The organism is Streptomyces sp. NPDC048211, from assembly GCF_043202315.1.
GTDB lineage: Bacteria > Actinomycetota > Actinomycetes > Streptomycetales > Streptomycetaceae > Streptomyces.
Genome location: NZ_JBIDAD010000002.1, coordinates 730,882 through 846,224, shown reverse-complemented (window position 1 = coordinate 846,224; position 115,343 = coordinate 730,882). Strand labels below are relative to the sequence as shown.

Genomic DNA, 115,343 nt, shown 5'->3' with positions numbered 1-115,343 from the left:
TCCGGGACGAACGTGGCGAGGCCGAGGCCCAGGACCACGGTGTCCGGCCGGGTCACTCTGAGGGTCTGGTCGAGGTGGTAGACCCCCGGGGTGACCAGGAGGTTCTTGCCCTCGGCGAGTGCGGCGTTGATCTGCGCGGCGGTGGCTCCCGCCTTCACGACGAAGAACCTGTCCATGCCGATCGAGGTGCCCGCGGCACTGCCGCCCGCCCAGGTGGTGCCCGCGGCGTTGCCGCGGACGGACGGCACGAACACCTGGTAGGCGCCGGCGCCGTCCACGTACAGGAAGGGCTTCTCGCGGACCACGGGGGCCTGGTTCACCGTGGTGTAGGGCGGGTTGGGGAAGCTGGTGGCGGGTACGCCCTGGCTGCCGACGAAGACCATGTTCCAGTTGGAACCGGTCCAGCTGCCGAGGGTCGAGTTGCGGGTGATCCACTGCTGCTGCGTACCGGAGCGGACCTGGCCGTCGATCTTGGTGTCGGCCATGAAGCCGCCGCTGGCCCAGCCGCCGTCGTCCAGGGCCAGATTGCCGCGCACGTGCATGCGGCGGTACGGGGCCGCCTGGGAGACGGCCCAGCGGTCGGTGCCGCCGGTCGGGTTCACCGAGAGGTTCTCGGCGCCGCGCCAGAAGTTCTGGGTGGCGTTCTGCGGCGGGAACCAGTCCGCCTCGGCGTGCACGGCGCCGTTGATCGTCACCGAGTCGGGCGACTGGCCGAGCCCGAGGACCTGGGTGTAGAAGCCCACGTTGACGTCGTTGCTGTACGTGCCCGGCTTGAACATCACCGCGTACCGCTGGCTGCCGAACTGATTCGTCTCCTGCTGCCGGAAGATCGAGTCCAGTCGGCTCTGGATGGTGGCCGACGGCATCGACGGGTCGAAGACGACCACGTTCGGACCGAGGTCGACATCGCCCGGCGCGGTGCTCACCGGGGTGACCTGGAAACGCTGGGCGGCGGAGTTGTTGCAGGTGTACTGGACGAGCTGGGTGCTGTCCGCGGTGGAGGCGGCGGGCACGTCCAGGCACTTGCCGCTGTTGCGGTTGACGAAGTGAAAGGCGCCGCCGCCCTCGTCGACGGCCTGCCACTGCTGGTTGGTACCGTCGCCGTACGCCCACAGGTGCACGGCGGCGTTGTCGGCGGTGGACACGTCGCTCACGTCCACGACCTGGCCCGCGTCGTTGCGGTTGTTGATGCGGACGTAGCCGCCGCTGGTCGCGGTCAGGCTCCACTGCTGGGCGGTGGAGCTGTTGCAGGTGTACTGCTGCACGGCGGTGCCGTTGACTGTGGCGGCGGCCCGGGCGTCCAGGCACTTGCCGCTGCCGCTGTTGACGACGGTCGCCCAGCCGGCCGGCAGGGCGGCGGCCGCCACGGCGGCGCGCGGGGCGGCCTGAGCCGGGGTGGCGGCCGGGGCCGGGGTGGCGGCCAGGACCGGCCCGGCGAGGGCGCCGGCCGCGAACACCGCGGTCAGCGCCCGCCGTCGGCGGCTCGGCGAGGAGCCGGACCGGCCCCCGTTGGGTCTTCTTCGGACGGATCTGAGCACGGATTCTCCTGTGCGGGTCAGACGGCTCGGTGGGGGGGTGTGACGGACGGTCAGCCGGCGTACTGGGCGAACACCTTGGTGAAGTCCCAGGGCTGCTGGGCGACGCCCGAGCAGGTGTCGGCGCCACCGCCGGTGCACGGGCGGTCGCGGTTGACCGACCAGAAGGTCAGCCGGGCCAGATGCCGCTGCTGCGCGTAAGCGAGGATGGTGCGGAAATCCGCGACCGTGATGGTCTCGCTGTTGTCCGTGATGCCGTTCATCGAGGAGATCCCGGTGTGGCGGTACGCCTGGTCGTCGGAGTAGCCGTAGGCACTCTTGACCGTGTTCTTCAGCCCCTCGGCCGCGCTGACGGTGAGGTTGCCCATGTTCTGGCCCGCCCCGCCGAAGTTGAACGGCATGATCGTCCAGCTGTCCACGGTCAGCCCGGACGCGGAGGCCTTGCGGATCAGGCTGTCGTCGGGGCCGTTCTGTCCGGTGCCGAAGGTGACGTAGACCTTGATCCCGGGATTGTTGGCCTTGACCGTCTTCAGTGCGTCGACCGTGCGCTGCTGGACGGTGGCGCTGTCGTACGCCTCGGCCTCGATGTCGATGTCGATCGCCTTGAGCCCGTAGGCGTTGATGACCTTCTGGTACGCCGCGGCCAGCTCACCCGCGCTGGAGCAGGAGCTCTCCAGCTTGTTTCCGCTCCAGCCGCCGAAGGACGGGATGACGTCCCCGCCCGCGCCCCGGACGGTGTTGATGGTCTGCTGGTCGACCCCGCCCGTCAGCGGCCTGCCGCCGTCCCACTGCGGGTTGCAGTATCCGTTACTGAGGACGAAGGCGAGGGTGAACCACTTGACGCCGGTGGCGTTCATGACGGTGGTCGGACTGGGCGGGCTGCCCCAGCCGTTGTAGAGGTACGGGGCGACGGCCATCGCCCCGGCGGGCGGAGTCGTCGGGTCTCCCCCGCCGGTGGGCGCGGTCCACTTCTGGTTGGCGGCGCCCGTGCACGTCCAGATCTGCAGCCGGGTGCCGTTGGCCGAACTGTTCCCGGTGGCGTCCAGGCACTTGTCCGCCTGTGGATTGACGATGTCGTGCGCCGCGGTGACGGTCCAGCGCTGGGCCGTGGAGCCGTTGCAGTCCCACAGCTGGACGGTGGTGCCGTTGGCCGTGCCGGCCGAGGTCACGTCCAGACACTTGCCCAGCGCCTTGATGCTCCCGTCCGAACCGACGTCCCACTTCTGGGCGTTGCTGCCGTTGCAGTCGTAGAGCTGGACCGGGGTGCCGTTGGCGCTGCTCGCCCCGGCGACGTCCACGCACTTGCCGGCGATCCCCGTGATCTGCCCGGTCGCCGCGGTGGCGCCCAGGGCGGGCGATCCGGTCAGGCCGGCCAGAAGCGCCGCGGCCGCCCCGGCACCGAGCACGCCGCGGAGGGCGGGGGCGTGTCTGCGTACGAGAGGAGAACTCATCAGCCGTTCACCGTCCACTTCTGGTTGGCGGCGCCGGTGCACGTCCAGATCTGCAGCCGGGAACCGTTGGCCGAACTGTTGCCCGTGACGTCCAGGCACTTGTTCGCCTGCGGGTTGACGATGTCGCGCGCCCCGCTGACCGCCCAGCGCTGGGCCGCGGAACCGTTGCAGTCCCACAGCTGGACGACGGTGCCGTCGGCCGTGCCGCCCGAGGCCACGTCGAGGCATTTGCCGAGCGCCCGGATGGTGCCGTCCGCGTTCACGCTCCACTGCTGGGCGTTGCTGCCGTTGCAGTCGTAGAGCTGGACCGGGGTGCCGTTGGCGCTGTTCGCCGCGGCGACGTCCACGCACTTGCCGGCCAGGCCGGTGATCCGGCCGCCCGTTCCGGGCTGCTGGGTGTCACTGGTGGTGACGCGCACGTGGTCGACGACGAGCTGCTGCGGGAAGGCGGTGTTGCCGTCGGGGTCGCCCGGCCAGTAGCCGCCGACCGCGAGGTTGAGGATGAGGAAGAAGGGCTTGTTGAAGGCCCAGGTGTTGCCGCCGGTGTCGGCGGGCGTGCGGTGCTGGTAGACGTTGCCGTCGACGGACCAGGTCACCGAGTTCGGGGCCCAGTCGATGGCGAAGGTGTGGAAGGCGTCGGCGAAGGCCTGACCGTTCGGAAGGGTGTACCCGGCGCCGATACCGGCGGATCCGGAGTAGCCGGGGCCGTGCAGGGTGCCGTGCACGGTGGAAGGCTCGAAGCCGACGTTCTCCATGATGTCGATCTCGCCGGAGTTCGGCCAGCCGACCTGTCCGATGTCGTCACCGAGCATCCAGAAGGCGGGCCACATGCCCTGGCCACGCGGGATCTTCATCCGCGCCTCGACATGACCGTACGTGGAGGTGAACTTCCCCGAGGTGTTCAGCCGGGCCGAGGTGTACTGGCAGGTGCCGTACCAGCACTGGTAGTTCGACGGGTTCTCCTTGCGGGCGGTGATGACCAGATGCCCCTGGCCGTCCAGCGCGGCGTTCTTGTTGCCGGACGTGTAGTACTGCCGCTCGTGGTTGTTGACGTTGTCGCCGGTCTCGATCTGCCACTTGGAGCCGTTCACCGCCGAACCGGCGGCGCCGTCGAACTCGTCGGAGAACGTCGTGACCGCGGCGGCCGCCGCGGTGTCCGCCATCGGGGCGGCGGTCGCGGACCCACCGCTGCCCGAGAGGGCCGTGGTGACCAGGGCGAGAGTGAGAACCGAGAGTACGGAGTGCAGCAGGCGCCGCGTACGGCGTGGGGAGTCCATGACTCTCCCTTCCGGTGCATGAGGGGGAGGAAGGGGAATCTGTCATGCATATGACAGGCATGCACATGACAGATACAGGGCGCAAAGGACGTGCGAGAGCTGCGCCGACCGGTGCGGAGGTGCCGTGTGAAGTACCGCGTGCGGGGTGCGGCGACGAGGCCGCTTTGTTCACTACGTGATTTAAGAAGTGAACTAAGCAGGTGTCAAGACCTTGGTACATACCACTGACCGATCCCTCCGAGATGCGCCTCCGGAGTGCGAAAACGCCCCCGTCCCCGCGCCCGCCGCCCACCGGCCGGCGGACTCACCGGCCAAGAGTCGAAGCGACGGCACCGGAAACGACAGCGCCGGCCCGCAGACATTCACTGAATGTCCGCGGGCCGGCGCTGTCACCGGGCCCTGTGCCACCCGTCAGCCGGGCATCACTTCTGCCAGCCGACCGTCTCCGGAAGCGGGGTGAGGAAGATGGTCGCGCCGACGTTGGCCAGGCCCTTCTTCACTCCGTAGGTCGAAGGGCCGCTGAACAGCGGCAGGAACGCGTACTGCTGGAGCGCCTCCTTCTCGGCCTTGTTGACCGCCGCTGCCTGCTCGGCCAGGTCGGCGATCCGGGTGGTGGCGCGGATCTTGCTGTCGAGTGCCGGGGTGCCCGCGCCGGTGAGGTTGGAGTCGCGGTCCGAGCAGTAGAAGTCGCACAGGTAGCGGGCGCCGAACGGATCCATGGAGCGGTTCCCCGACAGGAACAGGTCGAACCTGCGGTCGCTGAGGATCTTGGAGAAGTCCGCGTCGTCCCCCTTCTTGATGACGAGACGGACGCCGACCGGCTTCAGCATCGCGGCGAAGGCGCCCGCGGTGGCCTTGCCCAGCGGGTCGTCGCCCAGCAGCGTGTAACCGACTTCGAGCTTCTTGCCGTTATTGACGCGGATGCCGTCGTCCCCGGCCTTCCAGCCCGCCGCGTCCAGCGTCTTCTTCGCCTCGTCCGGTGCGTACTTCAGAGCGGCCGAGACGTTGTCCTCGTAACCCTTCTGGAAGCTGTAGAGCACTGCCGAGCCGGGCAGCGGCTCCGTGTAGTCGAGGCCCTGGAACTGGATCTTCGCGATCTGCGTCCGGTCGACGGCCTCCTGGATGGCCTTGCGGACGGCCTTGTCCGAGAGGACCGCCGACTTCGTGTTGAAGTAGAGGGAGTACTCGAAGGGGCTGCCGCCGCTCCGGATCTCCGTGCCCTTGAGCCCCTTGACCTGCTTGAGGCTCTCCGCGTCGACCGCGGAGACGTAGTCGATCTGGCCGTTCTTGAAGGCGTTGACCGCCGCGGTGGACTCCAGGTTGACGTAGACGCGCTTGTCGAGCCTGCCCTTCTTGCCCCACCACTTCGGGTTGCGGACGAAGGTGATGTTGCCCGAGTGCGAGTCCCACGTGCCGACCGTGTAGGGGCCCGCACCCCACTCCGGGTGGGCCTTCTTGACGTACGCCTTGTTGAAGTTGTCGACGGTGGCGGCCTCGGGGTGCAGGAAGGTGGTGAACAGGGTCGACCACGCGGCGTTGGCGCCCTTGAAGGTGATGACGGCCTGTTTGGCGTCCTTGCCCTTCACGACCGAGGTGATGCGGTCGTAGCCGTCCGTGGACGACGCCGCGAACTCCTTGTCCGAGCCGTTGTTGGCCTTCCAGGTGGCCTCGATCGCCGTCCAGTCGATCGGGGTGCCGTCGTTGAACGTGGCCTTCGGGTTGATCGTCAGCGTGACCTTCTGATGGCCGCCCTCGACGGCGACCTCACGTCGCTGTAGTAGTCGGGGTTGTAGCGCACCTCGCCGGTGGGCGTATAGGTGATCGCGTCGGCGTTGTACCAGCCCCAGACCCGGGCCGCGGTCAGCGTGGCATTGACGTTGAACGGGTTGCCCTGGTCGTCGAAGGTGCCGACCGTCGTGTACGTCCCGCCGTCCTTGACGTTCTCGTACGGCTGGGGGTTGTAGTCGACCGCGGCCGACGCGGTCTTGGGGACGCCCTTGCGGTCGGCGCCCGCCCCGTCCTGGCCGGAGGAGGACTGGCACGCGGTGGCGGCGACGGAGACGGCGGCGATCAGGGCGACGGGCAGGGCCAGTCTTGCGCGCATGACGGATGGCTTCCTTCTGATTCGACGGGTGTACGGGAGAGCCCGGTGACGGGCGGGGTGAACGGCCCGGGGCACGGACCGGCGGGTCGGGGCCCCGGACGGGACGGCCTCAGACGGCGTGACAGGCGTACTGGTGACCGGGCCGGCCGGCCACGGAGGCCTGCGCGGGGCGTTCCGTACGACAGCGCTCGCGCACCGCCTCGTCGGCGACGCGGTGAAGGGGGCAGCGGTCGACGAAGACACAGCCCGCCGGCAGCCGGGCGGCGCTGGGCTGTTCGCCCTCCAGCACGACACGCTCGCGGGTGCGTTCCCGCCGCGGGTCGGGGACCGGGATCGCCGACAGCAGCGCCCGGGTGTACGGGTGCTTCGGATCGGAGAAGATCGCCTCGGTGTCGCCGGTCTCGACGATGTGGCCCAGGTACATCACCGCGATACGGTCGGAGATGTACCGGACCACGGCCAGGTCGTGCGCCACCACCAGGTAGGCCAGGCCGAGTTCACGCTTCAGCCGGGCGAGCAGGTTGATCACTCCGGCCTGCACCGACACGTCCAGGGCAGAGAGCGGCTCGTCGAGCACCAGCAGTCTCGGCTCGGTCGCCAGGGCTCGGGCGACGGCGATGCGCTGACGCTGACCGCCGGAGAGCGCCGCGGGGAAACGGGTGATCGTCGAGGCGTCCAGGCCGACCAGCGCGAGGAGCTCGTCGACGCGGGTGCGGATCGCCTCGCGGTCCCGCCCCATGGCCTGCAGGGGTTCGGCGAGCAGCTGGAACACCGGCAGTCGCGGGTCGAGAGCCCCCAGCGGATCCTGCATCACGATCTGGACCTCGCGCCGCAACTCCCTTACGCGTGCGGCGGATCCCGCCGAGCCGACCTCCGTGCCGGCGATCTCGATCCGCCCGCCCTCGGGTTGCCTCAGCCGGAGAATCTCCAGCAGCGTCGTGGTCTTGCCGCTGCCCGACTCGCCGACCAGGCCGAGGGTCTCGCCTGCCCGCAGCTCGAAACTGACCCGGTTGACGGCCCGAAGCGTGCCGACCCGGCGCTTGAGGACGGCGCCCCTGGTGACGGGGAAGGTCTTGACCAGGTCCTCGACGCGCAGCACCACGTCACCGGCGGCGCGGGCTTCCTCGGGGAGGGACTCGACCGGCTCGACCGGGCCCGCCGGGTCCAGCGTCCCGCCGGCGATCTCGTCCGCGCGCAGGCAGGCCACGTCCCCGTGCCCGGTGACTTCGCGCAGCGCGGGTTCGTCGGTGCGGCACGCGTCGAGGGCGACGGCGCAGCGGCGCGCGAAGGGGCAGCCTGCCGGGAGGCCCACGAGCGCCGGCGGTTCCCCGCCGATCGGGACCAGCGGGCGGTGGACGCCACTGTCCACGGTCGGCACGGCGGCGAGCAGTCGCGCGGTGTACGGCATGACCGGCCGGGCGAAGAGTTCCCCAGCGCCCGCCCGCTCGACGATCCGGCCCGCGTACATCACGGCGATGTCGTCCGCGTGGCCGGCGACCACTCCGAGGTCGTGCGTGATGAGGACGAGTCCGGCGCCGGTCTCCTTCTGCGCCAGCTTCAGTACGTCGAGGATCTGGGCCTGCACGGTGACGTCGAGGGCGGTGGTGGGCTCGTCGGCGACGAGCACGGAGGGCTGGTTGGCGATCGCCATCGCGATGACGACACGCTGGCGCATCCCGCCGGAGAACTCGTGGGGGAAGGACGTGGCCCGGCCGCGCGGGTCGGGGATGCCGACGAGGTCAAGCAGCTCGACGGCTTGCTCCCAGGCGGCCCGCTTCGTCAGGTCCTGGTGGATCCGGAGGGTGTCGGAGAGCAGCCGGCCCACGGTGAAGATCGGGGTGAGGGCGGACAGCGGGTCCTGGAAGACCATGCCGATGGTCTTGCCCCGCACCCGGGAAAGGGCCTTGTCACCGAGGCCGATCAGGTCCTGGCCGCCGAGCAGCACCTGGCCCCGCAGGTCGGCCGAGGGTGGCAGCAGGCCCATGATGCCCATGGCGGTGGCCGACTTGCCCGAGCCGGACTCGCCGACGATGCCGAGCGTGCGGCCCGGCAGGAGATCGAAGCCGACACCGCGCACCGCCTCGACGGGGCCGTCCTCGGAGGGGAAGGAGACCCGCAGGTCCCGCACCGAGAGCACGGGGGCGGTGGCGTCCCCGGCCGGGGGCGCCGTGGACGTGGTCGTCGCGAGGGTCATCGTCGGCCTCCTGCCGCACCGGTCACGGATGTGGGGTCCAGGGCGTCGCGCAGGCCGTCGCCGACGAAGGTCATCGACACGGTGAGCAGGACGACCAGACCTGCGGGGAAGGCGAACAGCCAGGGGGCACTCGTGACGGTGCTCGCACCGTCCGCGAGCATCGTGCCTAGGGAGACGTCCGGGGTCTGGACACCGAACCCGAGGAAGGACAGGGCGGTTTCGCTGAGCACGGTCGCGACGACGCCGAGCGTCAGGTTGACGATCAGCAGCGAGCCGAGGTTGGGGATGATGTGGCGCAGGATGATGCGCAGCGGGCCCACCCCCATGAACTCGGCAGCCGTCACGTAGTCCCGCTCGCGCAGGGAGGTCGAGACGGACCAGATCACCCGCGCGGTGGACATCCAGCCGAACAGCGTCAGTACGACGATGAGGATCCGCCAGTCACCGGCCAGGCGGTTGGAGACCAGAGCGAGGATGAGGAACGAGGGGACGATCAGCAGGAAGTGGATGACGGCGAGCGTGGTTCGCTCCACCCGGCCGCCGAAGTAGGCGGCGCCTGATCCGATGACGGCGGCGACGGCGACCGTCAGGACGGACACGCTCACGGCGATCGCCAGGGAACGCCTCAGTCCGTGCACGGCGGAGGCGTAGATGTCGTTGCCGCCCTGGTTGGTGCCGAACCAGTGCGCGGCGCTCGGCGGCCGGGTGAGTGCGGCGAAGTCGGCGTCGGAGTAGGCGTACGAGGTGAACAGACCGCCGAACGCGCTGAACAGCACCAGGGCCACGAAGATCAGCACGCCGACGACGGCGAGCCGGTTGCGCAGGAAGCGCCTCAGGTAGAGCCGCGCGAGGCCGGGCCGGTGCCCGTCCGCGGGGGCGCCGCGCGTCACGTCCGGCAGCCGGCCGGGGGGCGTGGTCAGGTCGGTGGCCATGTCAGCTCGCCCTCACGCGCGGGTCGAGGAAGACCGTGGCGATGTCCGCGAGAATCGCGCCGATCGCGGTCAGTGCGGCGGCGAAGGCCGCGGTCGCGACCGTGCCGTGCACGTCGTTCTTGCTGATGGTCTGGATGAAGTAGCGGCCCATGCCGTTCCAGCCGAAGATCGTCTCGGTGATGATGGCCCCGGTGAAGATGGCCGGGACGCTGAACGCCACGGACGTCGCCGTCGGGATGAGCGCGGTCCGCAGGGCGTGCCTGCGGATGGCCTGGGCCCGGGTGAGTCCGGTGGCCCGTGCGGTGCGCACGAAGTCGGCGTTGATGGTGTCGAGCAGGAGCGAACGCTGCGTCAGGTGGTAGCCGACGTAGCCCATCAGGGTCAGTGTCAGGGTCGGCAGGATCAGGTGCAGGATGCGGTCGCCGATGGTCGGGAGGAGCCCTTCGACGTTGGGCGAGTTCTCCCCGGCCACGTAGAGGAAGTGCAGACCGGCGTGCTGGTTGAGCCAGATGGCGACGAAGACCACGCCGAGTGCGGCGACGGACGTCGGAACGTTGAACACCGCGATGGAGACGGCCTGCGAGACCCGGTCGGACCAGCCGTACTGTCGCGAGGCCGTGTACACACCCAGCGCGACGCCGAGCACGACGGAGAGGATCGTCGCGATGACGACCAGTTCGGCGCTGACGAGCGAGCGGTAGCCGATCTCCCCGTTGACGGAGACGCCCGTGGGTGACTTCCCCCAGTCGAAGTGGACGACGACGGAGGTGAACCAGTCCCACCAGCGCTGCGCCACCGGTACCTGGGGGTCCAGGTTGTAGGGCGCCAGCGCCCGGCCGATCTGCGCCTCGCTGCGGACGGGCCGCAGTTCCTTGAAGTTCGACCGCGGATCGAGGAACCAACTGGCAAGGAAATAGGTGGCGTTGGTCGACACCACGATCATCAGGAGCCAGCCCGCCCCCTTGCGCGTCACATAGCGCAGCACGGTCGGCACCTCCTCACCGCGCGCGGGAGGTGCGCCGTGGGGGCGCCGGATCTGGGGGGCGTATGCATGCGCGGTGGAGCTTTCTGGGGGGACGGAACGTGAGCACAGACGTGCGGGCGCCAGTGTGGTCCGCGGCCCGGCGGCGCCACCAGAGCTTGGCCCGTCCCGCCACGACGTCGAAATGCCGCCGTAGCAAACAGTCCCGACAGATCATGTTTTATGCAGGGATCGCCCTTCGTCCAAAGTGCGTGCCCCGCGCTGCGCCGGTCACGGATTAAACGTCGCGGTTGCGGCGTTATGCCTGGTCGGAGCCGATTCGTAAGGAGAACCGGCGGATCTGGAGGCATGGCTGTGCACGGTGAGTACAAGGTCCCCGGCGGCAAGCTCGTCGTGGTGGACCTGGACGTCCGGGGCGGGGCGCTGCGCGATGTGCGGGTGGCGGGTGACTTCTTCCTGGAGCCGGACGAGGCGATCCTGACGATCGACGCGGCGCTGGAGGGAGCCCCGGCCACCACCGACACGGCGGGCCTGGCCGCCCGCATCGACGCGGCCCTCCCGGAGTCGACGGTGATGCTGGGGCTCACGTCGGAGGGTGTCGCCGTCGCCGTGCGCCGGGCGCTGGCGCACGCCGCGGAGTGGAGCGACTTCGACTGGCAGCTCATCCACGACGCCCCGCAGTCGCCCGCGCTCCACATGGCTCTCGACGAGGTCATCACGGCCGAGGTCGCCGCGGGCCGGCGGCCGCCGACGCTCCGGGTGTGGGAGTGGGACGCCCCCGCGGTGATCATCGGCAGCTTCCAGTCCCTGCGCAACGAGGTCGACCCGGCGGGTGTGGACCGTCACGGCGTCACGGTGGTCCGGCGCGTCTCCGGGGGCGGGGCGATGTTCGCGGAGCCGAGCAGCACCATCACCTACTCGCTCGCCGTGCCCCAGTCCCTCGTCTCCGGCCTCTCCTTCGCCGACAGTTACGCCTATCTGGACGACTGGGTGCTCGAAGCGCTCGGCGACATGGGGATCAAGGCCTGGTACCAGCCGCTCAACGACATCGCGACCGAGGTGGGGAAGATCGCGGGAGCGGCACAGAAGCGTGTGGTGGGGCCGGACGGCGGGCCCGGCGCGGTGCTGCACCACGTGACGATGTCGTACGACATCGATGCCGACAAGATGCTCGACGTCCTGCGGATCGGCAAGGAGAAGATGTCCGACAAGGGCACGAAGAGCGCCAAGAAGCGCGTCGACCCCTTGCGCCGGCAGACGGGCCTGCCTCGCGAGACGGTCATCGAGCGGATGATCGAGTCGTTCCGCGGGCGTCATGGCCTCACCCGGGGCGCGGTGACCCCGGAGGAGCTGGCCCGCGCCGAGGAGCTCGTCCGTACGAAGTTCTCCACCGCGGAGTGGACCGCGCGGGTGCCGTAGGCCGCTTCGGGGCCGTGCCGCCGCACGGGCGGCCGCCCTCGGCCCGTCGGCTTGCGGTCAGCGGCCCCTCAGCGCTCACGCGGGGTGACGAGCCCCGACTCGTAGGCGAAGACGACGAGTTGGGCGCGGTCGCGGGCACCGAGCTTGGTCATGGCGCGGCTGATGTGTGTCTTGGCGGTGAACGGGCTGATGACCATGTGGGCGGCGATCTCCTCGTTCGTGAGCCCCCGGGCCGCCAGCGCGCTGACCTCCCGCTCCCGGCGGGTCAGGGTCTCGAAGCCCGGCGCGGTCGTCCGGTCCGGGGGCCGGGCGACGAACTCGCCGATCAGCCTGCGGGTGATGGCGGGCGACAGCAGGGCGTCGCCGCGGGCCGCGACGCGGACGGCCTGGAGCAGTTCGGCGGGTTCGGTGTCCTTGAGCAGGAAGCCCGCCGCCCCCGCGCGCAGGGCGTCGAACACGTATTCGTCCAGGCCGTAGTTGGTCAGGATCACCACGTGGACCCCGCCCAGCAGCGGGTCGGCGGCGATCGCCCGGGTGGCCTCGATGCCCGTCATCACGGGCATCTGTACGTCGACGAGGGCGATGTCGGGGGTGTGCAGCCGGGCCAGCTCCAGCCCCTCGCGGCCGTCGGCGGCCTCGCCGACCACCTCGATGCCGTCCTCCGCGTCGAGCAGCGCCCGGAAACCGGCCCGCATGAGCGCCTGGTCATCGACGATGAGCACACGGATCGGGGCTGCGACCTCCTCGCTCATGCGGTGGATCCCTTGGTGTGCAGCGGCAGTTCGGCGTGTACGGAGAAACCGCCGGCCCTGCGTGGCGCGGCGGCCAGGGTGCCGCCGAGCGCCGTCACGCGCTCCCGCATGCCCGTGAGACCGGTCCCCGCGGTGACGGTGTCGCCGGGGCCGCACGGGCCGTGATCGTCGACGTGCACCGTCAGCGCGCTCGGCCCGTAGGCGAGCCGGACGGTGGTCGGGGCCCGGTCGGCGTGCCGGGCCACATTGGTGAGGGCTTCCTGCACGATGCGGTACGCGGCATGGTCCACGGACACGGGGAGGGGCCGTTCCTCGCCGCTGACGGTGACCGCGAGCGCGATGCCGGCGCTCCGGGCCCGTTCGGCGAGTTCACCGATCCGGTCGAGCCCGGTGCCGGGTTCGACCACGTCGGTGCGCAACACCTCCAGCGTGGCGCGCAGTTCACGCATCGCCTCGCCGCTCGCCTCCTGGATGGCGAGCAGCGCGGGCTCCACCTCCGTGCCGCGCTTGCGGGCGAGGTGGACGGCAACTCCCGCCTGGAGCTTGACGATCGAGATGGAGTGGGTGAGCGAGTCGTGGAGTTCGCGTGCGATCCGCAGCCGCTCCTCCCCCGCCCGGCGCAGCGCCGCCTCGTCCCGGGTCCGCTCGGCGTCGAGCGCCCGCTGCTCGGTCTGGCGCAGATAGGCCTGCCAGTTCTTGTCGATGAGTCCGGTGACCCCGGCGCAGAGGAACCAGCCGACCAGCAGCAGGGTCCGCTCCACCACGCTCTCGGCTGCCGGTGAGGCGGTGATCAGGACGGTGAAGTAGCCGGCGAGGAAGAGGGCGCCGGCCGCGACGCCCCAGGCGCGGTGCCCGCTGCGGGCGGCGGCGTGCACGGCGGCCAGGACGGGGAACGCCGCCCAGGTGCCCGGGTGGGCGTGGAGCACGTACCCGGACATGGCGAGCGTGGTGACGACGAGCACCGTGCGGGGCGCCCGTCGGTGCTCGGCCAGCACCAGCGAACCCGTCGCGACGAGCACCAGGTCGAGTACGCCGGGTGCGGAGGCCGCACAGGCCGCGACGGTGACCGCCGCACCGGTCACGCACGCGAGTACCGCGTCCAGCAACCGGGTGCGGCGGCCGATGTCCCCCGTTTCCCCCGTCATGTGCCGCACCTTAACTCCCGTGCGGCACCCGGGGCATCAGCCCTGGGGACCGGCCGGGCACTACTCCCCGGGCAGTAGTGCCCGGCCGTCCCCCGCCGGACGGGATCAGCGCCGATCGCCTTCGCCGGTACGACGACCCGGCCCCGGTGCGCGGGCGAGCATCGTCGCCATGACCGGACCTTTCCGCTACACCTCACCCGTACCTCCCAAGTCGGCGACCGGAGCGGTCGCCGACGTCTACGCGCAGATGTCCACCGACTTCGGGATCGAGCGCGCACCGACCTTCGTCGTCCTGTCCCCGTCACCGCCCCTGCTCACCGCGGCCTGGGCCCTGCTGCGCGAGGCGCTGCTGGCCGGACAGGTGTCCCGTACGGACAAGGAGGTGGTGGCGGCCGGGGTGTCGCTCGCCAACCGCTGTCCGTTCTGCGTGGACGCGCACACCGTGCTGCTGCACGCCACCGGCGACCACCGGCTGGCGGAGACGATCGCCCGCGGCGAACAGCCGGCGGACCCGGGCCATCGCGCCCTGCTGGCCTGGGGGAAGGACCTGAGCACGCCGCGGCCGTTTCCGCCGGCCGCCGCACCCGAGCACATCGGTACCGCGCTGGCCTTCCACTTCATCAACCGCATCGTGTCCTCGCTGCTGACCGAGAGCATGCTGCCCGGCGGTCTCCAGCGCCTGCGCTGCGTACGGAGCGTGGCGGGCCGCTCCCTGGCCCGGACCGTTCGCCGCGAGCTGGTGACGGGACTGAGCCTCCCGCTGCTCGAAACGGCGGGCGAGGCGCCCGCCTGGGCGGCCGGCACCGCCGTCGGCACCGCCTACGGTGCGCTGCGCACGGCGGCGGAGCTGGGTGCCGGGCTGCTGAGCGACGAGGACGCGGCGCTCGTACGGGAGTCGGTGGCGGCCTGGGACGGTGTCACCCCGCTTCCGCTGCACGGAGCCGGTCTGCCGGACCGGGCCAAGCGGCCGGGCGCCAGGCTGGCCCTGCTCGCGGCGCGCGCCCCGTACCGGATCACGGACGAGGACGTGGCTGCCTGGCTCGTACCGCCGTTCACCGACCACTGCCTGGTCCATCTGATCGCCTTCGGGGCGATCTGCGCCATGGGGCGCGTCGAGGCCACGCTCACCCTGGGGACGAAGGAGCACGCATGACGGTCGCCGAGGCCTGGAACGGACCGCTCGGGCAGCACTGGGCCGACCACCCGGACCGCTACGACGCGATGCTGGACGGGTTCGACGGCGCCCTGTTCGCCGCGGCGGCGATCGGCCCCGGGGACCGGGTGGTCGACATCGGCTGCGGCAGCGGGCTGACGACGCGCATGGCCGCTCAGCGGGCGCCGGGCGGGCGGGTCACCGGGGTCGACCTCTCGGAGCCCCTGGTCGGACGGGCCCGCGCGCTCACCGACGGAGCGCGGTTCCCGCAGGTGACCTACCGGTTGGCCGACGCGCAGACCTGTGCGTTCGAGCCCGGCGGCTACGATCTGGCCGTCAGCCGGGGCGGGGTGATGTTCTTCGCCGACCCCGTCGCCGCGTTCGCCAACATCGCGGGAGCGCTGCGGCCGGGCGGCCGGCTGGCCTTCCTGTGCCCGCAGCCCGCACAGCCGGACGGCGAGGAGCGCAAGGCGCTGGGCCTGCTGGCCTCGCTGCTGGGGCGGGACCACACCACGGAGAACGCGGTGGCCACGGCGATGGCCTCGCTCTCGGAGCCCGGGCGCATCCACGCGGTCCTGGGCGCGGCGGGCTTCACGGCGATCGAGGTGACGGGCGTGAGCGCCGACACCTGCTGGGGGAAGGACGCCGCGGACGCGGTCGACTTCTTCGTCTCCCGCACCCCCGGCCTGTCCGTCTCCGACGCCACGCGGGCCGCGATGACCGAAGCCCTGCTGCCCCATGAGTCGCCGCGCGGGGTGATGCTGCGCGCGGGTGTGTGGGTGGTGACCGCGCGCACTCCCTAAGGGCCGGCCGGCGGGCGGTGCTCGTACCACCGCCGGTCGGCCTCCAGCTGGGCGGCCAGCGAGATGAGCCGCTCCTCGCTGCGGGAGGGGCCGAGCAGTTGGGCCCCGACGGGGAGGCCGTCGGGGGTGAAGCCCGCGGGAACGTTGATGCCGGGCCAGCCCAGGACGTTCCACGGCCAGGCGTACGGGCACGCCTCGGTCATCGCCACGTCGGTGCGCCAGGCGCTCAGTCCGTCGAACCTGCCGATACGGGGCGGCGGCAGGGCCGTCGTCGGGGTGAGCAGCACGTCGAATCCCGATCCGGCTCTGCCCCGGGAGGGGTGGAACAGGGCGCCGATCCGCCGGTGCTGGCGCACCTCCCGCTCTCTTGCGGCCCGTACCACCCGGCCGCCGAGCCGGGTGCCGGTGCGCAAGGCGCTGCGGGTGCGGGGGTCCAGGAGCGCGGGTTCGGGGTGCCGTGCGGCGAGTTCGGCGATCCCGGCGGTGGCGCGGGGGAGGAATCCGAGACCGATCAGCCCGTAGCGGGGCCGGGCCTCCTCGACGTGGTGGCCGAGCCGGGCGAGTGCCTCGGCGAGTTCGGTCACGGCGCGGCGGATGTCCGGGTGGGGAGCGGTGCCGGTGAGGGTGAGCGGGGGACGCCAGGCGAGGGCGATGCGCAGTGGGCCCGGGTCGCGGCGGGCTGCGGCGGAGGCGTCGACGGGCGGCGGGCGGTGCGGGTCGTCGGGGTGCGCGCCCGCGACGGCGTCGAGCAGGAGGGCGGCGTCGGCGACGGTCCTGGCCAGCGGGCCGTTGACGGTGAGCCCCTGGAAGGCGTCGCTGTGGGGGTGCACGGAGATCCGGCCGCGCTGCGGTTTGATGCCGACGAGGTGGGTCCAGGCGGCGGGGATGCGGACGGACCCGGCCCCGTCGGAGCCGAGCGCCGCGGGCACGAGTCCGGCGGCCACGGCGGCGGCCGAACCGCCGGAGGAGCCGCCCGGGGTGTGCTCGGTGTTCCAAGGATTGCGGGTGGCGCCGAAGGCGGATCCCTCGGTGAACGGCCACTGCCCCAGTTCGCAGGAGTTGGTCTTCCCCACGATCACGGCCCCGGCGGCGCGCAGCCGGCGTACGGACTCGCTGTCGGCCGTCGCGGCAGGCAGCTCCCCCGCGCAGCCGAAATGGGTGGGCAGCCCAGCGACGTCGGTGTCGTCCTTGACCGCGACCGGTACCCCGAGCAACGGCAGCCGCTCCCCCGCGGCGAGCCGGCGGTCGGCCTCGGCCGCCTCGGCGAGTGCGGCGGCCGCGCGCAGGTGCCGGAAGGCGTTGAGGGTGCCCTGGCTCGCCTCGATCCGGGCGAGGGCCTCGGTGACGAGCCGGGTGGCCGTGGTGCGGCCGTCCGCGAGGGCGCGTGCGCTGTCGGCCAGTCCGGCCGGGGCCTCGACGTCCGTTCCGGTGGATTGTGCTGAGGACATGGACTGCCCGCCTCCCTCGTACCGTCAGGTGCGTACACCTGTCCGCCCGAACGAACTTACTGGAGGGTAACGAGTGGGGCGCGCTCACTCAACCGTTCGGCGGGTCAGGCCGCCGCCGTGTCGTCGCATCGCCGTCCGCAGCGCCCGGACGGTGCCGCTCCCGCCGGGAGCGGCACCGCGCGGGCGCCCCGGGCCTACGGCTGGACCGTGATCTCACCGATTCCGGTGCCGAGCCCGGCACAGTGCGCGGTCGACTGGCCGGACTGGCCCGGGTTCAGTGTGACGTGCTCACCGTCCACGTCCGGGGACCAGCCGCAGACCAGGTGCACCCAGAAGGTCTGGGTCGCGGAGCCGTTGTTCCGGCACAGCGCGTAGCCCGTGTAGTCGTCGATGGCGTGCTTGCCCGTCTCGCAGGACAGTCCCGGCGGCGTCGCCGTCGGTGCGGCGGCCGAGGCCGCCGTCGCGAGGCCGGTGGACACGGCGAGCGCCGCGGTCAGTCCGGCGACGGCGGTACCCCGCAGTACGGCCCCGGACAGACTCCCCATGGACTTCTTCATGATTCCCTCTCGGTCGTACTCGGTGGATCCGGTGGTTCGCGTCTCGGTGGTGACGCACTCGGCGCCGTAGCGGCCGAGCCCGTCCCCTCTAACCGGAAACGCCACCGAACGTCACGCTGTGTACGCACCCGGGGGCACTGTTCCACCGGGCGGCCGTCCCTCCCCCGGCGTACGCTCGGAAGATCGGACCGCAGGCCCGGACAGCCCCGCCACGACCCTTCGAGGAGGCGACGTGACCGGTCCACACCTCGGCACACGCCCGGCCGCATGGACTGCGGCGCTCGTACTCTCCGTCACCGGCAGCGGCCTCATCGGCAGCGGCGTGGCACACGCGGAGGACATCGACCATCTCACCGCCCAGCAGATCGCCGACCGCTCCCGTGACGCGCTGCTCGGCGCGGAGTCCGTGCACCTGAGCACCCGGGGGGACCTCGGCAGGGGCAGCACCCCCATGTCCCTGGAACTGACCCTGGACCGTGCCGGCAACTGCAACGGCTCGGTGGACCTCGGCAACAGCCAGGGCTCGGCGCTGATCGTGAAGCGCGGCGACGACATCTGGATCAAGCCGGACGCGGACTTCTGGAAGAACCAGGTCCCCAACGGCGGATCCACCTTCGCCGCGATCCTGGGCGGCCGCTACATGAAGGGGTCGGCCGACGACCCCCGGCTGAGTGCCGTCACCAGAACCTGTGACCTCAACACCTTCCAGAAGCTGGTCAGCGACAACGCGAACAACCACACCGGAACGCTCAACAAGGGCGCGAAGACCACCCTCGGCAAGACGTCCGTCATCCCGCTGACGAGGATGCGCGACAACACCACCCTGACGCTCGACGTGGCGGCCACCGGCAAGCCCTATCCGCTGCGGCTCACCATCAAGGGCGACGGCGCCGACGCGGTCGTGGGCTTCTCCGCCTTCGACAGGCCGGTGCCCAGGACCACGCCCCCGCCGGACGAGACCTTCGACGTCAGCGCGCTGCTGGGCCGCTCGACGAGCCCGGTGTGACGCTCTCCCGGCCGGTGAGCAGCACGTACAGCACCAGCGAGGAGGCCAGGCCGACCGCCCAGCCGTAGTCGGCGAGCGGCTTCAGGAACGGGACCAGCCCGTCCGCCGGGAACGGCCCCTTCCCGGGTTCCGAGTGCGAGCCTCCGATCGCCAGGACTCCGCCGACGGCGAAGGCGGCGACGGCCCGCGGGTTCCAGCCGTTCGTGTACCAGTAGCGGCCGCCGGGCCGGTAGAGGTCGGCGAGGTCGAGTACGGTCCGCCGGACGATCCAGTAGTCGGCGATGAGGATGCCGGCCACCGTACCGAGCAGCCCGCCGACGAGGCCGAGCCACGTGAAGATGTACAGCTCGGGCGTCTCCGTGAGCTTCCACGGCATGATCACGACGCCCACGACGCCCGTGATCAGCGCGCCCGTACGGAAGTTGATCAGCTTGGGCGCGAGGTTCGCCAGGTCGTACGCGGGTGAGACCACGTTCGCCGCGATGTTCACGGAGACCGTCGCGACCAGCACGGTCACCAGGGCGTAAAGGAGCCCGAAGACGTTGTCCGTGCGGGCGACGAGTTGCACCGGGTCCCAGATCGCCTCGCCGTACACGGCCTGCGAACCGGAGGTCACCAGGACGGAGAGCAGCGCGAAGAGCGTCATCGTGGTGGGCAGGCCGAGCGACTGGCCGCGGATCTGGGCGCGTTGGCCGGCGCCGAAGCGGGTGAAGTCGGGGATGTTCAGGGAGAGCGTCGCCCAGAAGGCGATCATGCCCATCAGGGAGGGGAAGAAGACGGGCCAGAAGTCCTTGCCCCAGCCGAGCTTCGAGGGCTGGTCGAGCAGCGGGCCGAGACCGCCCGCCTTGACGGCGACCCAGACGAGCAGCACCAGGGCGCCGACGATGACGAACGGCGCCGCCCAGTTCTCGAACCGGCGCAGGGTGTCCATCCCCCGGTAGATGATGGCGAGTTCGAGGGCCCAGAACAGGATGAAGCAGAGCCAGAGCGTCCACGGCTGCCCGCCGATCTCGTCGGCGTTCGCCCAGCCGCCGAAGATCTTTCCGAGCAGGGTGAAGATGCCGACGCCGCCGATCCAGGTCTGGATGCCGAACCAGGCACACGCCACCGCGGCCCGGATCAGGGCGGGCAGATTGGCGCCGCGCAGCCCGAAGGAGGCGCGGGCCAGTACCGGGAAGGGGATGCCGTACTTGGGTCCGGCGTGCCCGGTGAGCAGCATGGGCCCGAGCACGATCAGGTTGGCGAGCGCGATGGTGAAGACCGCCTGCTTCCAGTCCATGCCGAGGGCGACGAGGCCGGAGGCGAGGAGCCAGGACGGGATGTTGTGGGCCATGCCGACCCAGAGGGCGGCGAAGTTGTACGTGGTCCAGTCGCGCCGCTCCAGGGGGACGGGCAGCAGGTCCTCGTTGACGAACCGGCTGTCGTCGGGGGCGGCGCCGGTGGGGAGTTCGACGCGGTCCGGGGCCTCGGCTATCCGGTCCTGCGGTGGTGGCGGCGGTGCGGTCGATGTCATGGCGGCTGGACCCTTCGCTCGGGGACGGTGCCGTGCGGGGTGCGGGGGGGTGCGTACGACCGGAGGAACGCGGCGGTCAGTCGGACAGGGCGGGGATGATCTCGGATCCGTAGGCGTCGATGGTCGCCTCGCGGGCGTCGTGCATGTTGTAGACGGCGAACTGGTCGACGCCGAGGTCACGCAGCGTCCGGAGCTTCTCGATGTGCGCCTCGGCCGGGCCCAGCAGGCAGAACCGGTCGACGATCTCGTCGGGGACGAAAGTGGTGTCGGGGTTCCCCGCGCGCCCGTGGTGGCTGTAGTCGTAACCGGAGCGCCCGGCGATGTACGCGGTCAGGGCCTCGGGTACGAGACCCGAGTGCTCGCCGTAGCGGGAGACCAGGTCGGCGACGTGGTTGCCGACCATGCCGCCGAACCAGCGGCACTGCTCGCGGGCGTGGTCGAGGTCGTCACCCACGTAGGCGGGCGCGGCGACGCAGATGGTCACGGAGTCCGGATCGCGTCCGGCCTCGGCCGCCGCGTCCCGTACCGCCTTGATCATCCACTCGGTGAGGAAGGGATCGGCGAGCTGGAGGATGAAACCGTCCGCCTTCTGCCCTGCGAGGGCCAGCGCCTTGGGCCCGTACGCGCCCATCCAGACGGGCAGCCGGCCGTCCTTGACCCAGGGGATCTGGATCGGCTGGCCGTCGACGACCGCCTCGCGCCCCTCGGCGAGGTCACGGATGACGTCGATGGCCTCGCCCAGCCTGGCCAGGGTGTTGGGGCTGCGCCCGGCGACGCGCATCGCGGAGTCGCCGCGGCCGATGCCGCAGACGGTGCGGTTGCCGTACATGTCGTTGAGCGTGGCGAAGGTGGAGGCGGTCACCTCCCAGGTACGGGTGCCCGGATTGGTCACCATGGGGCCGACCACGAGGCGTTCGGTGTGTTCGAGGATGCGGCTGTAGATGACGAAGGGCTCCTGCCAGAGCACCGCCGAGTCGAAGGTCCAGCCGTAGCGGAAGCCGTTGCGTTCGGCCCGGCGCATCAGGCCGACGACGGCCGAGGCGGGCGGGTCCGTCTGCAGGACGAGTCCGAAGTCCATGCCGGGTGCTCCTAGCTGAGGTACTGACAGGTGGCGCGGGGGGTGTACATGCCATGGCCGACGCGGCCGGTGTACGTACGGCGGTCGATGACGACCTCGCCGCGCGAGAGCACGGTCTCCACCTGGCCGGTGAGCCTCTTGCCCTCGTACGCCGAGTAGTCGACGTTCATGTGGTGGGTCTCGGCGGAGATGGTCTGTTCGGCCGCCGGGTCGTAGATGACGATGTCGGCGTCGGCCCCGGGCGCGATGGTGCCCTTCTTCGGATAGAGGCCGAACATCCGGGCCGGGGAGGCGCACGCGATCTCGATCCAGCGGCGGCGCGAGATGTGGCCGTCGACGACCGCCTGGTGCAGGAGGTCCATCCGGTTCTCGACGCCCGGCATGCCGTTGGGGATCTTGGAGAAGTCCCCCCGGCCCATGTCCTTCTGGCCGGAGAAGCAGAAGGGGCAGTGGTCGGTGGAGACGACCTGGAGCTCGTTGTTCCGCAGCCCCCGCCACAGCGCTTCCTGGTGCTCCTTCGGCCGCAGCGGCGTGGAGCAGACGTACTTGGCGCCTTCGAAGTCCGGCTCGGCGAGGTTGTCCGTGGAGAGGAAGAGGTACTGCGGGCACGTCTCGCCGAAGACGGGCAGCCCCTTGTGCCGGGCGGCGGCGATCTCGGCGACGGCCTCGTCGGCGGAGACGTGGACGACGTAGAGCGGAGCACCGGCGACGCGGGCGAGCTGGATGGCCCGGTGCGTGGCCTCGGCCTCCAGGGCCACCTTCCGTACGTCCCCGTGGTAGCGGGGATCGGTACGGCCGGCGGCGAGGGCCTGCTCGACCAGGACGTCGATGGCGATGCCGTTCTCCGCGTGCATCATCATCAGGCCGCCGTTGGACTCGGCCCGCTGCATGGCGCGCAGGATCTGCCCGTCGTCGCTGTAGAAGACACCGGGGTAGGCCATGAACAGCTTGAAGGAGGTGACACCCTCCGCGACCAGCAGGTCCATCTCCTTGAGCGACGACTCGTTCACGTCGGCGAGGATCATGTGGAACGCGTAGTCGATGGCGCAGTTGCCGTCCGCCTTGGCGTACCAGGCGTCGAGCCCCTCGCGCAGGGAGCGCCCCACGGACTGGATGGCGAAGTCCACGATCGTGGTCGTGCCGCCCCAGGCCGCGGCCCGGGTGCCGGTCTCGAAGGTGTCCGCGGCGTACGTCCCGCCGAACGGCATCTCCATGTGGGTGTGCGCGTCGACACCGCCCGGGATGACGTACTTCCCGGTGGCGTCGATGGTCCGGTCGGCGGTCCAGCCCGCTGCGGCCTCCGTGCCGTGCGCGGCGAGCGCCGCGATGCGGCCGCCTTCGACGAGTACGTCGGCGTGGATCTCGTCGGACGCGGTGACGACGAGGCCGCCGTGGATGACGGTGCGGCTCATGTACCCCTCCTCACTGTGGCGGAATGGGTCTACGCACGTAGACAAGGTGCGTGATGAAGAACGTAGAAGTGGGTTACCCACTGTGGCAATACCGCTGCGGCTAACCGCTGAAGACGTTTCTGTTTCACCCGTCCGGCACCCAACCGGCCCAGTGCGCGGCACGGTTCCGCCGGCCGGGCCGGCCGGCCACGCGTGTCGTATACGCGAGGGGCCGCGAAGCCCGGACGGCACGGATGACGCCCCGGCAGGCGGGCGGACGAGTCCGGACGGGCGAGTGGCGCGGGCCCTTGCGGGGGAACGTGGTGGACGGGGAGCGCCAGTTCGCCGCAGGCCGGATGGACCGTCCTAGTTTCCTTCCATGATCAGAAACGGAATCTTCGCGTCGGTGGTCCTCTGCGCCTCCCTCGCCGCCACCCCCCTGAGCGCCACCGCCGCGTCGGACGGGTGGCAGCGGGTCGGCTCCGGGATCCGGGGCGGCGTGAGCGGCATGGCGCTCGTCGAGGGTGCGCCCGCGGGCGAGGGGCTGGCCGACGCCGTCCTCGTCCGGGACAACAAGGGCGACCGCGACAGCAGGCTGGCGACGGTACGTCTGCGGCCCGGCCAGGAACCCGTCGTCGAGGAGCTCCCCTGGCTCGGCACACTCCCCGCCGACCTGGAGGCCCTCGACGCGGTGCCCGGCCGTCCCCGCCACTACGTCGCCGTGGCCAGTCGCGGCGACGCGTACCACGTCGTCGTCGCGGACGGCAGGGCGACGGCGGTGGACGAACCCGCCGCCCTGCCGGGCCGACGCGACGGCGACAACTACGAGAGCTTCGCGCTGCACCGGGACCGCTCGGGGAGGACCTTCGCCGTATGGGCGACGCGGGGCAGCGGTGAGGAGAAGGCCGTCGTCCGCGCCGCTTCGGTGCGCATCGGCGCGAACGGCCCGGAATTCGGCATGGTCTCGGCACGGCAGGAGTTCGCCGTGCCTTTCCCCGACGAGGACGAGGTGCGCCACATCAGTGACCTGAAGGTGCTCGACGACGGCACCGTACTGGTGTCGGCGGCCTCGGACCCCAACGTGGACGACGGCCCGTTCGCCTCCGCGGTCTACGACGCCGGCCGGCTCTCCGTGAACCAGGCACATGACGCGGTACTGCGTCTGAAGCCGGTACGGGCCCTCGTTCCGCTGAGCCGCTTCAGCCGGCAGGACAACCGGAAGATCGAGGCCGTCGCCGTCCTGCCCGGAGGGCTGGGCCTCTGGGGCACCGACGACGAGAACTCCGGCGGTTCGGTGATGTTCGCGCGCGTCGGGCGGTAGCCGTCCCGGCCCCCGGGACGGCCCGTCGGGTGTCCGGGTGCGGTGGCCCGCGAACCACCGCACCCGCCTCCTCACCCCAGCGACCGCAGCGCCTCGGCGAGGATCCCCGCGCCCTCCTCCGCCTCCGGGATGGACAGCGAGAGCGGCGGCGCGATGCGCAGCACACTGGTGTCGTGGCCACCGCCCTTGCCGAGGAGCAGCCCGCCCTCGCGGGCCGCTTCGAGTACGGCGGCGGCCGCTTCGGGGTTCGCCTCGTCCGTTCCGGGCTTCACCAGCTCGATGCCGATCATCAGGCCGCGCCCGCGCACCTCCCGTACGTACTCCGAGGCCGCGCCGATCGCGCGCAGCCGTTCGATGAGCAGACCACCGACCCGGCGGGCGTTGCCCTGGAGGTCGTGTTCGAGGAGGTACGAGAGGTTGGCGAGGCCGGCCGCCATCGTGACCGGGGAGCCGCCGAACGTCGAAATGGAGTTGGCGTCCAGGCAGTTCATGACCTCCGCACGGGCGATGACGCCACCGACCGACATGCCGTTGCCGATGCCCTTGGCGAAGGTGACGATGTCCGGCGGGCCGTTCTGCCCGTGCGCCTGCCAGCCCCAGAAGTGCTCACCGGAGCGCCCCCAGCCGGTCTGCACCTCGTCGGAGATCCACAGGATGCCGTGCCGGTCCAGGACCTCACGGAACGCCGCGTACAGACCGTCGGGCGGTGAGGTGAACCCGCCCACGCCCTGAATGGGTTCGGCGATCAGTGCGGCGGGGGTCCGGGTGTGTCCGAGCAGGTCCTCCAGGTCCGCCACACAGGCGGCGATGAACTCCCCGTCGCCCAGGTGCGCGTACGGTCCGCGGGTGCGGACTCCCCCGTGCACGTACAGCGTCTGGAGCGGCGACAGGCTGGTGGGCGACCAGGCGTTGTTGCCGGTGATGGAGACCGCGGAGAAGGACCGGCCGTGGTAGCTGTTGCGCATCGCGAGGATCTGGTTGGACCTGCGGTACGTGGTGGCCAGCAGCAGGGCCGTGTCGTTGGCCTCGGTGCCGGAGGTGGTGAAGAAGACCCGGGCCTCCGGGATGCCGGAGAGCGTGGCGATCCGCTCGGCGAGTTCGACCATGGGCCGGTTCAGATAGAGCGTGGAGGAGTGGATGATCCGCCCGGCCTGCTCACTGACCGCCTTGGTGACCTCGGGCAGCGCGTGGGCCGTCATCGTGGTGAGGATGCCGCCGAAGAAGTCGAGGTAGCGGTTGCCCTCCGCGTCCCAGACATGACGGCCCTCGCCGTGGGTGATCTCCAGCGGGTGCCGGTAGTAGAGCGCCAGCCACTCGGGACTGACGGCGAGATGGCGACGGTGCAGACTGCTCACGGCTCCACCAGTCCCTCGTAGGCGTCCGGACGGCGGTCCCGGTAGAAGGCCCACTGCTGCCGGACCTCTTCGATGAGTCCGAAGTCCAGGTCGCGGACGAGGAGTTCCTCGGCCTTGTCGCTGGCGACCTCACCGACGAACTGACCGCGCGGGTCGACGAAGTAGCTGGTTCCGTAGAAGTCGTTGTCGCCGTACTCCTCCTGGCCGACCCGGTTGATCGCGGCGATGAAGTACTCGTTGGCGACGGCGGAGGCGGGCTGTTCCAGCTGCCAGAGGTAGCCGGAGAGCCCGCGCGAGGTCGCGGACGGGTTGTACACCAACTGGGCACCGTTGAGACCGAGTTGACGCCAGCCCTCGGGGAAGTGCCGGTCGTAGCAGATATAGACGCCGACCTTGCCGACCGCTGTGTCGAAGACCGGCCAGCCGACGTTGCCGGGCTTGAAGTAGTACTTCTCCCAGAACCCCTTGACCTGCGGGATGTGGTGCTTGCGGTACTTGCCGAGATACGAGCCGTCGGCGTCGATGACCGCGGCGGTGTTGTAGTAGAAGCCGGACTGCTCGACCTCGAAGACCGGGACGACGATCACCATGCCGGTCTCGCGGGCCAGCTCCCGCATCCGCTGCACGGTCGGCCCGTCGGGAACGGCCTCCGCCCAGCGGTAGTGCTCGGGCTCCTGCACCTGGCAGAAGTAGGGGGCGTTGAACACCTCCTGGAACCCGATGATCTTCGCCCCCTGCCGGGCGGCCTCACGAGCGTGTTCCTCGTGTTTGGCGATCATGGATTCGGTGTCGCCGGTCCAGGTCGCCTGGACGAGTGCGGCGCGTACGACGTGGGACATGAGCTGCTCCTTCGACGCGGCGTCAGAGAGCCTCTTCGCGTTTCTACGCCCGTAGACACGGACGTAGAGGAGAACGTAAGCCCCGTCACACAGCGGGGCAAGACCATCGCCGTGAACCAGTGGAGTCGATCATGTTTCACACCCGTGCGGTCCATTGCCCGGGGTGGGCCGTATGGCCCTGAGGACCTCACGTAGGCATCGGACCGGGCCGGACTGGAGCGGAGGGGAGCGGACTGGACTGGACCGGGGTGCGGGTCCGGTGCCGCGCAGCGGACCGGGGTGCATGTCCGGTGCCGCGCAGCGCGAGGACTGCGGGCCGGCCCTCAGCCGATGCCCGCGACACGCAGGGCGTGCTCGACGTCGCGCTCCCGTGCCTCGGACACCGTCCGGGCCGCCGCCAGCAGCTGCGGTACGAGGTGGTGCGGGTCGCCCTCCGCGATCCTGGCCGCGTCCTGCGGGGTCCTCACCCGGACGAAGGCGCCGAGCAGCGCCAGCGCCTGGGGCCCGCGGCCGGCCCGGTCCAGAGCGACCACCGCGTCGGCGATCTCGGCAGCCGGCCGCGCCACTCCCTGCCGCAGCAACTGCTCGCAGTCCTCCGGGCGCCCCGCCGCGGCCAGCGCGTCCGCCGCACCCGCGAGCTCGCCCGGGGACAGCGAGGACACCTCCCACAGCAGGGTCGACCAGTCGGCACCGAGACCCGCCCGGTGGAGTTCGACGGCAAGGACCGGCAGCAGCTCCGCGGGCCGCCCCGCGGCCTCGCAGAGCACGCCGTGCGCCTCACCGCTGCGGCCCTCCGCCCGGAGCCGGACCAGGGTCGCGACGATCGCCCGCGCGGCATGGAGCGCGACCGGGTCCGGAGCCGCCGCGCGGGCCCCGGGCGAGCCGTCGCCCACGCCCGGGGCGCCGCCGAAACGGGCACCGCGGGGCAGTACGGCCGCCATGGGCAAGGCGGGTGCGGCGGCCACCGCGGTCTCGTCCTCGGCCTCCAGCCCGGCGAAGCGCGCACCTCGTGGCTTGGAGCGAGGAGGCTTGCGGGCGGGGGCGGGCGCCGGGGCCGGGTCGGGGGGCTGATACGCCGCCGGGGCCGGTGCGGCGGGGTGCCTCGCGGCTGCGGGCTCCTGCACGGCGGGGTACTCCGGCACGATGGCGGTCTCCGGTGTGGCGGCGCGCTCCCGTGCGGCGGAGCGCCACGCGGCTTCGGGCTGCTCCGGCTCGGCGGCGCGCTCCTGTGCGGCGGCCCCGGACGGCGCGGCCCCATGCTCCGGGGCACGCCCATGCGCCGGAGTGGGCCCAGGCGCCGGAGTGGGGCCAGGCGCCGGCCTACCTGCCGGTGCGGCTGCCCATGCGGGCCCCGGTGCCGTCCTACCTGCCGGTGCGGGCGTACCCCTCGGCCCCGGTGCCGGCCCGGGTTCGTCTTCCGTGCGTGGCCGGCCGTTCGGTACCGCGACCGCGGCCAGCCTCCCGCGCAGCTCCGCGCAGCGCGCCGACGCGCGGGCATGGTCGTCCTGGGCCCAGGCGGCCGCCCCCTCCGCGTCCGTCGCGCCCGCCTCGGCGTCCGCCCGGAGGGCGCTCAGCCGCCGGGCGGCGTTCGCCTGTTCCCGCAGCATCAGCTCCAGCCGCTCCAGCAACTGCTGCCGCCCGCCCGGGCGTCGGTCGTGTGCGACCGCGCAGGCCCCGTACAGCTCGGCCGCACGCACCGACTCACGCTCCGCGAACGCGGCGCCCCGCACGGACGCCAGGTCCGTGAAGAGCGACTCCATGACGTCCCAGGGCGGTATCTCGGCACCTGCCAGACAGGCCCCCATCCCGTCCGGATCCCGCCGGCAGAAGACCCCGTACCACCCCCGCCCGGGATCGAGAAGCGCCGTCACATCCCGCAGATAGCGTGCGAACTCACCTATGGACACCGCATGCTGATGCACCGTCATCGTCGCCCTCGGCCGCCGTCGTCTGGAACCGTCCAGTCCGCAGGCATTCGACCGCAGCCGTGTTACGGGACGACTACGTGCTCTTTTCGACCCGGGTCCGGGAGGCGCACGCGTGCGACCGCGAGCGCCCCCGCGGCATCCGGCCCGGGGCTCAGAAGGTGATGGCGATCCCCGTGTGCGGCCTCTTGCCGAGCCGGACGATCATCGCCGGGTAATCGAGCAGCCAGTACTTCCAGGTGTACTTGCGGCCGATCACCCGGCGCACAGCGGCGGTACCCCGCTCATCGAGCAGCCGGCCGGTCCCCTCGGCGCTCGGGGCCCCCTCCGCGATCCGCCCGCGCACATCGCAGACGGTCACGCGGACACGGCTGTCGTTGCGGAGCCGCTTGACCTTCCACGAGTCGCTCTTGGTCCATACGAACAGCTCGTCCCCGTCGGCCGCGGCCCACACCGGCGTGGCGACGGGCGTGCCGTCCTTCCGGTACGTGGTGAGGCTGACGTACTCGCTGCGGGCGAAGTCCTGGAGGCTCATGGCCCAACCCTACGCAGGGGCCGCCACCGACCCCTCCGCCACCCGGCGGGTCCCCCGCCACGCACCGCATCCCCGCCGCCCGGTGAGCCCTCCGCTACCCGGCGAGCGGGACGGTGTCCGGTTCCGGGGCACACCGGGGCAGCAGCTCATCCATGGAGAGGCCGAGCGCCCCGGCGAGTGCCGCGACGGTGAAGAAGGCCGGGGTCGGTGCGCGGCCGGTCTCGATCTTGCGGAGCGTCTCCGCCGAGATCCCGGCGCATCCCGCGATGTCGGCCATGCTGCGGCGGCCGCGCGCCTCGCGCAGCAGCCGGCCGAGCCGTTCGCCGCGCAGGCGCTCTTCAGGGGTGAGAGGAGTTCGAACCATGCCGTCATTCTAATACCGCCCGGACCGGTATAGTAATTGGCATGGTGCAGCTCAAGACAGACACATCCATCGAAGCCATGCGCGAAGCCGGCCGGGTCGTGGCGCAACTGCTGACGGCCGCGCGCGAGGCGGCGGCCGTCGGCGTCTCGCTCCGCGAGCTCGACCAAGTGGCCCACGGGGTCCTGCGCGAGGCCGGCGCGGGATCGCCGTTCCTGAACTACCGGCCGCATTTCGCGCCGACCCCCTTTCCCGGCGTGATCTGCGCCTCCGTGAACGACGCGATCGTGCACGGCATTCCGAACGATCTGCGACTGCGTGACGGCGATCTGGTGAGCATCGACGCGGGCGCGACGCTCGACGGCTGGTGCGGGGACTCGGCGATCAGTTTCATCGTCGGCCGGGCCCGGCCCGAGGACACCCGCCTCGTCGAAACGGCCTTCGAGGCGCTGGAGGCGGGCATCGCGGCGGCCGTCGTCGGCAACCGCATCGGCGACATCGCGCACGCCATCGGCACGGTCTGCCGCAAGGCCGGCTACGGCATCCCGGACGGATTCGGCGGTCACGGCATCGGCCGTTCCATGCACGAGGACCCGGGGGTCCCCAACGAGGGACGGCCCGGTCGCGGCATGCCGCTGCGACACGGCATGGTGCTGGCCATCGAGCCGATGCTGATCGGCGGCGGCCGGGACGGGTTCCATCCGGACCGGGACGGCTGGACCCTGCGTACGGACGACGGCAGCCGGGCCGCACACGCCGAGCACACGGTGGCCATCACGGACGACGGCCCCCGCATCCTGACCGCCCTCTGAGGGCCTGCGGCCGGGAGCGCCCCCGCGGTCCCCGTCAGTTGGTCCGCAGGAACTCCTTCGCGAGGGCGTCCCCGGCGGTCACCGCCGCGCCATGGCTCTCGATCGGCGAAACGACGGAGTCCTTGAACAGGATGTACGTGACGCCGGATCCGGCCCCGCCCGTCTTCGGGTCCGGGTCGATCCCGAGCGCCTCGGCGGTGGCGTACGAGGCCTCACCGATGATTCCGGCGGGTCCGGTGTCACCGACGACGGCGTACTCCACCTTGCCCGCGTGAATGACGGCGGCGACACTGCCGCCCTTGATCCCGGCGCCGCTGAAGTCCCAGAGCGAACTGCGGGCCGGCACCACGACGTACGGGAGTTCCTCCGCGTCGAGCGGACGGCCGTCGGAGGTGTGGAACGCGGTGTCGCCCTGGAACGAAGGATCGGTGTCGGCGTTGCATGCCTCGGTCACCCGGCCGTCGCAGTCGATGTCCAGGTCCGCCTTCCAGAACACGGCTCCGTTCATGCCGCACACCGGCACGGAGGGCGAAGCCCCCTCGTCCGTACGGTAGGAGCCGTCCGAGATCCGCTTGCATGCCGACACCTTGGCCAGCAGCTCGGCCGCACCGACGGGGCCCTCCCTGACATCGGCCGGGGCGGGGGTGGGCGAGGCCGCCCCGGACGGGCCCTCGTCGGAGGCCGGGCGGGCATAGGAGGCGGGCGTGAGCCGGACCGGAACCGGATACGCCTTCCGTACCGGCGTGAGCGCGTCGGACCGAAGAACCGTTCCGCCCCGGGCGGCGGGCGTCAGGAATCCGGACGCCAGCAGTGCGGCGCCGGAAACCGTGGCGAGGGCAAGCGTTCGCATACGCACCGTGGGGGTGCCCTTCCGTGAGGAGTCTTTCCCTTGCTGACATCAGCCAAGACGCCCCCCGGCATGCCCCCGTCGAGGCAGCGGGGCCGACCCCACGCATCTCACCGCGTGCGAACCGGCCCCACCCGTACCGCTACTGACAAGCAATCAGCTCACTTCGCCGGCCTCACCACCATGGCCGAACCGCCGCCCCGCCGTTCCGTCTCGGCGGCCGCGAGCCACCGTCCGTCCGGCAGCCGTTGCACCCCCGTCGCCGCCCCGATCTCCGGGTTGAGCTTGAAGACGTGCCCCAGGGACTCCAGTTGTGCTCGAACCGGGCTGTTCCACAGCCCCGGTTCGAGCTCCGTCGCCGCCGCGTTGCGCTGGCTGGCACGGGGCGCCGCGATGGCGTCCACCAGCGGCAGGCCCCGGTCGACCACGCCCAGCAGGGACTGGAGCACGGTCGTGATGATCGTGGCGCCGCCCGGCGAGCCCAGGGCCAGCACCGGCTTCCCGTGCTTCAGCACGATGGTCGGGGAGATCGACGACCGCGGCCGCTTCCCCGGGCCCGGCAGGTTCGGGTCGTGGACGGCCGGGTCGGCCGGCGCGAAGGAGAAGTCCGTCAGCTCGTTGTTGAGCAGGAAGCCGCGTCCCGGCACCGTGATGCCGCTGCCGCCGGTCTGCTCGATCGTGAGGGTGTAGGCGACGACGTTGCCCCACTTGTCGGCGGTCGTGAGGTGCGTGGTGTTCTCGCCCTCGTACGTCGTCGGGGCACCCCTTCCACCGGCGGCGCAGTCACCGGGGTGGCGCGGGTCGCCCGGGGCGAGCGGGCTGGCGAGCACCGCGTCGTCCTTGATCAGGCACTCCCGCGAGTCGGCGAACCGTTGGCTGAGGAGTTCCTTGGTCGGCACGTCCTCGAACGCCGGGTCACCGACCCAGCGCCCCCGGTCCGCGAAGGCGATGCGGCTCGCCTCGATGTAGCGGTGCAGATACCGCGCCTGGCTCGCCTTCGAAAGGTCGGTGGACTCAAGGATGTTGAGGGCCTCGCCCACCGACGTACCACCGGACGAGGACGGCGCCATGCCGTACACGTCGAGTCCGCGGTAGCCGGCCTTCGTGGGTTTCTGCCGCAGCGCCCGGTAGGAACGCAGGTCCTTCGTGGTGAGATCGCCCGGCCGCACCACCCGGGTCGACGCCGGGTCGACGGGCGGATTGCGTACGGTCCGCACGATGTCGTCGGCCAGCTTGCCCCGGTAGAGCGCGTCGACTCCCTGGCTGCCGACCTCCTCGTACGTACTTGCGAGGTCCGGGTTCTTGAAGACCGAGCCGACCACCGGGAGCCCACCGCCCGGCAGGAAGAGCTTCCGGGTGGCGGGGAAGTCCGCGAACCTGGCCTGGTTGCCCTCGGTCTGCGAGCGGAAGGTGGCGTCGACGACGAAGCCGTCGCGGGCCAGGCGCTCGGCCGGTTTCAGTACCTGCCGCAGCGACTTGCTGCCCCAGGCGTCCAGGGCGGCGTCCCAGGTGGCGGGCGTGCCCGGCGTGCCGACACCGAGGCCGCTGGTGACGGCGTCCGCGAAAGTCAGGGGCTTCCCGTTCTCCAGGAAGAGCGAGGAGTCGGCGCTGCGCGGTGCGGTCTCGCGGCCGTCGATCGTCTCCACCGTGCGGGTGCGGGCGTCGTAGTGCACGAAGTAGCCACCGCCGCCCAGTCCTGCCGAGTAGGGTTCGGTCACCCCGAGGGCCGCCGCTGTCGCAACGGCCGCGTCGACCGCGTTGCCGCCCTTGCGGAGCACCTCGATCCCGGCGGCCGTCGCGTCGGCGTCGACACTGGAGACCGCTCCCCCGTATCCCACCGCGACAGGGGATTTGGGCGGTGGGGCGGACGAGGACGGGGCGGCTGCCCCGACCGACACCACGGCGGCGAGAACACCTAACAACGACACATTCCGCGCGACGGAACGCCTCATGCGCACCTCCAGTGAAGGATTGTCCGCGCAGGGTAACGCCGCTCCGGCCGCCCCGTCAGGACCGCCTCGAACTTGAGGCCGAATGCCCGCTAACATGCCCGCCCATGACTGACGACGTACGCAACATCGTGCTGGGCGTGATAGCCGCCGGCATCAGCGCCGCCCTCGGCTGGCTCGCGCGCAGCTACCTCTGGCGTCGCAAGCTCCGCCGCAAGCAGGCGTTCTTCGGGCTGCCGGGGAACTCGGAGTGCCTGCTCGTCGTCAACCGCGACGCGGGCGGCACCGGGGCCGTTCACCGGCACGACGTGTTCGCCCTGCTCGAACTCTCCGCGCTGATCAAGGACTGCGCTGCACACGCGCAGATCCTGTCCCACGACGTCGCCCAACAGGGGTTCGGGGAACGGACCGAGTTCTGCGTCGGCGGACCGGGCTCCAACCGCCGGATGGCCGCACATCTTCATTCGCTGCTGCCCGGCGTCAAGGTGAACGTCGACTCCGAGCCCGTGCCCGACCGCGCCGCCTTCCGGATCGGGACCGAGCACTATCGGGTGGAGAACGGTGTCGCCGAGTACGTACTCCTGGCCCGGCTGACGGTGGGCCAGGAGGCGCGGCCGGTCTTCCTGTTCTGCGGGCAGCGGGCCATCACCAACCAGGCGGCCTCCCGCTATCTGGCCCGCAACCACGAGCGTCTGGCCCGCAAGCACGGCAACAACACCTTCTGCCTCCTCCTGAAGGTGGTCAACTCGCAGGCGTACGGCCCCGATGTGGTCGAGCTGGTGGCCGATGTGACCCGGGCCGCCCAGACCCCGGCCCCCGCGCCCCGCACCTCGCACCGCGCTTCCGGCTGAGCGGCCCGGGCGCGAGGCGGGCGAGGCGGGCGCGTGGCCGAACACGCCGGTTCGACGACACGACGAAGGGCCTCCGGCCAGGCCGGGAGCAGCCGCTTCCTTTAGATCATCGGAAGCTGCCCTTCTGTCCGGCGGGCCGGGCCTACGATCGGTGCGTGATCAACTGGAACGTGCCCCATTCGGTATACGCGCTGTGGGCCTGAGCGTGGGTGAAGGTTTCACGGCAGACGACCGGCGGGCCATCGTCGAAGACCCCACGAGCACCTGTTCATGCTCATCCCCTTGTCGGCGGAGGGCCAGTGCGAACCGAACACCGAACATGCTTCCCTGGCACAGACTCGGTTTTCGCGGACTGTCTCGCGTTCGATCACGACTGCCCCACCACCGTCCTCCCGTACAGGAGCGACACTCCGCCTCCGTATGAGGCGATCGGGCATCGGTGGCCGTGGCAGGACGCCGGCCGCTATTACCGCGAGGTCCTCGAATCCGCCATCGAGCACGCACACACGCTCCGGTACACCGACAGCCTCACCTGCGGTACGCGGTCGAGGGCCGACGTCTTCCTGGAAGCGTCGGAAGCGGGAGTCCTGTCCGTATGCGGCATCGGCCGCTACCCAGGTGACGGGCAGGGCGCCGGCCTGCGCTCGCAGGACCATGGTGCGGACCGGCTCGTTCTTGGTCGCGAACCGGCTGTGTTCGGGATGGCCCCGCTGTTCGGAGTTTCCAAGTCAGCGGCGGCCGTTCAGGAGGTGGGACGCGTCTGCTCGACGGCTGCGACCAGTCTCACCGCGGCGTCGTTGGCACGACGGGGGATTGTCAGGCTGTGCGGGTCGGAGTGCCGCGGCCGGCCGCCGGCGGACAGGCTCGTCGACTCCGCAGCGGCCGCGCTGCCGGGAAGGATGATGTGCACGTAGCCGTAGAACAGCCGGGTGGCGGGCTTGACTCGGATGCCGGTGATGTCTGCGGCACGGATACGGAATTCACGCTCACCCTGCCGGGCCTGTGGCTTCGTGATGGTGATCCATTCGCCGTCGAACGCAATCGTTCCCTGCACGCCCTTGATGTCGCTCGTGGCCATGTCGCCTCCCAGATGAGTAGGTGGTCATGATGCCCGCACAAGGCCACGACCACCGCACCGGGCGACACCGGCCGGTGTTGTTGACCATGGTGCGGGGGTTCTCGGTGACGTGACTTCGGATTAGCCGGTGAGGCCACGGAACGCCGTCCGCCGGTCCGCCGGTCTGCCCGTCTGCCGGTGCAGGTCGTACAGCAGGTCGAGGAGCCCCTGTGGGGGCTCAACCGCGGACGGCGGAACCGGCCGGGGCGGCCCATCGGCATCTCCTGACGGTGGTCGGTTGGCGGGGCGGTGTCGACGAGCCGGCCCCGTCGGGCCAGGCCCAGGACGAGCGCCGGAGCCGCCCCGAGGCGACGCTCTCGAAAAAGTCCATGCCGGGAGACTGCCGCCTGGTGGGGCGGGGGCTGACAGCCGTGGACAGCAGCTCAGGCCCGTCTTGCCGCACCGCCGGGGCGTGCCCTGCCTGGCGATGTCGATCTGGTCGTGGCCCTTGAGGCGGGAGTAGGTGGCCAGGCCGTGGCCGGTGAAGGGGAGCTCGATCCCTGCTCGTTCGCCGGCGTGGGTGACGACGTCGCCGACGGGCTCGGGGGTCCGGTAAGAACGGGGCAGCACGATGCGGCGAGACGGGCAGAGCCGCCGGGGCCTGTGGGTCCCCGCCGTGCTGGTGGCTACCGGCTGTCCGCCGGGTACGGGGTGGGCCGCGCGGCGACGGGTGAATTCCATGGTCAGTTCGACGTGGGACCGGTGCGGGCCCCCGGAGGTGGCCTCCCGTGGAGGGGGCGGGTACTGAAGGAGGGATCCGCGATCCCTGGATAACCGCGGCCTTCATCCGGCCCTTCGGACCGCGCGATCATTGAGGGGCAGGCGGCGACGGACCGGCCGGTCCGCCCGCACCCCCACCCGAACGGAGCCACCATGCCCCGCATCGCCCTGATCACCGGCGCCAACCGGGGCCTCGGCCGCAGCATCGCCCTGCACCTCGCCGAGGCCGGTACCGACCTGATCCTCACCTACCGCTCGCACGCCGACGAGGCCGAGTCCGTCGTGGAGGCGGCCAGGAAGCTGGGCCGCGCGGCGATCGCCCTGCGGCTGGACACCGGGGACACCGCCCAGATCCCCGCCTTCACCGCACAGATACGTCAGGCCCTGGCCCAGGAGTGGAACCGCGACGACTTCGATATCCTCGTCAACAACGCCGGACACGGAGTACACGCGCCGTTCGAGGAGACCACCGAGGAGCAGTTCGACGGGCTGATGGACGTCCACGTCAAGGGCGTCTTCTTCCTCACGCAGGCCCTGCTGCCCCTGATCAAGGACGGTGGCCGCATACTCAACGTCTCCACCGGCCTGACCCGCTTCATCGCCGCACCGACCGCCGCATACGCTGCGGCCAAGGGTGCCGTGGAGGTCCTCACCCGCTATCTCGCCAAGGAGCTGGGGCCTCGCGGCATCGCGGTCAACGCCCTCGCACCGGGTGCCACCGGCACCGACTTCGGCGGCGGCGGGGTCCGCGACGACGAGGGTGTGCGCTCCATGCTGAGCGGTGTCACCGCGATGGGCCGCCCCGGCGAGCCCGACGACATCGGCGCCGCCGCTGCCGCCCTGCTCACCGAGGGCACCTCTTGGATCACCGGCCAGCGCATCGAGGCGTCGGGCGGCATGCTGCTCTGAAGGACTCGGCCCGCCGGGCGGGCCCGCACACCCGCACCACCGCGCCCCGGACGTCAGGCTCCGGGCCACGAGGGAGACTGCACACGAGGGAGACTGCAACCGTGGACCGAGCTCAACTCGCGGACTTCCTGCGCACCAGGCGTGAAGCCCTGCAACCGGAAGACGTGGGACTCCCCCGCGGGCCGCGTCGCCGCACCCGCGGCCTGCGCCGGGAGGAGGCGGCGGCGCTGAGCGGCATGTCGACCGACTACTACAGCCGGCTGGAGCAGCAGCGCGGGCCGCAGCCCTCGGAGCCGATGCTCGCCGCCATCGCCCGCGGACTGCGCCTCTCCCTCGCCGAGCGCGACCACCTGTTCCGTATCGCCGGACACAACACCCCCTCCCGCCCCGGCAACCTGCGCTCCGACCACATCACGCCTGGCCTGATGCGCATCCTCGGGCGGCTGGACGACACCCCTGCACAGGTCGTCAGCGATCTGGCGGAGACCCTCGCCCAGACACCGGCGGCCACCGCGCTCCTCGGCGACCAGACACAATTCACCGGACCTGCACGCAGCCTCACCTATCGCTGGTTCACCGATCCCGGCGCCCGGCTGCTGTACCCGGAGGAAGACCACCCGCTGCACAGCCGCTTCTTCACCTCCGGCCTGCGCGCCGCCTACTCACGGCAGGGCGCGGGCGGCCGCGCCGAGCACCTGCGCGATCTCCTCCTGAAGCGCAGCGCGGAGTTCGCCGCTCTGTGGAGCGCCCACGAGATCGACGTACCGCGGGTGGACCCCAAGCTGGTACGCCACCCCGAGCTGGGCGTTCTCACCCTCCAGTGCCAGGTTCTGCTGGACCCGGAGCAGAACCAGACGCTGCTGGTGTACACCGCCACCCCGGGTTCGGCGGACGACGAGAAGCTGCGGCTGCTGCCGGTACTGGGAGCGCGGACGGCGGGCACCTGACAGCCCCCGGGAACCTCCACCCCCTGAGACCCCCGCCTCCGACCGCCCACCCACGTCCGCAGACCGACGAGCGTGCTGCACGGCCTGCCGCCGCTTTGACCTGCACCTACCCGGACGGGCGTCCGGCCCTTCGGTGCATGTGCGGAGCTCGCGCGGGCCCGTCGGGCGCGGTGGCGGGACCACAGCCCGGGCCGGAGGCTACGGTCTGTGCCATGACCGCTGATTCCCTACGCACTGTTTCCGTCGCACGGATCGGCCCCGGCCGCTTCACCGCGGCCAACTCCCGCGGTGACACCATCGCCTTCGGCACCGGCTCCGACGGCGGCTTCACCCCCGTCGAGCTCTTCCTCGCCGCGATCGGCGGATGCTCCGCTGCCGACGTGGACGTCGCCACCGCCCGGCACACCGAACCCACCACGTTCTCCCTCTCCGTCGAGGGCCACAAGATCGAGGAAGACGGAGGCAACCGCATGACGGACCTGAAGGTCACCTTCACCGTCGCATTCCCCGAAGGCGAAGCCGGCGACCGGGCCCGCACGATCCTGCCACGCGCCGTGAAGACCTCCCACGACAAGCTATGCACTGTCAGCCGCACGGTGGAGGCCGGAACTCCTGTCGCGGTGAACGTCGCCGACGCGAACTGAGCGGCGTTGGCCGGGGCCGGCGCTGACCCGACGCCGCACAGTCTCCGAGCACCGGCGCGTCGGGGCCTCCGGTGGATAGTCGACGGCGCCCTGGTCCCGGTCCGGACCGGAAGGTCGGCGCTCCTCGCGCAACTACCGCTTCGCAACTGGCGCGAAACGCCGGCCGTCCGCATCAGTTCCCTGGCGCCGCAGGACTGTCACGAGCTTCCCGAACTGCCGCAGGCTCAAACCGGTGAACGGGGCTGTCCAGGACGGCTCCGGCGCCGTGATCACACCCGCCACAACAAGGTCATCGCACCGGGCCAGCCCGCCCCGTCAACAAGCCTCCGTTTCAGCGGAACTCGTGGACCACCTGGAAATCGCCGACCATGTGGGCGTTGAAGTCGTCCAGCTCCTCGGCGGGAACCCAGAGCTTGAGGATCGTCTGCCCGCCGGCCTGTTGGATGGGATACCGGCCCAAGAACTCCGACTCGACCTCAAAACGAGTGACGAAGCCGGCGCCATCGTGTCTGACGTTCCAGTCCCGCGCAATCCTGACCGCGTAGTCCTCGTTGAGGACGGGGTAGAAAATCGACTGCTCGGGCAGCCGTGGCGGCCAGGCACACCAGGCCGGCTCCCGAACCAGATCCAGCTCCTTGGGGCCAGTAGGGCGCCACAAGACCGTCGTTGCTGGCTGGCTGGTCATCCGTATCGCTCTCTGAACGTATGCCGCCGGTATGGCAAGTCGGGAGACCGGACAATGCCGGCACCGCGAACTCGGCAGCTACGCGGTTTCCGCACCCGGCCAGTTCCGTGAACAGCAGTCACGGTCGAAGTCCTAGGCTGTGGCGGTGACTGATGAGCAGGAGCGGGTGCAGCCGTCGGGAGTCTGGGCCACGGCGGTGGGGGTGGCCCGGGTGCGGGCGCTGGAGAACGAGCGGGAGGACGCGCTGTTCCGCGATCCGCTGGCTCAGGCCTTCGCCACCGCCGGCGGCCTATGGCCCCACTCGCCGCCGCTGCCCGGTGACGAGGCCGCGCGCCGCCGCAGGCTGGCCGTGTCGTTCTCCATCGTCATCAGGACGAAGTTCCTCGACGACCTGCTGCAGCAGGCCTCCGCGTCCGGGATCAGGCAGGTCGTGCTGCTCGGCGCGGGCATGGACAGCCGGGCCTTCCGGATGAACTGGCCCGACGGCACCCGGCTGTTCGAAATCGACACCGCCGCGCCACTGGACTTCAAGGCTTCGGTGCTGCGCCAGGAGCGGGCCGTCGCACGCTGCGAGCGGATCACCGGCGCGGTGGATCTGCGCGAGGACTGGCCGGCCACATTGACCGCCGCAGGGCACAACCCGGCGCTGCCGACGGTGTGGATCGCCGAAGGGCTGCTGATCTATCTGCCCGAGGAGGCGGTGGAGCTGCTGCTGGCCCGGATCAGCGCACAGTCGGCGGCAGGCAGTCGGATAGGGCTGACGTTGGGCTCCCGCGGCGTGATCGAGCGCTTCGGCGCGGACGCCGTGCCGGGATCGGCAGCGTCCATGTGGGTCTCGGAGATGCCCGACGACCCGGTGGGCTGGCTGGCCGGGCACGGCTGGGAGGCCCACAGTTACACCCTGCGCGAACGCGCCGCCGCCTACGGCCGCCCGATCAGCACCCCACCGCCGCACGAGGAGCGTCCCGGAGGACTGATCTCGGCGGTCCGCAGGTAGAGCGCCTCCAGGCGGTCAAAGTTCAGTGGCGATCGGTCAAGGTTCACTGTCCCAGGACAGACCCTTACAGCTCCGGGCGTGTGCCGTGGTAGTGGGATTGTGTACGCGGGCGACTCTCAGTGGCCCGTCCAGCCGTACGAGGTGAACCTGCGTATCCATCCCTGCTTCCGGCCCGCTCCCGGCTGCCGGAACCCGGCCGGAGCCAGCGACAGCACGGTGCACACGGGCCGCGCGTACCAGACGATGGTGGGAGCTCAGAACCACACGGCGTTTCTGCGCAACGTCTCGACGACCGACGCCGGGTTCCAGGCTGACCGGCACGTGCGACTCCTGGAGGAGACCGCACTCGCGCTGCCACGGCTGCAACGCCAGCTCGCACGGTCGGACATGCCCGTTGAGCCCCACGCCGAGGTACGGGAAGGCACTGACGCGTTCCGAGGAGCCGCCGGGTGCCGGATACCTGTACAGCGCCACGACCGACCGGGCAGGCCGGGTATCGGCCGTGGGCGGAGCGGCAGGGGCTGAGGCGGGGACGTCCCCTTCGGTGTCCGCGGGCATCCGCCGCTGACATCACGGGCGGGCGTGCCTCGACGGTGAGCAGGCCCGGAAGTGCCTGTGCCTGGTCCCGCGGCACGGCGGCCTCTCCCGGCCCCGGGCGAGGTGAGCAGGCCCGGAAGTGCCTGTTCCCACGGCACTGCGGAGCCTCTTCCGGCCCCGGGCGGCGAGCGTGTCGGCGCTCGTCGCCCGGGGCCACGCGAGGCCGCCGGATCATCCGGCCGGCCCCCGGGGCCGCCGCTACCGCACGGTCACCGTGGCCGGCGTGTGCACCGACTGGCTCGGGAGGGTGACGGTGAGGACTCCGGTGCCGGCGTCCCAGTGGTATGCGTCCCGGCCGAGCCGCTTCCCGCGCACGGTGACCGACGCGGGCGCGTGGGTGGTGCCCAGGAGGGACAACGTCCACCGGCGGTTCTTCACCTGGCCGTGGAAGGAGCCCTTGGCCGCGCCGATCGACACGGTCCGGTACGAGCCCTTCTCCCGGTACGTCACGGCCGTCGTGGCGCTCCGGTCCTTCTGCGTCGTGGCGCCGTCGTCCTCGTACAGGCGGTACGAGCCCGACGCGCCGGTGGCGATGGAAAGACTGACGTCGGCCAGGGGATTGCGGTCGTTGTCGGTGACGTTGCCGGTGCGGGTGGGCATGATGCCGCCGGCCTTGATGAAGACGGGCATCGTGTCGAGCGTGGTGGTGACGGACTGTGTGGTGCCGCCCTGGTAGGTCTTGCCGGTGAAGTAGTCGGTCCACTGCCCCGGCGGGAACCACACCGAGGTGGTGGCGGACTCGCCGGGCGTGGTCACCGGGGCGACCAGGACGTCGGAGCCGTAGAAGTACTCGCTGCCGGCCGTCGCGTACGCCGCCGGCTCTTCGGGGTACTCCAGGTAGGCCGGGCGGACGATCGGCACTCCGGTGCGGTTCGCCTCCTCGGCGAGGGTGTAGGTGTAGGGCACCAGGTTCTCGCGGAGGTTGAGGAAGGCGTCGGCCGACTTGCGCGCCGCCGGGCCGTACTGCCACGGGAGCCGGTCGCTGTGATTGCTGTGCAGTCGGTCGACCGGCTGGAAGGTGCCGAACTGGACCCACCGGGCGTACAGGTCGTCGGGAAGCTTGTGCGTCCCCTCCTCCGAACCGGCGATGCCCGTCGTGTCGTTGTGGCCGCCGATGTCGTGGGTGATGGAGGCCATTCCGGTCGCCGCGGACTCACCCGGGGTATAGCCGACCTCCAGACGGAGGGTGCCCCAGGTGGAGGCGGTGTCGCCGGTGAAGTGGACGGTGCTGCGCTTGTCCGCCCAGGGGCCGGTCGGCAGGGCCTGCTGGCCGCTGTACCCGCCGGCCTGGAGCGAGCCGTAGGCGCGGGAGAGGACGAATCCCCGGCCGATGGCCTCGGCGGATGTGTCGGCGTAGCTCTGGTTGATCCAGGCGTCGGGGGTCACGCCCTTCAGCGAGGACTGGGAGGAGTCGCAGCACCAGTCCAGCCACCAGAAGTCGTTGCCCTGCCGGTCCATGGTCCGGTGCAGGTCCATATAGGCCTTGAGCTGGTCCGGGTCGCCGAAGTCGAAGACGTAGCAGTCGTCTCCGCAACCGCCCTTGACCAGCTTGCCCTTGGCGGTGGACTGCGCCTGGGCGAACTGGGGGTCAGAGGCCCGGATGCTCGGGTGCACGTTGAGCGTGTTGTGCAGCCCCTGGGCCTGTGACCAGTCGAAGAAGGCCTGCGGGTCGGGGAACTTGGCCGGGTCGATCTCCCAGCCACGCCAGGTGTCACCGGCCTTGAAGTCGGTGTCGGTCACCAGGACGTCGAGGGGCACCCCCTCCGCGCGGAAGGCGGGCAGGATCTTGTCCTGGTAGTCGGCGGCGGTCCGGTCGATGTACTCGGAGTACCAGACGCCGTACGCCCAGGCGGGCAGGAGTGCGGGTGGCCCGGTGAGCGTCGCGAGGTCCCCCAGGCCCTGCTTGTAGTCGTGCCCGTAGCCGAACACGTAGCCGTCCTGATAGGGCGCGCCGCCCCGCTCGGGGCGGGGGCGCACCTTCTTCGACGCGGTGTCGTACAGGGCCGACGGGGAGTCGTCGAGGAGGTACCAGCCGTCCTGGTTGAGCAGGCCCGGCGTGGTGACGGGGGCCGCGCTCTCGCCGGTCACGCCGTCCAGGCCGCGACGGTATCCGCCGAGCGCGATGTGGGGCTGGGGTTCGGCGGCGTCCGGGGCGGCGAGGGAGAGGGTGTCCGCGTTGACGTGACAGCTGTCCGGGTCGGGGCAGCCGAGGGTGACATCGTTGTCTCCCGCCTTCAGGGCGACGGGGACGGAGGCCGTCCGCCAGTCGTCCCAGTCCTTCGTGGCGGGGAGCTCCAGCTTCGTGGCCGGCCCAGTGGGCGCGGTCGTCACGGTGGCGGCGCGCGTCCGGTGCAGGCCGTCGCCGCCCTGCCCGTTGGCGTATCGCAGCCGGAGTGTGTACGTGCCGTCGGCAGGGACGCCGACCACATGGGCCGTCAGGCTCGACCCCTTGTCGAGTTCGGCGACGAAGCCGTTGCCCGCGTATCCCGGGTGGTCCAGGGCTCCGGTGGCCGTGCCGCCGATGCGCGCCGACTCCGCCTCGCAACTCGTCCCGAAGAGACAGTCCTTGACGGCGGTGTCGGAGACGGACGGGTACTCCTGGCCATCGGACCGGAGCAGGGCGAGGCTGTCGACGTTGACCGATCCCGAGTCCGAGGCGGTCCGGGTCAGTGCGAGCGTGTGCGGCCCCTTGCCGAGCTCCACCTCCGCCGTGGCCTTCGCCCAGGTGTCCCAGTCCGCCGTGGCCGGCAGGTTCACCTTCTGCGGGGCACCGCCGTCCACCGAGAGGGACAGGGTCCGTGTCTCCGTCTTGCCGTCCCCGCCGGTGGCGTTGGCGTACTTCAGGGCGAACCGGTAGGTCCCCGCAGCACTGACATCGATGTCAGCCGACACCGAACTGCCGGTGGCCTCGAAGCCCGCGGCGAAGGCGGCCCCGGTGTGGCCCCGGTGGTCGGCGGCGGTGCCGAGCCCGTCGAGCCGCAGGTCCTCCGCCTCGCACAGGGCTCCCGGTGTGCAGACGATCCGCTGCCAGGGGGCGGCGGCTACCGGATTCGCTCCCGCTTCGAGGCTGAGGGAGAGATTGTGTGCGTCGAAGGGCCCGGAACCGACTCGGTATCGCAGGGTCATCGCACTCGTCGAGACGGTCAGCCACCCGTCCTTCGTCCGTGCCGTGTAGGCGGTCGGAGTGAACCCTTCGCGCCCGATCGCATTGAACGTCGGATCGTCGGTGAACGCGCCGTCGCCCGCGTACTCGGTACGGATCAGGGTCGGCGAGAGGATCTCGAAGCGGGCGTCCCCGGAGGTGACGGCCGGAATCCGGTGGCTGTGACTCCCTCCGGCCGAGGCGGCTCCGGCGACGGTCAGGCTCGTCGAGGCGGCCACGGCGAGTACGGCGGCCACGCCCACTCTCCGACGCACGCCTCGTGGCATCCAGCCACAGCTCATCGATGCGGGTATCACACACAACTCCGTTCTCCTGCACGCCGGCTGATGGCACATCGCTGCCACCTCGCCGCTTTCCCAGTCGATTTCAACGTTGGAAATCCCCTGTTCGGCACGAAGGAGACCACGCCCTCTCGCCTGATGTCCATAAGGGTGCGGCAAAATGAGGCGGGGCCGGGGCTGCGGACCGCCTCTCGCCCGCGCGGTCCCCTCCGAGGCGGTGCCGGTGCGGCTACGCGACCGGCCCACCCCGCACCTGCCCGTCGAACCGGAGAGCCGACGTACCGGCGGACCCCATGAGCCGGGGATCCGCCGGTCCCGTCCTCCGTGTCAGTCGGGGAGTCCGGCCACGACGACCTTCGTCGCCCCTCCGTCCGTCTTGTCCGTGGCGTAGAAGGCGACCTCACCACGGTTGTTCACCCCGATGCCCTCGGTCGGCACCCAGTGCGCCGTGTCCACCATCGCTCCGAGGTCGTACATCCGGCCCTGCGGGTCCCACACCACGGCGGTGGAGGCGTCGGGCTGCAACTCGGCGGTGCCGACGATCCAGCCGGCCTCGTCGACCGCCTCGGCGTCCGCGTCGAAACCGAAGTCGGGCAGCCGGGTCATGGTGCCGCCCGGCTTCAGGACGAACGCGTCGTGACCGCTGGTGCCGACGACGGTGCCCGTGTCGTTCACGTCCCGGGCGATGCTGTCCGGCATCCCCGGCAGCGTCCCGAGGTCGGTGACCGTTCCGTCCGGGGCCCACTCGACGGCCCGGCGCTTGCCCTCCTTGCGGGCGTGGCCGACGACGACCCCCGCGTTGTTTACGGCGAGGGGTTCGGTGAGGTCCCTCTCCGACGTCAGGTTCGCCAGCCTGGTGAACCCACCGTCCTTCGTCCAGCGGAAGCCTTCGTTGACCGTGAGCTTGTGGCCGGTGGCCGGATCGTCGATCAGGCCGGAGGCGTTGCCGACGACTGCCCCGGAGTCGTTGACCGCGAAGGCGCGGTCGTAGGTGTATGCCTCGTACGCGGGCAGCGGCAGGGTGGTGAGCGTGCCGTCCGGTGCCCACACACCGCCGCGCGTACCCTCGGCCAGCGTCAACTGGCCTGCGGCGTAGCCCGCTTCCTCACTCGCTCCGAGCACGTGGCCCTCGCGGGCACCGGCGTTGTCGAGCAGAGTGACACCGCTCGCCGCGTCCCAGCGCATAGGCTGGGAGCGGCCGGCTGCCAGCCGGGAGCCGACGACGCGGCCCCGGTCGTCAAGGGCGAAGGCGATGGCGGGGCCGAATTCCGCGGTGACCTCCGCCTTCGGCTGGGTGACCGTGCCGATCAGGACGTCGGAGCTGCCGATGACGGTGTCCTCGTCGGTGACCAGGGAGAAGCGCCCCACCAGGCGGCGGCCCGCCGGGGGGCGGGTGTCGGCGACCAGACGGCCGCGCACACCGAGCGACCCGCCGGAGGCGAGATCGACGGGGGTGCCGTCCTCCACGGTCGCGGAACCGAGGGAGTCGGCGAACATCGTGTCCTGGATGTCGAAGTCGGTGCTGCCCGAGGGCACGCTCACCCCGGCGATGTAGAGCTCGTAGTACCCGGGAGCCGGCTTGTCGACGGCGATCGTCTCCTCGGAGCCTCCGTTGGTGGAGGAACCGATCAGGGCGCCGCTCTGGGCGACCAGGAACAGGTCGAGGTCGGCCTCGGGGTCGGCTGCGTTGCCCATCGACACCTCGAAGCGTGAGGCGTCGCGGGGCACGATGATCTGCTTGCCGGTCATCTCCTGGTCGCCGACCGTGGGATGAGCCTCGGCCAGGGCGCCCAGGGCGCCGCCGGCCGCGTGGGCCCGGACGGGCGCGAACGCGTTGACGGCGGTGAAATTCCGCTCCAGCGGGGCGTGCAGGGCCGCCTCGTCGACCACCGAGGACGGCGGGTCGAGGGTGGCGCCCTGGATGGTCGCGGTCAGCCGGTAGGGGTTCTCCGACAGCGGCGACGTACGTCGGCTCTCCACCTCGAACTCCCAGACACCGGGCATCGGATGCTCGTACACCCGGGTCGTGAGGTCGCACTCCTTCTCGTCGGAGTAGTGGGTGTAGCAGCGGCCCGCACCGGTGTCGTCGGCCGGCATGCCCTGGGGGTCGACGGCCAGGAAGCGGGTCTGGGAGCCCTCGGCGATGCGGGACAGGTCCACCCGGACGGCGGAGGCACCCTTCGGAACGGTGACGAACATCGACCGGGTCCGGTTGCGAACGGCGTCGCCCGACGCCGCGACGCGGTACGCGGGACTGCCGGGCAGTTCCGCGACGACGACGGTCACCAGCACCATGCGGTCGACACCGGGGGTGGCCGGGTCGTCGACGCGCAGCACGGCGGAGTGCGCGCCCGTGGTCCTGGCCCGTGCGCGGACGGCCACGGTCGTGGTGTCCCCCTGCTTCAGCGTGACGCGCTCGGGCGCGTCGAACGTGCCGTCGTTGCCGAGCCAGGACAGTTCGGTGAGGCTGCTCCCCGATCCGGTGCGGGTGATCTCGACGCCGTAGGTGCGCGTCGTACCGGCGACCTGGCCGCCGTCCTGGGGCGCGCAGCGGTTGTAGACGCCCTCGCCGCTGTCCGGGGTGGCGAGCATCCGGGACAGCGCACCGCAGACCGGGGCCTTGACGTCGTACGCCGTGGGTTCGGTCCGCTCGCCGTGGGACGTGTGCTTCGCCAGGGTCTTCCAGGCGGCGGGCACCGAGATGAGGCCGGCGCCCTGGGCGTACGCGGGCTCCTCGTCGAGGAAGCGCGCGGAGCCGGTCAGTGCGGCGCGCAGGGCGGCCGGGCTGACGTGCTTGCGGCCGGTTCCGGCGGCGGCGGAGAGCAGGAGGGCGGCGTCTCCCGCGGCCATCGGGGAGGCCATCGACGTGCCGTTGAACATGCCGTAGCCCGGGGCAGTTCGTAGCCGGCCTGCGGGACGGGCGAACCGGGCAGCCAGGTCGGGATGGAGGAGACGGCGGCGCCGGGCGCGAGCAGCGTCGGCTTCATCCCGCCGTCCTCGCGCGGTCCTCGGGCCGAGAACGGGAAGAGGGCCTGTCGTGCCGTGACCCGCGAACCGTAGTCGGCCCACCAGGTCTCCCGGCTGACCGAGGCACCGACGCTGACGACGCGTCCGGCCACGGACGGGTCCCCGACCGTGTTCACGCCGGGACCGTCGTTGCCGGCGGAGACGAAGATCTGCACGCCGTACTCGTCGATGAGCCGGTCGTACAGGACCGCACGGACGTTCTGGCCGTCATTGAGGGCGGGCAGGCCGCCGACGGACAGGTTGACGACGTCGACGTGCTTGTTCGCGACGGCGTCGATCATGCCCTCGACCAGGGCGTAGGAGGTGCAGCCGGAGGCGAACAGACAGCCACGTTCGGACACGATGCGCGCGCCGGGGGGCAGCGCCGTTCATCTTCCCGCCGAACAGTCCGTGCCCGGCGGTGATGCCGGCGGCGTGCGTACCGTGGGCGCCGGAGACGATGCCGATACTGACGAAGTCGGCGGTCTTGCCGGTGCTGGTGCCGCCGCGCGGGAGAGGTCGACGTCGTCGCGGTACTCGACGGTGAACGGCAGCGACTCGGCGACGGGGGTGGCGGGATCGTCGGTGCCGAAGCGGGCCATGGTGCCGCTCTCGGCGTACGGCCGCACGGTCTCGTCCGCCTCGAAGGAGTGGTCGAGATCGGTGTCGACCCAGATGGTGTGATCGGCCTTGCGGTACAGGACGCCGAAGCTGTCCTTGTAGTCACCGTCGCGGTTGACGTCTCCGCCGAGCTCACTGCCCCAGGTGCCGCTCTCCTTGAACACCTGGAACTGGAACTCGCCTTCGGGAGCGCTCCAGGTGGCACCGGCGCTGGAGAAGGACGGGCCGGTGACCTTGGTGCGCATCTCCAGCCAGGTCGGGTCCTGGTCCGTCACGGGGTCGGTAGCGGTGACCCAGTCGGCGATCTTCGGTGCGCCGGTCGTGGTGGTCCGCAGCGCCGGGTGGCTCGCGTCCACGCCGGTGTCGAGGATGCCAATGGTGACACCGCGGCCGTCCCAGTCCGGGTGGTCCCCGACGAAGTCGACGGCGCCGGTGTCGGCCGTCGGCAGGTAGGGATTGGCGGCGGGCGTCCCCTTGCCCGGCGCGGGTACAGGCTTGCCGGCGGCGGGGGCCTTCCGGTCGGCCGCCGTGACGGGAGACGGGTCCGGCAGGTCGAAGGTCTCGCCGAGGTCCATCGCGGCGACGGTGCCGAGCGCCGCGAGCTTCTCGGCCTTCTCCGTCGGCACGGTGGCCCGTACGTACCCCAGCCGGTCGTCCGACGTGGCGACGTGTGCGCCCAGCCCGGCGAGGTCGGCACGGAGCTGCGCGGTGCGGCCCTTCGGCGCGGCGAGCAGGACGGTGACCGTCTTCTCCTTGCCGGACCGCGCCTTCTGCAGCAGGGTGCGGTCGTGGGGGCCCAGCTTGTCGTGCCGGGTGTCCTTCGGTACGTCGGCCTTGCGGGCCCCGAGCGGGTGCGGGATCTCCGCGGCCGGGGCGGGTTGCGCGGCCTGGGCGGGCGGGCCGGACAGGCTCAGCAGCGAGCCGGCCAGGGCAGCCGTGAGGGCGACGGCGGTGAGCCGTCGCCTTCGGGAGGTGGACGGTCCCTCTTTCGGTCGGTTGCGTCCCGGAAGGTCTATGGGACGGAGCCGGACCGAGGGCAGGGGCCAGGTGTGGCGGGTTGTGGACATGTCGTAAGGACGCCGGCGGGAGGGGCTGTTGACGGACCTGTCTCACCTCTCGCCGCGGCCGGGGCGCGGTCAGACGGAGCAGTGGGCCGGTCCGATGACGCCGTCGGTGCCGGTGACCGTCACCGCCTCACCGCGGTCGGCGGTACGGGCCTGCGCCGCGGTGCAGAAGAGCTGCTGGCGTGCGGATTCCGAAAGCCCGGTGACCCGGGTGTCCAGGGTGACGCGTACCCCCTGCGCGCTCAGCTCGACACCGATCTTGATCCGGTCACCCGGCAGTTCGGAGCGCAGGCCCGCGTCGCGCTCCGCCCGGGTAGGACCTGCGAAGAGCAGGCTGAGGGCCTTGCTGGCTCCGGCGGGCGGCATCTCCCCGCCCGACCCCGACCCCGCTCCCGACCCGCTCCCCTGCCAATCGGCGTAGCGCACCACCGGCATCAGCCGGGACGCCGTGGACGAGGACACGAAGTACAGGACCGTGCCGAGCTGTCCGGCCGGTGCGACCTGCACGATCGCCGGTTCGCCGGCCTCGACGACGTCCGTCGCCCGGATGCCGCATCCGGCGGCCAGCAGCACCACGGGCAGCAGCGCGCCGAGCGCGCGCCCGCTCCTCACCGCCCCTCCAAGGGCAGTTCGACGGTGAACACCGCGCCACCGGCCGGTCCGTTCGCGGCCTGGACCGTGCCGCCGTGCAACCGGACGTTCTCCCGGGTGATCGCGAGGCCCAGCCCGCTCCCCGTCGACCGTGTACGGGCGGCGTCGGCCTTGTAGAAGCGGTCGAAGATGTGCGGGAGTACGGCGGCGTCGATTCCCGGTCCGCTGTCCTCGACCTCCGCCACCAGCCGGGCCACGCCGTCCCGCTGCCCGGTCCGCAGGCGTACGGTGACGGGCTCGGCGCCGTGCCGCAGTGCGTTGCCGACCAGGTTGGCGACGACCACGTCGAAACGCCGCGGGTCGAGCACCGCTCGTACCCCGTCGGGGAGTTCGGTACGGACGCGGTCGTCCCAGTGGCGGGCCTGGAGGGTCTTGCGGATGGTCTCGGCCACGTCGACCTCGTCGCTGTGGAGGTCGACGGCTCCGGCGTCGAATCGGGAGATCTCCATCAGGTCCTCGACGAGCGTGGCGAGTTTGCCGGTCTCCGTACTGATCAGCCGGACGGCCGCCGCGGTGTCGGGCCGCAGCCCGGCTGCGTCCTCGTCGAGCACCTCGGTGACGGCCAGCATGCCCGCGAGCGGGGTGCGCAGTTCGTGCGAGACGTCCGAGGCGAAGCGCCGGGCCCGTTCCTCGGCCTGGCGGAGTTCGTCGACGGACTCCTGGAGCTTGGTCGACGACTCGTTGAACGTCCAGGCCAGTTCGGCGATTTCGTCGGAGCCGCGGACCGCGATCCGGGTGTGGAGTTCGCCCCGGCCGATGCCGGCGGCGGCGCGGCGCAGTTCGCGTACCGGACGCAGGACGCTGCGCGCGGCGAGAAGGGCGGGGACCAGGGCGATGAGCAGGCCGGGCAGGGCACCGTCGCGGGCGGCGGTGACCATGGCGTCGACATTCGCCTCCTCGGTGGCGAGCGGCATCACGGCGTAGAGGACGAGACCGGTGGGCTGGCGGCCGTCGCCGCGGTTGAAGAGGGTCGGCATGCCGACGGTCAGCCAGGGTTTTCCGTCCTTGACCACCCGTTGGAACGAGCCGTGGCCGTTGTTCCTGGCCGCCGTCCGCAGCGCCGCCGTGATCACGGTGGAGGTCGGCCGGTCCGAGGAGGAGACCCGCAGGTTCCCGTACTCGGCGAAGACGGTCCAGGTGTGCGACTTGCCGTCACGGGCCAGGGAGAGGCACAGGTCCCGCAGGCCGACCGGGTCGGGCGGGAGGTCGATGCCCCGCGCGCTGATCCGGTCGCGGAACTGGGCGACGGCGGTGTCCTGCGCCTGTTGCATGATCGCGGAGCGGGCCTCGCGGTAGGTCAGGGTGGCGGTCGTCGCGGCGCTGAGGGCGGCGACGAACAGGAACGCGGCTATGAGCCGGGTACGCAGGCCGAACCGGGCCGAGAGCAGCTTCATCCGACGGGTCCGAAGCGGTAGCCGAAACCACGGACGGTCTGGATGTAGCGGGGGCTGCCCGCCACGTCCTCGATCTTCTGCCGCAGCCTGCGTACACAGGCGTCGACCAGCCGGGCGTCACCGTGGTAGCTGTGCTCCCACACGTATTCGAGGAGCTGCTGGCGGCTGAAGACCTGCTCGGGCGAGGCCGACAGGTGGAGCAGCAGCTTCAGTTCGGAAGGGGCGAGCAGCAGGCGCTCCCCCGCCTTGGCGACGGCGAGGCCGACCCGGTCGACGGTCAGGGCGCCGTGGGTCTCGACGCCGCCGCGCCCCGCGGGTTCGGCGAGCCGCCGCAGCACCGCGCGAATCCTGGCCTCTATGACCTCGGTACGGGCGGGCTTGACGATGTAGTCGTCGGCGCCCGCCTCCAGTCCCACGACCACGTCGAAGTCGTCGCCGCGCGCGGTGAGCATGATGATCGGCAGCTGGCTGGTCTCGCGGATGCGGCGGCACACCTGGACGCCGTTCATCCCCGGCAGCATGAGGTCGAGCAGGACGAGTTCGGGCCTGAACTCCGCCAGCGCGGCCAGTCCCGCCTCGCCCGTCCCGACGGTCCGCATCTCGTGCCCGCGCCGACGCAGCCCCAGCTCGACCCCTTCCCGTACGGAGGGGTCGTCTTCGATCAGCAGCACGCGAGGCATGGCGTCAGTATCCCAGCGGTCAAGGAGTGGATTCGAAAAGGGTGAGAGGCAGGGGCGCGCTGTCTCAGGTGCGCCGCAGCCGCCCGCGGACCGCGCTCAGCGCGGCCTCGACCTCGGTCAGCCGCAGCGGCCGGGCCAGCAGGGCCACCACCAGGAAGAGGACCAGCACGCCGGTCCCGGCCGCGGCGAAGTCCCCGATTCCCGGTCCGTCCGTGTCGACGGCACGGGCCGCCCCGTACGCGAGCAGCCCCGCGGGAACGCACGCGGCCACCAGCCGGGCATGTGCCCACACCCCCGGCGAGCGCAGCAGCGAGGGCCGTTCCGTGCCGGCCGCGGAGACCCTGCGGTGCAGTACGTACGCGGTGACGGCGAACCCGGCGAACAGGGCCACGGAGTACGCCCCGGCCATCCCCGTCACCGCCCAGCGCGCGGGCAGCAGCAGATAGGCGGCGACCGAGAGCCCGGCGTTGAACGCGGCGATGACCAGGTTGAGGAGGAAGGGCGTGCGGGTGTCGCCCATCGCGTAGAAGCCGCGCGAGAGCACGTACTGCCCGGAGAAGGCGATGAGTCCGGGCGCGAAGGCGGCCATCATGCCCGCCATCACGGTGACGTCGGCCGGGCCGGTCTGTCCGTACCCGAAGACGGATCCCATCACCCAGGGGGCGAGCGCGAGCAGTGCGGCCGCGGCCGGGACCACGACGGCGGCGGAGGTCCGCAGCGCGTACGAGACGTCCCGCCGCACCCCGGCCAGATCCCCGTCGGCGGCGGACCGGCTCATCCGCGGCATCAGCGCGGTGACGAGGCTGACGGTCACGATGCCTTGCGGCACCACCCACAGCTGATAGGCGTAGCTGTACGCGGTGTAGCCCGCGCCGCCCGCCAGGTGCTGGTCCGCCGCGTGCTGGCCGGTGGCGGTGGAGAGCCTGGTCACCACCCAGTAGGCGGCCTGGTTGGTGAGCACGAGCATGACGAGCCAGCCGGCGGCCCGCAGCGGCCGGGTGAGTCCGCTGCCGCGCCAGTCGAACCGAGGCCGCCAGCGGAACCTCGCGGCGCGCAGGGCGGGCACCAGCGCGAGGGTCTGCACGGCGATTCCGGCCGTGGTCCCCCAGCCGAGCCACTGTGCCTGGGCCGGGGTCAGTTCGCCGTCCGCGCGCGCGGCCGTCCAGAGGTAGAGCCCGAACACCGCGATGATCACGAGGTTGTTGAGGACGGGGGTCCACATCATGGCGCCGAACCGGTTGCGGGCGTTGAGCACTTGCCCGAGCAGTGTGAAGAGCCCGTAGAAGAGGATCTGAGGCAGGCAGTAGCGGGCCAGGGCGATGGTGAGTTCGGCCTGCTCACCGTCGTAGGTCGGGGCGTACACCGAGATGATCAGCGGGGCGCCGACGACGGCGAGCGCGGTGAGGGCGAGCAGCCCGGCCGTACAGAGGGTGAGGAGGCGGTCGGTGTAGGCGGCGCCTCCGTCGCTGTGCTCCCGGGCGGCCCGGACGAGTTCGGGGACGAAGACGGCGTTGAGGGCTCCGCCGATCAGCAGCATGTAGAGGATGTTGGGGACGGTGTTGGCGACCGTGTAGCCGTCGGCCCGCAGTGAGGTGCCGAGCGCGGCGACGACGACCGCCGAGCGTATGAAGCCCGTGGCCCGCGAGACAACGGAACCTGCGGCCATGACGGCGCCGCTGCGCAGCACCGAGCCGGAGCCCTGCCGCTCGCGCTGTTCGGGGGCGACCGTGCCGGTGGTCGCGTCCGCGGCCGTCACCGGTGTGCCAGGTAGGCCTGGAACGCCCGGTACAGCGTCTTGTTGGCGGCTCCGCCCACCGATGTCTCCCACTCTCCGAGGGTCTCCACGACCTGTCCTCCGGTGCCGAACTTCCAGCGCAGCAGCCCGAAGGGACGGTCGTCGGGATCGAGCGTGGAGGATACCCCGCGCATGTCGTACACCTCGGCGCCCTGGGCCTGTGCGTCGAGGATCATCTGCCACTGGAGGGCGTTGCTGGGGCGGACCTCGCGGCGGTGGTCGGCGGACGCGCCCGTCTGGTACCAGACCCGGCGCCCGGTGCTGATCATCGTGTGGGCGGCGAGTATCTCGCCCTCGTGCACGGCGAGGCAGAGCTTCATCCTGCCCGGCTGTTCGGCGTTGAGCACGGCGTACTGGCGCTGGTAGTAGGCCAGGGAACGGCCGAGCCGGAAACCGTCGCGTTCTTCGGTGATCCGCAGCAGGCGGTGGAACTCGGGGAGTTCGGCCGCGCTTCCGGTGACGATGCGCACCCCCGCCTTTCCGGCGCGGCGGACGTTGCGGCGCCACTCCTGGTTGAGCCCGGCCCACAGGTCGTCGGGGGTCCGTCCGGCGAGCGGCACCCGGAAGACGTACCGGGGCTGGGCGTCGGCGTCGTCGCCGTCCCCGCCGCAGCGCCGCCAGCCGCGGGCCCGCAGCCGGTCGGCCACGGCAGCCCCGAGCGGGTCGACCTCGCTCGCCAGTACGTCGCCGACGCTGCGGCCGGGTCCGGTGGCGGCCTTGAGACGGGCGGTGTCCCAGCGGCGGTAGGCCGGGGACGGCCCGATGCGTACGGCGAAGGCGCCCGCGCCGCGCAGATGCGCCATGAGGGGCCGGAGCCAGCGGTCGATTCCGGGATCGGACCAGTCCGCCACCGGTCCTTCCGGCATATAGGCGAAGTATTTCCGGGTGCCGGGGAATTGCCGGTAGAGAATCAGCGCGCTCCCGGCCAATTCACCGCGGTCGCCGAGCCAGCCGACCGTTTCCGACGTCCACTGCTCTTTCACACCGGCCCAGGACGGGTACTGGAGAAAGCTCGCGTCCGCGTGCGTGGCCACCTGTGTCCGGTGCTCGGCGGCGGTCAGGCCGCATATGCGCAGTTCCTGGTCACGGCTGCGTTCTCCGGTCGCGAGCAGCGCTGACATGTCCGTGGCCCTCCCTCGTGGGCCCCGCGGCGGTCCTGCGGGGCTGCACAGGATGCTCACAGCGGACCATGACCGGGCTGCGCGCCGGATGTGACCGGACGATGACCGTTGCGCTGCGCTTCTTGTCACACACCGCATTCCCGCTTTTCCGTGGATTTACGGAACCTAGGCTCCGGTGAATGCCTCTCCTTCGACGACAGAGCAAGGCCCAGGAGGTTTTTCCGTTGCTGCCCGCCCTTTTCATATCCGCCGCCCGGCGCACCGACCGACCCACGAGCCCGGCACGCCCGGCCCGGCTCGCCCTGATGGCCGGCACCGCGGTGCTCGGCGTCACACTGACGGCCTGCTCCGGCGGCGCCGCGGCCTCCGGTCACGACGGCAAGGACCGGAGCGCCGGTCCCTCCGAGGCCGCGCAGACCCGTATCTCGGTGAACCTGCGGGGTACCGCGGCCGCCGCGGGCGGACCGGTCACGGTGACGGCTGCCGCCGGGAAGCTGCGCACCGTCACGGTCTCGGCCGACGACGGTGACGCCCTCACGGGTCGGCTGTCGCCCGACGGCAGGACCTGGACGTCGGACCGGCCGGCCGCGCCCGGCACCGCCTACCGTGTCGAGGCGAAGGGCGCGGGCGGCGGCAGCGACTCGGCCGGGTTCACCACGGCGGCGGCGGACAAGGTGAACAAGCTGACGCTCGCTCCGGGCAAGAACACCACGGTCGGCATCGCCCAGCCGCTGTCCATCGTGTTCGACCACCCGGTGAAGAACAAGGCGGCGGTCGAGAAGGCCCTCAAGGTCTCCACCTCGAACAACACCGAGGGCTCCTGGGGGTGGCTGCAGGACTACTCGGGCCGCGACCGCGTGGACTGGCGTCCCAAGGAGTACTGGAAGTCCGGCACCCGCATCACGCTCGACGCCGATCTCAACGGCGTCGACTCGGGCTCATCGGGCGGCTGGTTCGTCCGCGACTACGCGACGACGTTCACCGTCGGCAGCAGCCAGGTGATCAAGGTGGACCTGGACCGTCACCGCCTCGCGCTGAAGCGGGACGGCAGAACGGTCATGGACGTGCCCGTGTCGGGGGGCACGCCGGGTGGTGACAAGAGGTCCTGGCGGGGCACGGCCGTCCTGATGGCGAAGGAGGGCACGATCAACATGAACTCCGAGACGGTGGGCCTGGGGGACGCGTACGACAAGATGGTCGACTTCTCGATGCGGCTGACCTGGTCGGGCATGTACGCCCATGCCGCGCCGTGGAACGCCGCGTACTTCGGGGTGGCCAACCACAGTTCGGGCTGTGTCGGGATGAGTGACGCCAATGCTGCGGCCCTCTACCGGCAGGCCCGCGTCGGCGACCCCTTCGAGATCACCGGCGCGGACACCAAGGGCACGGTCGCGGAGGGCAACGGCTACGGGGCTTGGAACGTCTCCTGGGCCGACTGGCAGACCAGGAGCGCTCTCGGCTGACGGCGGGGCCCGGCACGCAGCTGACCTTCTCCCCGCCCGGCACGGGCCCTCACAGGCGTCCGTGCCGCGGGCGAGGAGTGATCACCGGCTGCTGCCGGACGAGCACCGTTCCCCGGGGCCGCCTCGCTCGGCGGATCCCGGCTACTGCGTTCCCGACATCAGCGTGCCCGGCTGGGCCGGGGCGACGCCCGTCGCTTCCGTCTTGGGGTTGCGACGCTGCCGCTTCGCCACCCAGGTGGCGAACCAGGAGAGCAGCATGCACATCCCGATGTAGATCGGCGAGATCACCATCACCACGGGGATGAAGGGCAGATCGTAGTCGAGGTTGGACGCGATGAGCTTCCCCGCGTGGAGGAATTCCTCGTAGGTGATCAGGTATCCCAGCGAGGTGTCCTTCAGTGCCACCACCAGCTGGCTGATGATGGTGGGCAGCATCGCGCGCACCGCCTGCGGGGCCAGGACGAAGGTCGTGACCTGCGTCTTGCGCATGCCCAGGGCGAACGCCGCCTCGCCCTGGCCGCGCTCCACCGAATTGATGCCGGTACGGAAGACCTCGGCGAGCACCGAGCCGTTGTAGAGCGTCAGTCCGGCGACCAGGGCCGGCAGCGGCTGCACCTTGAGGGCGACGAAGATGAAGAAGATCATCACCAGCACGGGCATGGCGCGGAAGAACTCGACGAGGATCGTCGCCACCCAGCGCACCGGCCTGTGGTCGGAGAGTCTCCCCACCGCGAGAACGGCACCGAGTGCCAGCGAGAGCACCGCGGCGTAGGCGAACGCCTTGAGGGTGTTGCCGAGCCCGCGCAGCAGCAGTTCCTGAATGCCCTTGTACTCGAAGGGCGTCCACTTGGCGCTGGTGAACTGGTCGGTGTCGAACAGCAGATAGATGACCCAGCCGACCAGGGCGAGGATCAGGATCGTCGAGATGATCCCGTACACGAAGTGCCGCTTGCGGGTCTGCGGCCCCGGGATGTCGTAGAGGACGGTCGCGCTGGGGGCGGAATGGGCGGTCATCGGGCGACTCCCCAGCGCTTCTCCAGCACGTTGAAGATCGCGCTGATGGTCAGAGTGATGATCAGGTATCCGACGGCGATCCAGACGAAGGTCCAGATGATGTTGTAGCCCAGTTCGTTGAGGGTCTTGTAGGTGCCGAGCAGTTCGGTGACGCTGAACGCCCCGGCGATCGCGGAGTTCTTGGCGAGCGCGATGAGCGTCGAGCCGATCGGCGGGATCACCGAGCGGAAGGCCTGCGGCAGCACCACGTTGCCGAGCGTCTGGCCGAACGTCATCCCGAGGCTCCGCGCCGCCTCGCCCTGCCCGGTCGGCACGGTGTTGATACCGGAGCGGAGCACCTCGCAGATGAACGCGGAGGTGTAGCAGCCGAGGGCGAGGATGGCGAAGACGTTGAACGGCAGTACCAGGCCGAAGCGCGGCAGGCCGAGCAGTACGGCGAAGAAGAGCAGGGTCAGCGGGGTGTTGCGCAGCACGGTCACCCAGACCGTGCCGATCACCCGGAGCGAGCCGACGGGCGCCACCCGGAAGGACGCCATGACGAATCCGAGGACCATGGCCAGGACCGAGGCGTAGAAGGTCAGCTCGACGGTCCCGAGGAACCCCTTGCCGTAGAGCGAGAAGTTGTCGGTGAGTACGTCCATGTGTCGTGGCCGTCCTCTCAGGTCGCCGGGTAGTTGTCGATGGGCGGCGGTTTCGGCGCGGGCACCCCGGAGAGCCCGAGCGTCGCCTCGAAGGCCTTCTTCCAGTTGCCGTTCTTCTCGTTGGTCTCCAGCGCGTCGTTGAGCGCGAACCGCAGCGCGTTGTCGCTGCGCGGGACGCCGATGCCGTACGGCTCCTCGGAGAAGGGCTTGCCGACGACCTTCATCTCGTCGGGCGCCTTCGCGGCGAAGCCCAGCAGGATCGCGTCGTCCGTGGTCACGACGTCGACCTGGTACGTCAGCAGGTTGTCGACGCAGATCGAGTACGTGTCGTAGGAGACCAGCTTCGCCTTCGGGTAGTCGGCGGCGATCCGCTGGTACGGGGTCGACCCGGCCGCCGAACAGACCGTCTTGCCGGCCAGGTCCTGCGGTCCGTGGATGTCGTTCTCGTCCGTGCGGACCAACAGCCCCTGTCCGGCCATGTAGTAGGGGCCGGCGAACCCGACGAGCTTCTTGCGCATGTCGTTGATGGTGTAGGTGCCGACGTAGTAGTCGATCTGCCCGTTCTGCAGGGCGGTCTCGCGGTTGGCCGAGGCGATGGTCTTGAACCTGATCGTCTTCGGGTCGAAGCCCAGCGAGGCCGCCATCATGCGGGCGATCTCGATGTCGAAACCGGAGTAGATCCCGGTGGCGGGGTCCTTCTCGCCGAGGTAGGGCTGGTCCTCCTTGGCCCCCACCCGCAGGTATCCGCGCTTCTTCGCGCTGGTCCAGGTCTTGGAGTCCGGCAGCCGGAAGGACGTGTCCACCTTGTAGACCGGCAGCGCCTCGGGCTGCGGCCCCTTCACCGGCGGGCTGCCGTCCTTGCCGCAGCCCGCGGCAAGGACGGCCAGCAGGAGACCGGCACAGGCGGCCAGTACTTTTCTCGTACGCAACACAGGGCCTCCCGTCAGTGCTTGAGGATCTTGGACAGGAAGTCCTTGGCGCGGTCGCTCTCCGGAGCGGTGAAGAAGTCCTCCGGGGTGCGGTCCTCGACGATGCGGCCGTCGGCCATGAAGACGACGCGGTTGGCCGCGGAGCGGGCGAAGCCCATCTCGTGCGTGACGACGACCATGGTCATGCCCTCGCGGGCGAGCTGCTGCATCACCTCCAGCACCTCGTTGATCATCTCCGGGTCGAGGGCCGAGGTCGGCTCGTCGAACAGGAGCGCCTTGGGGTCCATCGCGAGGGCGCGGGCGATGGCCACACGCTGCTGCTGTCCGCCGGAGAGCTGGGCGGGGAACTTGTCGGCCTGGCCGACGAGCCCCACGCGCTCCAGGAGTTCCCGGGACCGCTTGTCGGCCTCGTCCTTCTTCCGCTTGCGGACCTTGAGCTGCGCCAGCGAGACGTTGGCCAGCACGGTCTTGTGCGCGAACAGATTGAACGACTGGAAGACCATGCCGACTTCGGCCCTCAGCTGCGCCAGGCCCTTGCCCTCCTCGGGGAGGGGTCTGCCGTCGATGGAGATGTGACCCGACTCGATCGTCTCAAGCCGGTTGATGGTCCGGCAGAGCGTTGATTTCCCGGAGCCGGAGGGGCCGATGACCACCACCACCTCCCCGCGGCCGACGGTGAGATTGATGTCCTGCAGTACGTGCAACTTTCCGTAGAACTTATTGACGTCACGCAGCTCGATCAACGGATCGACGGCCATACGCTGCCCTACCCACTTATCGCTATGTCGAGGTCAGCGCAAACTATCCACCCCGGAAAGGGACTTCACACTCGACACGCGCAAATAGGGCATAAGGCGTTTTATCTCGTCGCACGGTGCGCGAGGCCCGGCGTCACCCCTCGGCCGACTCCGAGTACACCTGGGACAGCTCGGGGCTGCCGGTCATCGCCCAGTCCAGACCGGCCTCGACCACATCGATCTCGCGCCCCGAAGGCAGGCGCACCACGGGCTGACCGCTCGGCCGGATGCGCCACAGCGCCCCGGTGACGTTGCGCACCAGGACCGTGCCCAGGTAGAGCCCCGCGTCGTTGCCCAGCCAGGGCAACTCCTCCGGATCGTCGCGCCAGCGGGGCGGCAACTGGTCGAGCGCCGCCAACGAGGCCGGGCTGTCATCGAGTTCGAGGCCTCTCTCCCCCACCCGGACACGCAGCAGCTCACATTCGGCGAGCATCTCGGCCACGCCTTCCGGATCGGCCTCGACGGCGGCCGCGAGCCCCGTCCCCCGTGTTCCGTCGTGTCGCTTAAGCCAGTTGTCCAAGAAAGGGATGTTCATACCAGTCAGGGTCCCATCCCGGCCCGCATCCGCACCACAGGGCGCGCGGCCTGTCGTTCGAGTGCTGACCACCACGCGTACGCCCCGCGTTCACCCGGACACGCTCCCGCCCGGCGAACACACGGGCCGGGCGTGTACGCGGCGCGGCCGGACGAGCGAGCGATGCGGTCGTCCGCGTATGCGGCGCGGGTGGGGCCCGCGAGCGTTGCGGCTGGAGAGAGCGGATGAGAAGCGGGGTGGAGGAGCCGGGCGTCGGGCTGGTAGCTTCTGCCTCATGAGCAGCCCCGAGTCCGACAGACGCTAGCCACCGGTCCCCCGGTGGCTTCCCGCGTCCGAGCCTGACCGACTTCCCGCGTCAGGGCTGCCGCGCTGCCTCCGCCCGGACCCATGCGATGCGGGTCACGCCGGGCCCGGCGCACGGGCGCAGCTCTCCCAGCACTCCACACCCCGGAGTCCCCGCTCGGAGCCGGGCTCCGAGGCCCGGGGTCCTGCTCCTGCCGCTCCGGGACGCGACGCGCGCTTGACCGTGAGCGCTGTGGCCATGGCGCTGATCGCGACCGTCGCTCCGAGCGATCGTGGTGCTGATCGACCGTTGTACTGCCCGGTCGTTGTGCTGATCGACCGCTGAGCTGATCCGCCACGTTGCCGCTCGTCGTCACGGGCGGGCGCGGCCCGCATCCCCGACCGGTTCCTGTCCACCAGCCGTCCATGGGGTTCTTCATGCCGTTTTCCGTCTACGCTCTCGGGCTCGCCGTCTTCGCCCAGGGCACTTCCGAGTTCATGCTGTCCGGTCTGCTGTCGGGCATCTCCGCGGACCTGCGCGTGTCCATTCCCGCCGCGGGCCTGCTCACCTCGGCGTTCGCCGTGGGCATGGTCCTCGGGGCGCCCGCGATGGCGCTCCTGGGCCGCAACTGGCCGCGCCGCCGCGCCCTGTTGTCCTTCCTCGGCGTCTTCGCCGCCGTCCACGTCATCGGTGCGGTCACTTCGAGTTACGGGGTGCTGCTGGCGACACGCGTCGTCGCTGCGATGGCCAATGCCGGCTTCTGGGCCGTCGCCCTGGTCACCGCGGTCGCCCTCGCCGGACCCGCGGCGAGGGCGCGGGCCACATCCGTGGTGGTCGGCGGTGTCACCGTCGCCTGTGTGGCGGGAGTGCCCGCCGGAGCATGGCTGGGCGAGCAGTGGGGGTGGCGTGCGGCGTTCTGGGCCGTGGCCCTCGTCGCGCTGCCGGCCGGCGCCGTGATCGCGGCGACGATCCCTGCGGGGCGGCCCACGGCCTCCCTGCCGAGCGCGTACGCCGAACTGCGGACGCTGGCCGGGTCGCCGCTGCTGCTGGCCCTGCTGACGAGCGCGCTCGTCCAGGGAGCGACCTTCTGCGCGTTCTCCTACCTCGAACCGGTCGCCCGGCACGTCACCGGACTCGGTGCCGCGTGGGTGCCCGTACTGCTCGCGCTGTTCGGTGTGGGCTCGTTCATCGGGGTCGCCGTCTGCGGCCGGATCATCGACTCCCGCCCCGTCTCCCTGACCGCGGCCGGCCTGGCCGCTCTGGCCGTCGGCTGGGCCCTGTTCGCGTCCGGCGCCGGCAGCCCCGTGGCGGTGGTCGCGCTCGTCCTCGTCCAGGGCATGCTCGCCTTCGGCACCGGAACCGCGATGATCTCGCACGTATTCCGGCTGGCGGGCGGTGCGCCGACCCTGGCCGGTTCGTTCGCCACGGCGGCGTTCAACGTGGGCGCGGCGGTCGGGCCCTGGCTGGGCGGACTGGCGATCGGCGCGGGCTTCGGCTTCCGCTCGCCGCTGTGGGTGAGCGCGCTGCTCATGGTCCTGGCGGTCGGGACCGCGGCGGCCGCCGCCCTCGCGACCGTACGGGCTCAGGTGCCAAGCGTGGACGCCTGAGCCCTGGCGCCGCCGCTCAGAGGTCGAGGTCGACGACCACCGGCGCGTGGTCGGAGGCGCCCTTGCCCTTGCGCTCCTCGCGGTCCACGTAGCTGTCCTTGACGGCGGCGGTGAAGGGGGCGTTGCCGTAGACGAGGTCGATACGCATGCCCTTGTTCTTCGGGAAGCGCAGCTCGCGGTAGTCCCAGAAGGTGTACGGGCGGTCGTACTTCAGCGGCCGGGGCATCACGTCGGCGAGGCCCTCCTCGCGCAGGGTGGCGAGGGCGGCCCGCTCGGCGGGAGTGACATGGGTCGCGCCCTCGAAGAGGGCCGGGTCCCACACGTCCTCGTCGGTCGGGGCCACATTGAAGTCACCGAGGACGGCGAAGGGCAGCGCCCCCGCGGCATCCGCCGCCACCGCCTTCTGCAGCGCCTCGAACCAGCGCAGCTTGTAGGCGTAGTGCTCGTGCTCGACCTCGCGGCCGTTGGGGACGTAGACCGACCAGAGGCGGACCGGGCCGACGGTCGCGCTGATCGCCCGGGGTTCCTGCACGCCGTCGTAGTCGGGGCCGCCGGGCAGCCCCGTCACGACGTCGGCCAGACCGACGCGGGAGACCAGCGCCACCCCGTTCCACCGGCCCGTGGCGTTGACCGCGGACTCGTATCCGAGCTCGCGGAGCGCTTCGGCCGGGAACTGCTCGGCCGTGCACTTGGTCTCCTGGATGCACAGCACGTCCGTGCCGGTGCTCTCCAGCCAGGCCAGCAGCCTCGGCAGGCGGGCGGTGATCGAATTGACGTTCCAGGTGGCGATGCGCATGTAGGTAAACCTAGCGGCTCCCACTGACAGTCGCCGGGGCGGCGCCCGTCACACGCCGGTCGACTCCCCCGGGGCCAGCCGGGCATGGTCGGCGCCGCCCAGGTTGCCGATGTGGGTGTCGTAGATCGGGCGGGCCAGATCCGTGAGCAGCGCGTCGTGGATGTCGATGGCACGGCGCGGCTTGACCTCGCGCACGTAGTCGATGACCTCGGAGATCTTGTTCCAGGGGGCCATCACCGGGACCATCAGCGTGTCGACCGGCCGCTCGGGCACGGTGAGGGCGTCCCCCGGGTGGAAGACGGAACCGTCCACCAGGAAGCCGATGTTCGTGACCCGCGGGAGATCCGGGTGGATCACGGCATGGAGCTCACCGTGCACCTGGATGTCGAATCCGGCCGCCGAGAAGGTGTCGCCGTGGCCGACGGTGTGGACGCGCCCCGGGAACGCCGCGGCGAGCTGCCCCGCCACGCTGCGCAGCGTCCAGATCTCGGCGGCCGGGTCGGCCTCCAGTCCGGCCCGCAGCCGCTCCTCGTTGAAGTGGTCGGGGTGCTCGTGCGTCACCAGGATCGCCTCGGCGCCGATCGCGGCGTCCCCCTCGGAGAACCCGCCCGGGTCGATGACGAGCGTGCGCCCGCCCTTCTCCAGTCGGATGCAGGAGTGGGACTGCTTGGTCAGGGTGAGCGCGAGCGGCTCGGGGTTCTGGGCGTTCATACAGCCCATCCTGCTACGCGGGCGGCGTCGTTTCCGCCTGAATCACGGACTGGGCGATCGTGAAAGCGGCACTCGCGGCGGGAATCCCGCAGTACACGGCCGTCTGCAGCAGCACTTCCCTGATCTCGGCCGGGGTGAGGCCGTTGCGCAGAGCGGCGCTGACGTGGGCCGCCAGGCCCTCCAGATGTCCGGAGGCGACCAGAGCGGTGAGCGTGACGCTGCTGCGGGTGCGCCGGTCGAGACCCTCCCGGCGCCAGACCTCGCCCCAGGCGTAGCGGGTGACGAGCTCCTGGAAGTCGCCGGTGAAATCGTCGGAGGCGGCCATGACGCCGTCCACATGGGCGTCACCGAGCACCTCACGGCGAATCTTCATGCCCGGCCCGTACGGATCGGGGCGCCCGCCGGTCTCCGCCTCGGGCTGCACGGTGCCGGTGGTGAGCTCCGCGACGGGCAGCACGGGGGCGGAGAGCCTCGGCACGAACGAGGGGACGGGAATGGCGGCCAGGGTGTCCTGCCAGGCCGTGGAGAAGTGAGTGAGCAGGAGGTCGGTGACGGCTGCCGGCTGCTCGACCGGGGCCAAGTGGGAGGCGCCCGGGACGAGAGCGAGCCGTGCGTCCGGTATGCCCGCGACCAGGGTCCGGGCGTCGCCGGGACCGGTGACCTGGTCCTCGGCGCCGACCAGGACGAGCGTGGGAGCACCGATCCTGCCGAGATCGGTCCGGATGTCGAAGGCGGCGAGTGCCTCGCAGGCGGCGATGTAGCAGCCGGGGTCGGTGGTACGCACCATCTGGACGGCCCACTCGACGATGGCGGGCTGGGCGGCGGCGAAGCCCGCGGTGAACCAGCGCTCCGGCGCGGTGCGGGCCATCGGCTCCAGTCCGTTGGTGCGGACGATCACCCCGCGCTGGCGGAATTCGTCGGCGCTGCCGAACCGGGGCGAGGACGCGACCAACGCCAGCGAGGCCACCCTCTGCGGGTGGCGCAGCGCGAGGTCGGCGCCGATCGCGCCGCCGAGCGAGCAGCCCGCGTAGCCGAAACGCTGCACACCGAGGCTGTCGAGCGTGGCCACCAGCCGGTCGGCGAGCTCACTGACGGAGGTGGCGGGGTGCGCGGGCGCGCCGCCGTGTCCCGGGAGGTCGTAGCGGAAGACTCTCCAGTGCTGGGTGAGCTCGGGTATCTGGCGGTCCCACATGTGCCAGGTGGTACCGAGGGAGGGGCCGATCACCAGGACTGGTGCGTCTTCGGGCCCGTCAAAGCGGTATTGCAGGGTGTTCGGGGGTGTCTCGCTCACCCGCCCGACCCTCTCATCTGTCACGAGATGTCACATCGCCGGGGTGGACCTAGTCGGGCCTTGCCCCGTTCCGGCGCTGCCAAGCCTGCCGCCGAGAGTGGTCCGCAACCAGCAGCCGGACTCCGAACCAACCTCGATTCTGCTGGCCATGCGGCTCGGCAAGTCGCACGGCTGGCAGTCCGCATCGCTCACGCTTGCCCCTCCGCCGCAACCCCGTGCAGGCCATCCCAAGTGGTGGCGGCTCCACGAAGATCCTCCACATCCGGCTTGACGTACCACCGCTTGGTCGTCTTGATATTTGTATGCCCGGCCCATCGGGCGAGGATGTGATCCGGGACACCGTTGTTGGCCAAGAAGGTGAAGCACGACGAGCGTGCGTCGTAGATCCTGACGCGGCGGAGCCCGAGAAGTTCCATAAGCCGGTACGCGCGTCGGCGAAGTTGCTTGATCGTAAAGGCATCGCCCGCCTCGTGCACCAGCACGTAGCCGGAAACCGTGTACGCCTCCCCCAGAGCGAGCCTCTCATCGGCTTGGAGAGCCCGGAATGCTTTGAGGGCGCCCAGCACCAGGGCCGGCAGCGGCAGATCCCGCTCACCCGCAAGAGACTTGGTGTCCTTCTCCACCACGTACCCGTTACCCATCATCGTGCGCGTGTTGGCGATAACGATCGTGGCATTCTCCAAGTCAACATCTTCCCACCGGAGGCCGCAGACTTCTGCTGGACGAAGCCCCATCAGCGAAAGAAGGAGCGCAGCATAGAGACGCTCATCCCTAATGCCATGGATGAACTTTTGAACCTCCTGGACGTTCCAGGGCGGCACCTCCTCTTTCCTCTTCCGCTCCTCCTTGCGCGCCCTCCGAGGAATTACCACATGGGCAGCGACATTGACGTACAACAATCGCCGGGTAACGGCTCTCCCCAGCGCTTCCTTCAGTCGAGCGAGGCTCATATCCACACTGGTGACACTGAGCGACGTTCCGGCCCTTTTGCCACGCACACGGCCATGCGCCAGCGCCCAGTCCCGCCACTCTTCCACGTGCTCTTCAGTAAGGTCCTGGAGGCGGATATTGCCGAGCCTCCCACGAACTCGGTCAAGGGTAGTCCTGTAGTTGTAGATGGTGGTTTCTTCGAGGTCTTCCGCCTTCATGGCCAGCCATCGATCGAGCCACTCATTCACGGTGATCTTGTTGGGCGGCACAAGCGACCCTTCATGCCGCCGATTAGTTATGTTGGCGTACTCAGCCTTAGCTTCCTTCAAGGAGTCGAAGGTGCGCCTCAACTGCTTCCGCTTCCCAGTTTCGGGGTCGATTCCTACGTCGACAACAAATCGGTATCTAGCCTTCCCCTTCGAGTTCGGCGGAAGTCTCTTGATGGGATCGGGCAGAACACTCACTCTCCTCGGACAGGCGGACGCTTCTTCACAACGCCACTAGGCGAATTGATGGCCCCATCCGCTACGGCTCCACCGCCAAGCACAGCCGCGTGCGAACTCCCTCAATGGTCTGCACGATCCCCGGTTTCGGTAACCGGGGATCGTGGCCTATATTTCGCCCCGCATCCGGGGGCTACGACGTCAATCGGTAGGACCTGAGCGCGGGGTGCACGTCGTCTTCGACCAGGGCCACGAGCCCGTCCTCGGTGAGTCGGCTGAGGTTACGGGTCACGACGCGTTCGGGGGCACCGACGGCTTGGGCGATGCCACGGGTCTCAGCACCTGGGTGGGCCGCGACGTATGCGAGCACCATCAGGTCTTGGCGATACCCGCGTTGCACCAGATCCTCACCGAAAAGCCCGGCGGCACAGACGCAGAGGCACAAGGCCGTAGAGAGGGCGGCATAGTCGGCTCTCGCCTGGGCAGTCCAGGCGTTCACAGCGCCGAGCGCGAGGAGGATCGGAGCGGTGAAGCGGGCCGAGCGAAGTGCGGATTTCGACAGGTGAGCCTCCTTGGTAGGGAACGTGACACGGAGACACGGGGCGGGTACCGGGTTCCGGGGCGGTCGGCATCCTCACCACCCTCGATGTCTCTGACCTGGTGTTTTCCGGGGAGCTTGTACGTTGACATGGTCCCCTGGGTGGTTCCAGTCCCTTGGGGCTCTTTCTCGTCTGCCGTGGGCGAATGCCCTGCCGACGCCCCGCGTGAGGCGTGCGCCGCCCCGGACCTATCCAGGCGGAAGGAGCATGCCGGCACCACCGACACACGAAGGCTCTGCGCGACCTCGTCGACCACGGCCTGGTCGCCTCCGGCCGGCGGAGCGAATTTGACGTCACTGCCGTGCCGCCCTCGGGGCGAACGCGGAGGCGATGACGTCCGGCGTGGTCGTACACGGCGCACACAGCGCACGCGGTGTGGCAGTCGCCTCCCAGCGCCCTGAGAACGCCCAGCTCGATGCGCAGCGGGCGCTGGACGGCGGGGGCGTGGCTGAGCTCCAGGAGCTGACAGCGACCGAGTCGCCAACACGGTGTTCGACGATTACAAATCGGCGCCTGTGGCGACAGGAGGCATCGGCGGGAAGTACCGGCGTGTGCCGTACCACCTGCCTGACTCAGAGCCGCTGCCAGCGGGCCTGAGCCGTGAAGGCGATCTCACTTCTGGACATGGGCATGCAAAACGCCGTTTTCAAGCCAACGTCCGGCGCTCGGGGTCACACAGTCCCTCAGAGCCTGGATCATGGCCATCTCTCTTCTTCTCATGGTCACCGGGACGGGACTGGTTGCCGAGAGTGCCCGGAGACCAGGCAAACTAGCGGCGTAAGTGACCCAAGCAGATGCTGACGTGGAAAGGCGTGGACTGAGCTCATGACCGGGAGCCCCACTCAGATTGGCCGCTATACGGTGGCTCGGGAGCTCGGCTCCGGCGGCATGGGCGAGGTATATCTCGCGTACTCCCCCGCGGGCTCTCCCGTAGCTGTGAAGGTCATTCGCACCGACAAGCTGGACCCGGTCACGCGAGCGCGCTTCGAGAAGGAAGCTCTGATTGCTCGCACAGTGATCGGCACCAACCGGGTGGCGCGCTTCCTGGATGCTGATCCGTTCGCGGATCGTCCGTGGCTGGCGATGGAGTATGTGGCCGGCCGGACCCTGTTGGACTGCGTGGATAGTGACGGCACGCTCCCACTGCCGTTGGTGGCCAGCCTCGGCGCGCTCCTCGCCGAAGGGCTGAGTGCCGTGCACGATGCGGGGCTGCTGCACCGAGACCTGAAGCCTCAGAACGTCATGCTGGGCAGCGAAGGCCCGATAATCATCGACTTCGGACTCAGTGCGTTCATGGACGCTGCCAAGGACACGCTGTCACATAGCGGAATGATCATCGGGACCGTGCGCTGCATGCCCCCGGAGCAGGCGAGCGGGCATCCGCAGGTGACGCCGGCGGCGGATGTGTACGCACTGGGCACGGTCCTCCTATACGCCGCGGCCCGGCACTATCCGTACGACGGACACCAGTGGGAAGCCGTCGCCATGCAGGTCTCGAACCCGGAGATCGGCCCGGACCTGAGCGGTGTGCCGGAAGGCTTCAAAGAGCTGCTCGCAGCGATGCTCGCTCACACGCCGGAAGGCCGGCCCACTCTGGCCAAGGTGGCGGACGCCTGCGCGGATCTCATGAAGGCAGCGGGCAGGACGCCCGCCGACGCGCGGCTCGCCCTCATCGACCGCACGACAGCAGCTGGCGGGAACACTCCGACGCCGGAACCGTCCTCTGCATCGATCGAGAAGCTGATTGATGAGCAGGCCGCGATCGTGGACCCGCACAACCTCGTCAGCCCACTCGACATTCGGCCTGCGCCTGAGGAGCCGGAAGCCGACGAAGAACTGGTACCTGAGCTGCCCACGCCACCTGTGAGGCCAAAAGCTCGCACTCAGCGGGAGCGGCCGGTGGCGTCGCAGCGGGTGGCGGGCGAACTGCGGGAGCAGTACGCGGTGAATTCCACCCTTTGACGGCCCGAGGCCGCTATTGCCTGGTGGGAGACTTGCTGGAACGGGTTCGAGTGGCCGGCTGATCTGCTGGCGGCAGGCCCGTTAGAAGTTGAGCGGCGTGAGTGCCGCTGGTGAAGGATCGGAGCGGACGTTGAGCGTCGAGGCGGGAGCCGCGGGCGGCCAGAGCGATGCGGTGTGGGGTGCCTGGGAGCCCGACGAGCCCTCGCCCGAGCAACAGTCTCCCGCCACGTCCGGTTACGCCGCCGGAGCGCAGGTGGAGATCCGCGACGAGCTGTGGCTGGTCCGCAAGTGCCGGTCCACGGCCCGCGACGGGTGGATGGTCGAGGTCACCGGCATCTCCTCGTTCGTCCGTGGGGTCGAGGCCGTCTTCTACGACAAGCTCGATCTTGTGAGCGTGCTCGACCCCCACGAGACGCAACTGGTCGCGGACGACTCTGCCAACCATCGGAGAGCCCGCCTGTTCCTTGAGGCGATCATGCGGAAGACGTTCCTGCCTCAGACCGAGCATGGGCTGGCGCTGGCGGACAATTTCCTCATGGACCAGCAGGTCCACCAGCTGCGGCCGGCCGAACTCGCGCTGTCGATGAAGAACCCACGACCGCGGATCCTCATCGCGGACGTGGTGGGTCTGGGCAAGACCCTGGAGATCGGGGTGCTCCTTGCCGAGCTCATCCGGCGCGGTCGCGGCGAGAAGATCTTGGTCGTGACGCCGCAGCATGTTCTGGAGCAGTTCCAGCGTGAGTTGTGGACCCGGTTCGCGATCCCACTGGTGCGGCTGGACTCGACGGGGATCCAGCGGGTGCAGCAGGACATCCCCGCAGGCCGCAACCCGTTCGCGTATTTCAAGCGGGCGATCATCTCCGTGGACACGTTGAAGAGCGACGTGTACGCCCACCACCTGGAGCACACCGAGTGGGACGCCGTCGTCATCGACGAATCTCACAACCTCGTCAACCAGGGGACGAAGAACAACGCGCTCGCTCGGCTGCTGGCGAGGAAGACCGATGCGCTGGTGCTGGCCTCGGCCACGCCGCACAACGGCGATGCCTCTTCATTCGCTGAGCTGGTCAAGATGCTGGACGAGGCGGCGATCGCCAACCCGAACCGGTACGAGGTCAAGGACCTCGAACACCTCTACATCCGGCGTACGAAGACCACGGCGGAGGTACGCGAGTCCCTCAAGGGTGCCTGGGCGGACAGAGGCCCCTCCCAGCCGCTACGAGCGCCGGCCGGTGAGAAGGAGCTCGCCGTCTTCCGCGAACTGGCCACGCGCTGGATTCCTGCTGACCCCGACCAGCCTTCGGTCAGCCGGCACCAACTCGTGCCGTATCAGCTGCTGAAGTCGTTTCTGTCCTCGCACCGGGCCCTACGGGCGACGATCAAGACGCGGATCGCGACGCTGGACAAGCCACCTGTCGAAAAGTCGGCCGACAAGAAGAAGCAGACCCGGCCGGTTGATCCGAAGGTCCGCGAGGCGGAGGTCAAGCGGGAGCGTGCAGCTCTGGTGGAGTTGCAGCAGCTGAACGAGCAGATCCAGGACTCCGACTCGGCGAAACTCACCGCGCTCCTGGCTGAGCTGCGCGAGATGGGTGTCGGGCCTGGCTCGGACACCCGGGTCGTGGTGTTCTCGGAGCGCATCCCCACCCTGAAGTGGCTGGCCGAGACCGTACCGGCTGCGCTCGGCTTTCCGAGCGGGACCAGCCCGGATGAGAGCAAGCCGTGGCTGGGCTTCGGCGGTGCGGTGCAGGTCATGCACGGCGAGGCCAGCAGCGACGAAGAGCAGCGGGACATCGTCGAGAAGTTCGGGCTGCGCGACGATCCGGTGCGCATCCTGTTTACCGGCGACGTTGCCTCCGAGGGCGTCAACCTGCACCAGCAGTGCCACCTGCTCGTGCACTATGACCTGCCCTGGTCCCTGATCCGTATCGAACAGCGCAACGGCCGTATCGACCGTTACGGCCAGGCGTACCCTCCACAGTTCCGGGCACTGGTTCTCACCAGCGACATCCCATGGCGCACGGATGAGACCAGCGGGCAGCCGCGCACCCTCGATGACCGGCTGGTGGGCGAGAAGCTCCTGGGGCGCGAAGAAGAAGCCCACAAGATTGAGGGATCGGCCGAGGCCGTCACCGGTCTGTACCGGGCCAAGGAGGAGGAGAACCGTCTCACCCAGGACCTGATCGCCGGCCGTACCGTCGAGGAGTCGATCAAGCAGTCCCAGCAGGGCGGTGCCGCCTTCCTGGCCGGGCTGCTCGGTCAGGTCGGTGCGGTCCCCGAACACCCCGAAGTACCGCGCGCGGTGGTACCGACGCTCTTCCGCTCCACCGCCGACTACTTCGACGAGGCACTGCGCCAGGTCTGCCACCCCAACCCCGAGGACCAGCTGTCCCTGCGGCGTGATGATGACGGCACCATCGCCTTCGAGCCCCCGCGCGACTTGCTCTACCGGCTCAAGGCTCTGCCCAAGTCGTACCTGGACGAGCAGCGGATCATGCCCCGTAAGACCGAACCGGGCCGGCTGCGCGTCACGTTCTCCAAGGACCTCGCTGACGCGCGTCTGAAAGCGGCCCGGGAGACCTCCAAGTCCCAGTGGCCCAACGTCTCTTACGTATCGGACGTCCACCCGGTCCTGGACTGGCTGACCGACAAGGTCCTCGTCGAGATCGGCCGCCACCAGGCCCCGGTACTCGCCGCTGCCGTTGACCGTCCCACCTTCCTGGTGCAGGGCATCTACTCCAATGGTCAGGGCCGACCGACCATCGTGGAGTGGATGGCAGTCTCCGGGTTGCCCGGGGAGCCGACCACGGTGGAGCTGACCGAAGAGGTACTGGAGCGTTACGGAGTCGGCCCGAGCATGCCCGGCCGCGCCACTCCCCGGGATCTGCCTGGTCTGACCTCTCTGGTCCCCGATGCGATCGATGAAGCCAAGAGGCACCTCGGCACGCTTGAGGAGCACTACCGCCAGCGCATCGAGAAGACCCTCGCCCCCTACCGCAAGCGCGTCACCCACTGGAAACAGGACGCCCTCTCCGCCGGTCTGCGCCCGGACAAGCGGGGAGTCGGCCAAGCCGCGAGTGACCGGATGCGCCTGGTCAAGTCCCTGGAAACGAAGGGCGAGCCGATGCTGCGGCTCCTGGCTGTCCTGGAACCGCACACCGTTGAAGGGGGCACTGCACGATGAGCACCGACTTCGACTCCTTCATCAACCGCGGCGAGTACCTGTCCGCGTATTACTTCGCCGAGCAGCTCGGCGCCGACCTTAAGAAGGGGCTGTTCGCCACCTGGACGCTTCGTGAGGGCGACGAGAACGACCCGCGTAAGACCCCTCGTGAGCAGCTCCGCGCTCTGCGCTCCGTCTACCTTGCTGAGGACGTGCGCGCCTACTTCGCCGACGCCGCCCAGCGCGGTGCTGGTGACGATGCGCGACTCCTTACGCACAACAACCCTGAGTGGGCCAAGCGGCTCACCGAGTGGCACCAGACCGTGCTGCGCGCCCTCGGGTACAACGCGGCCCCCAGCGAACTCACCGTGCACCGTGCCGGACGCGAGCACGCCCTGCCTGTCGCCTACCACGGTCACGGCATCATCGCGCTCGACTGCGGCTGGACCTCCGCCTACGACACTGCTCTGGATGCCGATGGCTCCGGACGCCTTTTGGCTCCGCTACGCGTCAGCGCGAGTGAGAGTTACGAGACGGGTGCAGATCTGGCCTCCTGGCTCTTCGAGAGTGAGCTCGGTGAGCCCGGCGGCGCTCATCCCCGTTTCGTCTTGCTCCTCATCGGCGGCGTGATCCTGCTTGCCGACCGCCAGTCTTGGCGCGAGGGCCGCTATCTCGCGGTGAGCCTCGATGCGGCCCTGGAACGCAACGACCGTGCTCAGCAGGGTGAACTCTCCACCATTGCTGCACTTTTCAGCCTGGACATGCTCCGCCCCGGCGACAACGACCAGACCCGGGCGATCGACGGCCTGCTCAAGTCGTCGAGTACCAACGCGGTCGGCGTTTCCAACGAACTTCGCTACGGGCTCCAGCGCTCGGTCGAGGTCATCGCGAACGAAGTCCTCAGCCGGATGGCCGAGCCGAGGAACCACGTCACCCCGGCCGACATCGAATGCCCGAAGATTCGCTTCGCCCGGGAACTGACCCGTGAGTCCCTGCGCTACCTGTACCGGATCCTCTTCCTGCTGTATGCCGAAGCTCGCCCTGAACTCGGCATCCTTCCCGCCGACGATGGAAGCTACGAGGCCGGCTACTCGATGGCCCGCCTGCGCGAACTCGTCGAGCGCGACGAGGAACTCGTCGACGAGGAAGCCAAGAACGGCTTCCACCTCTTCCAGTCCCTCGACGTCCTGTTCAACAAGGTCAACTTTGGCCATCGCGCCTACGGCTCCGAGCCCGACGACGACCAGCCCGGCGACGACGAAGAGACTCGAGAGGCCAAGGCAGCACGCCGCAGCGAAGACCGCGGTCTCCGCTTCGAGCCCCTGCGCAGCGAACTCTTCGAACCCACCGCCATCCGCCTCATCGGCACCCGCGTCCTGGACCCGACCAGCGACGAGGACAACGACCCGCGCTGGCTCGACCTGCGCCTGCGCAACTCCGCCCTCCACGAAGTCCTACGCCTGCTCACCATGAAGAAGGGCAAGCGCGGCGAACGCGGCGGCTTCATCTCCTACCGCAACCTCGGCATCAATCAACTCGGCGCCGTATACGAGGGGTTGATGTCCTACACCGGCATCATCGCCAAAGAGGAGCTGTGCGAGGTCGCCAAGGGTGGAGACCCTGAAAAGGGCTCCTGGCTCATCCCCTCGCACAAGCAGGACCAGTACCCCGACAAAACCCTCATCCACTACAGCGAGGACGACGCCCGCAAGGGGCTGCGCGGGGTCAAAAAGTACGAGAAGGGCTCTTTCGTCTACCGCCTCGCCGGCCGCGACCGTGAGACCTCCGCCTCGTACTACACCCCCGAGTCACTCACCCAGGTCACTGTCGAACTCACCCTGAAGAACCGTCTCGACCAGGAACGCGACGCCGACGGCAACATCGTCAAGACGCGTGCCTCCGAACTCCTCAAGTACAAGATCTGCGAGCCGGCACTCGGCTCCGGCGCCTTCCTCAACGAGGCCATCAACCAGGTCGCCGACGAATACCTGCGCCGCCGCCAGGACGAACTCGGCACCCCCATCCCCACCACCGACGCACTCACCGAGAAGCAGAAGGCCAGGGCCTACATCGCCCTGCACAACGCCTACGGCGTCGACCTCAACGCCACCGGAGTCGAACTCGCCGAGGTATCCCTGTGGTTGAACACCATGCACCCAGGCATGCGCGCTCCCTGGTTCGGCCTGCACCTGCGCCGAGGTAACTCGCTCATCGGCGGGCGGCGCGCGGTCTACGCGGGCGACGACGTCTCCGGCAAGGAGAAGGCGTGGCTGAAGGCGAAGGGCACCCTGGCGCCTACTCCGCTCCCGTTCCTCAAGGACGGCGAGCCACAGCCGTTGCCTCAGGACGCGGTACACCAATTCCTGCTGCCGAGCCCAGGCTGGGCTGCGGTCACGGGCTCGAAGGAGGCCAAAGAACTCGCCAAGGACGGCGTCGAACAACTCGCTTCCTGGAAGAAGGGAATCCTCAAGCGTCCGAAGCGCAGTACCGCCCATCTCAACAAGGACGGCAGCCACACCCGGCTTCCGGGCGGAAGGCTGAAGCCGGAAGCGACTTCGCAGTTCACGCGGCTTAGGGATGCCGCCCGAAGAGCAGAATTCCTCTGGTCGGCCGTCACCAAGCGCATGGAACTCTCCGAGCAGGCGATCGCACGGCGCATCGACGTCTGGCAGGCCGATCCGAATGACCCCGAGTACGCCTTCCTCCGACGCCCTGAGCAGGCCGTACCGAAGGAGAAGGTCTTTGAAGACCTCTTCAACGCCATCGACACCCCGTACTGGCGGCTGAAGACGATCATGGACGCATGGTGTGCCCTGTGGTTCTGGCCCGCAGACAAGGCCGGACTGCTGGACGGTACGGACGGTGAATACACGGCGCGGAAAGTGATCGACGGCGCCGACGCCCTTAGCGAACTCGGGGGAGTACCGCTCGTCGGTGGAGAGCCCACGGACGAGGCGCACGTCGAACCGCGCGCGTCGCAGAAGGTCCCCGCGTCCACGGCACAGCCGCGTTTCGTCGAAGCTACAGCGACGGCACTGTTCTCGCTGGGCGCTGAGCAGACATCCTTCGACGACCTCGCCGAGGAAGCGGAGCAGGCTGCCGAGCCGAAGGAGAATCGACCGAAGTCCAGGAAGAAGGCCGCACCGAAGCCCACGGTCGTAGTGCGACGGCAGATGATCCCGCTCAAGGACCTGGATGACTGGCTGGACTTCCTGGAATCCATGCTCGGAACCGCCGACCTCCCCGAGGGCACGCTCCTGGACAGCTTTGACTCCTTGGATGCTCTCAAGGAGTTCGAGGAGACCCTCCCGGGCTTCATGGGCATGGACACTGCCAACCCTGAAGATCGCTACCCGTGGCTGCGGGCAGCCAAGGAAATCGCACGGGAACAAGGCTTCCTGCACTGGGAGTTGGAGTTCGGGCTCGTCTTCGCGCGGAGCGGAGGATTCGACCTTCAGGTAGGTAATCCGCCGTGGGTAAGGCCGGAGTGGAAGGAGAACTCCGTCCTAGCGGAGTACGAGCCGTGGTTCATGCTCACGGAGAAGCCTCCGGCAGCGGAGAAGAACCGACGACGCTCAGCCGAGCTGGCCAAGTCCGAGGTACGTAACTATGTTCTCGGAGAGTTGACCGCCACGGCTACCACGGCCGACTATCTGGCATCACCGCAGGTGTATCCACTCATTGCGGGCAGTCGTCCGGATCTCTATCGCGCGTTCATGTGCCAGACCTGGGACCACACCGCAGCGGGCGGCACCGTCGGACTCGTCCATCCGGACACCCACTTCAGCGGTGACAATGAAGCGGCCCTTCGCGAAGCTGCTTACCGGCGGTTGCGGGTGCACGGGGACTTCGTGAACTCGGGCAACCGCTTCTTCCCGCCGCCGGTCGGCCGGTCCAGCCACTTCGGGGTACACATCTACGGCGAGTGCGGAGAGATCGACTTCGAGCATCTGTCCTGGCTGTTCTCCGTCGATGCCCTACGGCATTCGAGTACGCACGGCGGCAATGGTGACGCACCCGGTGTGAAGTTCCAGGGCGGCTGGGACGAGCGCCCGCACCAGAAGCGGGTCGTGCGCGTGACACGCCACACGCTCAAACGGTGGCAGCGACTCTCGGGAGAACAGGATGTCCCCGTCGAGCAGGCACGGCTACTCACACCAGTGAGCACGGCAGAGGACCCGGCCATCGACCTTCTGGCCGCGTACCCACTCCGGGTGGGAGCTCTAGCTCCGCAGATCTCCGAGGGCTTCAACGAGACCAATGCCAGGAAGTCCATGAACGGCCCTGGCAGAGACAAGCCCCTCATCGACTACAACAAGAACCAGGAGAGGCGCGAGGACTACCTGGCTGACTCCTGGGACGAGGTCATCCTTAAGGGGCCCCAACTGGGCGTCGCCAATCCACTCTTCAAGCAGCCCAGCCAGGGAGGCGGCGAAATCCGCGGGCTGAACCACTTGGAGATCCCGTCGGACGCGGTGCCGGAGTCGGAGTACCGGCAGGTCGCGGATGACGCGACGTACCGGGGTGAGCAGGCTAGGTGGCTTGATCACGAACTGCTCGCAGAGCTGCGTGCGGATGCCGTAGCCCTCTTCCTCGCGCGCTCCGAGATCGCGCTGTCCTGCGGGCGGTCTCCGGGTGAGGTATCGGACGCGGAGGTGGACCGTCGGCTGATCGCGAAGGCAACTAGGCCGTACACCGAGTTCTACCGGCTGGCATGGCGACGGCAAATTGCACCTGACACGGAGAGGGCGCTGTTTGCCGCTCTGGTTCCGCCTGGACTTGCGCATGTCCATATGGTCCACAGCGCTTTTTTGTCGAGCCGCCGTGTGACCGCTCTGGTGGCTGGCTTCTGGGCCGCTCTCCCCCTGGATTACTTCTTGCGCACCACTGGGCGTGGTGACCTTCAGGTAGCGGCTGCCCACGCAATGCCAGCACCACAGATCGCCCATCCTCTCGCCCCCGCCCTCCTTCTCCGCACCCTCCGCCTCAACTGCCTCACCACTGCCTACGCCAGCCTCTGGCAGGACCTCTACGACCACGCCTGGCAGGTGTACGAGCCCTGGGCGCGCAAGTGGTCCGGCATGAACACGGAACTCCACGCGGTGCCCCCCACTTGGGGGCGCGATACTCCACTCCGTACGGAGTACGCCCGCCGGGCCGCGCTCGTGGAGATCGACGCCCTGGTAGCCGTCTGGCTCGGTATCGACGCGGACACGCTCGTCACCATTTACCGAGCCCGTTTCCCGATCATGCAGGACTTTGACGGGGTCACCTGGTTCGATGCCGACGAGCGCAAGATCGCTGGTGACCGTTACACCTACGGCCATGGCCAGGAGAAGGAGCACTTCACTCAGCTCCAGACATACCTGGCCGACAAGGCCGATCCCAAGACTGCCCCCGTACCCGACGGCTACACCGCCCCCTTCTACAAGGCGAACCGCGAGGCGGAGATGCGTGAGGCGCACGCGTACTTCCAGAAGCGGCTCGACGATGCGATCGCCAACGGCAAGTGGGATCCGATCAAGCAGGAGGTGCCGAAGCTGTGAGGCCGACGCTGGAGGCGCGGGGGCTCAAGGAGAGCCTGCTGCAGTACCTGTCGACGACGTACGCGTTGACGGATGAGGGTGCGCGTGAGGCGCTGCATCGGTTCCTGGGTGATGAGACGTCGGGGATGTTCCGGGGCCCGTATCTGCGGATCCGGACGCCGTTCACTGTGGCCGGCGAGGAGTGGCGGCAGCATCTGGCGTGGCAGCGGGAGGGGTTCACTCCGTACGCACACCAGGCCGTTGCCTTCGGGCGGCTGACGTCGGCGAACGGGCATGTGCCGCAGCCGACTCTTGTGACGACGGGGACGGGCTCGGGTAAGACGGAGGCGTTCCTGTACCCGGTACTGGATCACTGTCTCCGCGAGCGGGAAGCGGGGAAGGCCGGCATCAAGGCGGTGTTCCTGTACCCGATGAACGCCCTCGCGACCGATCAGGCGCAGCGCATCAACGAGCTGATCACGGAGAACGATGCGCTGAAGAAGTTGTCGGCCGGGCTGTACATCGGCGACAAGGCGGCCATCAAGTACGACCACGTTCGTACGCGCCGCTCGGATATGCAGCTCTCACCGCCGGACATCTTGATCACGAACTACAAGATGATGGATCTGCTGCTGCAGCGTGCGGATGACGCACCGCTGTGGCGTGGCTCGGACATCCGGTATGTGGTGGTGGATGAGTTCCACACCTACGACGGTGCGCAGGGCACCGACGTGGCGATGCTGCTGCGGCGGCTCGCGGCTGCCGTGGGGGCGTCCGAGGAGGGGCGTCCGCTGGGTTCGATCTGTCCGGTGGCGACGTCGGCGACGCTCGCGTCGGGGACGGATGCCGACGGAGTGGCCCAGCTGCTCGAGGTAGCAACGCAGGTTTTCGGTACGGAGTTCACGGCCGAGTCCATCGTCGGGGAGAACCGGCTGTCGGTGGAGGAGTTCATCCCGCTGGCGGACGTACAGATGCAGGGGCTGCCCACACCGGACGAGCTGCTGGCCCTGCCAGATCCCGCGACGAGCGATGAGGCGATGCTGGACCTCATCGAGTCGGTGACCGGGGTACGCAACGACGACCCCCTCGTATTGGGCGAAAACCTGAAGCGACACCTGTTCACCCGGGCGGTGATGCAGGCGCTGGACGGCGCGGTGAAGACCGGCGCCGAGGTGCTGGACGTCATGTGGCGTGCGGGTGCGGCCGGTTGGGCGGAAGCAGTGGCCCGGCAGCCGGAGAAGGCCGCCGAGGCGCTTGCCCGGTTCGTGGCGCTGTTGTCGTACGCCCGTGACCCGAAGTCGCTGATGGGAGAGCCGCCGCGACCGTTCGTGCATGTCGAGGTGCACCAGTGGGCCCGGTCGGTCTCGCGGCTGCTGCGCGGCGTACTCCCGTGGCCCAAGGCGGAGTTCCGCTGGGATGTGGCCGGTGCGGCCGATGCCAGTGCGGGAACCGGGGACCGATCGGCGCCGGTGACGACAGCCACATCGGGGCAGAGCGCGAATCTGTTTCTGCCGGCGGTCTACTGCCGGGACTGCGGGCGGTCGGGCTGGGCGGTGTTCTCACCGGAGAGCGACGACCACGAGGTCCAGTTCGACACGTACAAGATCCGTCGTGCCTCGTTGGGGCAGGACAAGGCCCGGGTGCGGAACTTGGTCTCGGCGACCGAGCGCGAGGCGCGCGAGGGTTCTGGGGCGGCGGTGCTGCCGGCCAGCGGTCGGGGCGGCAAGGGGACCACGGCCCTGCAGAGTGCGGGCGGTCTGCTGATGGTGCTGGACGGTGCCCGCAAGCGGCTGCGGCTGCCCGATCCACTCAACGACTACGACAAGGAGTCCAAGGAGCCGCGGCTGACCGCCCGCGACTCCGCATTCGTCCTGGTCAACTTCGGCGATACGGCAAATACCGCGGCCAAGGAGGACTGGTGCCCGGCGTGCGGAGAGCGCAACGCGATCCGCTATCTGGGTACCGGAGCGGCTGCCATGACTGCGGCGTCGATCACCCAGTTGTTCACGGGCGGGGAGCTCGACAAAGAGCGGCACGAAGACAAGACGCTGATGTTCAACGACTCGGTGCAGGATGCCGCGCACCGGGCCGGGTTCGTCGCGAACCGTTCGTACACCTTCTCGTTGCGCGCCCTCTTGGCGAAGCACCTGCGCAGCGACGTGCCCACGGCGCTAAACGATCTGATCGCCAACGTGGTCGAGGCCACGACCGACAAGGACACCCTGGCCGCAGTGGTGCCGCCGGATCTGCATGGTTTCAAGGGCGTGGACCGGCTGCTGTCCGGGCAAGGACGCGGCGGGGATCTGCCGACCTGGCGACTGATCGGTCAGCGCCTGGCGTTCGAAGCACTGATGGAGTTCGGGTTCCGCTCCCGCAACGGGCGCACCATGGAGCTGACCCGGACCGCAGCCGCGCAGGTGCGCATAGCGGACCCTGCGGCCGTGGTGGCCCTGGTCAAGCGGATCCACGAGGAGTTCGAACGCGCCGATCTGCCCCTTCAGCCGCAGGACGACGCACGCTATCTGGCGTTCGTGCGGGTGTTCTTGGAGCGCCTGCGTACGCGCGGCGCCATCTCACACCAGTGGCTGGACAAGTACGTCGACGAGGCGGGCACCAGTCGCTACTTCATCTGGGGCAAGCGCGCGCCCGGCATGCGCGCGTTCCCCAAGCGGGTCGCGGCGCCGGTGTTCCTGCTCAGCACACCCAAGAACGACAGCGAGTTCGACTTCGCGACGGGACGGCTGTCCTGGTACGAGCGATGGGCCGGCCGCTGCCTGGGGCTGTCGCGTGAGGCGGCACCGGAGTTCTGGAGCCGCCTCCTGCCGGAACTGGCAGCCGTTGGGCAGCTGTCATCCCGTACGCCGAACGACACCTCGGTAAGGGTCTACGGGCTCAAGCCGGGCAACATCGAAGCGCTGCTCCTGGACGACGAACAGGTCCGCCACGCGTATGTGCGCTGCCCGGTGTGCTTCTGGGAACAGACGGTCCACCCCTCCCTCCTCGATCAGTGGCACGACCAGCCCTGCCCCTCCTACCGCTGCCGCAGAGGCCGCCTGGTGGCCGGAGACCGACCCGAGCGGCTGGGAGTGCACCACCGCGACCGTGACTACACCCTCGACTACTACCGGCACCTGTACCGGAAGGCCGGGACGTACCAGGTGGTCACCGCCGAGCACACCGGCATGCTCACTCGCCCGCAGCGCGAGAAGGTGGAGGAGGCGTTCAAGCGGCGTACGGGCTTCAAGGACCCCAACGTGCTCTCCTGCACGCCGACGCTGGAGATGGGCATCGACATCGGTGACCTGTCCGCGGTGGTGCTGGCAGCCCTGCCTCGCAGGCCGGCCAGTTACGCCCAGCAGGTCGGGCGGGCCGGACGCCGGACCGGCAACGCATTCTTGCTGACGATCCCCGACCGTCGACGGCGCGACCTGTATTTCCTGGAGCGCCCCAAGGACCTGATCGCCGGAACGATCGTGCCCCCGGGATGCCATCTGTCAGCGGTGGAGATCCTTCGCCGCCAGTACCTTGCGCACCTGCTGGACCTCGCTGCTGCCGGCTGCCTCGTCCGCGGCGACGGCATCGTGCTGCGCGCCCTGCCGACCAAGGCACCCGCCCTGTTCGGTCCATCCGGCTACCTGATTGACCTGGTGGAAGTGGCCATCGCCCAGGGGGAAGAGCTCGCTAAGGGCTTCCTGGAGATGTTCCCCACCGGCGTCAACAACCGGGCCAAAGACGACCTGCGCGAATACGCGACGCACGAGCTGCGCGGCGCGGTGGAAGAGGCCGAGCGGGAGTGGCGCCGCCGAGAGCAGGCACTGCGCGCCCGGCTGGCCCAGATCGACGAGGCCCACGACGAGCTGCATGACTCCGACCCGGAGCAGGCGCGGCAGAAGGCCGAACTGGATGCCGAGCGGCGCGGAGTGGGCCGACGCCTGCTCAATCTGGGCGATACAGCCGCCCAGAGCGCACTGTGCGACCTGGGGCTGCTGCCGAACTATGCGTTGATCGACTCGGTCACCACGCTGTCCGCGACGCTGTACGGCGAGGATGGGATCGACCCGAAGACGGGGAAGGCGAAGTTCACCTCCACCACCGACTCCTACGACCGGCCGCGCCGCTACGCGCTCTCGGAACTGGCCCCGGGCAACTCCTTCTACGTCAACGGCTACCGGCACGAGATCACCGGCCTGGAGATCTCCACCGGCGGCCGACAGGAGTGGCGCACCTGGCGGGTGTGTCCAGGCTGCGGATTCGTACGTACCGAGGACGCTGCCGAGGACCGCTCGCCGTGCCCCCGCTGCAAGAGCGCCCACATCGCCGACGACGGTTCCTGCCTGTTCCAGATCGTGGAGCCGTCCACCGTGACCTCGCGTGACAAGCGCGAGGACGCCCGGATCCGCGACGACAAGGACGACCGCGACCGCCGCAATTACTCCGTCGTAGACGCGGTGGACATCCCGGTGGGCGACATCGAGCCCGGCTCGTGGCGTCACACGAAGCAGACGTTCGGCGTCGACTATTGCCGCACTGCCATGATCCGCCGGATCAATGTGGGGCCGGTCCGTTACGACTCCCCGGCCCGCGACGACTTCGCCGGGCATCTGGTGCGGCTCAACCCATTCCATGTATGCACCGCCTGCGGGGCGGCCAGCGCGGACGGCAAGCCGGTCTTCGACTACGACACCGACGCTCTCGACTCCGCAGCGGCCCGTAGCCCGCAGCTCAAGCACCACCGCCCTTGGTGTCCGCTGCGCCGCGGCAAGCGCGACGGGGCCACCCAGGAGCCGGTGCTGCTGGCCCACACGCTCAAGACCGAGGCTCTGCGGGTGTTGATCCCGGCCGCCACGGCGGACGTGGACGCCAAGGTTCACTCCTTCCGTGCCGCGCTGCGGCTCGGTGTGGACCTGCATTTCGGCGGCGATCCGCAGCACCTGGACACCACCGTGGCTTCCATGCCGGATGCCGAGAGCGGGGAGCGCCGTTGGTTCCTGGTGCTCTTCGATTCCCTGCCCGGCGGCACCGGCTATCTGGACCGGCTCACCGATCGCGTCGCCTTCCGCGACACCCTCGCGGCGGCGTACGAGATGTTGAAGGAGTGCCCGTGCGCCGAGGAACAGCGCCGGGCCTGCCACCGGTGCCTGCACCGCTATACCCCCGAGCGTTTCCAGGACATCGTCTCGCGCCAGTCAGCGCTGAACATGCTGGAGTCGCTGCTCTTCACAGCAGAGGGGGCGGACGGCTGGGACATCGCTGACGTTGATCACACCGGGCTGGTCGGTCTGGACGCCCAGGTCGAATCCGACCTGGAGGCGCGCTTCCTGGCCGCCCTGCGCGACTGGGTAAAGGTCACCGATGACGCAGCCCTGGATGAGGACGGCCACGCCAGCGGACATCTGCGCTTCACCGCCGGTTCCGACGTCACCCACTGGCGGCTGACGGCCCAGCAGCAACTTCAGGGCACCCGGACTGACTTCACCTTCACCCGGGTCGACGGCCCGAAACAGAGCGTCAAGGTCTATCTCGAAGGGTTCCGTTTCCACGCCAGCCGGGAACACAACCGCATCGCCCATGACGCGGCTCAGCGCACGAAGCTGCGTGCCGAGGGAGAGATCGTCTTCCAGGTGACCTGGGCGGACATCGACCTGTTCGAGAAGCGCCCCACGCGGACCAAACCCGTCTGGCCGCCCTATCGCGGCACGGCCCAAGAACAGGCCAAGGCCGCCTACGAGCAGTACGGCGGACAGCGCGCCCACTTCGCGAACGCCGTCTTCGCCAACCCGATCGACACGTTGATCTCCTACCTGCGCGATCCTGACGCCGACCGCTGGGCCCGCCGCTCCCGCGCGCTGGTCACCGGCCTGTTGAGCACTGCGGGAACCACTCCCGTAGCCGCGACCGGGCGCCGCAGCGAGCTGGTGGCGGCGCTGCGCAGTGAGCTGGCCACTTTCAGCAGTAGTGCGCGCCACGACAAGCCGGTTGTACCGGATGCCGCCGGGATCGGGCCCGTGCACGTGTTCCGGACCCAGGACGAGAACGGACTACCGATCCTCGTCACCCTGGATGCTGCCGACCCCGAAGCCCCGCGGTGGAGCGCACTCACCGTCCTGGACGACACCGATTCCGTCCTGGAGAGCGACGAGCACAAGCTGCGCTGGCGGTCGTGGCTGTACTGGAGCAACCTCACCCAGTTCCTGTCCCTGGCCGGAGGTGACGGCGTCCAGCTCGCCGCCAGCCGCGCCGCCAACTTCGAGGTCGAAGTCCTCGCGGTCTGCGGAGGGCTCGGCGAACTCGACTCCCTCATGGGCGCCCCTGTACCGGTCCCCGCGCCAGCAGCAGGCACCAAACCGGTCGATCCGAACCCGGACCATGACTCGGCCGCCGAAGCCGCCATCGTCCAGATGCTTCGGGACGCCGTCTGGGACGAGGACATCCTGGAAATACTGCGCGAGGAACCCACCGAGGCCCCTGACCTCCTGCGCCTTGCCGAAACCCTCGCCGACCGAGGCAAGCAGGCTCCCGTCTTCGGCTTCGAACTCGGCACAAGCCGCTGGCAAGCCGAATTCGCCTGGCAGTCCCCCGGACTCAAGATCGCCGTCATGACCGCCCACCAGAGCGAGGACGACCACGAGGCCCAGCGACGCGACGCCGCCTACACCGACGACGGCTGGCAGGTCCGCACCGCCGGCGAATGGCTGGCCCATCTGGACGAGTTGCTCGACCAGATCCCCGACACGGAAGGCACCACCCGATGACCGCCCGGCTCAGCCTGTACCGCAAGGCCGAACAGGAGCTGTATAAGCTCGACCGCTCGGTCAAGGCCCAGTTCTACGACTTCTGCCACATCTTCCGGGGCAACCCCGACCAGCCAGGGCTGAAGAAGCACAAGCTCAAGGGCGACTCCCGGATCTGGTCCGCCCGGGTCAACCAGTCCTACCGCGCTCTGCTCACACCCACCGGGGTCGACGCAGACGGTACGGAGAACTGGCTGGTCATCGCCGTACGTCACCGGCGAGACGTCTACGAAGAACTCCAAGTCGCTGTCAACCGGGTCACCGGCGAGATCGAGTTCGTCGACCTCGCCGTCGTCGGCGACAGTGCGCTGCGCCGCGCCGGAATCACCCTCACCCCCTCGGAGCCCGATTCTCCGGCCGAGGCACCCAAGCCCGCCCCGGAACCGGTTCAGCACGTCGCCGAACCCGACGCCGCACCTGCGCTGCTCGCCGCCTACGACGCCGACCAGCTGCGCGACCTCGGTGTCGCCGACCAGCTGATCGAGCTCGCCCTCGCTGTCACCGAGAGCACCGAGCTCGACCAGCTCCTCCAGGGTGCCCCGCTGCTGTCCAAGGACGTCCTGTACGGCCTTGCTTCCGGGATGGACATCGACGAGGTCCGCAAGGAGATCACCAAGCCGGTCGAGCTCGGCCAGCAGCCCGACCTCGACGACTTCGCCGCCGCCGCGACCCGTACCAAGGTCACCGCTGTCGACGACGACGTCCAGGCGGCCATCGACGAAGGCGACTTCCGCGCCTGGAAGGTTTTCCTGCACCCCGCCCAAGAACGCATCGTCCACCGCCATTACAACGGCCCCGCCCGCGTATCCGGCGGCCCCGGCACCGGCAAGACCATCGTCGCGCTCCACCGGGTCAAGCACCTCGCCCAGCAGCTGCCCCCGGGCCACAACAAACCGATCCTGCTGACCACTTTCACCAAGAACCTCACCACCGACCTCCGCCTGCGACTGGCCTCCCTCGTCGAACCCGAACTCCTCGCCCGAGTCGAGATCGCCCACATCGACCAGCTCGCCGCCCGTGTCTTGGGCGAGAACACCGCCCCCGGCCGCGGCAAGCAGCGCGTCTACGACCACGTGGCGCTGAACGAGATGCGACAGCTACTGGCTGAACTGGACGACCGCCGCTGGGAGCCGGAGTTCTTGCTGGAGGAGTGGGAACAGGTCATCCTCGGCCAGTCTGTCCCCACCCGATCCGCCTATTTCCAAGCCCGTCGCGCCGGCCGAGGGCGGGCACTGACCCGTCCCGAGCGCAACCACATCTGGAAGCTCATCGAGCAGTTCACCGCCCGCCTCGACAAGCTCGGCGTAGAAACCTGGGGCCAAGCCTCCGAGCGCGCCGCCCGCTTCGAGATCGAACGCGCCGCGAAGATCGAGTCCCGTCGTGCGTACAAGGAAGAGATCGGCGGCAGAGACCTTATCCATCGCGACAACAGCTCCGGCATGCGCTACCTGGGCCACCGCTTCCAACACATCGTGGTCGACGAGGCCCAGGACCTTCGCCCCGCGCACTGGAAGATGCTGCGCGCCATGGCGGACCCCGATCTCGCCAACGACATGTTCATCGCGGGCGACACCCACCAGCGCATCTACGACCACCAGGTCACCCTCGGCGCCCTCGGCATCAACATCCGCGGCCGCTCCTCCCGCCTGACCCTGAGCTATCGCACCACCAAGGAAATCCTCGTCCAAGCCATGCGCGTCGTCGACGACAAGAAAACCACGTACGACAACCTCGACGATGGCACCGACAACCTCGCCGGCTACCGCTCCGTCCTCCACGGCCCCGCCCCCACCTTCATCCCGTATCGCACCTGGGACGACGAACTCGCGGGCCTCGCCACCACCCTGACCACCTGGCGCGACGAACTGTCCACCAACGAGAAAGGCGCCCCCAGCGACCCCAGTGGCCGCATCGCCGTCTGCGTCGCCGACCGCGACATGGTCAGCCAGGCCATGTACTACCTGGTCACCAAAGCCGGCATCACCTGCGCCGAGCTCACCAAGGACGGCCCCAAGGGCGACGGAGAAGTACACGTCGGCACCATGCACCGCTTCAAGGGACTCGAGTACCAGCGCCTCGCCATCGTCGGCGCAAGCGACGGCATCATTCCCCAGACCAGCAGAATCGAGCGCTACCGCACCGAAGACCCGCCACGCTACGAGCGCGAGCAACGTAAGGCCCGCTCGCTGCTCTTCGTCGCCACCACCCGCGCCCGTGACGCCCTGAGCATCAGCTGGCACAACAAGCCCAGCCCATACCTGCCGGTCAGGCTCTGACCAAGGCGTCGCCGCCAGGGCCCGGAGTTTCACACCGGAATGGGAAGCGGGACAAGGAGCACGCCTCGTAGCGCAGTTGGTAGGCACACAGGCCCTCGCCATTCATCCAGTAGATGGTGATCGCGGACAAGAACTGCTCCTTGATCTCCATGGTGCGTCGGCGCTCCTTCCCATCGATGTCGCTGATCCACCGCTCGATGTGCTCCGGGAGAGCTTGAACGCCAGCTCGTAGGAATCGGGTGCCTCTACCGGAGACAGCGTCTGCTCCGCGACAGTCCCGCTGTCGCGCTTGTTGATGCGCACCGCATGATCCGGCCTGGCTTCCGCGTACTCAAGGCACTGACGGTAATCATCCGCAGCCAGCGGAAGGGCGAAGGGCGCGGAGGGCAAGCTGAACAGAAGCCCGCTCCGCCTCACTGCGCCGGCAAAGGGCAGCGACCAGCTGATCGAGAGCAGCACGGGCGGCGTCCTTGATGCTCCCCAGGCGGTGAGTGAGGGCGGTAGCTTCGGTCCATGCATACACGCGTGACAGCCGTCATCATCGAGGACGGCAAGGTTCTGATGCTGGACCAGGACACTGATGAGCCCAGGTCATACTCCCTGCCAGGGGGCAAGGTCGAAGACGGAGAGGCCCTCGGCGAGGCGCTAATCCGTGAGGTGCGAGAGGAGACCGGGGTCGACGTCGAGGTTGGCCGACTGTTGTACCTGTGCGACAACGTCAAGGCGCATGTCATTCACATCACCTTCGAGGCCCGCCGGACCGGCGGGGTGATCGGGAACGTCACGGAAGGGGCGGACACCCGGCCGATTCGGGGTGTGGAGTTCGTCGAGCTCGGTGAGCTGCCCGCCCTGGGCTTCAGTGACCTGTTTGTGAAGTTGTGTCGGGAAGGGTTTCCAGGAGCCGGTTCGTACATGGGTCCCAAGTCGGCCATCGGTCTATGAACCCAGCGCACTGATCAGGAGACGGTCGAGCTCTCCCCGGGTAATGCGGGGGGAGTCGTTGAGCGAATCGACCCACTGGTTCAGCCGCTTCGACAGTTCCCATGCATCGAGCCGGGCAGTGTCAGTGGTGTGAGGGCTGCGCACCAGCCGGGGCAGGCTTACCCGCGAAGCGTGGGGGCCCAGTAGTCAGTCAGCATCTGCCCTGGCCAAGCAGGTTCGTGAAGATTTCCACGCGGACCCATCTCCGTGAAGTACGGCGAAAGATCGTAGATCTTCGTGCCCACCACAGCGTCCAGGTCACGCACATAGAGCGTTAGCCCGTCGATCCTCAGCAGCCGTGGAAAGCTCTGCGCCAACTGGTTGGGGCGCCGGTGGTTGCGATGGGCGAACGTGCCTGTGGCCGGCCAATCCGGATTTCCGCGAGGACTGCGCGCGTGGTACTCGACGTCATCAGGTGATGCCTGGTCGAAGTGCCAGACGACTACCAGGTGGGAGAACTCTTCCAGGCCCTGAACGGAGTCGATGGGGAACTCGGCCTCGTCGAGCTGGATCACAGACTCAACGCCGCCCCAGTAGTCATCGGCTACCTCAGTGCGCCCTGCGACGACTTCCCCGATCGGCTTGATCTCCAAGGCCATGGGCTCAACCCCTCGAATCGATTGTAAGGACGCCAGTGATCAATCTACTTGGGCCAGGTAGGAAGCCGCGCGGGCGTCGAGCTCACCCACCGCAGGGATGCCGCGCTTACGGAACGGCGACAGCAGGTGCCGCATGTCAACGACGCTCTGCCGCGCCCGTCCGGAGTAGATCCCGTTCTCCATCGCGTCCAGGACGCTGGTCCACGTCGCGCACGCCTCTTCCACGCCGCCCTGGGAGATCTGCGTCGCGCCCATGTATCCGAGGGTAACTGCGTGCGTGCGACGGAACGCGGCACCGCGTGTGCGGACGGAACGGCGGAACTCCTTCACTGCGCGCTGACGATCGCCCAAGTCCCGCAACGTGCAGGCAGTTTCGTGAGCTAGCGATGCCTCTCCGAAGAAGAACGTCCGGTCGGGTTCCTTAACCCCGTCATGTGCCTTGGATAGATCGTCCTCAGCTCGCAGCAGGGCTTTGGCGGCCTGGTCGTTGTGGCGATTCGCAGCGAGGGCCCGCGCGTGCACGACGCCCAGGAGAGCTCGCTCCCGGGGGGTAGCGGCTGCGTACCGCTCCCCGTGCACCGAAGCCTGTGCGATTTGGAGTGCTTCATGGCGAAATCCCATATCGAGTGCCTGGTGGGCCATGGCTCGAAGGATGTGCCCGCTCAGGGGCGCGTCGCCGGATCGGGCGGCCAGTTTCACTGCGATATTGAATCGCTGGAGCGCGACGGCGTGCTCGCTGTTATCGAAGGCCATCCAGCCCGAGACGTAGGCGAGCTCGGCGGACGCCGCGAACATGGCGCGGCGGGTCTCTTCGTCTGCGAAGCGTCCCCGGAGGAATCCGTGAGCTTCATGCTTCAGGTATTCGTCGACGGCCCGCCTGCCATGCCCGCCCCCGCGTCGTTGATCCATGCGCGAGAACGCCAGGGTCAGCTCCCGTACAGTCTCGACGTCCCCTCGACCGACCCGCTTCCGGGCCGCAGGTTCCTCGGCCGGCGGTTCGGCCATGGCCTCCCACCATGTGGCGTCCGGCAAGATCAGAGCCGCCGCAGAGTACACGCCGCCTGCCAGCAGTCGACGCCGGTCCGTGTTCACGCCATTCCCCAAGTCGCTCAGCGCGATCAGAGGATCGACGCGCCAGTCCAGCGCCTCCTGCGCTGGCGAGGTGGCAGCTGCGAACCCGGTCTCTCGTGGCGTGATCTCACGCTTCAATCGACGGGACAGCGCCTGGCACAAGATAGCGGGAGCGATCCCTGATGGCTGAACGCCGCCCACCCACATACTGACGTGGGAGCGTCCGATCCTGGAGTTCTCCAGCACTTCGCCGTTCAGCGTTTCGGCGGCGACACGGTTATACGCGGCGGTGGCCTGAGCTCGTGACCAGCCAGCTTCCAAGAGGAGCGAGGCCAGTCGCTCATTTCTCTCGCGCGCCATTCTGTGCCCCCGGACCAGAAAACGATCTTTGACCACGTTGACCGACCTGCCTCGGCGAGATACCAACGGACGGTCAGGCAATCAACGTAGTACCCAACTGACGCTCGGCGCAGGGAAGGTGTCGCAATATCCCATGCTCAGCGTAGTCACTCCGACGCCACGGATCGCAGTCAGCCAGTCGGGCGGATCATCACTGCGAGGCGGGGCGAGGCAGGCGAGGGCTGGCTGTAACCGATGGTCATGTACCCCCACGTTTGGTAGAGGGCCTGCACTTTTCCGTCGCCGGCAGCCTCATTGACCATGAGGGTCACGTACCGCTCGTCGCGGGCCGCAAGAAGCGTGTCGTGGATCCGTCGCGCTACGCCCATCCCCCGCCAGTGGGGACTCACACCGATCTCCTTCAACGCCAAAGCTGGCTGCGCCGTGTACTGCTCGCTGGGCGCCGGGCTGGTGCGCTGCCAATACCGGTCTCCGTCTTCGATCCTGTTCCCGTAGGCATAGCCCACGGGGTGCTCGCCTTCGTAGGCGAGTACGGCCTGAAATCCGGCTTCAGAGCCGTGCCGGTCCAGTCGCTCGCCGAACGAGGAGATCGCGTAGTTCGCGAGGTGCAACAGCGGGGCGCGCGCTTCAGCGTAGACATCGAGCAAGTCGCCGCGCGCGGCGTCCAGGTCGGTGAACGAAAGGAGTTCGATAGCGGGTGCCGAGGTCATGTGGAGCGAGGATCATCGCGGAGGTCCCGGACCATCACTGCGTAGACCGGAGAGTCGGCGAACGGCTGCTGCTCGCCGGTCTTGCGGTAACACCATCGCTCGTAGAGCGCCTGCACCTTGGGGTGAGTCACGTCGACCAGGAGCACGGCCAGGTCTTCTCTGCGCCTACTCAGCAGCGCCTCATGCAGCCGGTCTGCGACTCCCTGCTTACGCCACTTCGGCCGCACCATGACCTCCGAGACTGCGTAGGTCTCGGTGTAGCCGCTGTTCGGTTCAAACGCGGTCGATCGCCACCACTCACGACCGGCTTGCAGTGGGGCGCCATACGCGAACCCAGTAGGCTCCTCCTCCTCAAAAGCGACGACGCAGGTGAACCCGTCCATGCTGGACCAATGATCGACAAACCACGGGAACCGTTGGTTGAACTCGTTGTCCATCGCTTCGGCATAGGAATCAGCATGCACGTCGATCAGCATCTGCTTGAAGCCCTCGGGGAGGCTTCCGTGGTGGTAGTGGCGCAGGTCGGTCAGCCTGGTCACGCTCGACTCCATTCTTCTCGCATACGGTCGGCCCAGTCGCGCGCATACGCCGTGGATGGCGCAAGCCGGAAAAGGTCTCGATGGAAATCCCCGATCAGCGTGCGCATCCGCCCTGGGAGAGGAGCGCCGTCCATGATCTGGAAAACAGTAGCCGCGGTCTCTGTTGCCCGCTCGGGCTCGTCCTGTCGGAGCTGCGCGAGGGCGAGCTGGCATGTGGCCAGGGCACGATTGCGCTGGAACTCCAACGGGATCTTGGCGAGGGCGCGATGGGCCATGGCCTCGGCGTGGGCCGGTTCACCGTTGCGGTTCAGGATGACGGCCGCAAGATGGTTGAGTTCCGCCGGCCCGTAGAACGCAGTCCAGCGAGGCCGCTCGTATACCTCTGCCTTCCGCAGGAATTCTTGCGCTGATCCAAGCGCCCGTTTGGCCCCTCTCGGATCACCCAGCGATGAGTGCGCCAGGGCAAGGCGCCCCCGGCCCATGGAGCTGAAGAAGGGGTCTCTGCGAGCTGCCTTCGAGGCGTTGGCCGCCTGTGCGGCCGCTAGTTGCTCGGGCCAGTTCTTCCGCTGGTAGGCGAGCATCGCGACGTTGATCCACACCCTCATTCCGGTCGCGGAGTCCTGAGACAGCCCCGCGAAGGTCGTGGACTCGTGAAGGTGCGCCTGCGCCGTGTCCAGCTCCCGCAGGTCGATGCACGCCCAGGCCGCGATAGTCGTGTACTCGGCGGCGAGGGCGTACAAAGCGCGACGCACGCTCTCGCTGGCGTTTCGCTGCTGGAGTTCCAGGATCTTGGCTCGCCCATCAATGGCTGCGGCAGCGAGGGATCGGTTCCCGCCCTGTCGGTCGTCAGCTTCGACGAGCCTGTTCATACCGGCGGATGCCCGATCCACGTCCGTCATGCCTACCGAGCGACGCTGTTTCCCGAGAGGTACAGCGCCCGCCGCCGTACCTGTGGTGGCAACGATGAAGTCACGACGCCGCACGGGGCCCTCCGGAGGATGTTGCATGGTTCTGGGGGTGTTGAACCCCAGGTCCGCCGCAGGGCAGCCGAACACACGCTCAAGTGCAGCGCAAGTACGGCCGATTGGCCGACGGGTTGTCCCGTTGAGCAGGTTCCGGATCGTGCGTGAGGACATGTCCCCAGGTCTGCCGGTGATCTCCAGTAGCGCCTGATTGCAAAGATCAGCCAACTCATCCTGAGTCAAGCTCAGTTCATCCATCCGACTCTGCAGGATGACATTCGCTCCCATGCCCTGAAAGTAGTACCGCCACTACTGGACTGCCCAGAATCAAGGCAATGGGAACGCAAAGTCTTCCGGTCTACAGGGATGCGCGAACCCAGGACTCTTCCTGTCACCCGCTCACCGAGCGTCGTTGACTCAGTATCAGCGGTCACGCCGCACCTCGGCATCGCGGGCACCTCGGCGCCGTGCCGTACCGACAGGTGGCCGTTAGTGATCTTTGACCACCTTGACCACCCCCAAGCCCTTGACCCCATTCCGCGCACCGCGGATTGGCGGTTCTCTCTTGTAGGCCAGCTACTCGACGAGCGGGAGCACTCCACATGAACGCCTCCACTGGCACATTCGACGCCATGGGCGCCGAACGCCTGGCCAGCGTCGACCTGCCTCGGAACCACGTCCTGCTGGGGAGGCCGTAATGCCCCTCGCCCTTGCCCACAAGCTGACCGAGTACCTGGACAGAGCCGCATACGTCTACCAGTGGCCGTTGTACCCCCCGTTGGAACCCTGGAGCCCAGAGCCGGCCCGGCCGCGCAGGACACCGGCATGGATGGAAGCCGAGCGCCGAGCTTCTGAGCGGTGGCGCACGAACGAAGTTCGCATCACGCCCGATCCGATCGTGAGGCTCGGGATCGCGCGACGCGAAGTCCTTGCCCACCGTCTCACGCACCTCAATGCTCACGGGCGGACACCCCGCGTCGCCCTGTACTCCTTGAATCCGCTACGGAAGCGGCCGGCACTCACGTTCGCTGGGCCCCGCGCATACGCGGCCGGCGAGGGGTGGCGGATCGCCGCCGACCATTGCATCGCGGACCGACTCCGTAAGACGGACCCGATGCACCGTCCCGGCTGGCGCTGGGCGCTGCACCTGGTACACGCCGGGCTCGTCGATGGCGTCGTGGCTGCGGCGCAGACGGACATCAGCCCGCACCTGGACGAGTACGAACTTCAGCTCGACCTGATGGCTCACTACGGCGGCTTCGTAGCCCTCGTGACGTCGGAGAGCGTGACGGCAAAACGCCGAGCGACCCGGCCAGTGGACGCACCCGAGGTCGCGTACGAAGTTGCCGACGGAGAGATGCGTAGTGCGCGACTCAACGGCGCCGCGCAATCTAGCCTCTCCCACAGCCCTCTTCCGGGAGGAGCACAATGAGCCGCGCACCATCACCGGTCGTCGCTACGGCGTGCGAGACGCAGTCGGACATCGGCCCTGGATTTTCAGTCGCTTTCGCTCCCGACGAGTACCAAGTCGCGCAGATGCGCAAGATCACCGCGGCTCACCTGCGGCGGTGGCGGGTGCCGGAGACGACCGTGGACAACGTCGTCATCGCGGTGTCGGAACTGGTGACCAACGGCATCCAGCACGGGCACGGTGCGATAGCGCTGACGGCGATCTGCTCCGACGGCGTACTACGGGTCGAGGTGACGGACGGCAATCCGAGCCCTGCCCAGCTCACCACAGCGGGCGACGACGACCTTTCGGGCCGCGGCCTCTTTCTCGTCGCTGTGCTCGCCCAGGACTGGGGAGTCAGCGACGGCGGCCGGACCACATGGTGCGAATTCCGCCTTGCCTCGGGGAGGACCTGGTGACCGCCCTAATGTGCAGGAGCTCTGCACCATTACCCATCGCAGCAGTCGCAAACGACGCCGCAACACCCAGCCGAGACGACCTCGGAACACCAAGTCCTGACCGTAGAGCAAGGGGCCACAAAGCCGCGGTGATCCCGGGGCTAGGCCGCCATCTCCTGCCGCATGCGGTCGAGCGCTTGCACCGCCGTGCCCCGCACTGTGGGAAGCCGGTGGCCGGCAGTCCGCACGATCCGTTGCAGCTGGTGCGGCAGACGCTGCACCACAGCCTCGGCCATTGCGGTGTTCAGGGACTCAACAGCCCCGCCCAAATCATCGGCGAGAAGTCGCACGTGGGCAACCGTGACCAGTTCGATCACTCGCCATTGCGGTGCGACCGTGGTCGTCGAGCCTGGCCCTTGATCGACCAGCCGTATGGCGAGGGCTGCTCGCCCCGTGCTGACGAGACCACGCAGCCGGATCTCGTGCAGGGCATAGGGATTGAAGAGCGAGGTATGGGCGACGCTTTGGAGAAGGTCGTCTGTCTCCCTCATCACGCTGTCGAAGAGACGCGTGTCGCCGAGTTCGCCTGCGGCACGCGCGTACAGCGGCAACACCGCCGCACGAGCCTCCGGGTTCGGTGCCAGTGCAGCGGCGTGGCGCAGTCGATCTACAGCGGCCCCGATAATGCGGGCCTTGCGCAGTTCATTTCCGTGCATCCGCAGGGTGTAGCTACGGAAGGCTGGGTCGTCGAAGTGGGCGGCGATACCAAGACTCTTTGCGGTCCAGTGGGCTGCGGTGGCCAGCCGGTCCTCGGGCAAGACGTTACCGAGCGCGACACCGAGCCCCACCCGGGCATGCGCGAGCAGTCGAAGGACTTCCCTCTCGGAGTGCCCGTCTTCCAGGCGTGCTTCGAGCCGGGCGACCAGGGGCCACAATTCGGCGACGGCTTCGGAGGCGTGGCCGCTCTGGCGGGCGATCTCGGCGAGACGGACCGTGGACTGGCCGAACTGAAGCATGGCCCTGTGGTCGGTATCGGCCGGGTCGGTGACGCCCAGAACGTGCGGCGGCAGGCGCAATTGTTCGGCGACGCGGCGCAGCGAGCCGACGTCGCCCAGCGTCTTCTTCCTGAGTTCGAGGGCCGAGATGTATGTCTTGTCGTAGCCCAGAAGGGTGCCCAACTCGGTCTGGTTGAGCCCGTGAACGGTCCGGTGAAAGCGCAGGATCGCGCCGAGGTCGCCGCTGTCCAGCACCGTGCGGGCCTGTGGTGTGGCCCAATGCCACACAACGTGCTGGGCCGAAGGGCGGGTTTCGGACAGGGCCATGGCCGGCTACATCCGTCCGTACCACGCTGCGATGGACTGCTTGTAGCCGTCTGGCATGGTGAGCCCGGGGACCTCCGCGGCAGTGAACAATCCGATCTGCTGGTGTTCGTGGCTGACCACCGGTTCCGCCTCCGGTGTGAGCACGGTGCACCCGTAGGTGATGATCACGACGCGGCGCTCGGGGCGGGTCTGCGGCAGTGGCTGGTAGATCCACGTGTCCAGGAGTGGCCCGGCCTTGACGCGCCAGCCCGACTCTTCGTGCAGTTCGCGTTCAACGGTGTGCTCGGGGCTGGCATCGTCCGCCTCCAGCCGTCCGCCGGGCAGCTCCCACTCCCCGCGTTCGTTCTTCAGCAGCAGCACCCTGTCGCGCCTGTCCAGGGCGACACCTTTTACGGATACGGGCCAGGTGGGAGGCGTGTAGGTCATGCGGTTCCTCGTATTGCAGGACGGGGCCAGCGATTTCGGACCGTAGCACGAGGCGAACAACGCTTCGCGTTCTCAGGCGATTTGCCCGAGTCGACAATCTGTCGCTTTACCCGCCGGGCCGCCGCTCTCAACAGTGGAACCACTGACTGCCGACGAAGGAGCCCGACGATGCGCCCCGGTGATCTTTTCGCTGCGCACTTCCTCGATCACAGAGCCCCGGGCGCTTCGGCCCAGATCGCCGAGCAGCTGCGCGAGGACGGTCTCGTCACCCTCGACCAGCTCGCTACCCGTAACGACGTGCTGGCGTTCTCCTCCCGAATCATGACGATGTCCGCACACCGCGACAGCGACTCCGACGGACTGACCACGATCCGCTGCATCCCACGCCACGCAGGCCGGCCCGGATATGCCGGACTCGGAAACGGCGAACTCGCCCCGCACACAGAACGCTCCGGACTTCCCCATCCCCCACGCCTGATGCTGTTGGTCTGCTCCCAGCCCGCCGAGAGCGGAGGGGAATGCCTGCTCAGCGACGGGCTCCGCGTGCACGCGGACTTGCTGGAGCACCAGGCCGGTGAGGCCGCGGACGTCCTCGCCCGGCCGCGTACGGCCTACTTCGGCGCCGGCGACGGACATCCGACTCAGGTCTTCACTCCTCATCTCGACGGGCGCGTCTCCCTCCGGCTGCGGCTGGACGCGCTCGCCAGGTGGAGCCCTCTCGTCCTACCGCACCTGTTCGAACTCCAGGCAGCGACTCTCCGTCATCAACAACCTGTCCGCCTGGTACCGGGCCAGGCGTACCTCCTCGACAACGAGCGATGGCTGCACGCCCGCACCGGGTTCGATGGAAATCGCGTGCACTTGCGTGGGCTGGGAGACCCGCACTTCGTCCTGCCCCACGGATTCATGCCGGCTCTGCCACCCGTCTCCCGACCCACCGCTCATCCGGAGGCCCTGTCATGGGCGTGACCTCGCCTGGAAGTGAAGCCCCAGGGAATGCCATGGTGCCGCACGAAGCACACGAGCCTCCCATCCTGGACTCGGTCGTCCCTGAAAGAGTCGATGTCCTGGCGCTCGTCGGGAGGGCGCTGTCCTGGGGCCCCGCCAGTGCCGATTTCCCGACCGTTGAGGAGGCCCTCGAACTGGCGAAGGGGTTCACCACTTACGGCCGAATCGTCGCCGACGACCTAAGCATCGTCATCGCCGGCATTCCCTCTGACTCGCCCGTTGGCCGTCGCGCGCAGGCAACGCTCGATGAGGCCAGCAGGCGCCTCACCCTGAAGCCGCTGGGCCTCACCGTCGCCCCCCGCTCTGCCGCGCACCGTGCTCAGAACCTCGCCCGCCTCGTCCAAGCCCTGAGCCGTGTGGCCGACCACATCGGCGAAGCACAGGTTCGCCCACGCCCGGAAGTGACTCGGCATCGAGAAGCCGTGTCCTCCGCGAGGGCGCCGTCGGCTGAACGGTCTGCCGCCCGGCGTTCCCCCTGACTCCCTCTTCGGTGGCCTCGACACCCCCGTTTCCCCCGTCGGCCACCGAAGAGGGCCTCAACACCACACCAAATCCGCCGGCTTCCACGGTGGCTGCTCTCCCGCAGGGTGTGGCAGGCAGTCAGCTTCGGGACTGCGATCGAAATGTTCGTTCTCGCCGCGGAGACGGGGCGTCGGTGACCATTCGCCGGGCTCCCATTTCGCCCCTAGCAGCTCGGCCCCAACTCGGCCAACCGACGCTTCGCCCGATATTCCGGCAGCGAATGCGAACGGAGCGCTGACCAGTCCGGACACAGCCCCGCTCCTCATCCGCACATCGACATGGAGGCTCCATGCTCACCGCTCCGACCTACCGCAGCATCGAGGGCGCATATCTGGCCCTACTCGAACTGGCTTCAAACAACTTCGAGCATCACATTGCCGCACGGGGTAACGATGCCCGCGAGGTAATCGGTGTGGGTTTCCGGCTACCCGATCCCCGCCAGAGACTTCCCTATCTGGCCACGCGCAAGGCAAACCCGGTCTTTCAGTTCGCCGAAGCCCTCTGGTACCTGGCCGGCCGCCGTGACCTGGAGATGATCGGCTACTACGCGCCCTCCATGCGTCCCAGCTCACGCGACGGGATTGACCTCGGCGGGTCCGCATACGGCTACACACTCTTCAATCCCGCAGAGGGCGACACCACGTCCCCCTTCGATCGGGTCCTGGACTTGCTGCGCACGGAGACCGACAGCAAGCGCGGCTACCTCCCTATTTTCTCTGCCTCCGAATTAGCGCTTGCCGACAACCCCGACATGGCGTGCCTCGCCGGAATGCACCTGCTCGTTCGAGGCGGACGCCTGCACATGGTGGTCAACATGCGGGCCAACGACCTGGACTGTGGCCTGCTGTCCGACGTCTTCAGCTTCACAATGATCCAGGAGTACGCAGCCGTGCAGCTCGGCCTGGAGCTGGGCACCTACAGCCACTTCATCGGCTCGGCACACGTCAACGACCACAACGCCGACCGCGTCAAGAAAGTGCTGTTCGAGGCGAACGTTCGACACCATCCCCAGAACTTCCCCTTCCCCGACATGCCGCGGACGACCAGCCCGGTCACTCTGACGAGAGTCCTCGTCCACGAAGAAGCGCTGCGGACCAACAAGGTCCGCTACAGCGCGGACGACATCGCCGACCTCGACGTGGACCCGTACTGGCAGCAGGCCCTGCTGTTGTTCGAGCTCTACCGGCAGATCGAACACGACCATGCATACACGGTGCGCCGCGACATTCTCGACGCGCTGCACCCCGGCCTGCGCTGGCTGGTCGGACACAAGTGGACGGCCTGCTCAACTGCCGAGGCCGGGCGATGAGTCGGAAGCCGCCGAGCGGCACCGTCGTGGAGGGGATCAACTTCGACCGCTGGTCAGTGGTCCTGTGCAAGCCCGATGCCGTGTCCCTCGGGCAAGTGGACGATGTACTGGCCCGGATCGCCGCCGCTGGGATCACCATCACGGGGCGCCGCGAACTTATCGCGCAGGCGTGGCAGGCCCACGTCCACTACTGGGACCTGCTCGTGGATGCCGATCACTTCCCCGGCCGGGACATTCCGGCGTGCCTGAATGCGATGTACGTCGGCCAGCCCGTCGTCGTCGCCCTCGCACACGGCGAGCCCGAGTTCCACGGCCGGCTGCGACAGCTCCTCGGACACTTCGATCCAACGTGCGCAGCGTCCGGCACGATCCGCGGGGACCTCGGCGACGACAGTCTTGACGCCGCGCTCAGGGACAAGCGTCTCGTGCGGAACCTCGTACACACCTCGGACGACCCGGCCGCCGCTCGTCGCGACTTCGGAACCTGGTTCGGGGCCGGCCGCCGCGCCCTCCTCGACCCGTCTATTCCGCCCCAGAGCACCCCTTCCGACGCCTGCCTCTTGCCCAGTCCACGGAGGAACCCATGACCGCCCCCATAGCACCGCGACGCCGTGCTCTGCCGATCCTGGCCACAGAGAAGATCGGCGGGCTGAAGCCGGAACTCGCGGACGTGATCGAGTACCGCAAGTCGGGCCTGTCACTGAACTGGATCGTCGGCTGCCCGCTGGAGTGCGGCTACTGCGTCCGGCACCTCTTCGACAACTTCGAGATGAAGGTCCCCCGGCGTCTGATGAGCGATGAAGACGCCGTTGCCCGCCTCGTGGGCCACCCCTTCTTCCGCGCAGGCAAGACGCCCATCCAGCTCCTGAACCGAGCCACCGACCCCATGCTCCCCATCGTCAAACCGCACGTGTTCAACGTGCTGAGACTGCTGGATGAGCAGGGCTTCACCAACCACGTCCTGATCATCACGCGGTGGCGGGTAGACCCCGAGGACTGCGCCGTCCTCAACTCCTTCAGGCACCTGCGCCTCACCGTGCTGGTCACACACTCCAACATCGCCAATCCCGACATCGAGCCCATCGACTCGAACATTGCCGCGGAGAGCCTGCGCACCCTGTACGAACACGCCGAGCGGTACCGCACCGTCCTGTACTGGCGACCGATCGTGCCCGGCTTGAACGACTCCGGCTCCGACATCGAACGCGCCCGCGAACTGTCCCTGCACGCACACGCCACGGTCTTCACGGGCCTCTTCTTCCGCGAGGAGATCGCCTCCTACTACGAGGCACACGGGCTGCCGATGCCGTACGCGGAGACAGCGCGGCGAAAGATCATGCCGGAGGCAGCCGAGGAGCGGATACTCGCCGCCTTCCAAGAGGGCTCCTGGGGAGCTCTGTTCCGCAAGACGAGCTGCGGTGTCGCGTACGCGCACGGAGAGGCCGACTACAACGGGCACTACGGGGTCCGTGAGCTGTGCGACATCTGCCCCGAAGACCAGATCGCACGGTGCGAGGCCGCATGGGTGAAGCCGGATCTCGCGACCGTCATACAAGAGGCCCGCGCCCTCGGCGCGACCGGCAAGGTCGAGATCAACGACCGTGCCATCGTCGTGGAAGGACTGGACGAACCCCCGCGCTACTCCCTCCAGCACGGCTTCGGCTACCAGTGCCACGACCGAGCAAAGCCCCACCACCACCGCCAGCACGGCCGAGCCCCGATCGGCTGGAAGGCGGGGAACGGAACCCGAACCGCATGAACTTCTCCTCCTGGCCCTCGCTCCTCGTCGTCGATGTCGAGGGGAACGGAACCAACCCCCCGGACCTCGTCGAGGTCGCCGTCCTTCCCGTACGTGACGGGCAGCCGGACACGAGCACGGCAGGGGCGTGGCTGACCAAGCCGAAGCGCCCTGTGACACCGTTCGCCGCTCGAATCCATGGCCTCACCAATCAGCGGCTGGAGGGCGAACCGGGCTGGGAGGAGATCTCCGACCAGGTTCACACACTGCTGGACGGCTCGTGGATCTGCGCGCACAACGCACACGTGGACTACAAAGCGCTGTCTGCGCACCTTCCACGATGGCAGCCGGCAGGAGTGCTCGACACGCTCCGGCTGGCGAAGAACACATACTCCGGCCTGCCGAAGTACTCACTCGACGCCCTGATCGAGCACGTCCAGCCAGACCTGAGCGCGGCCCCCGCACAGCGGCACCGCGCCACGTTCGACGCATACGCCACGGCGCAACTCCTGATCGCCATGGCTGCCCACTACGGCACCTGGGACCAGCTCGTCGCCGCGGCAGTACCGCCCGGCCTGCCCGGTGCCCCCGAACCAGAAGAGGAACCCACGCTGTGGTGACAACGACTCCCCCCATCCGCATCGGCGTACTCGGCGCCCACTCCACCGGCAAGACGATGTTGCTCAGGCGCATCGAAATGGAACTGCGCGCCAACGGCGCAAACCCTGTCCGAACGGGCCGCATCGGAAAGCGTGCCGCCCTCAACGGACTACCCAAGATGGAAAAGCACACCGCCGCGTCCACCGAGTGGATCATCGCGCAGAGCATTGCCGACGAGATCGCGGCGGCTGCGCAGGGCGCGGACGTCATCCTTGCGGACCGTGCTCCGCATGACGCGCTTGCCTATCTCAATGCCGCTCTGGAATACCGAGGCGAGCAGCTCCACCGTCTGGAGCGGGAGCGGCTGCTACTGCTGGCCGCAACACAGCTGCCGAAGTACGACTTGCTCCTGGCCACGGTGCTCGACCCCACCATGCCGGTAGAGCCGAGGCACGACTACGACAGCCGGTATCGGATGTTGGTCGACAAGCACACCCACAAGCTGCTCGGCAGCGAGACCATCACCCACCTGCGCGTCACCAGCGGTCCCGAGAGCCAGGCGAACGCTGTCGCGAAGGCGCTGGAGACCTGCCTGGCCGAGGCTGCCGTATGAGTGCCGCGTGGCCGGCTGGCCCCATCCAGCTCGCGGGCAAGACCGTCTCCCGGCTCGGGTTCGGCACGATGCGCCTGACCGGGCCCGGCACCTGGGGCGACCCCGTCGACCGAGACCTAGCAATCAGTGTTCTGCGCCAGGCAGTCCATACCCACGGCATCACGCACATCGACACTGCAGACGCGTACGGCCCTCACACTGTCGAGCACTTGATCAGGGATGCTCTCTACCCCTACGGCGAGGACCTGCTGATCGCGACGAAGGTCGGCATGGTGAGGCCGGCCCCCAACCTGTGGGCGCCGCATGGGCACCCCGTGTACTTGCGGTCCTGCGTTGAAGCGAGCCTCCGCCGCCTCGGCACGGAGCGGCTGGAGCTCTGCTACCTCCACCGCATCGATCCGGAGGTGGCACTCGCTGACCAGCTCGGCACACTTCAGGCCCTCCGGAGCGAAGGAAAGATCGGCCACATCGGCCTTTCGAAGGTCACCGTCGAGGACATCCGCCGAGCCGGCAAGGAGATCACCATCTCCGCGGTCCAGAACGTCCTCAATACGACCGACCGCTACGACCCCGCATTCGAGCTCTGTCGGGAGCTCAGCATCCCGTACGTCCCCTACCGGCCACTCAACGCCGGCGCTCTCACCCAGGGCCAAGGAGTGCGCGACTCCCTGCACTGGTTACTCCAGCTCGGCAACAACGTGGCCCCGATCCCCAGCACGACTCAGCCGCTGCACCTCGAAGAGATCGTGAGCGCAGTCGCATCCGGCGGATGGCCCTGATGGCAGCCAATACGGCAGAGCTTGTCGGGGCCGAGCGCACACCGCGGTTCCACGCGCCATACGAGAACTGGCGCCCTCCCGTGGTCGGCGTGTCGTTACTGGTCCCGGTGGGCATGAACGAACTTCTACTCGCCGACACCACCGGGCACGGCGATCTCATGCTCCCGACCGGTTCGATGGAAGCCGGAGAGACACCGGAACAGGCTGCTCAGCGGGTACTGGTCGGTGCACCGACCGGCTTCACCATCCTCCGCAGGGTCGCCGTGGATCAAGTGCAGACTCGTCGCCGAAGGGTCATCACGCACATCGTAGCCACGCTCCCGCTCGCTAACGACGATGCCGCGTCCCTCTCCTACCGCGACCCGCGTGCCCTCCTGCTGTCAGTGCCCAGGGCACGAGCTGTCTCCAAGCTCCCGGAGCAGGCCGGCCACAGGGCCCTGATCGGCCTCGGATGCCTGAGTACGGGCTTGGTCGCTCACCTCGAAGCCGGAGCCATCTGCAGGCTGGAAGCGGCTCCCCTGTCACCTCAGCCGGATCCCGGGTGAACTCGACGTCCTCGACAGCCGCGTTGGCCGGCCGTTCTACGCAATCCCCCAAAAGGGGTACCCACACCCACAGGAGTGGTCGAACGCAGGATCACGGCACCGCGCCCTTAGCCACATCAAGGGTCGCCCGACTATTCGAAATCATGTTCTAGATTTCGCTCCTGTGCACCCGTGACGGCGACAGGAAAGACCCAGTTACCCGATCACCTGTCCGCATCACGCCCGAGGAGCACTCATGCATCGCTTGCACCGTCCCGCACTTGTTCATCCTGCGTTCGAAGGCTCCGCTCCTTCCTCGGATGCGTGCGCGCGCCGCGCTGGCGGCTGCGCCGGATTCCTCACCACCGGGTCCCGACCGGATACGAGGTACCTGGCATGACCGGAGCCGCCTGCCTTTCAGGGGCACTGGCCCGGTGGGTGGAATCGGTTCTGGGACCGATCCAGGTTGTTCGCGATGCCTCTCATTCGCGGACGAACTCACAGGTGTGGGACGTGGCCAGTCGAGCCGGCCGCCACTTCGTGAAGGTGGCACCCGATCCGATTCTCTACACCCGCGAGACCCGCGCCTACCGCGAAGCCGTTCCACAACTCGGCCACAGCAGCGCCCCTACGATGAGAGACAGTAGCGCTGAGCTGCTCGCCCTAATCCTCACCGCCGTGGACGGAGAGCCCCTCAAGTACGAGACATCGCCTGCCCGGCGCCGTGACGCCCACAGGCAGGCCGGCCGACTCCTGCGTCGCTTCCACGATGCACTCCCGAGCCATAAGGGACAGTCCGAGGCCGAAGCGGTCATCGAAGCGACAGTCACCGGCCTCGAAAGGCACATTGCCGCTGCTGGCAACCATCTGTCCGCCACCGAGGCCGACATGCTCCGCCGCGCCGTCAGCGCCCTACCCTCAATCGGCCCTCTGCCCTGCGGACTTCGCCACGGGGACTTCTGGGAACGCAACATCCTCTGGAACGGCCGGCGTTGCGCCCTGATCGACTACGAGCGCAGCACCCCGGGACCGCTCGTCGCCGACTTCGTGAAGCTCGCCACCACCGTTTGGCTGGACCGTCCAGAGCTCGGCACGGCACTGTTCGCCGGATACGGGCGCTCGCTCTCCGCTGTCGAGCAGCGGGCACTGGTGTCCTTCGCTGCGGCTGACGCGGCCAGCGCGCTCGCTTACGGCCCCCTCCACGGCGACGCGCATGTGACTGCCCGCGGCCGACGAACCGTCGAGCGCCTGGCTCAGGAGGGAAGGTAGCGATGACCGACGAGCATCACCTGCTGATCGCGCATGTCGCCCAAGTCCTGCTGCGCACCAACGGATCCGCCCTGTGCGTGCGCAGGCAGCCCGATGCGGCGCTCACACCCGGACAGCTCACGGTCATCGGAGGACACGTCCAGGCCGACGAACCGCTGGACCATGCCGCACGGCGGAAGGTGGAGGAGGAAGCAGGCGTGAGCATCAGCTCCGCCCATCAGGAATTCTGCGGCCTCGTCCACCAGCACGCTCCCAGGGGGCACGACCGGATCACCGCCGTGTTCGTGGCCCAGTCCTGGACCGGTGAACCGCACAACACTGAGCCGGACGAGGACGAACGGCTCTTCTGGGTATCGATGGAAAAGCCCCCGCCTGACTGTCACCCCCACACCGCCACGATCTTCCAGCTGCTCACCGAAGGCCCCTCGTACAGGGCACTGGACTGGCCGAGCTCAGGAGGCACTCTGTGAAAAGGTTCTTCGGCCCCGTGAAGATGGCAGAGCCACAGGTCTCGGACGCCGAACAGGAACTCTTCGGCGGACCGCTGCGCTACGACATGGGATGGTCCCAACACGAGCACGCCACCCTGGACTTGACCATGCTGTCTGCGTTGCGTGCCATGCCGGCGCTGGTCGGCGCGGCGCTGCGCATGGCGTGGAACGCCGACCGCCGGGCGCTCATCGCCGTGGCGGTCAGTGAGATCGGACAGGGCGTCGCCGCGGCCGTCGGCCTGCTCGCCATCAACTCCGTCATGCATGCCCTGCTCGGCGGGACCGGTAACGCCACCGAGCGGTTGCATGCCCTTCTGCCCGGCCTCCTCGCCGCCGCAGCCATCGCTGTCGTCAACTCCGCCCTGGCCGGGTGGTCCACCGCCAGGGCGGGCCGGCTAGAACCGGTCGTCGAGCGGATCGCCACCACCCAGTACCTGGCAGCAGCAGTCTCCGTTGAGCTGGAAGCGATCGACGACCCGGATTTCCGCAGGCTCGTCGACATCGCCCAGTACGGCCCGGCTTCCGCACGCCGCATGATCGGCGTCTGCGTGTCGGCGCTGAACAGCAGCATCTCCCTGATGGCCACGGCCGGCGTGCTCACCGTTCTGCACCCGGCCCTGCTTCCCCTGCTGATTCTGATCGCGGCACCCCGCGGCTGGGGGGCCATGCGCGTGGCGCAGGAGCGCTACGTGTCGGTGATGAGCTGGATCGAGCACGTACGGGCAAGCCGTCTCATCGGCAACCTGCTGACCGAACGCACCGCGGCCCAGGAAGTGCGCATCCACGCCGTCGGCGGCTTCCTCCTCAACCGATACCGGCGCATGGCTGAATCTGCCGAGGCCGAGCAGGAGCGGCTGGCCTCCAGCAAGGCCCTCACCGAGTGGTTCGCCGCCGCCCTGTCCGGTCTGGCAATGGCGGCGACGTACGGAACCATGTTCTGGCTGATCACGAGCGGGCGCATGAGCCTCGCCGTGGCCGGCACCGCGGTCATCGCCGTCCGCTCCGGTTCGGCCAGCCTCGGCGCACTGGTGATGAACGTGAACCAGCTGCACGAGGAATCCCTGTACGTCCGGGACCACTCCCGCTTCCTTACCCAGGCTGCCCAGCGTGCCATCCCCCTGGGCGGCACGACCGTCCCCGACCGGGTCGAGCACATCGTCCTCGACCAGGTCACCTACTCCTATCCCGACCGCGAGAGCCCCGCACTGGACGGTGTGTCGCTCACGCTGCCCATGGGTTCGGTCACGGCAGTGGTCGGTGAGAACGGCTCCGGCAAGAGCACGCTGATGAAGGTCCTCTCGGGTCTACTCCTGCCCCAGGGCGGGACCCTGCGATGGGGCGATGCGGACATCGCCGGTCTCGACCGCGCCCAGGTCTTCGAGCGCGTCGCGCTGCTCACCCAGGACTTCCAACGCTGGCCGGTGACCGCCGCAATGAACATCCGGATCGGCCGCCCCGCCCACATCGCCTCACTGGAGGAATTGCAGCCGTCCGTCGACTACGCCGGCGCCGGTCCCATCGTGGCCAAGCTCCCCGACGGCCTGCAGAGCCTGCTGGCCCGCATGTTCCGCGGAGCCATCGAACTGTCCGGCGGTGAATGGCAGAAGGTGGGGCTGGCCCGCACCCACTGGCGCAGCTCGACCTCGCAGGCGGACAGCGTCCTCATCGTGGACGAACCCACCTCCGCACTCGACCCCGAGGCCGAGATCGAGGCGTTCGACCGTATCCGCCGCCTCGCCGCCCCGCACCGGGCTGTCGTCCTCGTCACCCACCGCATGTCCGGCGTCCGCCACGCCGACCGCATCTACGTCCTGCACCGCGGACGCCTGGCCGAGGAGGGCAGCCACGACGAACTCATGGCCGCCCGGGGCCGCTACGCCGCCATGTTCGATGCACAAGCCGCCCAGTACGCCCCCACCGGCAGCATCCCGCACCCCACTTCCCCCACCGTCACGGACTCCGCATGACACCACTGTCCGGAAGGCACACCATGTCGGCTACTCCCCCAACGACCGAACAACTCGACCCCAGCACTTTGCGCAACCGCCTCGCCGACCAGCTCCTGATGTCCGGCCACCTCCGCACCGCCGCCGTAGAGGCCGCCTTCCGCACCGTGCCGCGGCACGCCTTCGTCCCCGAAGTCCCGATGGCGGACGCCTACGCGAACGACATCATCCCGACCCGGCACACAGCCGACGGCCGTGTCAGCAGCTCCATCTCCGCGCCATGGCTGCAGGCCCACATGCTCGAAGCCGCCCACATCCGTGCCGGCCACCATGTGCTGGAGATCGGTTCGGGCGGCTTCAACGCTGCTCTGGTTGCCGAACTCGTCGGCCCATCGGGAAGTGTCACGACCGTCGACATCGACGCCGCCGTCACCGAGCGCACCACTCGATTCCTCACCGACACCGGATACGACCGCGTGCGTGTCATCACCGCGGACGCCGAACGGCTCCCTGCCGCTGCTGTCCCCGACGGAGGCTTCGACGCCGTGATCGTCACCGTCGACACCTGGGACCTGCCCTGGATCCATATGCTCGTCGAGGGCGGACGCCTCGTCGCCCCCCTGCGCCTGCACCAGTACGTGTGGTCCATCGGCTTCACCAGACAAGGCGCCGTACTGACCAGCGACGAGCCGCTCACGGTATGCGGATTCGTTCCCATGCAGGGCGCCGGCGCCTGGAACAGCCAACGCCGCACCATCCCCGGCCGCGGTATCCATCTCGCCTTCGAGGACGGCACCCCGCGGCCCGTCGATCAGCTCGCTCCGGCCTTCGACACGCCGCCCACAACCCTCCGTACGCACGTCACCGTCGGCGGCCAGGAGCCCTTCGACTCCCTCGCCCTGTACCTGGCCGGAGCGCTACCTGGCTTCTGCCGCCTGTCCGTCGATCCCGAGAGCGGCGACAGCGTCATCAGCCCACCGCCCCCGCACTGGCCCGGTGCCGCGATCGTGCGCGGCACCTCGCTCGCCCGCCTGGCCACCGAGCGGATCGGGGACGGTGACGACGGCGGCGGCCGGTACGAGTTCGTCGTCCATGCCTACGGCGCGGCAGGCGGCTTCGCTGCCGCCGAGATGGCCGAACAGGTCCAGCACTGGCAGCGCAACCACCGCGCCGCCCCATGCCCGCGAGTCACCGTCCGGCCGCCGACCGCGGCCTCCAACGAAGAGGTCGGCCCACACGTCTTCCGCAAGAAGCACACGGTGATCACGATCGACTGGCCGGTGATTCCCGGCACCGCGGCCTTGCTGACCGACGACCACGGCCACTACCTGCTCCATCTCCGCTCCGCGAACAAGCCCATCTGGCGCCCCGGGCACTGGGCTCTGCTCGGCGGCAACACAGAGAAGGGCGAGCGATGCGATGAGGCCATCGTCCGGGAGCTCGACGAGGAAATCGGCCTCACCATCCCGGACCTCACCGCCTTCGTCACACTCGACACGCTCGACGCCCACGGGGCCTTCATGAGCCGCGTCCGTGTCTACCACGGCACACTCAACCGGCCCGCGCACGAAATCGAGCTGTGCGAGGGCATCCAGCTGCGCTGGACCCGCCTGGAAGAGACAGCGGAGATGACCATGGACCCCGGCGCCGCGGCCGTCCTCCAAGCGCATCAGACCCGCCCACGCCCGGACCCCGCCGACGGCACCCCGCTTCCCACCGTGCAGGTTCGCGAGCCCGGTGATCAACGCAGCCGCAGCATCGTCGGCGCCCACCTCGTCCTCATCCGCGACGGCAAGGTTCTGCTCGGCAGACGCCACGCGAGCAGCGCCTTCGCGCCCTCGGCCTGGCACCTTCCCGCCGGCCACCGCGAAGCGAACGAGGCCGCCATTTCCTGCATGATCCGGGAGACGAAGGAGGAGACCGGACTCGCCATCGACGAGGCCGATCTTTCGCTCGTCCACACGCTCGACCTCCTCGACCCTGGCAGCCCGACCCCACGCATCCAGCTCTTCTTCACCACATCCCGGTGGAGCGGCGAACCGGCAGTCCTCGAACCGGACCGCTGCACCGAGTGGGCCTGGTGGCCGCTGACCGCACTGCCAGACCCGACGGTGGACTACACCCGCACCGCTCTGGCCGCCATTTCCCACGGCACGCCCTACACCGCGATGGGCTGGACCTGACCCTTCACACAGGACAGAACTCATGCCGTTCCATGCGGCGGCATAGCCCCCTGCCCTGCCGCCTGGAACCCTCCGCTACAGGAAGGACGTGCCCCGCGCATGTTCACCACACAGCCGCAATGGGAACGTGGGTACGCCGATGGCCGCCGCTATCGCCCGCTCCGCGACGACGAACGGTCTCTGCTGGCCACCCATGTGCCGGCCCCGGCCCACGGCAGGGCCCTCGACGTGGGATGCGGAACCGGTGAACTCGCAGCCCACCTACACTCGATCGGCTATTGCGTCGACGCCGTCGACTGGTCCGAGACCGCTCTCACCGAGGCGGCCGCCCGGAACGGGGAGGACGTGCACTGGCTGCGGGGCGATATCGAGAGCACCGACCCCGCGCCGCACTCTGCCAACGGCTACGACCTGATCACCCTTCGGTTCGTCTATCCGTTTCTGAACACTCGCGACCAGACGCTGGTCTCCCTCGGCCGGCGCCTCCGCCCCGGCGGCTCCCTCGTACTCATCACTCCACTCGCCGCCGACACCCCGACGGAACGACGCGGCATCGCGCTCGACGAGGACGAACTCGACCACTTGCAGGCCGGCTGGTCCGCTGCGCTACGCCACGACACCGAGGGCGTGTCCTTCGTAGTCCTGCGAGGCCCCCGTCACGACAGAACCGCAGCCCTCCGCCAACAACGCATTGGAAAAGGCGACTTGGACAGTGAGCAGAACAACCTCCAGGCATGGAGTACGTACGGCACCCACCACATCGCGCGAGCAACCCAGATCCCCGAAGTCGACCGCATCTCCTGGGCCTCCTGGCCAGGCGGCCCAGGAGCAGAGGTCCTCGGCAACCTGCGCGGCCGACGCGTCCTCGACCTCGGCTCCGGCATCGGAAAGCACGCCGCACACCTCGTCACCGCGCACGGAGCAGTGGTGGACGCCATCGACTCCTCACCGGGTCAGCACCGGCGCGCATGCGAACGGTACGGCGACTTGGACGGGCTGCAACTGCTTCTGGGCGACGCCGTTGATCACCTACGGGCTACGGAACCGTACGACGTGATCTACTCCATCGGCGGAATCCCTTACATCGACCCCCACCGGCTCCTTCCGTTCCTGGCGACGGCACTCAAGCCCGGTGGCCGCCTGTGCTTCACCACCCTGCACACGAACAGCCGCGGTGCCGGTCCCAGCACGTCCATGGCTGCCCGGCCCGAGGTTCTACCTCTGGCCGACGGTGGAAACCTCACCGTGCACATGTGGGTCCTCACCCCGGAGCTCTGGGAGGACCTGCTCGTCGAGTACGGACTGCGCGTCGAGGGCATCGACGTCCTCGACTCCCCTGACAGCGACAACCACGTGTCGTACCGCTTGTTCCATGCGCGCCACCGCACCCACGTCACGTCCGCACACCGCTCGGGGAGCGATAGATGAGTCCACAGCGCCATACCGAGCCACTCGACGTCCACCTGATCCTGCGCCGCGAGGGCGTTCATGGTCCGGAAGTCCTCCTGTCCCGACGAGCCGGCGCGGTCTATGCGGCCGGCCTCTGGCACCTCCCGTCGGGGCACCTGGACGGTCCGCACGAGGACGTAGTGGCTGCGCTTGTCCGCGAGGCCAAGGAGGAGACCGGCGTGGTCATCGACCCTGTCAACGCCCACTTCGCCGCCACGGTGCACCATCGCAGTCCAGGCGGCATTGCCCGGCTTGGGGTCTTCTTCGAGGTTCGCCGCTGGCGCGGGACGCCCCGGGTTCTTGAGCCGACTGTGTGCGATGCCATGAGCTGGTACCCGCTCGCCGCCTTGGCCACGCCGATGGTGGCTTACTGCCGCGCCGGTCTCGACGCCTACCTGGCCGGAACAGGGCTCGGCATCCACTTCCAAGAGCCCGGCGACCCGATCCCGTATGACAGAACGGCAGACCGGCTCCAACACGTCCAGGGCCGGGGGAAGACGGGCTCGAACCTCCCGGGCCGGCGTGCGGAGGATGCCGCCCACGGGCAGTCAGGCACACGCAGCATTCCCGTCGACCTCACAGGGAGCCTTCATGGCCCAGAAGGAACAGAGTCCGTTGACCAATCCTCCGACTCATGAGCAGCGGCCCCGCGTGGGGTTTGGCGTACCGGCTATGGGCCCGGCGTGGCTGCCTCCGGAGCAGTATGCCGAGACGGTGTTGAAGGCGACGGCGTTCGCCTGTCTGTTCTTCACCGACGAGCATGACAATCCACTGCAGTTGAGGGCGGTCTACTCACAGACGCATCCATGGCAGTTCGTCGGCGGAACGATGGATCCGGGCGAGCGGCCATGGGAAACGGCAGTGAGGGAATGCCAGGAGGAGACCGGAATCGCCTTCCGGGGTCAAGCCAGGCTCTTGGCGTCGATCTTCGGCCAGCCAGGGGCGGAGTGGCCCTACGCAACGATCGGCTTCGTCTTCGAGGGAGGCCGGCTCACCGGCGACGAGATCAAGTCCCTCACCTTGGATCCCACCGAACACGACGAAGCCCGCGTCCTGCCCATGTCGCAGTGGCGACCGCTCATGCCGCAACGAGACTTCGCCCGACTGGACGCGGTGGTGGAGGCCCGTCGGACAGGTTCAACGGCACACTTCGAATCCTGGGACTGGGAAAACTGATGACGATCATCCTGATGTCCGACCCTCGCGTGGCCGCGATTCCGGTTGACGAGTGCGGGGAGCCCTTGGCCGATGTCCGCGCAAGCGGGATCCTGCTCGTCGACGACCGCCGACGGGATGCGGCCGGCGCCTTCGCCCACCTCCGACAGGGGGTGCTCGACCGCTTGCTCCTGGCCTCGTCTCTCCTGCCGGACGGCCTGCGACTGCTGTTCGTCGAGGGCTACCGGCCGCCGGCCCTGCAGGCGCAGTACTTCGAGGCGTACGCGGCAAAGCTCCGCGCACTCAGTCCGGCAGCGACCGCGGTACAGATCCGGGCTGACACCAGCAGGTTCGTGTCGCCGCCCGAAATCGCCCCGCACAGCGCAGGAGCCGCCGTTGACCTCACGCTCGTCGGTCCCGACGGCGTGGAACTGGACATGGGCACCCGGGTCAACGCAAACCCGGAGGAGAGCAATGGCGCGTGTTACACCGCAGCGGATTCGATCAGCGCCCGAGCCCGGACGAACCGAGAAGTCCTCGTCCATGTCCTCTCCGAGGCCGGGCTCGTGAACTACCCGACCGAGTTCTGGCACTGGAGTTACGGCGACAGATACTGGGCCCTGGAAACCGACAGGGAAGCGGCGCCCTACGGACCGATCGAGCTGCCGTGATCGACGGTCAGCGAGAGCCACTGACAGCCCGCGTCCTCATCGCGGGCTGTCAGGCAGCCCACGCGGCCACAGGCCCGGACGTATGGGCGTTCGGTGGTGAGCGGTGAACTCCGCCCCTGCCGCCGACAGCCTCTGGCGCCACATCGACTTCCGCCGCTACTGGTTGGGGCAGGCCGCCAACGTATGCGGATCGTCTCTGAGCTCGGTGGCCGTTCCCCTTGTCGCCGTGGTGACCCTGCACGCCACTACGTGGGAGGCAGGGGTACTGGCCACGGTTCAGAAACTGCCACCATTGCTCTTCTCACTGCATGCTGGCGCCTGGTGCGACCGTCGCCGCAAGCGTCCTTTGATGGTGGCGACCGACATCGTCAGCGGCCTGGCCATGGCCACCGTGCCCGCAGCCGCGGCTCTTGGCACCCTCACCCTGCTTCATCTATATGCGGTGGCCTTCGTCGTCGGATCGTCGCAGGTGATCGGATCAGCGGCGAGCCTTTCGTACATCCCAGTCCTGTTGCGTCGCGACCAATTGATGCAGGGCAATGCAAAGTTGGCCGGCGCCAACACGCTCGCCGACATCGGTGGCCCCGCACTGGCAGGGATCCTGATCGGCTTCATGGGTGCGGCTCGTGCGGTTGCTCTCGACGCTCTCACGTTCTTCCTCAGCGCTGTGTGGACTCTGCGTATCCGGGCAGCGGAGCCGGATCCAGCCGCCCGTAAGCCGGGCAGTTCCCTGCGCTCGGAGATCCGCGAGGGCTTGGCCTACACCTGGAGGCATCCGGTCATCGGTCCACTGGTGACCACCAATGCGATCACTTCCTTCGTCCTGGCCGGAACTTCGGCGATCTGGGTCGTCTTCCTCGTCCACGAGCTGCGCTGGCCCCCACAGGTGTTCGCGTTGGTGATGAGCGTGGGCGCCACCGGAGGATTCATCGCGTCCCTGATGGCGCGGCGCTTGGCCAAGGCGTTCGGCCCGGGCCCCGTGATGATCGGTGCCCTGGGCCTCGCCCCGGTGAGCCAGCTCCCGCTCCTTCTCGCCGGGCCAGGCCGCGCAGGCTACGTCGTGATCGGTGCGGGCCTGTTCGTCCAGCTGTTCGGAGCGGTCACCCACGGCCTCACACAGCGCACTGTGCGCCAGGAAGCATGTATCCCCGAGATGCAAGGCCGCATGCAGGCGACCGGCCAGTTCACCGCCTTCGGACTGCGCCCCGTCGCCACACTCCTAGCTGGCGCCTCTGGAACCGTACTGGGGCTGCGCCCCACGCTTGCCATCGGCACGGTCCTCCTGATTCTGCCCGCCCTACGTCTCGCAGGCACCCCAGTCCGTTCACTGCGCACACTCACCCACAACGCCCCAGCGTGATCAGCATCTCAGCCAAGCTCACCGGTTCTCACCGACTGGCCCCGCCTGGTCGGCAGGCGGTTCGTGGGTAGGTCTGCCGCCTCAGTGGCGAAGCCGGACTGAGTGGGTGCTGTCCCACCGATACGACTGGCCTTCGCGGCGCATGGCGACCAGGTCGACTCGATCACACACCGTAGGAACCGGCGGGAGGGCTCGCAGGGAGTGCACCACCGGTTGGACGCGTTCCATCGGAAGGGTCTGGTGGCAGTAGCCGATTCCGATGTGTGGCCTGAGTCCACTGCTGGACTTCATGGGTGCGAGGCCGCACGCGGCTGATGAGGCCGCCAGGACCTGATGGAGAGCTATGACCGGTGCCCACGGAGCGACGCTGTAGCGCAGGGCGCCGCGTGATCCGGCGAGTGGGAGCGCTGTGAGTTCGAAGGCCGATGGAGCGCTGGCCTGAACAGTTGCGGTGAGACGTTCGAGGTCCTGGTCGGAACAGGCGTCGACGAGTCCGACACGTCCGAGCGTGAGATGGAAGGCGTCGGGCGCGACGAAGTCAAAGGCGCTGATGCCAACGTGGTCAAGTACTGCCGCTTGACAGCGGACTGCCTGCTCGACGAAGCAGGGGTCAGTGATACTGAGTAGCCAGTAGTAGGCGCGTGTGGTGGGTGACCATCCTGGACGTTTCCAGTGATTGGTGATTTCGGTGAGTGAGTCGAAAGCTGTCCAGTCCGCGTCCGTAATGGCTGCCTGCTCGTCAAGGTCTCGGGGCGGGTCGGGCGGGAACGTGTCGGGGTACGTCGTCGGTCGTGCCATCGCTTGGCGGCGTCCTTCCCGAGGGTTGAGGGGACGCTGGCATGGTGGCAGAGCGACTTCTCAGTTGCCGTACGCGGGGGGTGGTGGACCAGTCGGCGAGTGCGTCGCGATACTCGCGGACGGCCGTGGTGTCCTCCCACTTCGCTGCACTGCGTCGCAGGTCGTGGGCGCGCTGGACAACGGAGAGGATGAGTGGGCCTCCTGCGGCATCTCTCAGGACCTGTTGGCCGAGCAGCATGGCGTGCTCGATGTCGGGGCGTTGTCCGCTGACGAGCGCCGTGGCAACGTCGAGTCGCACGAGGGAGCGAGTCCAGTCCGAGGCGGATGCGGCTACGTGGCCGCTGATCTCATTCTCGTAGCGCAGGACGGCGGCGGTGTCTTTGAGGGCGACGTATCCGGTGATGGCGTTGGCCAGGGTCCGGGTAACTCCGTATGACCCCAGCGAGATGCACGGCGTCAGGCCGGCAGGGACAGGGTGGCGCTCGGTCAGATCCTCGGCTGCGCCGATGGCCCGGATGGTGCCATCGGTGTCGTTCTGGCGGGAGAGGGCACGCGCGAGGCCGTTGACGTACAGGCGGATTGCCTGTGGATGTTCCGGAGCGAGAGCGATGCCGTCTGCGGCCCAGGTGGCTGCTTCGGTGTAGGCACCTTGGTAGTACGCGGACAGCGAGCGTGTTCCGTGGGCCCACATCACGGTCTCCAGATCGCCGATGTCCGTGGCCAGGGCGATGGCTTCGGCGCTGTAGGACTCGGCGAGGATGTGGCGGCCGGCGTTGACGGCCATGTATCCCAGGACGGCGGAGGTCCGGGACGCCACTCGGAACAGCGCGGTCCGGTGGGAGGCGGGCTGCTGTCCTCGGAGCAGTTGGTGAAGGTGGTCTCGCAGCTTCCGGGTTCGGGCGGCAAGTCGCTCTGAACCGGTGGGGCCGTCTGACTCGTACGCGTCGACTATGTGCAGCAGAGCGGTCTCGGCGACCGGAATGGCGGCGGCTGCGGTGTTGGACGCAAGGAGGTCGTCCACAGCGGCGGCGACATCGACCGGGTCGTCCCATGGGGTCTCTTCCGGGACGAAGGCCAGCACCGAGTCACCTGGGGTCCTGATCGGCGAAAGCTCTGCCGGGACGCCGAGACCGCCGAGAACGCTGATGATCTTGACAATATTGGTCAAGGGACGGCCCGCTTCGATCTTCGATACCTCACCCTGACTGAGCCCTGTGTGCGCGGCTATGTCGGTCTGTGAGGCGCCGGACAGGCCACGTACGGCTTTGAAGGCAGCACTGAAATCGAGCGCGGTGATGGCCTGACGAGTACGGGGATCGTCCCAGATATGGCTGGGCAGCCATCCCTTCTGGCGGCAGCTTCCGCAGAGGGAACCGGTGCTGTATCTGCTGAGCTCTGTCCGGCACTCGGCGCACCGGTTCCTCGCCACTATCTAACTCCTGAACTCGCAGGCCAGAGAGGTGACTTACCTTATTCCCTTTTGAATATCCCGGCGGGAATGGGCCAGGACGATGGAGCCTGCCACTCTGAATTTCGGCCGTCATCGCGCCGTTTGAATCGAGGGAGGTGTCCTGTTTTGCTCGGAGCTGTGTGGACGGATGAGGAGCTGTTCGAAGCCCTTGAGGTTCGGTACGGGCTGGATGCCGTCCATGCTGATCCGCAGCAGAGCGCAGCGGGCACGGTCATGAGCTGGCACGTTGCGTGCGAGGACGCTCCTGACGTGCGGGTGACGCAGTACTTGGACTGGCAGGGACTGCAGGATGCGGCGCACGCCCTGGACATGTCCGAATACTGCCGTGCCGCCGGGCTCTCGGTACCTCGCGTTCATGCCGACAAGGCTGGCTGGCTGCTGTCCGATGGGGCCACGAGCGGGGTGTGCTCGGTCACGGACGTCCCTGGAGGGGCACCGTTCCTCCGCCCGTACACCCGCGACCAGGCCCAGCATCTGGGGGTGGGTCTCGGGCGCATGCACCGTGCTCTGGCCTCCTACCCCCTGCCGTCCGCGGAACCGCGGCACGATGAATCTGCCTGGGCTGTGCTTTCTGTAGAGGATGCAGTCACTTCGCACGAGGCGGCGGCCTTGGCCGCGGTCACCCGTGGTGTTCGCGATGCGCACATCTCCGGGCAGTTGCAGTGGATCCGCCAGTGCCTGACCGAACACCTCGGAGAATTGCGCGAGGCGACCCCGGATCGCGGCACCCTGACTGCGTACGCGATTCACGGCGCGTTCATTCCGCCGTACATCCGGTCGAGTTCTGCCCGGCCCGTGGTCACCGGATTTCGTGCCCGCTACGGCTATCTGGCCTGGGAGACGGCGCGCGCAGCTTTTGACGTGCGTACGGTGGCCCAGGGTGATGGATGGCAAGAATGCGCGGTCAGCCTGCTGGCTGCCTACCATTCCACCCATCCTGATCTGCCACTGCGGGAGAT

The 115,343-nt window shown here is 69.0% G+C and carries 93 protein-coding genes and 1 pseudogene (2 of these 94 only partly in view); 40 read left to right on the top strand and 54 right to left on the bottom strand.

Annotated features, from left to right (window positions below; genetic code table 11):
- From ACGFZA_RS10615 to ACGFZA_RS10580, 8 genes are all read right to left on the bottom strand, one after another.
- Positions 1-1,457 carry the 5' portion of an RICIN domain-containing protein gene (locus tag ACGFZA_RS10615; protein WP_393678894.1) on the bottom strand. The gene continues 730 nt to the left of window position 1, outside the view, so 1,457 of the gene's 2,187 nt are visible here — the first part of the coding sequence; it begins with the start codon at positions 1,455-1,457; its stop codon lies off the left edge, out of view.
- Positions 1,458-1,588: 131 nt separating this feature from the next.
- A complete protein-coding gene (locus ACGFZA_RS10610; RefSeq protein WP_393678654.1) occupies positions 1,589-2,986 on the bottom strand; it encodes a ricin-type beta-trefoil lectin domain protein in 1,398 nt (465 codons plus the stop codon).
- Complete coding sequence (locus ACGFZA_RS10605) at positions 2,986-4,263, bottom strand: ricin-type beta-trefoil lectin domain protein (RefSeq protein WP_385278153.1); 1,278 nt, start codon at positions 4,261-4,263, stop codon at positions 2,986-2,988. Before ACGFZA_RS10605 ends, ACGFZA_RS10610 begins: the two co-directional genes overlap by 1 nt.
- Before the next feature lie 422 nt (positions 4,264-4,685).
- Positions 4,686-5,987, bottom strand: coding sequence for an ABC transporter family substrate-binding protein (locus tag ACGFZA_RS10600; RefSeq protein WP_393678893.1), 1,302 nt, complete (start codon positions 5,985-5,987; stop codon positions 4,686-4,688).
- A 2-nt stretch (positions 5,988-5,989) separates the two neighbouring features.
- Entirely contained in the window at positions 5,990-6,367 is a 378-nt protein-coding gene (locus tag ACGFZA_RS10595; RefSeq protein ID WP_393678908.1) for a hypothetical protein, read from the bottom strand.
- Between the two features lie 109 nt (positions 6,368-6,476).
- Positions 6,477-8,561: a dipeptide ABC transporter ATP-binding protein gene (locus tag ACGFZA_RS10590; protein WP_393678653.1), complete on the bottom strand. Its 2,085-nt coding sequence runs from the start codon at positions 8,559-8,561 to the stop codon at positions 6,477-6,479.
- The gene (locus ACGFZA_RS10585; protein ID WP_393678652.1) at positions 8,558-9,493 is read right to left on the bottom strand and encodes an ABC transporter permease; all 936 of its coding nucleotides are present in this window, start codon (positions 9,491-9,493) and stop codon (positions 8,558-8,560) included. Before ACGFZA_RS10585 ends, ACGFZA_RS10590 begins: the two co-directional genes overlap by 4 nt.
- Before the next feature lies 1 nt (position 9,494).
- On the bottom strand, positions 9,495-10,478 hold the full coding sequence (locus ACGFZA_RS10580; protein ID WP_393678651.1) for an ABC transporter permease: 984 nt from the start codon (positions 10,476-10,478) through the stop codon (positions 9,495-9,497).
- Between the two features lie 351 nt (positions 10,479-10,829).
- On the opposite strand from ACGFZA_RS10580, the gene ACGFZA_RS10575 reads away from it, so the two are divergent.
- Positions 10,830-11,894, top strand: coding sequence for a biotin/lipoate A/B protein ligase family protein (locus ACGFZA_RS10575; protein ID WP_385278297.1), 1,065 nt, complete (start codon positions 10,830-10,832; stop codon positions 11,892-11,894).
- A 68-nt stretch (positions 11,895-11,962) separates the two neighbouring features.
- Here the strand turns inward: ACGFZA_RS10575 and ACGFZA_RS10570 are convergent, their stop codons facing one another.
- Both ACGFZA_RS10570 and ACGFZA_RS10565 read right to left on the bottom strand, forming a co-directional pair.
- On the bottom strand, positions 11,963-12,646 hold the full coding sequence (locus ACGFZA_RS10570) for a response regulator (RefSeq protein WP_385278159.1): 684 nt from the start codon (positions 12,644-12,646) through the stop codon (positions 11,963-11,965).
- Complete coding sequence (locus ACGFZA_RS10565) at positions 12,643-13,791, bottom strand: sensor histidine kinase (protein WP_393678650.1); 1,149 nt, start codon at positions 13,789-13,791, stop codon at positions 12,643-12,645. Before ACGFZA_RS10565 ends, ACGFZA_RS10570 begins: the two co-directional genes overlap by 4 nt.
- A 169-nt stretch (positions 13,792-13,960) precedes the next feature.
- Here ACGFZA_RS10565 and ACGFZA_RS10560 point away from each other — a divergent pair, with 169 nt between their 5' ends.
- Together ACGFZA_RS10560 and ACGFZA_RS10555 are read left to right on the top strand one after the other, a co-directional pair.
- The gene (locus ACGFZA_RS10560) at positions 13,961-14,944 is read left to right on the top strand and encodes a carboxymuconolactone decarboxylase family protein (protein ID WP_393678649.1); all 984 of its coding nucleotides are present in this window, start codon (positions 13,961-13,963) and stop codon (positions 14,942-14,944) included.
- Positions 14,941-15,747 (top strand): class I SAM-dependent methyltransferase, encoded by an 807-nt coding sequence (locus ACGFZA_RS10555; RefSeq protein ID WP_385272704.1) that lies wholly within the window; start codon positions 14,941-14,943, stop codon positions 15,745-15,747. Before ACGFZA_RS10560 ends, ACGFZA_RS10555 begins: the two co-directional genes overlap by 4 nt.
- Here the strand turns inward: ACGFZA_RS10555 and ACGFZA_RS10550 are convergent.
- Positions 15,744-17,195: an amidase gene (locus ACGFZA_RS10550; protein ID WP_393678648.1), complete on the bottom strand. Its 1,452-nt coding sequence runs from the start codon at positions 17,193-17,195 to the stop codon at positions 15,744-15,746. The genes ACGFZA_RS10555 and ACGFZA_RS10550 overlap by 4 nt on opposite strands.
- A gap of 194 nt (positions 17,196-17,389) precedes the next feature.
- Positions 17,390-17,752, bottom strand: a complete 363-nt coding sequence (locus ACGFZA_RS10545; RefSeq protein WP_385273392.1) for a hypothetical protein — start codon at positions 17,750-17,752, stop codon at positions 17,390-17,392.
- Positions 17,753-17,984: 232 nt separating this feature from the next.
- Between ACGFZA_RS10545 and ACGFZA_RS10540 the strand changes: the two genes are divergently transcribed.
- A complete protein-coding gene (locus tag ACGFZA_RS10540; RefSeq protein WP_385272710.1) occupies positions 17,985-18,758 on the top strand; it encodes a hypothetical protein in 774 nt (257 codons plus the stop codon).
- On the opposite strand, the gene ACGFZA_RS10535 is transcribed toward ACGFZA_RS10540, so the two are convergent.
- From ACGFZA_RS10535 to hydA, 3 genes are all read right to left on the bottom strand, one after another.
- Positions 18,721-20,271: an NCS1 family nucleobase:cation symporter-1 gene (locus ACGFZA_RS10535; protein ID WP_393678647.1), complete on the bottom strand. Its 1,551-nt coding sequence runs from the start codon at positions 20,269-20,271 to the stop codon at positions 18,721-18,723. The genes ACGFZA_RS10540 and ACGFZA_RS10535 overlap by 38 nt on opposite strands.
- Positions 20,272-20,347: 76 nt before the next feature.
- Complete coding sequence (locus tag ACGFZA_RS10530) at positions 20,348-21,349, bottom strand: TIGR03842 family LLM class F420-dependent oxidoreductase (RefSeq protein ID WP_385272716.1); 1,002 nt, start codon at positions 21,347-21,349, stop codon at positions 20,348-20,350.
- Positions 21,350-21,360: 11 nt separating this feature from the next.
- A complete protein-coding gene (hydA, locus tag ACGFZA_RS10525) occupies positions 21,361-22,761 on the bottom strand; it encodes a dihydropyrimidinase (RefSeq protein ID WP_393678646.1) in 1,401 nt (466 codons plus the stop codon).
- A 358-nt stretch (positions 22,762-23,119) separates the two neighbouring features.
- Between hydA and ACGFZA_RS10520 the strand changes: the two genes are divergently transcribed.
- A complete protein-coding gene (locus ACGFZA_RS10520; protein WP_393678645.1) occupies positions 23,120-24,061 on the top strand; it encodes a hypothetical protein in 942 nt (313 codons plus the stop codon).
- 71 nt (positions 24,062-24,132) lie between these two features.
- Here ACGFZA_RS10520 and ACGFZA_RS10515 read toward each other — a convergent pair whose 3' ends face one another.
- The 5 genes from ACGFZA_RS10515 to ACGFZA_RS10495 all read right to left on the bottom strand — a co-directional run bounded on the left by ACGFZA_RS10515 (position 24,133) and on the right by ACGFZA_RS10495 (position 29,079).
- On the bottom strand, positions 24,133-25,416 hold the full coding sequence (locus ACGFZA_RS10515; protein WP_393678644.1) for an aspartate aminotransferase family protein: 1,284 nt from the start codon (positions 25,414-25,416) through the stop codon (positions 24,133-24,135).
- Complete coding sequence (locus ACGFZA_RS10510; protein ID WP_393678643.1) at positions 25,413-26,255, bottom strand: nitrilase-related carbon-nitrogen hydrolase; 843 nt, start codon at positions 26,253-26,255, stop codon at positions 25,413-25,415. Before ACGFZA_RS10510 ends, ACGFZA_RS10515 begins: the two co-directional genes overlap by 4 nt.
- Before the next feature lie 323 nt (positions 26,256-26,578).
- Positions 26,579-28,183 (bottom strand): hypothetical protein, encoded by a 1,605-nt coding sequence (locus ACGFZA_RS10505; RefSeq protein WP_393678642.1) that lies wholly within the window; start codon positions 28,181-28,183, stop codon positions 26,579-26,581.
- Between the two features lie 151 nt (positions 28,184-28,334).
- Positions 28,335-28,715 (bottom strand): PPOX class F420-dependent oxidoreductase, encoded by a 381-nt coding sequence (locus ACGFZA_RS10500; protein WP_385272734.1) that lies wholly within the window; start codon positions 28,713-28,715, stop codon positions 28,335-28,337.
- Between the two features lie 94 nt (positions 28,716-28,809).
- Positions 28,810-29,079 carry a helix-turn-helix transcriptional regulator gene (locus ACGFZA_RS10495; protein WP_327707960.1) on the bottom strand — a complete coding sequence of 90 codons (270 nt, stop codon included), beginning with the start codon at positions 29,077-29,079 and terminating at the stop codon, positions 28,810-28,812.
- Between the two features lie 41 nt (positions 29,080-29,120).
- On the opposite strand from ACGFZA_RS10495, the gene map reads away from it, so the two are divergent.
- A complete protein-coding gene (map, locus tag ACGFZA_RS10490; protein WP_385272737.1) occupies positions 29,121-29,888 on the top strand; it encodes a type I methionyl aminopeptidase in 768 nt (255 codons plus the stop codon).
- A 34-nt stretch (positions 29,889-29,922) separates the two neighbouring features.
- On the opposite strand, the gene ACGFZA_RS10485 is transcribed toward map, so the two are convergent.
- Entirely contained in the window at positions 29,923-30,738 is an 816-nt protein-coding gene (locus tag ACGFZA_RS10485) for a glycoside hydrolase family 75 protein (protein WP_393678641.1), read from the bottom strand.
- 158 nt (positions 30,739-30,896) lie between these two features.
- On the bottom strand, positions 30,897-32,687 hold the full coding sequence (gene ggt / locus ACGFZA_RS10480; protein ID WP_393678640.1) for a gamma-glutamyltransferase: 1,791 nt from the start codon (positions 32,685-32,687) through the stop codon (positions 30,897-30,899).
- 104 nt (positions 32,688-32,791) lie between these two features.
- Between ggt and ACGFZA_RS10475 the strand changes: the two genes are divergently transcribed.
- Positions 32,792-33,535 carry a hypothetical protein gene (locus ACGFZA_RS10475; RefSeq protein WP_385272746.1) on the top strand — a complete coding sequence of 248 codons (744 nt, stop codon included), beginning with the start codon at positions 32,792-32,794 and terminating at the stop codon, positions 33,533-33,535.
- 742 nt (positions 33,536-34,277) lie between these two features.
- Here the strand turns inward: ACGFZA_RS10475 and ACGFZA_RS10470 are convergent.
- Complete coding sequence (locus ACGFZA_RS10470; protein ID WP_393678639.1) at positions 34,278-34,613, bottom strand: DUF4429 domain-containing protein; 336 nt, start codon at positions 34,611-34,613, stop codon at positions 34,278-34,280.
- A gap of 912 nt (positions 34,614-35,525) precedes the next feature.
- Here ACGFZA_RS10470 and ACGFZA_RS10465 point away from each other — a divergent pair.
- The 3 genes from ACGFZA_RS10465 (at position 35,526) to ACGFZA_RS10455 (ending at position 37,872) form a co-directional block, all read left to right on the top strand.
- Entirely contained in the window at positions 35,526-36,281 is a 756-nt protein-coding gene (locus ACGFZA_RS10465; RefSeq protein WP_393678638.1) for an SDR family NAD(P)-dependent oxidoreductase, read from the top strand.
- 101 nt (positions 36,282-36,382) lie between these two features.
- The gene (locus tag ACGFZA_RS10460; protein WP_385272755.1) at positions 36,383-37,228 is read left to right on the top strand and encodes a helix-turn-helix transcriptional regulator; all 846 of its coding nucleotides are present in this window, start codon (positions 36,383-36,385) and stop codon (positions 37,226-37,228) included.
- Positions 37,229-37,440: 212 nt separating this feature from the next.
- Positions 37,441-37,872, top strand: a complete 432-nt coding sequence (locus ACGFZA_RS10455) for an OsmC family protein (RefSeq protein ID WP_393678637.1) — start codon at positions 37,441-37,443, stop codon at positions 37,870-37,872.
- A gap of 168 nt (positions 37,873-38,040) precedes the next feature.
- On the opposite strand, the pseudogene ACGFZA_RS10450 reads toward ACGFZA_RS10455, so the two are convergent.
- Together ACGFZA_RS10450 and ACGFZA_RS10445 are read right to left on the bottom strand one after the other, a co-directional pair.
- A pseudogene (locus tag ACGFZA_RS10450) lies at positions 38,041-38,154 on the bottom strand (IS5/IS1182 family transposase); the annotation flags it as partial.
- A 49-nt stretch (positions 38,155-38,203) separates the two neighbouring features.
- Positions 38,204-38,557: a hypothetical protein gene (locus tag ACGFZA_RS10445; RefSeq protein ID WP_393678636.1), complete on the bottom strand. Its 354-nt coding sequence runs from the start codon at positions 38,555-38,557 to the stop codon at positions 38,204-38,206.
- Positions 38,558-38,702: 145 nt separating this feature from the next.
- Between ACGFZA_RS10445 and ACGFZA_RS10440 the strand changes: the two genes are divergently transcribed.
- Positions 38,703-39,554, top strand: a complete 852-nt coding sequence (locus ACGFZA_RS10440) for a class I SAM-dependent methyltransferase (RefSeq protein WP_393678635.1) — start codon at positions 38,703-38,705, stop codon at positions 39,552-39,554.
- Between the two features lie 795 nt (positions 39,555-40,349).
- Here ACGFZA_RS10440 and ACGFZA_RS10435 read toward each other — a convergent pair.
- The 9 genes from ACGFZA_RS10435 to ACGFZA_RS10395 all read right to left on the bottom strand — a co-directional run bounded on the left by ACGFZA_RS10435 (position 40,350) and on the right by ACGFZA_RS10395 (position 53,927).
- Positions 40,350-43,580, bottom strand: coding sequence for a TIM-barrel domain-containing protein (locus tag ACGFZA_RS10435; protein WP_393678634.1), 3,231 nt, complete (start codon positions 43,578-43,580; stop codon positions 40,350-40,352).
- Positions 43,581-43,922: 342 nt separating this feature from the next.
- Entirely contained in the window at positions 43,923-46,445 is a 2,523-nt protein-coding gene (locus ACGFZA_RS10430; RefSeq protein ID WP_393678633.1) for a hypothetical protein, read from the bottom strand.
- Positions 46,355-46,963 (bottom strand): S8 family serine peptidase, encoded by a 609-nt coding sequence (locus tag ACGFZA_RS10425; RefSeq protein WP_393678632.1) that lies wholly within the window; start codon positions 46,961-46,963, stop codon positions 46,355-46,357. Before ACGFZA_RS10425 ends, ACGFZA_RS10430 begins: the two co-directional genes overlap by 91 nt.
- Positions 46,964-46,990: 27 nt before the next feature.
- Entirely contained in the window at positions 46,991-48,289 is a 1,299-nt protein-coding gene (locus ACGFZA_RS10420) for a hypothetical protein (RefSeq protein ID WP_393678631.1), read from the bottom strand.
- A 69-nt stretch (positions 48,290-48,358) separates the two neighbouring features.
- On the bottom strand, positions 48,359-48,898 hold the full coding sequence (locus tag ACGFZA_RS10415) for a hypothetical protein (protein WP_385272772.1): 540 nt from the start codon (positions 48,896-48,898) through the stop codon (positions 48,359-48,361).
- The gene (locus ACGFZA_RS10410) at positions 48,895-50,331 is read right to left on the bottom strand and encodes a sensor histidine kinase (protein ID WP_393678630.1); all 1,437 of its coding nucleotides are present in this window, start codon (positions 50,329-50,331) and stop codon (positions 48,895-48,897) included. Before ACGFZA_RS10410 ends, ACGFZA_RS10415 begins: the two co-directional genes overlap by 4 nt.
- Positions 50,328-51,011 (bottom strand): response regulator, encoded by a 684-nt coding sequence (locus ACGFZA_RS10405; RefSeq protein WP_385272778.1) that lies wholly within the window; start codon positions 51,009-51,011, stop codon positions 50,328-50,330. Before ACGFZA_RS10405 ends, ACGFZA_RS10410 begins: the two co-directional genes overlap by 4 nt.
- 64 nt (positions 51,012-51,075) lie before the next feature.
- The gene (murJ, locus tag ACGFZA_RS10400; protein WP_393678629.1) at positions 51,076-52,767 is read right to left on the bottom strand and encodes a murein biosynthesis integral membrane protein MurJ; all 1,692 of its coding nucleotides are present in this window, start codon (positions 52,765-52,767) and stop codon (positions 51,076-51,078) included.
- Complete coding sequence (locus ACGFZA_RS10395; RefSeq protein WP_385272784.1) at positions 52,764-53,927, bottom strand: lipid II:glycine glycyltransferase FemX; 1,164 nt, start codon at positions 53,925-53,927, stop codon at positions 52,764-52,766. Before ACGFZA_RS10395 ends, murJ begins: the two co-directional genes overlap by 4 nt.
- Positions 53,928-54,169: 242 nt before the next feature.
- On the opposite strand from ACGFZA_RS10395, the gene ACGFZA_RS10390 reads away from it, so the two are divergent.
- On the top strand, positions 54,170-55,390 hold the full coding sequence (locus ACGFZA_RS10390) for an Ig-like domain-containing protein (protein ID WP_393678892.1): 1,221 nt from the start codon (positions 54,170-54,172) through the stop codon (positions 55,388-55,390).
- A gap of 141 nt (positions 55,391-55,531) precedes the next feature.
- Here ACGFZA_RS10390 and ACGFZA_RS10385 read toward each other — a convergent pair whose 3' ends face one another.
- The 5 genes from ACGFZA_RS10385 to ACGFZA_RS10365 all read right to left on the bottom strand — a co-directional run bounded on the left by ACGFZA_RS10385 (position 55,532) and on the right by ACGFZA_RS10365 (position 59,306).
- Complete coding sequence (locus ACGFZA_RS10385; RefSeq protein ID WP_385272787.1) at positions 55,532-56,404, bottom strand: amino acid ABC transporter permease; 873 nt, start codon at positions 56,402-56,404, stop codon at positions 55,532-55,534.
- On the bottom strand, positions 56,401-57,045 hold the full coding sequence (locus tag ACGFZA_RS10380) for an amino acid ABC transporter permease (RefSeq protein WP_385272790.1): 645 nt from the start codon (positions 57,043-57,045) through the stop codon (positions 56,401-56,403). The genes ACGFZA_RS10385 and ACGFZA_RS10380 overlap by 4 nt, the downstream gene beginning before the upstream one ends.
- Positions 57,046-57,062: 17 nt before the next feature.
- Positions 57,063-57,974, bottom strand: coding sequence for a glutamate ABC transporter substrate-binding protein (locus ACGFZA_RS10375; RefSeq protein ID WP_385272793.1), 912 nt, complete (start codon positions 57,972-57,974; stop codon positions 57,063-57,065).
- A 14-nt stretch (positions 57,975-57,988) separates the two neighbouring features.
- On the bottom strand, positions 57,989-58,732 hold the full coding sequence (locus ACGFZA_RS10370) for an amino acid ABC transporter ATP-binding protein (protein WP_385272796.1): 744 nt from the start codon (positions 58,730-58,732) through the stop codon (positions 57,989-57,991).
- 133 nt (positions 58,733-58,865) lie between these two features.
- On the bottom strand, positions 58,866-59,306 hold the full coding sequence (locus ACGFZA_RS10365; protein WP_385272799.1) for a DUF6278 family protein: 441 nt from the start codon (positions 59,304-59,306) through the stop codon (positions 58,866-58,868).
- Positions 59,307-60,026: 720 nt separating this feature from the next.
- Here ACGFZA_RS10365 and ACGFZA_RS10360 point away from each other — a divergent pair.
- Complete coding sequence (locus ACGFZA_RS10360) at positions 60,027-61,196, top strand: Cmx/CmrA family chloramphenicol efflux MFS transporter (protein ID WP_393678628.1); 1,170 nt, start codon at positions 60,027-60,029, stop codon at positions 61,194-61,196.
- Positions 61,197-61,212: 16 nt separating this feature from the next.
- Here ACGFZA_RS10360 and ACGFZA_RS10355 read toward each other — a convergent pair whose 3' ends face one another.
- The 5 genes from ACGFZA_RS10355 to ACGFZA_RS10335 all read right to left on the bottom strand — a co-directional run bounded on the left by ACGFZA_RS10355 (position 61,213) and on the right by ACGFZA_RS10335 (position 65,767).
- Positions 61,213-61,992: an exodeoxyribonuclease III gene (locus tag ACGFZA_RS10355; protein ID WP_393678627.1), complete on the bottom strand. Its 780-nt coding sequence runs from the start codon at positions 61,990-61,992 to the stop codon at positions 61,213-61,215.
- Between the two features lie 48 nt (positions 61,993-62,040).
- Positions 62,041-62,703: an MBL fold metallo-hydrolase gene (locus ACGFZA_RS10350; RefSeq protein WP_385272808.1), complete on the bottom strand. Its 663-nt coding sequence runs from the start codon at positions 62,701-62,703 to the stop codon at positions 62,041-62,043.
- Between the two features lie 13 nt (positions 62,704-62,716).
- Positions 62,717-63,994 carry an alpha/beta fold hydrolase gene (locus ACGFZA_RS10345; RefSeq protein ID WP_393678626.1) on the bottom strand — a complete coding sequence of 426 codons (1,278 nt, stop codon included), beginning with the start codon at positions 63,992-63,994 and terminating at the stop codon, positions 62,717-62,719.
- Between the two features lie 188 nt (positions 63,995-64,182).
- Positions 64,183-65,388, bottom strand: coding sequence for a tyrosine-type recombinase/integrase (locus tag ACGFZA_RS10340; RefSeq protein ID WP_330830083.1), 1,206 nt, complete (start codon positions 65,386-65,388; stop codon positions 64,183-64,185).
- Between the two features lie 172 nt (positions 65,389-65,560).
- A complete protein-coding gene (locus tag ACGFZA_RS10335) occupies positions 65,561-65,767 on the bottom strand; it encodes a winged helix-turn-helix domain-containing protein (RefSeq protein WP_393678625.1) in 207 nt (68 codons plus the stop codon).
- Positions 65,768-66,791: 1,024 nt separating this feature from the next.
- Here ACGFZA_RS10335 and ACGFZA_RS10330 point away from each other — a divergent pair.
- The 5 genes from ACGFZA_RS10330 (at position 66,792) to ACGFZA_RS10310 (ending at position 85,680) form a co-directional block, all read left to right on the top strand.
- Positions 66,792-67,928, top strand: a complete 1,137-nt coding sequence (locus ACGFZA_RS10330; RefSeq protein ID WP_393678624.1) for a serine/threonine-protein kinase — start codon at positions 66,792-66,794, stop codon at positions 67,926-67,928.
- Between the two features lie 130 nt (positions 67,929-68,058).
- Positions 68,059-71,109 carry an SNF2-related protein gene (locus ACGFZA_RS10325; protein ID WP_393678623.1) on the top strand — a complete coding sequence of 1,017 codons (3,051 nt, stop codon included), beginning with the start codon at positions 68,059-68,061 and terminating at the stop codon, positions 71,107-71,109.
- Entirely contained in the window at positions 71,106-76,634 is a 5,529-nt protein-coding gene (locus tag ACGFZA_RS10320; protein WP_393678622.1) for a hypothetical protein, read from the top strand. Before ACGFZA_RS10325 ends, ACGFZA_RS10320 begins: the two co-directional genes overlap by 4 nt.
- Complete coding sequence (locus tag ACGFZA_RS10315) at positions 76,631-83,365, top strand: DEAD/DEAH box helicase (RefSeq protein ID WP_393678621.1); 6,735 nt, start codon at positions 76,631-76,633, stop codon at positions 83,363-83,365. The genes ACGFZA_RS10320 and ACGFZA_RS10315 overlap by 4 nt, the downstream gene beginning before the upstream one ends.
- Positions 83,362-85,680, top strand: coding sequence for a UvrD-helicase domain-containing protein (locus ACGFZA_RS10310; RefSeq protein WP_393678620.1), 2,319 nt, complete (start codon positions 83,362-83,364; stop codon positions 85,678-85,680). Before ACGFZA_RS10315 ends, ACGFZA_RS10310 begins: the two co-directional genes overlap by 4 nt.
- On the opposite strand, the gene ACGFZA_RS10305 is transcribed toward ACGFZA_RS10310, so the two are convergent.
- Entirely contained in the window at positions 85,670-85,831 is a 162-nt protein-coding gene (locus tag ACGFZA_RS10305) for a hypothetical protein (RefSeq protein WP_329539156.1), read from the bottom strand. The genes ACGFZA_RS10310 and ACGFZA_RS10305 overlap by 11 nt on opposite strands.
- 374 nt (positions 85,832-86,205) lie before the next feature.
- Here ACGFZA_RS10305 and ACGFZA_RS10300 point away from each other — a divergent pair, with 374 nt between their 5' ends.
- Positions 86,206-86,622: an NUDIX hydrolase gene (locus ACGFZA_RS10300; protein WP_329539157.1), complete on the top strand. Its 417-nt coding sequence runs from the start codon at positions 86,206-86,208 to the stop codon at positions 86,620-86,622.
- Between the two features lie 158 nt (positions 86,623-86,780).
- Here ACGFZA_RS10300 and ACGFZA_RS10295 read toward each other — a convergent pair whose 3' ends face one another.
- The 5 genes from ACGFZA_RS10295 to ACGFZA_RS10275 form a co-directional block, all read right to left on the bottom strand.
- Positions 86,781-87,260: a TrmO family methyltransferase gene (locus ACGFZA_RS10295; RefSeq protein ID WP_329539158.1), complete on the bottom strand. Its 480-nt coding sequence runs from the start codon at positions 87,258-87,260 to the stop codon at positions 86,781-86,783.
- A gap of 39 nt (positions 87,261-87,299) precedes the next feature.
- Positions 87,300-88,691 (bottom strand): Tat pathway signal protein, encoded by a 1,392-nt coding sequence (locus tag ACGFZA_RS10290; protein ID WP_329539160.1) that lies wholly within the window; start codon positions 88,689-88,691, stop codon positions 87,300-87,302.
- 170 nt (positions 88,692-88,861) lie between these two features.
- On the bottom strand, positions 88,862-89,401 hold the full coding sequence (locus tag ACGFZA_RS10285; RefSeq protein ID WP_393678619.1) for a GNAT family N-acetyltransferase: 540 nt from the start codon (positions 89,399-89,401) through the stop codon (positions 88,862-88,864).
- The gene (locus ACGFZA_RS10280) at positions 89,398-89,940 is read right to left on the bottom strand and encodes a GNAT family N-acetyltransferase (RefSeq protein WP_329539162.1); all 543 of its coding nucleotides are present in this window, start codon (positions 89,938-89,940) and stop codon (positions 89,398-89,400) included. Before ACGFZA_RS10280 ends, ACGFZA_RS10285 begins: the two co-directional genes overlap by 4 nt.
- The gene (locus tag ACGFZA_RS10275) at positions 89,937-91,190 is read right to left on the bottom strand and encodes a helix-turn-helix transcriptional regulator (RefSeq protein WP_329539163.1); all 1,254 of its coding nucleotides are present in this window, start codon (positions 91,188-91,190) and stop codon (positions 89,937-89,939) included. Before ACGFZA_RS10275 ends, ACGFZA_RS10280 begins: the two co-directional genes overlap by 4 nt.
- A gap of 541 nt (positions 91,191-91,731) precedes the next feature.
- Between ACGFZA_RS10275 and ACGFZA_RS10270 the strand changes: the two genes are divergently transcribed.
- Together ACGFZA_RS10270 and ACGFZA_RS10265 are read left to right on the top strand one after the other, a co-directional pair.
- Complete coding sequence (locus ACGFZA_RS10270) at positions 91,732-92,334, top strand: hypothetical protein (protein ID WP_329539164.1); 603 nt, start codon at positions 91,732-91,734, stop codon at positions 92,332-92,334.
- Positions 92,331-92,771, top strand: coding sequence for an ATP-binding protein (locus ACGFZA_RS10265; protein ID WP_393678618.1), 441 nt, complete (start codon positions 92,331-92,333; stop codon positions 92,769-92,771). Before ACGFZA_RS10270 ends, ACGFZA_RS10265 begins: the two co-directional genes overlap by 4 nt.
- A 140-nt stretch (positions 92,772-92,911) precedes the next feature.
- Here the strand turns inward: ACGFZA_RS10265 and ACGFZA_RS10260 are convergent, their stop codons facing one another.
- Together ACGFZA_RS10260 and ACGFZA_RS10255 are read right to left on the bottom strand one after the other, a co-directional pair.
- Positions 92,912-94,072: a helix-turn-helix domain-containing protein gene (locus tag ACGFZA_RS10260; protein ID WP_393678617.1), complete on the bottom strand. Its 1,161-nt coding sequence runs from the start codon at positions 94,070-94,072 to the stop codon at positions 92,912-92,914.
- A gap of 6 nt (positions 94,073-94,078) precedes the next feature.
- The gene (locus ACGFZA_RS10255; RefSeq protein WP_329539166.1) at positions 94,079-94,498 is read right to left on the bottom strand and encodes an NUDIX hydrolase; all 420 of its coding nucleotides are present in this window, start codon (positions 94,496-94,498) and stop codon (positions 94,079-94,081) included.
- Between the two features lie 168 nt (positions 94,499-94,666).
- Between ACGFZA_RS10255 and ACGFZA_RS10250 the strand changes: the two genes are divergently transcribed.
- The 18 genes from ACGFZA_RS10250 (at position 94,667) to ACGFZA_RS10165 (ending at position 112,115) form a co-directional block, all read left to right on the top strand.
- On the top strand, positions 94,667-95,467 hold the full coding sequence (locus tag ACGFZA_RS10250) for a TauD/TfdA family dioxygenase (protein WP_329539167.1): 801 nt from the start codon (positions 94,667-94,669) through the stop codon (positions 95,465-95,467).
- 32 nt (positions 95,468-95,499) lie between these two features.
- Positions 95,500-95,985, top strand: coding sequence for a DUF6415 family natural product biosynthesis protein (locus ACGFZA_RS10245; RefSeq protein ID WP_393678616.1), 486 nt, complete (start codon positions 95,500-95,502; stop codon positions 95,983-95,985).
- 332 nt (positions 95,986-96,317) lie between these two features.
- A complete protein-coding gene (locus tag ACGFZA_RS10240) occupies positions 96,318-97,337 on the top strand; it encodes a thymidylate synthase (protein WP_393678615.1) in 1,020 nt (339 codons plus the stop codon).
- On the top strand, positions 97,334-97,924 hold the full coding sequence (locus ACGFZA_RS10235; protein WP_329539171.1) for a nucleoside-diphosphate kinase: 591 nt from the start codon (positions 97,334-97,336) through the stop codon (positions 97,922-97,924). Before ACGFZA_RS10240 ends, ACGFZA_RS10235 begins: the two co-directional genes overlap by 4 nt.
- Positions 97,921-99,096 (top strand): radical SAM protein, encoded by a 1,176-nt coding sequence (locus tag ACGFZA_RS10230; RefSeq protein ID WP_393678614.1) that lies wholly within the window; start codon positions 97,921-97,923, stop codon positions 99,094-99,096. The genes ACGFZA_RS10235 and ACGFZA_RS10230 overlap by 4 nt, the downstream gene beginning before the upstream one ends.
- Positions 99,093-99,695, top strand: a complete 603-nt coding sequence (locus ACGFZA_RS10225) for a 3'-5' exonuclease (protein ID WP_330830063.1) — start codon at positions 99,093-99,095, stop codon at positions 99,693-99,695. The genes ACGFZA_RS10230 and ACGFZA_RS10225 overlap by 4 nt, the downstream gene beginning before the upstream one ends.
- Complete coding sequence (locus tag ACGFZA_RS10220; RefSeq protein ID WP_393678613.1) at positions 99,689-100,288, top strand: AAA family ATPase; 600 nt, start codon at positions 99,689-99,691, stop codon at positions 100,286-100,288. Before ACGFZA_RS10225 ends, ACGFZA_RS10220 begins: the two co-directional genes overlap by 7 nt.
- On the top strand, positions 100,285-101,067 hold the full coding sequence (locus ACGFZA_RS10215; RefSeq protein WP_329539176.1) for an aldo/keto reductase: 783 nt from the start codon (positions 100,285-100,287) through the stop codon (positions 101,065-101,067). Before ACGFZA_RS10220 ends, ACGFZA_RS10215 begins: the two co-directional genes overlap by 4 nt.
- The gene (locus ACGFZA_RS10210; RefSeq protein WP_329539177.1) at positions 101,067-101,612 is read left to right on the top strand and encodes a hypothetical protein; all 546 of its coding nucleotides are present in this window, start codon (positions 101,067-101,069) and stop codon (positions 101,610-101,612) included. Before ACGFZA_RS10215 ends, ACGFZA_RS10210 begins: the two co-directional genes overlap by 1 nt.
- 375 nt (positions 101,613-101,987) lie before the next feature.
- Complete coding sequence (locus tag ACGFZA_RS10205; protein WP_329539178.1) at positions 101,988-102,860, top strand: phosphotransferase; 873 nt, start codon at positions 101,988-101,990, stop codon at positions 102,858-102,860.
- Between the two features lie 2 nt (positions 102,861-102,862).
- A complete protein-coding gene (locus ACGFZA_RS10200; protein WP_329539179.1) occupies positions 102,863-103,330 on the top strand; it encodes an NUDIX domain-containing protein in 468 nt (155 codons plus the stop codon).
- A 23-nt stretch (positions 103,331-103,353) separates the two neighbouring features.
- Positions 103,354-105,318 (top strand): ATP-binding cassette domain-containing protein, encoded by a 1,965-nt coding sequence (locus ACGFZA_RS10195; protein ID WP_393678891.1) that lies wholly within the window; start codon positions 103,354-103,356, stop codon positions 105,316-105,318.
- Positions 105,315-107,480, top strand: a complete 2,166-nt coding sequence (fxlM, locus tag ACGFZA_RS10190) for a methyltransferase, FxLD system (protein ID WP_393678612.1) — start codon at positions 105,315-105,317, stop codon at positions 107,478-107,480. Before ACGFZA_RS10195 ends, fxlM begins: the two co-directional genes overlap by 4 nt.
- Positions 107,481-107,579: 99 nt before the next feature.
- Entirely contained in the window at positions 107,580-108,908 is a 1,329-nt protein-coding gene (locus ACGFZA_RS10185) for a methyltransferase domain-containing protein (protein WP_393678611.1), read from the top strand.
- Complete coding sequence (locus ACGFZA_RS10180) at positions 108,905-109,567, top strand: NUDIX domain-containing protein (RefSeq protein WP_329539182.1); 663 nt, start codon at positions 108,905-108,907, stop codon at positions 109,565-109,567. Before ACGFZA_RS10185 ends, ACGFZA_RS10180 begins: the two co-directional genes overlap by 4 nt.
- The gene (locus ACGFZA_RS10175) at positions 109,521-110,105 is read left to right on the top strand and encodes an NUDIX hydrolase (protein ID WP_329539183.1); all 585 of its coding nucleotides are present in this window, start codon (positions 109,521-109,523) and stop codon (positions 110,103-110,105) included. Before ACGFZA_RS10180 ends, ACGFZA_RS10175 begins: the two co-directional genes overlap by 47 nt.
- On the top strand, positions 110,105-110,755 hold the full coding sequence (locus ACGFZA_RS10170; protein WP_393678610.1) for a M15 family metallopeptidase: 651 nt from the start codon (positions 110,105-110,107) through the stop codon (positions 110,753-110,755). The genes ACGFZA_RS10175 and ACGFZA_RS10170 overlap by 1 nt, the downstream gene beginning before the upstream one ends.
- 103 nt (positions 110,756-110,858) lie before the next feature.
- On the top strand, positions 110,859-112,115 hold the full coding sequence (locus ACGFZA_RS10165; RefSeq protein ID WP_330830054.1) for an MFS transporter: 1,257 nt from the start codon (positions 110,859-110,861) through the stop codon (positions 112,113-112,115).
- 81 nt (positions 112,116-112,196) lie between these two features.
- On the opposite strand, the gene ACGFZA_RS10160 is transcribed toward ACGFZA_RS10165, so the two are convergent.
- Together ACGFZA_RS10160 and ACGFZA_RS10155 are read right to left on the bottom strand one after the other, a co-directional pair.
- Entirely contained in the window at positions 112,197-112,913 is a 717-nt protein-coding gene (locus ACGFZA_RS10160) for a 2'-5' RNA ligase family protein (protein WP_329539186.1), read from the bottom strand.
- Positions 112,855-114,081 carry a hypothetical protein gene (locus ACGFZA_RS10155; RefSeq protein ID WP_393678609.1) on the bottom strand — a complete coding sequence of 409 codons (1,227 nt, stop codon included), beginning with the start codon at positions 114,079-114,081 and terminating at the stop codon, positions 112,855-112,857. Before ACGFZA_RS10155 ends, ACGFZA_RS10160 begins: the two co-directional genes overlap by 59 nt.
- A gap of 420 nt (positions 114,082-114,501) precedes the next feature.
- On the opposite strand from ACGFZA_RS10155, the gene ACGFZA_RS10150 reads away from it, so the two are divergent.
- Positions 114,502-115,343, top strand: the 5' portion of a protein-coding gene (locus tag ACGFZA_RS10150) for a hypothetical protein (protein ID WP_329539189.1). The gene runs 172 nt beyond the window's last position; 842 of the gene's 1,014 nt are visible here — the first part of the coding sequence; the start codon lies at positions 114,502-114,504; its stop codon lies beyond the right edge, outside the window.

What these genes read in the sequence shown, in the direction of transcription:
- ACGFZA_RS10610 (WP_393678654.1), bottom strand. Translation starts at nt 2,986, where the DNA reads ATGAGTTCTCCTCTCGTACGCAGACACGCCCCCGCCCTCCGCGGCGTG.
- ACGFZA_RS10605 (WP_385278153.1), bottom strand. Translation starts at nt 4,263, where the DNA reads ATGGACTCCCCACGCCGTACGCGGCGCCTGCTGCACTCCGTACTCTCG.
- ACGFZA_RS10595 (WP_393678908.1), bottom strand. Translation starts at nt 6,367, where the DNA reads ATGCGCGCAAGACTGGCCCTGCCCGTCGCCCTGATCGCCGCCGTCTCC.
- ACGFZA_RS10590 (WP_393678653.1), bottom strand. Translation starts at nt 8,561, where the DNA reads ATGACCCTCGCGACGACCACGTCCACGGCGCCCCCGGCCGGGGACGCC.
- ACGFZA_RS10585 (WP_393678652.1), bottom strand. Translation starts at nt 9,493, where the DNA reads ATGGCCACCGACCTGACCACGCCCCCCGGCCGGCTGCCGGACGTGACG.
- ACGFZA_RS10570 (WP_385278159.1), bottom strand. Translation starts at nt 12,646, where the DNA reads ATGAGCGAGGAGGTCGCAGCCCCGATCCGTGTGCTCATCGTCGATGAC.
- ACGFZA_RS10565 (WP_393678650.1), bottom strand. Translation starts at nt 13,791, where the DNA reads ATGACGGGGGAAACGGGGGACATCGGCCGCCGCACCCGGTTGCTGGAC.
- ACGFZA_RS10560 (WP_393678649.1), top strand. Translation starts at nt 13,961, where the DNA reads ATGACCGGACCTTTCCGCTACACCTCACCCGTACCTCCCAAGTCGGCG.
- ACGFZA_RS10555 (WP_385272704.1), top strand. Translation starts at nt 14,941, where the DNA reads ATGACGGTCGCCGAGGCCTGGAACGGACCGCTCGGGCAGCACTGGGCC.
- ACGFZA_RS10550 (WP_393678648.1), bottom strand. Translation starts at nt 17,195, where the DNA reads ATGTCCTCAGCACAATCCACCGGAACGGACGTCGAGGCCCCGGCCGGA.
- ACGFZA_RS10545 (WP_385273392.1), bottom strand. Translation starts at nt 17,752, where the DNA reads ATGAAGAAGTCCATGGGGAGTCTGTCCGGGGCCGTACTGCGGGGTACC.
- ACGFZA_RS10535 (WP_393678647.1), bottom strand. Translation starts at nt 20,271, where the DNA reads ATGACATCGACCGCACCGCCGCCACCACCGCAGGACCGGATAGCCGAG.
- ACGFZA_RS10530 (WP_385272716.1), bottom strand. Translation starts at nt 21,349, where the DNA reads ATGGACTTCGGACTCGTCCTGCAGACGGACCCGCCCGCCTCGGCCGTC.
- hydA (WP_393678646.1), bottom strand. Translation starts at nt 22,761, where the DNA reads ATGAGCCGCACCGTCATCCACGGCGGCCTCGTCGTCACCGCGTCCGAC.
- ACGFZA_RS10520 (WP_393678645.1), top strand. Translation starts at nt 23,120, where the DNA reads ATGATCAGAAACGGAATCTTCGCGTCGGTGGTCCTCTGCGCCTCCCTC.
- ACGFZA_RS10510 (WP_393678643.1), bottom strand. Translation starts at nt 26,255, where the DNA reads ATGTCCCACGTCGTACGCGCCGCACTCGTCCAGGCGACCTGGACCGGC.
- ACGFZA_RS10505 (WP_393678642.1), bottom strand. Translation starts at nt 28,183, where the DNA reads ATGACGGTGCATCAGCATGCGGTGTCCATAGGTGAGTTCGCACGCTAT.
- ACGFZA_RS10500 (WP_385272734.1), bottom strand. Translation starts at nt 28,715, where the DNA reads ATGAGCCTCCAGGACTTCGCCCGCAGCGAGTACGTCAGCCTCACCACG.
- ACGFZA_RS10495 (WP_327707960.1), bottom strand. Translation starts at nt 29,079, where the DNA reads ATGGTTCGAACTCCTCTCACCCCTGAAGAGCGCCTGCGCGGCGAACGG.
- map (WP_385272737.1), top strand. Translation starts at nt 29,121, where the DNA reads ATGGTGCAGCTCAAGACAGACACATCCATCGAAGCCATGCGCGAAGCC.
- ACGFZA_RS10485 (WP_393678641.1), bottom strand. Translation starts at nt 30,738, where the DNA reads ATGCGAACGCTTGCCCTCGCCACGGTTTCCGGCGCCGCACTGCTGGCG.
- ggt (WP_393678640.1), bottom strand. Translation starts at nt 32,687, where the DNA reads ATGAGGCGTTCCGTCGCGCGGAATGTGTCGTTGTTAGGTGTTCTCGCC.
- ACGFZA_RS10475 (WP_385272746.1), top strand. Translation starts at nt 32,792, where the DNA reads ATGACTGACGACGTACGCAACATCGTGCTGGGCGTGATAGCCGCCGGC.
- ACGFZA_RS10470 (WP_393678639.1), bottom strand. Translation starts at nt 34,613, where the DNA reads ATGGCCACGAGCGACATCAAGGGCGTGCAGGGAACGATTGCGTTCGAC.
- ACGFZA_RS10465 (WP_393678638.1), top strand. Translation starts at nt 35,526, where the DNA reads ATGCCCCGCATCGCCCTGATCACCGGCGCCAACCGGGGCCTCGGCCGC.
- ACGFZA_RS10455 (WP_393678637.1), top strand. Translation starts at nt 37,441, where the DNA reads ATGACCGCTGATTCCCTACGCACTGTTTCCGTCGCACGGATCGGCCCC.
- ACGFZA_RS10445 (WP_393678636.1), bottom strand. Translation starts at nt 38,557, where the DNA reads ATGACCAGCCAGCCAGCAACGACGGTCTTGTGGCGCCCTACTGGCCCC.
- ACGFZA_RS10435 (WP_393678634.1), bottom strand. Translation starts at nt 43,580, where the DNA reads ATGCCACGAGGCGTGCGTCGGAGAGTGGGCGTGGCCGCCGTACTCGCC.
- ACGFZA_RS10430 (WP_393678633.1), bottom strand. Translation starts at nt 46,445, where the DNA reads ATGGCCGCGGGAGACGCCGCCCTCCTGCTCTCCGCCGCCGCCGGAACC.
- ACGFZA_RS10420 (WP_393678631.1), bottom strand. Translation starts at nt 48,289, where the DNA reads ATGTCCACAACCCGCCACACCTGGCCCCTGCCCTCGGTCCGGCTCCGT.
- ACGFZA_RS10410 (WP_393678630.1), bottom strand. Translation starts at nt 50,331, where the DNA reads ATGAAGCTGCTCTCGGCCCGGTTCGGCCTGCGTACCCGGCTCATAGCC.
- ACGFZA_RS10405 (WP_385272778.1), bottom strand. Translation starts at nt 51,011, where the DNA reads ATGCCTCGCGTGCTGCTGATCGAAGACGACCCCTCCGTACGGGAAGGG.
- ACGFZA_RS10395 (WP_385272784.1), bottom strand. Translation starts at nt 53,927, where the DNA reads ATGTCAGCGCTGCTCGCGACCGGAGAACGCAGCCGTGACCAGGAACTG.
- ACGFZA_RS10385 (WP_385272787.1), bottom strand. Translation starts at nt 56,404, where the DNA reads ATGACCGCCCATTCCGCCCCCAGCGCGACCGTCCTCTACGACATCCCG.
- ACGFZA_RS10380 (WP_385272790.1), bottom strand. Translation starts at nt 57,045, where the DNA reads ATGGACGTACTCACCGACAACTTCTCGCTCTACGGCAAGGGGTTCCTC.
- ACGFZA_RS10370 (WP_385272796.1), bottom strand. Translation starts at nt 58,732, where the DNA reads ATGGCCGTCGATCCGTTGATCGAGCTGCGTGACGTCAATAAGTTCTAC.
- ACGFZA_RS10365 (WP_385272799.1), bottom strand. Translation starts at nt 59,306, where the DNA reads ATGAACATCCCTTTCTTGGACAACTGGCTTAAGCGACACGACGGAACA.
- ACGFZA_RS10360 (WP_393678628.1), top strand. Translation starts at nt 60,027, where the DNA reads ATGCCGTTTTCCGTCTACGCTCTCGGGCTCGCCGTCTTCGCCCAGGGC.
- ACGFZA_RS10355 (WP_393678627.1), bottom strand. Translation starts at nt 61,992, where the DNA reads ATGCGCATCGCCACCTGGAACGTCAATTCGATCACCGCCCGCCTGCCG.
- ACGFZA_RS10350 (WP_385272808.1), bottom strand. Translation starts at nt 62,703, where the DNA reads ATGAACGCCCAGAACCCCGAGCCGCTCGCGCTCACCCTGACCAAGCAG.
- ACGFZA_RS10330 (WP_393678624.1), top strand. Translation starts at nt 66,792, where the DNA reads ATGACCGGGAGCCCCACTCAGATTGGCCGCTATACGGTGGCTCGGGAG.
- ACGFZA_RS10320 (WP_393678622.1), top strand. Translation starts at nt 71,106, where the DNA reads ATGAGCACCGACTTCGACTCCTTCATCAACCGCGGCGAGTACCTGTCC.
- ACGFZA_RS10310 (WP_393678620.1), top strand. Translation starts at nt 83,362, where the DNA reads ATGACCGCCCGGCTCAGCCTGTACCGCAAGGCCGAACAGGAGCTGTAT.
- ACGFZA_RS10305 (WP_329539156.1), bottom strand. Translation starts at nt 85,831, where the DNA reads ATGGAGATCAAGGAGCAGTTCTTGTCCGCGATCACCATCTACTGGATG.
- ACGFZA_RS10295 (WP_329539158.1), bottom strand. Translation starts at nt 87,260, where the DNA reads ATGGCCTTGGAGATCAAGCCGATCGGGGAAGTCGTCGCAGGGCGCACT.
- ACGFZA_RS10290 (WP_329539160.1), bottom strand. Translation starts at nt 88,691, where the DNA reads ATGGCGCGCGAGAGAAATGAGCGACTGGCCTCGCTCCTCTTGGAAGCT.
- ACGFZA_RS10285 (WP_393678619.1), bottom strand. Translation starts at nt 89,401, where the DNA reads ATGACCTCGGCACCCGCTATCGAACTCCTTTCGTTCACCGACCTGGAC.
- ACGFZA_RS10275 (WP_329539163.1), bottom strand. Translation starts at nt 91,190, where the DNA reads ATGGGAGCGAATGTCATCCTGCAGAGTCGGATGGATGAACTGAGCTTG.
- ACGFZA_RS10270 (WP_329539164.1), top strand. Translation starts at nt 91,732, where the DNA reads ATGGAAGCCGAGCGCCGAGCTTCTGAGCGGTGGCGCACGAACGAAGTT.
- ACGFZA_RS10265 (WP_393678618.1), top strand. Translation starts at nt 92,331, where the DNA reads ATGAGCCGCGCACCATCACCGGTCGTCGCTACGGCGTGCGAGACGCAG.
- ACGFZA_RS10260 (WP_393678617.1), bottom strand. Translation starts at nt 94,072, where the DNA reads ATGGCCCTGTCCGAAACCCGCCCTTCGGCCCAGCACGTTGTGTGGCAT.
- ACGFZA_RS10255 (WP_329539166.1), bottom strand. Translation starts at nt 94,498, where the DNA reads ATGACCTACACGCCTCCCACCTGGCCCGTATCCGTAAAAGGTGTCGCC.
- ACGFZA_RS10250 (WP_329539167.1), top strand. Translation starts at nt 94,667, where the DNA reads ATGCGCCCCGGTGATCTTTTCGCTGCGCACTTCCTCGATCACAGAGCC.
- ACGFZA_RS10245 (WP_393678616.1), top strand. Translation starts at nt 95,500, where the DNA reads ATGGTGCCGCACGAAGCACACGAGCCTCCCATCCTGGACTCGGTCGTC.
- ACGFZA_RS10240 (WP_393678615.1), top strand. Translation starts at nt 96,318, where the DNA reads ATGCTCACCGCTCCGACCTACCGCAGCATCGAGGGCGCATATCTGGCC.
- ACGFZA_RS10235 (WP_329539171.1), top strand. Translation starts at nt 97,334, where the DNA reads ATGAGTCGGAAGCCGCCGAGCGGCACCGTCGTGGAGGGGATCAACTTC.
- ACGFZA_RS10230 (WP_393678614.1), top strand. Translation starts at nt 97,921, where the DNA reads ATGACCGCCCCCATAGCACCGCGACGCCGTGCTCTGCCGATCCTGGCC.
- ACGFZA_RS10225 (WP_330830063.1), top strand. Translation starts at nt 99,093, where the DNA reads ATGAACTTCTCCTCCTGGCCCTCGCTCCTCGTCGTCGATGTCGAGGGG.
- ACGFZA_RS10215 (WP_329539176.1), top strand. Translation starts at nt 100,285, where the DNA reads ATGAGTGCCGCGTGGCCGGCTGGCCCCATCCAGCTCGCGGGCAAGACC.
- ACGFZA_RS10210 (WP_329539177.1), top strand. Translation starts at nt 101,067, where the DNA reads ATGGCAGCCAATACGGCAGAGCTTGTCGGGGCCGAGCGCACACCGCGG.
- ACGFZA_RS10205 (WP_329539178.1), top strand. Translation starts at nt 101,988, where the DNA reads ATGACCGGAGCCGCCTGCCTTTCAGGGGCACTGGCCCGGTGGGTGGAA.
- ACGFZA_RS10200 (WP_329539179.1), top strand. Translation starts at nt 102,863, where the DNA reads ATGACCGACGAGCATCACCTGCTGATCGCGCATGTCGCCCAAGTCCTG.
- ACGFZA_RS10195 (WP_393678891.1), top strand. Translation starts at nt 103,354, where the DNA reads ATGGCAGAGCCACAGGTCTCGGACGCCGAACAGGAACTCTTCGGCGGA.
- fxlM (WP_393678612.1), top strand. Translation starts at nt 105,315, where the DNA reads ATGACACCACTGTCCGGAAGGCACACCATGTCGGCTACTCCCCCAACG.
- ACGFZA_RS10185 (WP_393678611.1), top strand. Translation starts at nt 107,580, where the DNA reads ATGTTCACCACACAGCCGCAATGGGAACGTGGGTACGCCGATGGCCGC.
- ACGFZA_RS10180 (WP_329539182.1), top strand. Translation starts at nt 108,905, where the DNA reads ATGAGTCCACAGCGCCATACCGAGCCACTCGACGTCCACCTGATCCTG.
- ACGFZA_RS10175 (WP_329539183.1), top strand. Translation starts at nt 109,521, where the DNA reads ATGGCCCAGAAGGAACAGAGTCCGTTGACCAATCCTCCGACTCATGAG.
- ACGFZA_RS10170 (WP_393678610.1), top strand. Translation starts at nt 110,105, where the DNA reads ATGACGATCATCCTGATGTCCGACCCTCGCGTGGCCGCGATTCCGGTT.
- ACGFZA_RS10160 (WP_329539186.1), bottom strand. Translation starts at nt 112,913, where the DNA reads ATGGCACGACCGACGACGTACCCCGACACGTTCCCGCCCGACCCGCCC.